Raw genomic sequence first — 101,090 nt, 5'->3', positions numbered from 1 at the left:
GGTGGGGCACGTTTTAAATGTTGTTCCGGGTCCCTTTTCAAGTGTTAGCTACACCTGCCCTCAATGTGGACACAAGAAAGAGTTCACTCTTTATGTTAATGAAAGAAATGTTCCTATTGACGAATCATGCGGACGTTGCAACCGGGAACGTTGCGGTTATCATTTGACACCGGCAGAATATTTCAAGGCACATCCAACCAATGACCGGACGGACTTTACAGGATGGAAGCAGCCGGAACCGACTAAAGTTATTCCCGTGTCTTATCTTCCTTCCTCGTTGTTGATTACTGACACCCACCGGGCCAGCAATAACCTGTTCCGTTTCATGGCTAAAGAATTTGGAAATGATGAGGCAAACCGTGTCTTTGGTGCTTATCACGTAGTTACATCCCGGCACTGGAGAAATAACGATGGGTTGGCAACGACCTTTCCTCAGATTGACGATAAAGGTCGGCTATGCCAGTTGAAAGTAATGGCGTACAATCCCACCACCGGTAAGCGGATGAAGAAGCAGGACCAGGCGGAGTTATGGAGCGACAAAGCTCAAAAGTATATGCTCGACACTCGACCGATGGATAAAATTTGGTTTGCAGGCAAAACGCTTCTCAAAAACTATGAAGCCAACCTGCAGCAAACTTTCTTTGGTTGCCACTTGGTTAAAGAAGCTTCTCGTGTGGGAATTGTCGAAAGTGAGAAATCAGCCCTTATCTGTTCTATTTTGATGCCTGAAATTACTTGGATAGCAACAGGTGGCTGTAATGGCTGCAAATGGACGGAATCAGCCGTTTTTCAGCCGTTAATCGGTAAAAGGGTAGTCTTATACCCCGATAGTGGGATGTTCGCTAAATGGGAAGAAAAAGCGGCTATTCTGAAAGATAGTGGCGTAGATGTAACAGTCAGTCGGACGTGTGAAGGTTTGCCGGACAACTGGGATGTTGCCGATGTACTTCTCAGAGAACGGCACGCAAAGAAAGGAATGACGGTAGGTGAGATTCTCGCTTATGCCACTGAGATAGGAGTTATTAACCAAATCCATGTGAACGTATGATTCAATTAAGAAAATACCAAAACAATATATAGCCATACAAGCCGCCTATAAACTGGTGGCATTCAGCTGCTGTTACCTGTCTATGGAATGCAGGACCGGAAAAACCATTACCGCACTATCTGCTGCCGACAACTTCGATACACAAAGTGTACTGTTCATCACCAAGCTGAAAGCTATCCCATCCATCAAAGCGGATTATGAGGCGTTGAGACCTGTGAGCTTCCAACTGGACGTTATCAACTACGAGAGTGCGCACAAGGCAAAGGGAAAGTACGACCTTGTGATTATTGATGAAGCTCACTCGCTGGGTGCATACCCCAAACCAAGCAAACGAACTCAGGAGATAAAGACCATTTGCGAAGGTCTGCCTGTACTTTATCTATCCGGTACACCGTCTCCTGAAAGCTATTCACAGTTATACCATCAGTTCTGGGTATGTGATTCCTCTCCGTGGAAGGAATACAAGACTTTCTACAAGTGGGCAAAGGTCTATGTAAACGTAAAGCAGAAGAAGGTGAACGGTTATTTCATCAACGACTACGGCCATGCGGACAAAGCGAAGATAGACAGGGACACAAAAGACTTGTTCATCAGTTACTCACAGGAACAAGCCGGATTTGAGGTGAACATAAACGAGCATATACTATCAGTACCAATGAATGACCGGACCGGGCGATACATAAAATCCATGCGTGATAACCTGATGGTAGAAATAGATGGCAATGCCATTTTAGGCGACACTCCGGCTAAATTACTTACCAAGCTGCATCAGTTATCATCCGGTACTGTAATTGCTGAAAATGGGCTTCATTTGACATTTGACAAAAGTAAGGCTGAATTTGTCCGTAAGCAGTTCGCCGAGAAGAAGGTTGCACTATTCTATGTGTACCAATCGGAAGCGGAGTTATTGCAGTCTGTTTTCCAGAACTGGACGGATAGCCCGGAAGTGTTTCAATTATCAACGGATAAGGTTTTTATCTCACAGGTTCGCCGGGCACGTGAAGGAGTTCGACTTGATACTGCTGATGCTTTGATATTCTTCAATCTGGAGTTCAGTTTTCTGTCATACGAGCAGGGACGGAATCGGCTCGTATCAAAAGAACGGACAGCACCGGCAGAGGTCTATTTCCTTTGCTCTGACTGCGGTATTGAAAGCAAGATACTGGAAGCGGTACATGGGAAACAGGACTTTACCCTTTCATGGTTCAATAAAAAAGCGAGATAGTCATGGCAGAACTGGAAAGTAAAATACAGGCTCGTATCATAAAGCGGCTGGAGGCGCAAGGCTATTACGTAGTGAAGCTGATTCTCACTAACAAAAACGGGATTCCTGATTTATTGGTACTGAAGAATGGTAAAGCCTTTTTTGTAGAAGTGAAGCGGCCAGGTGAAAAACCTCGACCATTACAAGAATACCGAATGAATGAGTTAAGAGAGTTAGGTTTTATATGTGAAGTGTGGAAAGAATAGATTTAAACCACTTTTTCTTGTGAGGTGATAAGATGTTCGTCTTTGCGGAGAAAGTGGCTAATACAAAAACAAGAAAAGAATATGGATAGATTACAAACAATTAAGTACCCACCATTAAAGGGTAAATTTAAAAAGTACGGTGATACCTTTGAACAGGTAGCCAAAAACGAAAGTAACCGGATGTATTGCTACCGAAGAACCACACCGGAAGGTATTGTATATTTTGAAGTGTTCCGGTCAAATCTGGGAAAAGATGAAAATGGGCAGACTTATGAATACTATCCAAAATCCTCACAGTTTGGTATATCTGCATGGTGCATTCGTGATGGCGAACATGCACAGAAGAAAGTCCAGAAGTATATGCAAAAGAAGTACGAATGATAACAGTCCGGGTAGGTCTGCTTCGGATGATTTACCTGGCAATATGAAAACATATGAAACCAACAAAAGTAATACAAGATGGAATCCGGATTACTCAGGAACAACCCGACAATGTTGTTATTGAGATGAACGGTTCTTCCATCACTTTGACGGAAGAGAATACAGAACTGCTCCGGGTGATGCTCTATGAGGCTTACCGTTCCAAGCGGTGGAAACGTAGCCGTGCGGAGAAATCAGCAAAGAATAAGGCTCTTTGGGCACTCGCTAAAGCACAAGGTAAGAAGAAACCGGATGCCCAGACAGAGAAAGCGTATGAAAGACTGAAAACGATGGCAGGTAAAGCGGCAGAAGAAGTGTTTCATGCTGAGATTATAATACCTGACTATGATTTTGACTTTCCGGACATGCCAGATTTTCTGGAATAATTCGTATATTTGATGTGTAATTTTAAAACTTAACGTTGAGTCAGAAGAAGAAATCAAACAACAGGAACCCAAAGGGTACAAGTCAAAAGACCTACCTTTGAACAAGCGAGGAACAATTCATTCGGTCAAATACTGAAGGGTATGGAAAAAGGTAGAATGGTACCTCGTGGAAGTACTAACCGGTATGCACGCAACATCTCCGGCGATAAGTCTAAAGGTCTTGCTTCGGGATGACGAAAAATGCCCCTACTCCGTGGATTGTGAGGTAGGGGCCCTATATTAATTCTTGAAAGGCAGGGAGGGATTGCAAATATTATACTCAAGATTAGATATAAGTTCTTTTATATTGTCGGAAAGATGTTCTATATCTTTTCTACTTACAATCAAAGAATCACCATTAGCTGTTTTACCATTACGATGTACTATATCATGTCTCAATTTTATTGCTTTTTTTATTTTTTCGCAAGAAGGAAATCTAAATTTAAATGTTTCACTATAAATATTAGAAACAGTAGCGAGATTATGGTATAAGATGTTTTCCATAAGATACTTCCTGGCTTTTTTAATATCATGTTCATCAAAGTTGTGTGCCCCGTTATAGAATAAGAAAAAATTTGCCAATAAATTTTCATTCTTATCAATAGCTGATAATAATCTCTCAAATAAATATGCCTCCATAATTGAGATTAAAGAAGCATATAATTGTCTGTATAAAATATATCTTGATTTTTTCTCTTTCTTTAAAGGAATATTCATTAATTGTTTTACTTCTTCTATTGATGTAAGACAATCATTGTAAGGACTTGTTTTATTGACAATGTCTTCATATTGTTCTTCGTCATAATCTTCATCGTATAGGTCGGAAATATCCAACCAAAAACAATCGTTAGAATCTAATCTTTCGATTTTATCTAAAATTTCTCTCGGAGCATCCTCCTTAAAAGTCAAGTAATAACCATACACAGCTTCGTCACTACCTGTATTTTCATTAATTTGAGGTTCTATTTCTTCAACTTCATCGTATGTTATTCCCAAGCGTTCAGCCATCGATTCATAGAACGCCTCTTGTTGATTATCGTATAATTGCTCTTTTGCTATTCCCATAATCACTTACTTTTAATATTTTTACTTTGCCGTAATACAAACTCTTTTACTTCTGGATATAAGTCTAACAGTTTCTTATCCATTTTATCTATAAATTCATATACTTCAAGAAAATAGCTCAGGGCATTTTTATTTGCAAATTTTTCCTGAGCTAATAGATAAAGAAATGGAACTTTGGATATATCTGTTGTTTCTTCTTTTACTTCTGTTGGATTCTTCAAACTTCCTGAGTACATAACCGCAGAAGCATCTTTAAACAACTTTGTATAAGAGGCATGAGAAAAAGAATTTCTGTATATATTCTTCAACTCTATTAACCTTTTAGCTTCATCTTTGGTGATTAACCCTTTTCTCTTGCAATTATTAATATTAGGCTCAATATCCTTATCATCATAGGTTTCAACCTCATTTTTAAATGTTTCATCTATCCGTTTAGAATCGTCAAATTGACGGCCTTGTGAATCCCATATTATCAAGGTTTGTTTCAAGCTATTTTCAAAAAGATGATTTGTCAAAGTGATAGCTGCCTGTGTATTACCTATGATTAAACAATTACATATTTCTGATATTATAGATTTAAGTCCATTCAATACATTCAATTTCCCATATTTGATAAATATGAGCGACCTTGTGTAATCATTGGTTACAATCCTATTTCTTAATTCTTCCAAGTATTCAGCTACTTTCGCATCTGAAAAACCTTTGACGGAGTATTTGAGATTGAAATTTCTATCCATCTTTTATCTAAAATAAGAGTAAGGTGATAAATATATTATTCCGGTTCGTAACCTTCGTAATAGTAAGATTGTGTAATCCCCTTGAATATTACTTCCCTGTCATTTATCTGGCTGGTAAGTGCCTGATTCAACAAAGTACGCAGTTCTAAGTCATTGATAGGGCTTCGCTCCATCGCTTGCAAATACAGGTGCTTGTCTACATTGCGCCAATCAACAACCTTTGCCAGATTCTTCTTTAATATCATATCAAGCCAAATGCGCATAGTTCGCCCGTTACCTTCCATAAAGGGGTGAGCTATATTTGCCTCAACATACTTCGCTACTATTTCATCGAATGTTGTTTCCGGCATCTTTTCTATTACTGGCAGCATAACATCAAGATACATACAATTAGCAAACCGGAAGTTGCCTTTTGATATATTCAATGTGCGTACCTTCCCGGCAAAGTTATACAGTCCGTCAAACAAGTAGCGGTGTATATCACATAGTCCCTTTATTGTTCCTACTTCGATACGGTCTATATCTCCCGTCTCAAACAGAGCATGAGCTTTTACAAGGCTTAGTTTATCTATTTCGTTTGTATTCATACTCACTCAGCTTTTAATGTTATTGACTTACCACAGTGAGGACAGGTAAGAGAAAGACTATCGTTCTTTGGTTGCTCGAATAGTTCTGTTACCGGGCAGCCTATTGCATCGGCTATCCTCAAAAGAATCTCCGTAGATGGGTTACCATTTACATGAGTGCTAAGAGTAAAACGGGAAATACCCATCTTTTCAGCTACTTCATTAATTGATGTGCCATGTTCTTTGATGGCCTCTTTAATTCTTAGTTGCTCAATCATACTTAATAGATTTTGTTTCTGCAAAGATACATTAATATTAAAGATGTGGTATTATCGTATCACTAATTAAAGTTAAAAGATATATGATAATTACACTATTCTTTGTTTGTGTGGTATGAAAATACCACCTTTGTAGCATCAAAGTTAAACAATAACATTTAAGCCTTATGACAAAAGAAGATTTAAACCAGATGTGCAGAGAATACCAACAGGTATTATCAATGAGTGAAGCAGAAGTATTCGCCATGTACGAAGAAAGCAAAGCTGAGTGTGTAGCTTCTTTTGAGGCAGAGATTGATTATTGGGAAAATTATTTCGGATATAAATACTAATAAAATATACGATTATGGCAACGAATTTCAAAAATCAAATGAGAGAGTTAATGAAGCAGGCTTGGATGCTGGTTAAAGTGTACGGCTTTTCAATGGCTGAAGCAATGAAACAAGCTTGGCTGGTTCTCAAACTGAAAGCAGCTTTGAAGAAAGGTGTAGTTAAGTTTTTCTATCAAAAGCTTAACGGTGAAATCCGTACTGCATGGGGTACGCTGAAAGAGGGCTTAATACCCGAAACAAAGGGCACAGAACGCAAAAAGAATGAGAGCCTTATAATTTATTACGATAATGAGAAAGCAGCTTTCAGAAGCTTTAAAGTAGCGAATTTAATCAAAGTAGGATAATTAACCCGGTGGGGTTACTGTTTTAGAAACCCCACCACAAAGATATAAACTATGTATTTTCCATTAGAGATTAACGAACAGATTGCGGATATGATAAGAACCGCTACCGATTTATATTCACAAGTAAATAACTACATCCAAAGCAAAGGATATAAGAACGATGTATTTCCCGGAAACGTATTAGGGGAGATGAGCGATAAGGTTTGCGAAATGATAACCAATTTAGGCGATGTAGTCGGACGTGACATTATCAACCAAGCATTTGATGAAGAAGAAAAAAGAAGTACTAACCTAAACCCTGAAAGCCATGTTTCTGAATGAGAGAGCGCAAGAACTTATTAAAGAATTGAGAGATAACAGTAACGGTGGGGTAAACACCTACAAAGCCTCAATATGTGACGCAATGTCTATTATCATGTTCATGTACCAAATGCATGCTTCGGAAAGAGAGCAAAAGATGTTAGCTGATGCCATTGATACACTATCAAATTACAACGAGTTACTAAATGCTTTATCTAAAGAGAAATGAAACTCTATATCTTCCTGCTGGTAGTAGGTGTTATCCTACTACTGGCAACTAATAGCGAATATTGTTTGAGTAATATAACCGGGCTGGCAATGGCTTACACTGCCTGCCGTAAATTGAATTTGTTTTATGAGTAAAGAAATCAAAGTCAGCGATACCGCTGAGTCATGGATAGGCAGATGGCGTAATAAAGAAGACAGACGGGCAATGCTTGCCGACATTAACAGAATCATGTGCCAAATAGTGAATGACCAATCAGAGGACGTAATCAATGACAACGTAGCGTTTGATATGCTCCTTACTCTATCAATCCTTTCTACGTTCATAGAATCATTAGGAGAATAATTAGTGCCCGGTGTACATTATGCCGGGCTAAATTCATATATTTACGAACTAATACGATTATGAACAAAGAAGAAACTCTTTATCTGCCTATCAAGCAGGTTTATTTTGATGAGATTATTGTCGGTACGAAGAAGGCCGAATACAGAGAGATCAAAGAAGGTATCACCGCCAACCGGTATTTACTGAAGGATGAAAACGGCAAGTATATACTCAATCCCGAAGTTACAGAATCGGGTAAAGAATATTTCATTGATGATTACAACAACGGCAACTTTCCGTTCATGCCGAAGAAGTACAAGCATCTGGCATTGGCAGTCGGTTACGCAAAAGAACGTGATACAGCGATAGTAGAAGTTACTGGATATTCTTTTGAACCTCATTTAATCCGCTGCAATCTGTATGCGTTCTGGACGATAGTGTATCATTTGGGAAAAGTCATTGAAGTGCACCGGAAGTAATTCCTCTGCGCTTCTTCTGCGTTGAAGCAGTTATCTCAAGTGTCATACATGCGTGTGCATAGGCGTAATTAAGTGAATTATCTGATGTGTTCACATGCGCATGTACACGCATGTGCGCAAATGGTCGAGAATGTTACATTTTACACAGTCCATACACGCACGTGCGCAAAGAGAACTAAAGAATCTAAACCATTAAAAACGTGCGTGCGTGGAACTGAGCAAACGAGCGATAAGCAAGCGTTATCAATGAAATAGGATCAGTAAGCCATAGGTCAAAAATGACCATTGGTGAAAATCAATGTGATGCAAAACTACAAAGAGATAACAAGGTTAGGACAAGGGTAATTTGATTTTACGGTAAGATTACGGTAAGGGGTAAATAGTTTACTCAACGCACTTTTGCGTTCAGTGGAAGTTAGCCGGATTTTTGGCATACCCTTTAATACTTCATCCAGTAGGGGTATAGTATAAATGTACTATTAGAATAAAATCACTTATACGCCCGTATGATATAGGAAAATGCTTCTTGACACTCTGTAGAAGGGATATTCTGTGAAAAGGGGACACCATTAAGTGGGGCATCCCCTAATTGGATTTAAAAGCCATTCCGGACACTTCCAGCGGCATTTGATGCAAAGATACGGATAAAGATGCAGACAGCGAAAACGACACCTTTGTTTTTATTATTTTCGTGATTTAGCGGAACAAAAACGGAACAAAAAAAGCTTAACTTGTTGAAAGTCAAGCCTTGTTTGTCGGAATGAGGCGAGTTATTGTGCACGTATCTGCTTCGCCAAAGAGCTGGTTATTAGAAAATGATAATATGTTGATTCGTTGATTACACATTGAGTTTGTCCCGATTTCGTCCCAGATAGACTTATATGTAGTGTTAATATTTAGGTATTATATACTCCGTTTCTCCAAACTTGATTAACTTGCAGTGGCACATTTTGCATCGTTCTCCTCGGGGGCATCTTTTTTAGTTTCTTTGAGTTGTTCTTGTAATCTGCCAATTTCACGGTTTAATTCTTCATTTCTTATTCTTAATTCTTTGTTTTCTTCTTTTAGATGTTGAAAAAGTACATCTGTGGGATCAGGACTTGTGAATTTATCTCCAGTTCCAGTAATAATCCACATAAGGTTAATCTGTGGATATTTGACGAATATATTATTTAAAACTTCAGTGGTTATATCATCCACTAAGTTTGTTAAATAGGATGCTGATTTACCAATATTCATAGAGAAAGCCCTGCGTGATACAGCCATTTCATCGCATATATCAAATAATCGCTGCTGAATAACTGATGTTCCAGACTTCTTTTTCATAATCTTTGTTAATTGAGTAATATATTATCTAATTATGCAATATTATTGAATAGTATACTCGTTATATTTGCATTGTAATTCAAATCACACGAAACAAATGTACAAAGAAATCGAAACTCCTGCAATAGCGAAAAAACGCTATTACTTTAAAAAAGGCTATCGGCAAGTGACTATAGCTCAGAAAGATGAAGTTCGCCGTATTTTGATGTCCGCATTGAATATTACGCGTTACACCTATTTTTCGCATTTGCTTAATAATGGCATTGTGGATATTTCCATGTCAAAGTATGAAGTTATCACGGCTATTCTTCAAAAATACGGAGTAACTGATATTTGGGATATTGTTCCGGAGAATCAAAAATTATGATGGTATGACTGCATTATCAGAACGGGAAGCACAGATTGCAGAACGTATAGCTTGGGGGGCTTCCCAAAAAGAGGTGGCTTGTGACCTTGGGATTTCTCGTTATACAGTGGATAATATTCTTCGCAGGATATATCAAAAACTTCATATAGGCAAGATTAATGAATTGTCTGCTTGGTGGTTCTGTACGCATTTCAATATCAGTTTTGAATTGTCTCCTCTAAAACGTACCATTGGTGCAGTTGCCTTGCTGATTTTAGTGATTCTCAATGATTTTACTTCTGGAGATACTTATTGTCGTAATCGGTCAAGAAAGGCCAGGACAGAGGTTTATGTGCGTTTAAAAGAGATTGTTTAATTATTTAAATACTATTAGTTATGACGAGTGAAAATCTGACAATGCACAACAAGGTTCTTGCATACCTTATCGAGATAGTGCACGAAGAGGCGGTTCCGGTGAATATCGAAATCGGTTCCAGACATGTAGATGCCAACGGCGATACGCAAGTGGATGTATTGCTGGAGTATGAAGAGCCGGACAAGGAGTGTGTCAATGAAGCGATGGCCAGGGCTATCAATGCCATGGTCATAATGAATCAGTAAAGATAGGTTGATGATGACAGTTGTTTTTTTATGGATATCGCTGATTGCGCTGGTGGCCGCCTTGATACTATGTGTCTGGGCAATGCGGAAAGCATCCGGCTCTTACCGAATTCTCTTTCTCTTTGATATTATCGTCTTGATGATAAATATTGGGATAATAGGATTTGCAATAGGTTGTCTATCTAATATGCGGTAATATGAGAGATTTGAAAATGACAGATTTCCCGACATATCCTTGGGAGATCCTTGACGTGTATCAGGACAACAGTTACTGTTACAATATCCGTCCTGGCCAACATGTCATTGGAGATTTATTCGATGATTCCAGAACGAAGCTGGTATCATACAACAGAAAATCACATGTGCAGATAATCTGCGTATGCGACCCCTACAAGCCGCCTTTCTATGCGCGTGAATGTATGTATGGTGTATATTCGGCATGGAGAGAAATCGAAGAGGACATCTTTAACTTGGAGCTGGCGGGATATTCTACCAAGCAAAAATTTCCACCCCTATGTACATCACACCATTATTTTTGAATATTATGGAAAATGAATCATTTGAAAGGGCTAAAGCCCTCAAGGAAGAGATTGAAAAGTGTGATTCCCTGCTTGATTCAATCCTGAAAAGCAGCAGGGAATGCTGTGTGTATCGCGATGCCGATAGGGGTACTCGTGACCTTGTTGTTATCCCCCTTCCCAAGTATTGTACCCAGTACATTATAGATGGACTTTACGTGAGAAAGTGCCGGATGGAGCAGGAATTTAAAGAGTTATAACAATCTAATGACAAGAATCATGGTTACTAAAACAACATTCAAAAAGAAGTTTCCGGACGTTAAGGTGCAGAAGCTACAGACCAGCGTTGTCTTTAGCAGGCAGCAGGTAGAAGAAACCGTATTGAAGGTGTGCGATTCTCTCGGTACCGGACTGCTTTATTACAATTATGCAAACAGATGGATAACCGTTTATGCCTCCGAAAAAATGAAAAAGGCACTGGACTCAATGAAACCGGGTTCTGAGGTATTTCACGAACATTATGGTGTTTATGGTAAAGTGATAAGCGATAAGCCATTTGTCATCTGTGGAGAATTGTGTATCAGGGTTGACTTTGGGGGAATGCCTGACAATGGAGCATATAGCTGTGTATGTTTTGTAATGTAATTGAATAAATATGAATATAGAACAATGGATTGGGGAGGGATTAGCTGTGCGCTTGTTTGTGCAATACCTATAGTGGTCATTATCTGTGATACTGTAATAAAAGTATTTGAAATGAAATATAAAAAAGAAGATGAGAACTAAGTTAATAAAAAAGCATAATCCGCAATCTTTTTTGGATGATTTAAAAAGGGTACGAGAGGTCATGGTTTACGCAGAGTGCACCAATTCTTATTATCAAATCTTAAAAAAAGACTTGCTGAGAGATGCTGAAAGGAAAGCAATCACATACTATATAACGGATACTATATTTATTATAAAAAGGAATGTGATGGTAGTCATTTAACGAATAACAAAACAGATATGAACCCAATGGATAATGAGTTACAATGCAAGAGATGTGGGAAGCCGATAAAAGGTGGTTGCTACAATGCTCCCGATGGACCTTTTTGTGTGGATTGCTGGGAAAATAAAATCAGCGAGAAAGTTAAAAAGGATTATGAGAAACAAGCCTTAAAGAGATTGCAGGCTATTGGTCTCGGTTTTAAAACAAATCAGTAATGAATAAAAAAGAAATATCAATGAAGAAAGGTCAGAAAGTACGCATTCTGCGTACCAATCAGGTAGCGACAATCGTCGAAGTGGAGTTAATTCGTAAAGGTGGCAAGGTACATCGGTACTGCCATCTGAAGACAGATGAAAAGTCATATTTATGGCTGGACTCTTCAGAACTTGGTTGTGTGGTGGAGGAAGTGAAGGTCTCGGTAGTTGATGACCGGAACCGGGAACTGCACTTGGCTATATGCCAGGACTACTCCAAGGATAAGATGACGCTACATCTTACCGGTAAGAATCCGGATAATCTGAAGGAAGCTTCCGGATTATATGCGAGACTGATGAATTTGCTCATTGGGAGCCTGAAGGAAACGCGGGAACTGTAGGAGCAGATAACGTCCTTGATAACTCTCCTATAAAACAATTCCTTTGTACCCTTCAATGTTTAAAACATGGACTTGCTTCAATATCTTCCGGACGATAGTCGATCCTGGATTCAGTCTTATATAGAGCTGGTAGGAATGGAGAGGTTGACGGAATACTATGACAAAGTATTCATCGAGCTGTACGAGATGCTGCCCGGTGAATCTTTCCGGGTACTTGAAAAGGTTAGTCCGGAGAACTATGGCCTTTTCATGAAATGCGTGTATTCATGCTTGTGCGAGTTTGACTTGTATGATATATGCAGCTATTATATCGAAGAACAAGGTACTGTCATCCTTAGAAGGTAGTACCCGAATATAATATACAATGATAGACGAAAGAATCATAGAACAAATCTTAGACCGTGCTGATATTGTGGATGTAATATCCGGTTACGTCGATCTGAAGAAGAAAGGAGTAAATTACCAGGCGTGCTGCCCTTTCCACAAGGAGAAGACCCCCAGTTTCTTCGTGAGCCCGGCACGCGGCACCTGGCACTGTTTCGGATGTGGCAAGGGCGGCAACGCCGTCGGTTTCTTGATGGAGCACGAGACGATGAGCTATCCGGAGGCCGTCAGGCACCTCGGCAAGAAATACGGCATAACCGTCGAGGAAGAGAGGCTGACTCCCGAGCAGGAACAGGCACGCATGAAGCGCGAGTCGATGTTCGTAATCAACCAGCGGTGCGCGGAGCATTTCCGCCAGAATCTGCTGGACCCGGCCAACAAGGTCGCCGCCGAATATGTCAAAGGGCGCTGGGGACTGGAGTATGCCGAAGAGACGGGCATCGGGTTCGCACCCGACAAGTGGGATGACTTGTTGAAGTTCGCGCAATCGGCCGGTCTTTCCATAGACTTGATGAAGGAGATGGGGCTGCTATCGGACAACAAGGAAAAGGCTAAAGAAAGGGGGACGGAGATTAGGACTTTCGATGGTTACCGTAACCGCATAGTTATTCCCATACGCGACCGTTTTCGACGGATTATAGGCTTTACCGCACGTGACATGTCCGGTGAGAAGGTGGCCAAGTATATCAATTCGGCTGAAAATGAAATCTACCATAAACGTGATTCAATTTTCGGAATTGATACGGCCATACGCCAGGCTGCCAAAGAAGATAAATTCTATTTGGTGGAAGGGGCGCCCGATGCGATGCAGCTTCAGCGTATTCGTGTCAACAACGCTGTTGCCCCTCTTGGAGGCGATTGGACTGAAAGCCAGATGGAGCAACTGAAGAAGTACGCCACTAAAGTTTGCTTCCTTCCGGATGCGGACCCGCCCAACCCAGATAAAGGTGAGAAACTGGGTGCCGGCATTCGCAACGTGATGCGTAACGGATTGCAGGCGATGAAGTGTGGGTTTGGTGTATCGGTCAAAGAGATACCACTTGGGGAAGCGCAGAGCAAGAATGATCCGGATACCTACTGTACGAGCATTCAGAAGTTTCAAGAACTGAAAGAGGTAGATTTCATTCCATGGTATGCTTCATATATATTCCAAGACATCAATACCACCGAAGAGCGAAGTGATGCTGTCAGCACCATCTGCTCCATGGTGGTCATGGTGAAGGACGAAGTCAAAGAGTCCATGTACCTCAAACAGCTCCAGTCATTCTATGATGACAAGAAGTTGTGGCAAACGGCCATCAACCGGGCCAAGAAGCTTGATAAAGCCAAGCAAGTCATTAATGAGAGCAAAAAGATAGACCGTGACCTTTATCAAAAATATGGCTTCTATGAAGAATACAATGCTTACTTTGCATTGGCTGGGGACAGTGGGAAAGCTGTGCAATGGAGCAATTTCACCATGTTGCCTCTATTCCACATCAAAGATTCCCTCCTGCCCAAACGTCTCTACCGAATCAAGAATCAAAACAAGCAAGAGGAAATCATAGAGATGAAACAAGAAGACCTGGTGTCATTGTCCAAGTTCAAGCAAAAGGTAGAAGGCCTCGGCAATTATATCTGGCTGGCCACTGAAAAAGAACTCACAAAGCTGAAGATGTTCCTTTACGAACAGACCGAGACTGCACTTGAGGTGACACAGCTTGGCTGGCAACGGCAGGGGTTCTTTGCCTTCGGTAACGGATGTTTTGATACGGAGTGGCATATCGCGGATGAATACGGTATCGTACGGTTGAAGAATGGCAATTTTTACCTACCGGGTTGTAGTACCATTTATCGTGATGACATCAAATTATTTCAGTTCGAACGCAGGTTTGTACACACCACGTACAACAATGTCAGCATAAGGGTGTACAGCGAACAGTTGATTCGTGTATTCGGAGACAATGCTAAGGTTGGCATCTGCTTCTTGATTGCTTCCCTTTTCCGGGATATTATTTCGGGGCAAACTAAAAGTTTTCCCATCCTTAATCTGTTTGGTCCGAAAGGTAGCGGCAAATCAGAACTCGGTCACAGCCTGATGTCGTTCTTCATCATCAATAATAATCCGCCAAACATCCAGAATGCGACTATTGCAGCCTTGGGAGATGCGGTGGCACAATGCGCCAATGCGCTGGTGCATATTGACGAGTACAAGAATTCCATCGACCTTGACAAACGGGAGTTCCTCAAAGGCTTGTGGGACGGAACCGGCCGAAGCCGCATGAACATGGACCGGGACAAGAAGCGGGAGATTACGAGCGTGGATTGCGGTGTCATCCTATCCGGTCAAGAAATGCCGACAATTGACATCGCCCTATTTTCCAGGTTGATTTACCTGACCTTCACCAAAACGGAATTCTCCACGTCTGAGAAACAGGCATTTGACCAATGCAAGTCAATACGCGACTTAGGACTGTCGCACCTTACTTTGCAGCTGTTGCGCTACCGGTCAAAAATGGAGACGGATTTCACGTCCTCCTATCGCCAGTGTATGGGGGATTTGAATGAACGCTTGAAAGGCGAGAGCATAGAAGACCGCATCCAGCGGAACTGGGTCATTCCGTTGGCCGCCTTCCGCGCGCTTGAAGCGGTGCTCGACGTGCCATTTACTTACCTGGAGCTGCTGAACATCTGTGTGGACGGCATCATCCGACAGAACCGTGAATGCAAGAGCAACAACGAACTGGCCAACTTCTGGAATGTGGTCAGTTACTTGCAGCAGGACGGTGAAATATTCTTAGAGTCGGATTTCCGCATTGATTATTTGTCCGGGCTGAAGACAAACAAGGTCAAGGACCTCGCTTTTAAGCAGCCACGCCCTATCCTGCGTATGCGCACAGACCGCATCTTCATGCTGTATAAGAAGTTCAGCAAGCAGGTGGGAGATACCGCTTTACCGACTGAATCGTTGAATTTCTACTTGGAGAACTCCAAAGAATACCTGGGGGTACAAAACTCCGTCCGTTTCAAGAACATATTGAAGGGGGTAGAAGTAACCAAAGAACTGGAGGCCGGTGGACAAAAGTATTATAAGAAAACCAGCGTGACCAAGCAGGCCCTCTGCTTCGATTACACGGAGCTGATGGCAAACTATAATATCAATCTCAACATTGATATGGGAATGCCTGACGAAGAGGAAGAAGGGCGGGATAATAAACCGCCGGAGGACAAAACTTCTCCATATAAATTTTAATGTCTATCATAGTTGTGCGGAAGCTCTTGCCTGTGAAGGTAGGGGCTTTTTTCTTGCCTTTTTGAGACAAAAAAGATGCTTTATTTTGGGGCAAAAAATGCTTCTACACTTTCTACACTTTCTACATCTTTATAAATCAGTGTTTTATGTTATAAAAAGATGTTCTACAAGCTTCTACAAATTTCTACAAAATGCTGCTTTTCTGTATTTCTTCTACAAATAGATACTTTGTAGAAGGTTTTTCTACACTTTTTCTTTTATACTAAAACCGTTATGTTGTTGATATATAGGTAATTTTATACTTTGTAGAAAGTGTAGAAGGTGTAGAGGGCAAAATGTGCCTGCTCCAATAGAAATAAAAAACAAGAGAGTGATGAATATATTAATCAATATGCGTATTTTTGTATAAAAATCAATACTTTAAATGACGAAGAAAGACCGATTTGTTTGCTGGCTCCCTTGCAAGCCTTATGTCAAGCAATTCCTGCTGTACAATTTCAATGCCCCGGACGACACTTGGACCGAAATAGTCAATCTGTCCCCGGACAAGGAGCTACAGAACGACTTCCTTTCCAGGCTTGCAAAACCCGGACGATACGAGAACAGATACCGGAACCTGGCACGATATACCGCCAACGTGGCGGTGGAGATACGCCGTGATGACTTCTACCGATACGGATGGGCGATGTCGAATACCGAAGTGGTGGCGTTCGGCAGCAAGGTGGAGAGACGGATCAAGCAGATGCTTTTCCTCTATCTCGACACCCATGTCAGTATCGGAATCCCACTCTCGACCGCCATCCGCAACTTTCAGAACAGCTTCGGCTTTGATGACGACACCTGGTCTTATGAGACTATCCGCAGGGAGTATAACCGACATGGATATAGGAAAACGGTGGAGAATACCACGATTTTAGACTTTATTAACCGTATAATTTTGGGGAAGTTGTCCGAATTCGGGACAATTTCCCAGCAGGGAAAAATGGCTTATGAAAGCAATGCATTATGATTTTGAAAACGTCGGAGGATTGTTGCAGGTGATTGCCGTGCCTCCGGCCTCGTTCGTGCAAATCCGTAAGGACTATGCCGCCGGTTTGAACTATCTGGAACTCCGCAACCGGGAAGATATTGTTTCCATACCGGTATATGCCAATGACACCTATTCCTATAATGAAGACAAGGAGGTGAATGACGCGGGAGACTGCTGGAACGTTTCCATTGAAGGGGTGATTCCGAAACTTTCCCCGGCAAACCATCAGCTGATGGAGATGCTGGAGCGTGGCTTGTGGTATGTACTGGCAGTGGACGGCAACGGGGCGGTCCATTGGTGCGGGCAGGAGGACGCACTCATGCTGTTCGCCACAAACAAGACAAGCGGACGTTCCGTGTCGGAACGGAACAGCACCTCATTCACGTTCACCTGCATCCAGGATGAACCGACCGTCTATATTGAAAACATGGAGGAAATATAACCGTACGGCTTCCTTTGCTGACACGCAACACTCTTTCAGTCAAACATTTATCTGTCCGCTGACGGTACCCGATGTCCTTGGGTACCGTTTTTTTTGCGTTTTTCTTTGCGCAAAAATAAGTTTTATGAACGAGACAGTTATCACATTATTCGGAACGATTGACCGGTATTGGTACAATAAAAATTATCTGAAATACTTTCTTGATAAGGCCAAAGGCCAGCCCGTACGCCTGAAGGTTTCCAGTTATGGCGGTGATGTGGCCGAAGCGGTTGCCATGTCCGCCCTGATGGCCGAGCACGGCAATGTGACGGTGGAGTTCATCAGCTTCAACGCTTCGGCAGCCACTGTACTGGCATTCGGTGCCAAGTCCATCGAGATGCACGAGGACGGCATGTGGCTGGCGCATAAATGCAGCCTGGGAGTGGACATCTGGGGCCAGCTCAATGCGGACCAGTTGGAGGATACCATCAAGGAACTGCAGAACAAGAAGAAGAGCGCGGAAGCCATTGACCTGATGATTGCACAGAAGTACATCAACCGTAGCGGCAAAAGCCTGAAGGACATTATCACCTTGATGGAAGAGGAACGCTGGATGCCTGCCGCCGAAGCCAAGGAATGGGGATTCATAGACAAGATCATTCCCGGTACCCATAAAAAGCCGCAGGTGACCAATGAAATGACCGACTGCTTCACCGCGCTTGGTCTACCGTTGCCGGCTATCGATTCGGAGGGGAAGCCGGAACCGGAAGGCCGTGACAAAAACTTGGTCTCCCAGATTATCGACGGTATCAAAGGGTTGTTCCCTACCGGCAACAAGACTGACATTTCTAATTCTTCAAATACAGTTATGCGTAAAGAATTTACTTTCATCAACCAGATCCTCAACAGCGAAGGCATTGAGGAAAAAGACGGCAAGATGTTGCTTACCGTAGAGAATCTGCAGGCCATCAACGACGCCGCCAAGGCCGCCAACGAAGCGAAGGCCAAAGCGGAGAATGACCTGGCTGTCGCCAACACCGCCAAGAAGACTGCCGAAAACAGTCTGACGGCAGTCGTGAATGACCTTGACAGCCTGAGTGACAGCGTCAGGAATGCCGCCGACAACAAGGCCAAGGTACAGGTTATCCGTGATATCGTGGCCAAGATTCCCGGAACGGCAACCGCCAGTCATCAGGAATCGAACGAAGACAGCAAGTTTGCCGATATCGCTACGGATCCGATCAACAGTTATGAGAATGAATAACATCTAAACTATTCTATTTATGGATTTTAAAGCACCTATTGACATTACCACGGTTCTGACCGCGGTAAAAAAGCACAGAGACATCCTGAAGGCGGTCGATAAGCTCGACGCTTCGGAGGTATTGAAACATTTCACTCCGGTACCGGGCATTACCGATTCTCTTGAATTGGGCAAGGTAGAGGGTGGAAGTATTTCCAGCAAGTACACCGGTAAGTTTACAGCTGGCAAGTATCTGGGTAAGATTGTTCCCCGCCGCTTGGTAGTACGTCCGGTTGTGATGGAGATGTCCGACGAGCCGGAACGCTACCGCCGTACCTACATTGCCGAGGTTCCCGGTACACTCCGCAAAGAACATCCCTTCGAGCTGTGGCTGATCAACCACGGGCACGAACTGGCATCCAATGATTTGCTGTTTGCCATCTTCACAGCGAAATACAGCGCTGATGAGAACAAGACGGACATTCAGGACTCTTTCGACGGTATCGGTACCATTATTACCGAAGGTGAGGCAGTCGGGGATATCTCCAGTGCCGAGGGCAACGTTTATACTACCGGTGAACTGACTCGTGCCAACATTGGCGAAAAGTTACTGGAGATGTGGCGTCACATGCCGCGTACCTTCAAGCGCAAGAAGAACATCAAGATGTTCATTTCCGATGATTTGGGCGACATGTACGATGACTGGCGCAAAGATGAAGGTACTATCGTTATCGGATTAAAAGAAGATACTTCCGATACACAACACCTGCTCGGTTCCAACAACCGTTGTGAGCTGGTACGTGTTCCGAATCTTCCCGATGGCAGCCAGTTCGTCATGCTGACCACTAAAGGGAACATTTGCTACGGCTTTGACAAAGAGAGTGATTTCAAGTCTATCAAGCCGTTCTTCTCCGGTAATCCTTATACGTTTGATGCTGCGGGCAAGTACGTGATAGGCTTCCAGTTCGTATCGGTACATAAATCGGAGTTCTGCGTCAATGACCGTCCGGTGGATCCTGAAGGTAGCAACCCGTTCGGATATATCGAGGTCACAATTGCACCGGATGAAGCGAAGGCCAACGGTGGCAAATGGCGTATTCAGGGTGAAGAGGGCTGGCGTGATTCCGGCACGTATGTAGCGGTTCCCGGTGGTAAGGAATATACCGTCGAGTTCCTGGAAGCTGCCGGATATACCACTCCTGCCGTGCAGAAGAAAACTCCTGCTGCGGGTGCAGTAGAGAAAGTGACGGGTACATACGTTGTTAAATCTGAATAAATCCTGTGACTATGGCAGAAGTAGACCCCAAATTATGTATTGCCCTTGATGACATCAACGAGGCAATGGACTGCAACAGTCAGGGTAACATGGCGGGAATCGTACCGTCCGTTATCTTCGGCTATCATGAAGACGTGGCAACATGGCCGGACTATCCGAAAAAGACGGATGCCCCGCTTTCGCTTGAAGAAGCCGGCACACTGGTCGGAGACCTTGTCATGAAGGAAGGCAGGCGTGCTTATAAGATGGATTTCACGGACGACCTGGCGGAATTCAAGATTACGGATCAGGGAGAAACCGGTGGTGAGTCATCACTGATGGACTTGAACATCATTTCTCCCAAGATGCGGAAGAAGGTATTCGGTTTCGAGAATGCCACCAAAGGCCGTAAGATGTTCTTCATCGTGACCGACAACAACGGTACAAACTTCCTAATGGGTGACAAGCGGCGCGGTGCCATGCGTGCCTCAGGAGACGGGGCCACCACCGGAACCGGCAGTAGCGGACGCAATCAAAGTACGCTTCACTATACCTTCGCTACCCCCATCAAGTGCGTGTATGAAGGTGACATGGAAGACATTCTTACTGTGAAAGCTGCACCCGGAGGCTGATTTTTGTTTCTTCGTCTGGTCAGTTGGCTGTTTATGTCCGTCTCCGGATTCTTTCCGGGAGGCGGACATTTTGTTTTGTCCTATCCCGGCAATAAAATTCGCAACATCTTTGTATAACGTTAATATCAAGAATCATGGCTGAAATTACAAATGCTTATATCGAAGCCCGCAGAGAAGGTATCGCCTGGCTGAACTCTGCTAAGAGAGAATACAATGTTGGTGTGGCTATCCTTGCTAAATCAGGTTACAAGACAATCGTATCATCCAAGTTGGCTAAATTAGGCGAAAAGCCGCATACCCGCGAGAAGCTGGAATACGAAATCCGGCAGATGATTAAAGTCTGGTACCATCCGGATGACCCGCGCTTTGAGGATGTGGACCTGGCGGATGATGCGGTGCCCGGTAATGACGGCCGTTCCGAGACGGTTCCCGAAGAAACGGCGGCGGCCATCGTTACCATTGCGGAAAAGGAACTGGCACGCGAAACGGATGAACAGCCCGCTTATCCGCCTGTCATTGCCAAAATCATCTATGATTTCCGGGAATGCTACAATGAACGTTCACGGCTGCACCGGTTACTGTCCGAACAGGGTGAGACCAATACGGCGGCTGTATGTGCACAGCGCAAGGATATTGTTACCCGTATAGCCTTCCTCTCCAACCGCATGACATTGCTAGTGGCCATCAAACAGCAATATGAGCAGAACAAGGAGTTGCCGACTGACAAGCAGCTGGACGAACTCTACCAAAAAGCGGATACTCCCGAAGAAAATCCGGAAAAGGAAGAGGATGAGACCGATATCAGTTCCCTTTCCGTGGAAGAACTGAAGAAAGCGAAATCCAATGCCAAGAGCAAGATTACCAAGGCAAAAAACATGTTGTTGTACTCTTCGGAGAGCAAGCCTAAAGACGGCAAGGAAAATCCGCTTCCGGACTGCCCCAAACGCGTGAAATACGAGAAGAAGGTGGCTGCCCAGGAAGCACTGGTAGAAAAGATAGAATATCGTTTGGCGGAACTGCAATAGGTTATGTTGGTCTGTTGCAGCGAGATTGAGAATAAGATGATGCCGGCGGATGACGCAGTAAGCCCTATGCAGGGAGACCGATACCCGGCAGGCTACATCCGCCGAACGGATGCGGCAGCCTCCGGCCATGACCTGGTTGCGGAGAAGCTGCTGCATCCGGACGCCATGGGGGTGCTGGTACCCGGCAGGGACAAGCATTTCTACTCTTCTGGAGCATTTAACCTGATCCAGCTGATTTTATATATTTTGAAGCAGACGGGTCCGGCACATCTGTTCCTGACAACCTATTCCATCTCTATGGATAGCATCAACGCCCTTCATCGCAAGGTTGAGACTGATGAGTTGCTATCGGTACGGTTCCTGATCGATAATCGTGTACGCAGCATCTCACCCAAACCGTTCGATTATCTGGTGACCACGTTCCCGGACTGCTACCGTTGCCTCGCGCTTCATGCGAAGGTGGCGCTGCTGTATAACGAGGACTGGAAGATTACCGTAGTGGGCAGCCAGAACGCCACGCACAACCCGAAGCTGGAACGTGGAATCATCCATACCGGCAGAGATATTTTTGATTTTGACTTTAAAATGCTGAATGATGAATTTGACTCAGGAACAACGTGAGGAGATAGAGAAGATGGCCTATCGTTTGATCCCTCCGGGGCTGATAGCCATCAATATCGGTGCCGATGAGACGGACTTTCTCGCGGAACTCCGCACACCGGGCACCGAAGTCCGGACCGCCTTCTACCGGGGGCATCTTCGCCAGACGGTCGAACTCCGGGAGTCACTCATCAAGTCGGCTGTCAATGGCAGCAACCCGGCACAGCAGGAGCTTGTCAAGTTCATCAAATCGCAACAGCAGTATCTTGAATATGAATAACAACCGTCTGACGGCATCCAAAAGCAAGGCCGCACTGGAGGAGCAATCCTATGACCTTATACAGCAGCACATCATCGACCCGGAGAACAGTCCGCTGCCGGAGCATCTGCGTGTACAGTGCAACCGGGTGTTGCAGATAGCACGCCTTCTGGATGACTATCCGAACGAGAGCCACATCATCAACATCATGCTGGCAAAATACCGTATCTCGCGTACCCAGATAAGGAAGGACATCGCCCTGGCAAAAGAGCTGTTCAAGACACAGCACCAGTTCGATTGGGACTTCTGGTATTCCTGGATGATCAAGGACCAGATTCAGCTTATCCGGGATTGCAAGCTCAAAGGTGATCTCAAGCAATGGAACAACGCCAAGAAAGTGCTGCATCAGATGATTGGTGAGAAGCCGGCTTCCGTCGAGGACCCGCGACGCATGGAGAAGAATGTATTCTACATCCAGATCAACAGTATGGGGCAAAAGGTGGATATTCCCCTGAATGCCATCCGCAACCTTTCCCAGGAAGAGCAGAAGGTTCTGGTGGATTCGATGTACACGCCTATCGACGACGCACAAGCGGAAGAAATAATGAACTCATAACAGATTACCCATGAAAAAATTGACAAACAAACGACTCATCTCTTACCTGGTTGACCATAAGCACATTGATATGGTATCGGTCAGCAAGACACAGATTGTCTGTACCGTATCTGCCAGGTTCAGGCCGGAAGAGGTGCCGCAGCTGCTGGCTGATACCGGACAGGACATGCCCCGCATGACCTCCTCCGAAGGTGTGAACTACATTGTTTTCCCACGATATTGATACGGCAGGACAATGGACGAAAACGTCTGGGAAGAGGTCATACAGGTCAATCCGGCGCAGGCGGCATTTCTCGTGATGCCGTACAAGAACGGATATGTCATCTACTCGCGTGCCACGGGTAAATCATTCATTACCGGTGCCGTGATAGATGACAACATCCGGCTCATGCCGCGAGGGATTACTACGCTCACCCAGGCCACCATTGGGCAGGCGTTGACTAAAACCCTGCCTTCAGCGTTCAAGATGCTGGAGATGCTCGGTTATAAGCAGTGGGACCCGGTCAGCAAGACCGGTGACTATGTGGTGTGCCGCCGTCCCATCGAGGGATGGTACAAGCCATACGAGCACATCATGTCATTCGAGTACGGCATCAGCTTCAGCAACGGGCACATGCTCTACATACTTACCCAGGGCGGTAACAGCCGCGGTCCTAATGCGGACTACAACATCACCGATGAAGCGCTGACGCTCGATAAGGAGAAGTTCGACCAGGAGGCGGCGCCGACCAACCGGGGTAATGAACACATCTTTGGCCGCAAGTCCGGGAATCCCGTTCTGAAGCATCACGGCAACACCTTCCTATCCTCCATGCCTTACACGCCCGAACAGAAATGGTTGCTTGAACCGGCCAAGTATTATGAAGAAGAACGCGGCATCCGGCTGTTTGATGTCTGGAACAGGATTGTGCGGTTACAGATGCAGCTCATTGATGCAAGGATTGCGAATGATGCGGGACTGTTCAAGGAGATTTGGAACGAGACCGTCCGTCTCAGGCAAAGTATCACGCCGTTCGTTTCACGTGACGGCACGCTCTTTATCCTTGGCTCTATCTTCGACAACATCGCCAATGTGGGCATGAACTATATCCTGAACCAGTACAAGGTGATGGATAAGCTTTCCTTCATGATAGAGATCCTGAACTTCATGGTAGATAAGATTGACAGCTGCTACTACCAATTGGATGAACGCCATATCTATTACAATGCAACCAATGACGACTATATCCGTGACTTTGCCGAAGATCATAACTACAACTGGCAGCAGCTTGCCAATAACGATGACAGCCGGCGTGACCTGGACTGCAATCCCAACCAGCCGATAGAGCTGACACCCGACTGGGGTAGTGCCGCCTCATTCCTGGAAGTGGCGCAGGAGCGCAACTATGACTTCGTGACGAAGCTGCTGACACGTGAGCCGGTGGACAACAACATCAACGAGTTCTTCGTCAAGCGTGATGAAGAGGATGACACCATGGTGAACGCGCTGATGGACAAGTTCTGTCACTACTACCGTAATCATATCAACAAGCACTTGCATTATTACCGTGACCGTTACGGGGATGCACGCCGTGCCAACAACAAGAAGTCCTACAACGAGCTTGCCATCGAGCGTCTGGAGAAACACGGGTGGACGGTGGAACAGCACACCCATGCGGGCATGGAGCCGCCGCAGCATGACAAGTACCTGCTCTGGGCTTCCATCCTGGCAGAGAAAGACGAACGGTTCCCGAAGAAGCGTTTCAACGGCTCGAAATGCAAATATACACTCATCTCCATGAACAATACGCGTGTCATCGAGGACCGCGAGGGGCGTTTTGCCAAGGATAAGCGTAGCGAACGCAACCAGTCCATCCTTCCGGAAGAAGCCACCCACTTCGGTGATGCGGTAGATAAGCGTGTATGGACGAAGTACGGGCACCTGCTTAGGCAGGCATACGGATTCGTGGACGCACGTATCTGATTCACCTCATACACATACATCCGCAATCACAATCGCAATGCTTATGGCAGGACTCGCAACGTCCGCAATGGGAATCGCTGCACTTCAGGACAGGCTATCGGGCACAGGACTGCCCGAGGGGGCACCCTCCTTGTCATATTTCCTTACTTCTTGCGCTTTTGTTTGCGTTTTTGGATAGGGCGCGGTCGGCAGAAACTTCCGTTTCTGTTTCCATTCGGATGGAAAGAGGTGTATTCTGTATTCATTATCAAAGGAGTATATTTCTTATAACATTCATTAACAAAGAGTACGGCGCGCGCAAAATCCGTACTGAAGGAACAGACAGGCAAATCTATTTCCTCCAGTACGGATTTTGCGCGTCTCAGCGGTAAGTAGCGGCAGCTACTTGCGTTTGTCCGCATCCATGCAGGTAGACCCGGTCTTTTCCGTTTCAATATCTAAGGTGGAGACCGTAGAGCGGTATAGTTTTCAACTATGCGTTTCAGGCTGTTTCCTTTTCTGATTGTCGCCCTTCATTTCTGTCCCCTATCACCACGCAGTTTCGCTTTTTTGTGCTGCAAAGGTAAATGTTGACGTCGCTGGCTCAAGTTCGGGCTGGCGTTTCCGAAAAAATCTCCACCCTTCGGGTAGTATTCAGGCCGTTCCGGTTTTCTGAAAAACTTGCTCTTACTCCTTACAACACCTTTTGATGCAGCGTAAAAAAGGCGAAACATACCGCGTAGCGACAGGCGACGCAGAAAAAAAAAACTCCAATCAGGGAAACAGCCAAATTTGAAAAGGCTCACACCCGGAAGCTCAAGGTTCAACATAAAAATTGCAGCATTATGAAAACATTCACTTACAAACAGGCTATTGAGGTCTTGAACAAGTATTTCAAGGGGTACAGAATATTGAAGAAGTTTGACGGGATTAGGGAGTTGAGCATTCTTTTTCGGGATGCGAACGGGAAAAAATGGGAATTGCTTTCAACAGCCGACCCCTATTTTCAGACAGTAGAGGATTATGTGATTATAGAGGCGTAATATTTTAATACATAGAATCTTAATACATAGAATTATGAAAAAGGAAAGAGACGAAAAGAAAGAACGTGAAGCACGCTTGCTGAAAAGGCAGCAGTTGAAAACATTGTCGCAGTCTTTGGTTGCCCGTAGGGAGATGGGCGAATACATGGGCAATGAGGATGACACGGTAAACGGTCTGTTGCGGTTTCACTACGCCTGCAAAGGATATACCAACCTAAAGACTTTCAAGGAGTGGAAAGAGGCGGGCTACACCGTTCGCAAGGGAGAAAAAGCCCTGCTTATATGGGGAATGCCCATCACCTCGAAAGCGGAAAAACAGCGCATTGAGGAACTGAAAAAACAAGGCCGGGAAGAGGAAGCGAAAGAGGACTTTTTCCCCTTATGCTATCTCTTTGCCGAAAGCCAGGTGCACAAGTTAGAGAAGTAGGTTAACCACTATTTATAAATCATTAATTATTAACTTTTTAAAATTTACAACAATGGAAAAAGAAGTAAAAACAATCGGTCAGGAAGTAACTAAGGCAGTAGAAACCATGAAAGAGGCAGGCAAGCAGGAAAAGCAGCCCCAACAGCAACAAGAGAAAGCGGAAAAGCCCGATACCCCCAAGGGTAAGGGGAAGACCCCTAAAAAGGACGAGGCTGCCAAATTGCAGGAGGAAATCAACCGCAAGACGAAAGAGCTGGAAAAATGTTTGGCCGAGCTGGAACGGAAGAAAGAGATTTCCCGTAACCGTACCGCATTCATCAACGCTATGGATAAGCTGGATGAAGCGGCAGGAAAGCTGAAAGAGGACAATTCTTTTGAAACGACCCTCTATAAATTGCGGTTTGCGGACGCTTCGGGCTATGGCAGTAATAGCGACATCTTTACCATTTCTAACCGTTATTTGCTGGAAGAGTTCATAAAGTTTATGAAGAAAAAAATACAGTCGAAAATCGAAGAACTGGAGCAGCTTCTAATCAGTGAATAACAAACAGAATAGCCCACTTTCGGGTGGGCTACCTAATAAAAACGGATATTATGGAGACTTTATTTGATAGTCCATGCCGCTACATGAGCGACAGCGAACTTTTGTACGAGATTGCCAACAATAGGAAAATTGTAGCGGAAACGGAACAAAATGACGGGGAATATGACTTGGGCAGCTTGTTTTCTTCATTGACGCCCGGCCGCAAAAAGGTGGCTGTGGCCGCCATTGAATTATACAAACGTCTGCAAAGCAGGTATAGGGGGCAGAATGATATACGTTGCAGCCTGGATATATGCGCACTTATGCAGCCTTTTTTGTGGGACTTGCCGAATGAGGAATTTTGGGTGTTGGCTCTGAATAATGCTTCCCGTCTCATCAAGAAAGTACGTGTTTCTGTCGGTGGTATCAATCAGACTGTTGTAGATGTCAGACTGGTTGTGCGTGTATTGATGGAGACGGGAGCAACGCAATTTGTGGCCGTGCATAATCATCCAAGCGGTAATAAACAGCCGAGCGGAAACGATAAACAGATTACGGAAAGGTTAAGAAAAGCGGCTGAATTGTTGGATATACACCTGATGGACCATATGATAATAGCTGGTGACACTTATTACAGTTTCAGTGATGAAGGACTTTTGTAGGGAACGGGTGCAGGGCGCACCCATTCCGTTTGCTCGCACGCTCGCAAACGGAATGGGGCCCGAAAAGCGGAATGACTGGTCGTGTTGCCGTTCCTTTAACCACGGAGGGGCTTTTTTTGTCCTATGAGAGCGGATGGTTGGGTTCTATCTTTGTGACAAAAAAAGAGATATGATACGCTTTTTCACAAGATTCGTCGCCACCTATGGGTATGATTCACCGAAGGAGTTCTTTCTTTCGGTGGCTCCGAGCTTCAAGTACAACCTGCAATTTCCGGCCATCTCCTTCAGCGCCGTCACTGCCGTAGTCAGCGAATGGATAGGCATTACACCGTTCCTGGCGATGGCCATGCTCGTCGCCATTGTCTCCGAGATGTGGACGGGCATCCGGGCAAGCAAGGCCCAGGGAATAGGATTCGAGAGCTTCCGTTTCTCACGCTGCATCATCAAGCTGTGTATCTGGCTGACCATCATCTATATCACCCACTCGTTCTATCTGGAGAGCAAGGCCGGGACGGAAGAAAGCTTTGTCATGCTGCTGGCCACCCTGTTCTTCTCCATTGTCAAGGTGTTCGTCATGACCTGGTTCTGCGTCGAGCACGTGACAAGCATACTGGAGAACCTGGCGGTTATTGATGGCAAGCCGAAGGACGCGCTGATCAAGCAGGTGGGAATATTGTGGGTGACAGTCACGGATAAATTCAGAAAAAAGGCCGATGAGACGGAAGGTTAGCCATATGTTGCTTTGTGCGGTTATCGCACTTCTCTCCGGCTGGGCCGGCCACTGGCTGGGTTCCCGGAAACGGAGCATTGTCCGCGTACCGGAAACGGTGGTCAGGCATGATACGATACGCCCTGCCATTCCGGAACCGGAGGTGATTGTCCGTGAGGTACCCACAGAAGTGGATACGGCGGCTATACTGGCCGACTATTTCTCGGAGAAGCATTATCTTGATACAATTATTGAACGCCCTTACCTGAAAGTGGAGCTGACCGACGTCATATCCCGCAATTCATTGCTTGACCGCACGGTAGTGGTTGATTACCGGCAGCCAATGGTCTGCAACAACGCGTTGGTTTTGGGAATGGATGCGGGACGTTACGGATGTGTACTGTCCGCAGGGTACCGACGTAAGTCCTGGGAGTTCAAGGCGGGCTATGACTTGTACAACAGGTCTCTGGTGTTGGGCATTTCTAAAACTCTTTGGCAATGGTAGTGGACGGCATACATGATGGAGTGGACTGTTTCATCTCGGAAATCGGAGAAATAAAAATCTCAAGAATCACGGATGAACAGTTGAATGTCCGCATTGAAACCGGAGGTACGGAGATTTTCAATGAGAGCTATTATGCCTTAAAAGGCAACGTGGTGATTCATGAGATAGGGGAAATGCTTCGCAGTTACTTCTCCCTGCATAATCCGAAAGGGATGTCCAGCAATGTAGTCTCTTACTATCAGGCTCCATTGTCCATAACCGCTGTGTTTTCAGACAAGCAGGACACAGTCCGGAGGAGTTTCAATACTTATTACAGTCGTTGTCGTACATCGGTATCCCCGTCAGACGTGCTTTTCTTGACACATGAGAACACAATCCGTACAGCCCATGATAGAATGGAATACTTGACATTCAGGGTACGTGAAGGGATTTCTTTGGAGATAGGGGTGGCATACTTAGATGCCGGAAAGGAACGGTACAGACGGGTCACCAAGGACTTTGGTGCCACCAATGGTATGCTTGCTTTTTCTTTATCCCTCGAACGGGTTGCGGCATTGTCCGGCATTGGTACGACATCCATCCTCTTCTATGATGCCATGCTGGAGGAGAACGGAATTGTGAAGGATAAGGTAAGGTTTATCAATGATAAACGGCTGTACCGTAATATCACCAACTTCATTTATCGGAACGCATTCGGGATGCCAGAGACAATGGCATTCACCGGACTGGTGGAATATTCTCCCGAACTGGAAGGTGAAACGGTCGAACTGCTGCAGAGGACTGTCCGTACAGATGCCGGATACATTGACAGCCGTACGGCAAACAGCGGCTATCTGGACACCAGACAATACGGAAAGGTACTGGATCTGATAACAACTGATTCTTTGCAGCTGTATAATACGGAAACATCGACAGAAGTGGTGACCACTGACATTGATTTCTCTCACAAGCGTACCGGCAACGAGAAAATCAATGTCTCACTTACATTCCGTCAGGCATCACGCCTGCATCTGGCTTTCGAGCGTACCGGTGACAATGGTATTTATGGGCGGATATTCGACAGAACATTTGACAATACATTTGAATGATATAACGATATGGAGACAATACGCAGAAACCTGGCTCTGGCCGACATGGACATCCGCACGGACGAACGCGGACGCCGGCGCATCTTTTCGATAAAGTTCGTCAGCAAGGAAGGCAAGGTCTATTTCATGCCCCAGGCCTACGCCTGCGGTGCAGGACGCATGAACATGAAGGAATACCAGCTCCGGGGCGTGCAGCCCTGCGACTGCAAGGGAAATCCGGAAGGACACCCCTACCCCGTGGATATTGACCTGATACTGGAGTATAACAAAAAGAAAATAATATTCTGATGAACATATTGTTTAATTCAAGCGGTATTCCCCTGCTGATGCAGTCCACGTACATATTCGGCGAAACGACGGGGACACCCCAGAACGAAATGAAGGAGCGTACCCGAATCCTGGCGCCATATGACTTGTCGAATGTTTCCTATATAGACATCGACGGAGTGAAGGTGCGTCCATGGGGAGATGAGAATGATTTCCCCCAGAAGGCGGCTGAAGAGATAGGAAACACCAGCGTGCTCAATACGGGCCTGAAGTTTCTTCGTAACCTGACACTTGGGCAAGGCATATATCCTTGTACGGTGAACGGTTACGACAATGATGGTAACGAGATACTGAAGCCCGTTACCGATAGCCGGGTACAGACTTTTATTGCTTCCCGGAATGTGAGGCGTTACATGGAGAAGGTGCTTCGGGATTACCTGAAGTTCGGCAACGGTGCCGTCCAGTTTGTGCCGTCGGCTGCCGGCAATTCTTTTGCAGGGGTCAATCCGGTCAATGCGCTTTACCGCCGCTATTCCGAAGTGGACGAATATGGTGCCTGCAAGTGCATCATTTCCGGATATTGGCCGCAACGTCCGGACAAGGGCCAATACACCAGGCTGGATGTGCTCTCCGAATACGACCCGCAGATGCATGCTGAGGTGTTGAAGTTTGCCGGAAAGGTGAAGGACGGTTTCATCATGCCGGTACGCGACAGCTGGAGCAACGACGACCTTTACGGCATGCCCATCTGGTGGCCCGCCTACGTTTGTGGATGGGTGGAGATAGCCCATCTTATCCCCCATTTCCTCAAGAAAGCCTACAAAAACCAGATAACCTGGAAGTGGCATGTACAGATACCGTATTCCTACTGGGAGAAGAAATACCCGTCCAAGGACTATTCTGCCAAAGAGCGTGAGGCGGCCATACAGAAGTACATGGATTCTGTGGAGCAGAACCTTTGCGGACCGGACAATGCGGAGAAGCCCATCTTCTCGCATTATGCCGTGAACGAGATGAACGGCAGGGTTGAGGAGGAGTGGAAAATCAAGCCGCTGGAGAACAAATACCAGGGCAGTGACAACCTTCCGGTGTCGGCAGCCGCCAACTCGGAAATTCTGTTTGCATTGATGGTGAATCCGAATGTGCTCGGTGCAGGTATGCCCGGTGGCACCTATGCCGGCAACCAGGGCGGTTCCAATATCCGTGAGGCTTTCCTTGTGAACATTGCCAACGCGTGGATTGACCGGCAGAATATCCTGGACCCTATAGAACTCTATATCAAAATGAACGGCATGCCGGAATGCGAGCTGCGTTTCCGCAATACCGTTTTAGTAACCCTCGATACCGGCAGCGGTACCAAAAAAACATTGAGCTAATGATATTCAGTGCAAAAAAATGGAACAACGGCAAGGAGCTGAAAGCGGTGATGAAGGTGAACACCGCCATCTCCTTTGACATGATGGAGGCACCGCTCCGGAATGCTTTCCGACAATACCTCGTACCGTTATTGGGCGATGCGATGGTGGGAGAAGTGGTCGAGATATACGAATTCGGTCCAAATCCGGATGTATTGGAACAGAATACCGAAGGGGCAACCGAACGGGAGAAACTGGACAGCCGCCTGCTGGAGATTTGCAAACGCGCGAACGCGAACCTGGCGTTCTGGAACGATTTCGATGAAATCAGCATGCGTATCACCGATGCGGGATTCCAACGTCAGAAGTCCGACAACGGCGAATCATTCCAGCAGGTGTACAAGTACCAGGAAGATAACCTGCGGGCATCGCTGCGCAACAAGGGGTTCAATGCGCTCGACGAGCTGCTTGAGTTTCTGTATGCCCATATAGCCGAATATCCGGAATTCGCGTCCTCCCGGGCCTATCAGGACCGTAAATCGGCCATTGTCCGCAGTACCGCGGATGTCAATGACGTCTGTTTTATCAATGGCAGCCGGATTGTTTTCCTTCGCCTGCAGCCGCACCTGAAGTTTGCCGAGGAGATGCTCCTTCAGCCGGCCATCGGTGACAAGTTGTATGAGCATCTGATTGACGGACTGGTAAATCCCCCAGAAGACGAAGAAGCCCGGAAGAGCATGGAGCGGTTGCGCCTTGCCTGCTCCCGCTACATTGTGGCAATGGCGGTCAGACGGCTGCTGATGGAGACGGGTAGCGTCACGGACCGGGGGCTGTACTTCACCGCTGTACAGCCGGGTGAAAAGGGCAATGAGGAGAAGAGACCCGTCGATGCGGAGCGTATCGCCGTACAGATTCAGAATCTGAAAGCGGATGCGGACATGTACATGACGGCTCTGTTGCGCATCGTTCGCAATAATTTCGAGGCGTTCTATCAAGGTGACCCTCGTCGTATATTCGACCGCGACAACGATAACAAGCGCACATTCTGGACATGAGGGAGCTTCGCATTACATACCGTCGTTTGGGTGTCCGCCATGAGATAATCCGCCGGGTACCTCAGAAATGGGAGGAACTGACACCGGCACAGTTCCTGCTCGTGTCGCGGCTTTATCTTCAGGAAACGGACGAACCATCCTTCCTGAAGGAGTTCTATTCCCTGCCGTCCGGGACCGGTTCCGACACTTATTACAGTTATAAGCTGAGCGAACTGGTGGAGTTCATCAGCGACTGCCGTGTCCGGATGGACCGCTTTATCCTTCCTGCCGTCTCCGGGCTGAAAGCGCCGGGTGACCGCCTGAAGGGGATGTGTTTCGAGCACTTCATGCACGTGGACACGGCTTTCAACCGCTATGCGCGTGACGGCAAGGATTCCTCACTGGATGCTTTCGTGTCGATGCTCTATCTGAAGGACAACGAATACATTGTCCTACCGTCAGGTGGGAAAAACGGCTTATTTAGCAGGCAGAAACCATTACTGTTACAGAAACGCTTGACAGAGATAGCGAAGCTTGACAAACATGTCAAGTATGCCATATTTCTGAACTACGTTTTCATCAAGAGATGGCTTTCCAAGGCTTTCCCATTCCTGTTCCCCCTCAATGATGAGCCGGAACCGGATGCTAATAAGAATAAAAAGCCTGCAGCAGCGACAGTCAACTGGCTTGACATCTTTGATGCTTTTGTTGGCGATGATGTGGCGGTAATGGAGAAGTATCAGGCGATGCCGGTGGCTACGGCATTCCGCCTGCTTAACAAAAGGATACGTGATACCCAAAAACAGAAGAAATGACTTTTTCGGAATACATAGAGAACTTGGCTGAAAGGCATGTCGATATACGACACAAGGAGAATGATGAGGTACACTTCCTCTCATCAGAACGGGAGAAGCATACGGCACTGGACAGCGTGCTCCACTATCCGGCAGTGATTGTGGACCGTGGCTCAGGATTCGGTTACGGCGGTAATCCGGGTGCATACCGGAAAGACCGCGATTACCTGCTCTTCATTGTGGAGCATGTGTCCGACACCTCCGACTATGAGCAGATAGAGGCTGCCCTTGACAAGTGCGAGCGCATTCTTGATGAGCTGCTCAACCGGGTACTCGAAGACAAACGTAAGAACCGCCAATGGCTTGCCTTTTCACTCGAAGAGGTGGAAGCGGACTATGTGGTGAACAATGATAACCAGCTCTACGGCGTGGTTGCGGCTGTTAGTCTGTCCGAACCTTATAAAGCTTTGAACTGCCGGAATGCATTTTTATGATACAGTATGTCTGATACACTTACAACATTGAAGGAGCTGGCGGCACAAGTGCGTGGTGCCACCCGAAAAGGTGAGAATACGGCTGAACGTGTCGGGCGTCTCTTTGTGGGCATCCTTACCCTCATGGAAGAATCCGAAGTTTCATTCGAGCCTTCCGAAGGATACGATACGCTTGGGACATTGAAGGAACTGGCGGCACAGGTACGCAGTGCTACCGAGGACAGTAAGAATACCGCCGAACGTGTCGGACGTGCCTTTGTCGGCATCCTGAACCTGCTGAAACAATCCGGAGTTGAGTTTGAAATTGTCGAGGGCGGTGATTCCATAGAGGTTCTGCAGACTCTTTCCGGGCAGGTGCGTGGTGCTACCCAAAAGGGTGAGAATACCGCCGAACGTGTCGGACGCATCTTTGTCGGCATACTGGACCTGCTGGCCGCTTCTGTTGGCGACGGTTTCCTTGTCCGCAGCGACCTTCCCGGCTATTACTATTCCAGTACTCAGGATGCGCTGAACGCGGTTCGGGCGACATACCCTGACGGTCTGACCCGGAATGTGGAGATAACCTGCATCAAGGTTGCCAGGGAAAAGAGAAAGGAAGGCCATTATCTTGCCGAGCTTGCCGATTGGAACCTGCGCGGCATGTACACGCTGACAATTGACGGAGGCTCCGTATTGACCCTGGACGGTAATGCCCTGGGATGCCTCTCGTTCTCCGGTGTGGACAACGTGGTTGTCAGGAACGTCCGTTTTGAGGACTATTCCAACTATGTGGGGCATCAGATTCCGGATGCCGTGGGTGCCGTATCATTTACCGGCAGTACATCACGGTACGCCAGGAACTTTTTTGTCGGAGGATGCACCTTCAACGGCAGGTCCATGACGGACGAAGAGGTCATGTCCTCCAATTCCCTGATATTCATTGACACCGAGAACGTGACCGTCAATGGTTCTTCATTCGTGAACGCCCGTGGTCCCGTTGTCAATGTCGACAATTGCACCCTCCTTTCAGTCCTGAACAATGATTTTGCCATGGCGCCTCATGGTACCGGCTATCCTACGGCTGTGACATTCAGTACCGGCAGGGTGCTGGTCATGGAGGACAACCGGTTCTCTGGGGACAACCGCTACAGCTTCTCCAGCATAAACAATGTGGACAAGGCATACATCCGCCGCAACACCTTCCGTGACGGTGGCAGCATGGCCCTCAACTTCAACTCGTCCACCCCGATGTCCGTGCTGGCCCTGGAATCCAACCTCTTCGTGGGGATGCTGTCGAATACCGGTTCCATCAATACATGGGCACAGGCAGTTATCGGTTTGTGCCCTATACGGGATATGGAATTGAACAACAATACCTTCTACATGTCCGGTAACAACGGGCAGCAGTATTGTACGCGTTGGGGCACAATCAACAGGCTGGAGATATCCAATAACGTGGTTGTGGATGCCGGGCATGCGGTGCACTTCATATACGGTTTCGCTTTCGACAATGTGGGCGAACTTGTGTCGGACTACAACATATTCCAGTACAAGCTGCATGACGACATTACCTATGGCAGCCTTCTGCGTGTGTTCAACACGGAAGGAGCCGGGGGTGGCGTGGAAATCAACGCAGACCGCGGTTGCCGCTTCTGGCAGCTCCAGGAGCTCGGCTACGAGCTGCATTCCGTGCTCGTGTCCGACGGTGTGGATGCGGACGCTCTTGATGATAATCTGATGATCACTTCCGCATTGGATGGCGGTAATCCTGCAAACGATGCCTATGTGCCTGATATGGACTTGTCTTATAAACTAAAGTCAGTATCCGTCAACAGTCGCGGATGCTACAACAGGCATGGTTCTGCAATCGACGAGACGGCCATTGTTCCGGGTTACACCGGCTATAATATGGAAGACGAATCGGCATTCAGCGATGCGGCTCAATACAGCAGCATGGCTGGAGACACGCTGCTGCTGGAGTCCAAGACATTGGACAGGAATCGGATGCCGATGTTCTCGATTATAGGTTCTGCGGACAGGTACCTGGCGATAGGACGCTATGGCCTGTTTTCGCCGGTACCGATTGTTGATGGGGATGGAGAGTATGTATCGGATGAATTGTATGATATTAATATTGTGTAGGCATGGCAGAGAATTATAGTGATATATTGAGAGTTCGGATAGGGCGTGTCAAGGCATCGGTGAAGGCAGACAATTATTTCCCGGTGGCAGGCAGAGATACAATTCAAATTGACGCTGAAACCAGGTGGGGACAAACCTCGGAATGGCAGACGCAGGACGGAAGCGGTAGCACGGTGGCAACGGCCGGCAATCTTGTAAAGCAGAAAGACAGCAAGTCTATTGCGATATCAGACGGAGGGGAACTTGTTCAAAAATTCATAGCGCGTAATAATTTGACTGAGACAGCCGTTTCAAAAAGAATCTATGCAATGTTGCCGCAAGTGCTGCCATACTTTACCGTATCGGCCAGTGAGGTCGTGCGGGTGGGAGAACTGTTCGTCGTCACTGTTTCCCCGGAGCACGGCTACTCAGGTGCCAGTACAATGGTCGTAAAGGTGTATCGCGAGAACGAGGATTCGTCTCCGGTCAAGACTCTGACCGAAATTACCGGGCGCCCGATGTCTGACGGGACCGTCGCGTTTACATCTTCCTTTGACAACGCGTCTGACCGCGGAATATACGATGTGGAAGTTGATGTTACTGACACGGCAACAGGGGTGACTTCCAGCAAGAGAATAGACAAGCTCATAACGGTAGTTCCTGCTCTTTGCCCGAGGCCTGCCGACACTACGCAGGGTTATGAAACCATCACCGTTCAAGCCGAGAAGCAGTATGAGATGCATCTGTGGCGTGATGTGGATGGCAGCGGATTGAATTATGCCGAATGGACTGCTCCCCACGGGTCATCGGACACGGCGGGCTACGACCTCATAGACCTGTCCGTTCTTCCGGCAGGCACGACTCTTTGCATCCGGAGGGAAAACGGCGCAGTCTACCCGATGCGTATGCGTATAAAGGGAAATGTATCCCCCGGTGTCTCATCGGAGAACGGAACGCCCAACTTTACGTATGAGAGTCCCCTGGTCATCACGCACGATGAAGAAGGTGTTTTCGACTGGCCTTGGATGTCGTTCGGCGCCGTCACCTTCGGTGACAACATGCGTAATGTCGTATTGGACGGGTACGGGTACAACCGCACGGGAATCAGATTCCATCCATCGTCGGATGACGCTGCAATCAATACGTGCATTTTTGTTTCCGGCGGTGCGGGCGACATAGAAATGTTCGGCATTGACATAGACGGTACGGGATTCGCCGGCATCATGGCCAAGACGGACCCTGACCCCGATGTCCCCTGGTTCTGGCGTGGCAATTGGGTGCTTGACAATCTACGTATCCATCATTGTACAATCCAGAACACAGCCGGAGAAGGTGTCTATCTCGGCTATTACGGTAGCGGTAAACTTAAAGGTACGAACGGTCAAGGGCAGGAAGTGGAGTATTATGCACATCTACTTGACCATCTTCGATTGTATCGTGTCAACTTCATTAATACTGGGCTTGATAGTTTTCAGGTGAACAATGCCATCAATGTGGATATCTGCTATGTGAATACTACTGGCAGTGGGGCAAGCAAACAGGGCGGGCAGAACTACGCCAGTTCCTCCGTGTTCGACGGCAGGCTGTACAACTGCAGGCTGCTGAAATGTAACGGGCCGATAGCGTTCTGCGGCCCGTTGCTTGGCGAGGTGCGCATCTACAACAACGTGATGGAGGCGGCCCGTTATTCGGGTGCGTTCGTTTCCGCCTTGTGGAAGAGTTCAGAGGATGAGCATATAGACCTTGACGGCGACGGAGTGGTAGATGAAATAGGTATGTACATTTATAACAATGTGATTAAGGCTTATTCACTGGGCTCCTTCAATACGGATTATACGCTGGCCAGGTATTTTATGGATGACAATGTAATCATAACAGAGGTTGGTACAGATAAGGTTCCGGTCATGTTCACCGGCGGAGACGGGAATGTGTTCCTGAAGGCGCATACAGATTATGAATACATAGACGGGGCGCTGAAAGTGGCTGACAGTGCCAATGACAATTACCAGCCCAATTACGACAGCCTTCTTGTGAGTGCCGGAGCTGTCGGCAGGTCTGCATATGACATGAGGGGGTACAAAAATTGGTATAAGAGCGTGTACCGCGCAGGCCCGTACATGGGCATTTACAAGGACACTTCTGTTGCAGACCTGGACATCCGGCTTGACGGCATTGTCATAAATTCGGGTTCGGCAATCACGGCGGGACGTGGAGTATCGGTCAGGTTCGATTATGCAGGTCAACCGGCCCGCTACCGCATGGCGGAATCGGCGGACCTCGCTTCCGTCGCATGGGTCGGCTGGACCGGTGACACGGTGGATTTCACTCTTTCCGAAGGATATGGAGAGAAAACAATCTATGCACAGATAGCCACGGATGACACTGAAAGTGGGATTGTGTCTGCCGGCATCAGCTATGGTGGTATTATTCAGTTCGCAGACCCTGAAGTGAAACGTATCTGCGTGTCGATATGGGACAAGGACGGTGACGGGGAACTCAGTCTGTCCGAAGCCCAGGCCGCCACGACAATCAACAGATACAGTTTCTCCGGCAATACGGAAATACAGAGTTTCGATGAACTCAAGCTTTTCACGGGCCTGCAGAACATCGATGCCTATGCGTTTTCCAAATGTACGGCTTTGAGGAGCATATCCTTCCCTGACCATCTGACCGGGCTGAAATCCCAGGTCTGTCAGGGGAATACGTCCCTGGAGACGGTACACCTTCCGGATTCGCTCACCTCTTTGGGCGGAGGATGTTTCAGCGACTGCAATGCATTGAGGAATGTCACTATACCTGAAGGTGTCATTTCACTCAATGACTTTGCCGCCACGGGATTGGAGGAGATTGTGATTCCGGATTCTGTAACCTCCATAGGAGGATTCAGGTATTGTGCCTCATTGAGGAAGGTGGATATTGGTACCGGCGTTACCACATTCCTTCAGAACGCGTTCAACAACTGCACAGCGCTTGAGGTGTTTATCATCCGTGCCGGCAAAGTCCCTTCCTATGCCGGATGGACGTTACCGGATGGGTGGAGTGGCTCTTTTTATGTCCCTGACGACCTTGTGGAAGCATATAGGGCGGCAAACGGCTGGAAGAACTTTAGCACGTCTTATAAACCGCTGTCTGAATATGTAGAATGATAATACAAACGAACTTTATTTATGGCAAAAGCAGAAATCTTATTCAAGATCATCCGCAAATGGGAAGGCGGATGGAGTGACCACAAAAATGACAAAGGCGGCAAAACCAATATGGGGATAACCTTGTCTACGTGGAAAGCATGTGGTTATGACAAGGATGGTGACGGAGACATTGATGCGGACGATTTACGCATGATTACTCCGGATGACGTCTTTCATGTTTTCAAGAAGTATTATTGGGACCGTTACCAAGCGGACTTCATACACAACCAGTCCATTGCGAACATCTGTGTGGATTGGGTGTGGGCCTCCGGACGTCCCGGTATCACAAGGGTACAACAACTCCTGCAAATCAATGTAGACGGTATCGTAGGACCTCAGACGGTTGCAAGTATCAATCTGGCCAACCAACGGCAGCTGTTCGAAGCTATCAAGGCAGACAGAATCCGGTTTATTGAAGAAATCTGCAAAAGGGACCCGTCGCAGCTTGTATTCCGGAAAGGATGGCTGAACCGGATCAATGATTTCAAGTTCTCTGTCCGCTGAATTCTTGTCCTTTTTTCCACTCTTTTCAGCCTTTAGTTTTGTGTCCGGAACTAAAGGCTTTTTTATGGCAATAACTGAAGAAAAGAGTTTAATGACCTCCGAGAAATTCAATCGAGGAGTTGAGAACTGGACGTGGAAAGTCAGGAATACCTCCGTAAATATTCTACAACGGACACATGCAACCGGCAGATTGCGTAGGGAACTGCAATCCCGTTGGCTGAAAGACCGTGAAGGTGGACCGGCTTATGTCGGTCTGGGTTTCCGCTTTGCCCGGTATGGTGCGTACCGGGAATATGGCGCCGGGCGTGGATATATCGTCAAGAACGGAATTATAATGAAGGGACATTCGGCATGGAGCGATAAGAAAAGACGTCAGGAACTGCGTTCTCTACGTGTTTCTGAATATCGCATCCGGCGCATGCGTACCGTTGATGAACACTATGCCGTTATCCGGCGAAGTCCCCTACCCTGGTTAGACCCTCCCATTGTGGATAACATCGAATCACTGGCTGATTTATCCGGGGAGTATTACGGTGACCAGGCACTCAAGAATGTGCTTCAGAAGTTTGATAAAATAACAATCGAAAAACGTTATGGCAAAAAGTGACAAGACTGTCAAAAGAGGTGTCTACTTGTACATCGATGGCAAGGAAATTAAGAATGACATCAATTCCATTGATTTGGAGATGAAACGCCTACAGCGTGACATTAAGGAAATGACACGCGGCTCTGAGGAATACAACCGCACCATGGCGAAGATACAGCATCTTCAGGGGATTTTAAAACAGCATCGCCAGGAGATAAAAGGCATCACCACCGAAACCAAGAAAGCGACTGTCAGTATTGGCAGTATGGTGGACTGGTTCAACCGTTTCGGTGGAGTTATCTTGTCCGTAATAGGTTTCCTTACCGGTTTTACCCTTGCCTTGCGCGCCATCAGAGATGAACGCAACAAGTTGGAGGAGTCCCAGGCCGGGCTGAAAGCCTTGACCGGACTTGATGATGACAGCATTGCCTGGTTGACCGGGCAGGCCAAGACGCTTTCCACCACCATGACAAAAGAGGGCTTGCGTGTCCGCCAGTCGGCAGCCGAAATCCTGGATGCGTTCATGCTGGTCGGTTCGGCCAAACCGGAACTGCTTGGTGACAAGGAAGCGCTCAAGGCTGTTACGGAGGAAGCCATGCGATTGCAGGCGGCAGCCAAAGACATCACCCTGAACGAAGCGGTTGATTCACTTACTTTATCACTCAACCAATATGGGGCAGCAGCAGACCAGGCTGGACGGTTTACCAATGTATTGGCTGCCGGCTCCCAGGCAGGTTCCGCCAATATCGCAAGCCAGGCAAAGGCTATCCGGAATGCAGGTACCGCAGCGGCTTCGGCCAATGTTCCCATTGAACAGACGGTCGCATTGATTGAAACGCTTGCTTATCGGGGTATAAAGGATGAAGTGGCCGGAACGGGATTGAAGAAATTCTTTCTGGTTCTTCAGACCGGGGCAGACGAAACCAACCCCAAAATCGTCGGGTTGGATAAGGCACTGGAGAATCTGAAGAACAAGAATATGGATGCAGGCGCCATCAAGAAGATGTTCGGGGAGGAAGGCTACAATACCGCATCCGTAATCCTTCAGAACACGGAGATGGTGAAAGACTTCACCGCTGCCGTCACCGGTACCAATGTGGCGTATGAGCAGGCGGCCATAAACAGTGATACCGCACAGGCCAAACTGGAGCAGGCACGCAATAAGATGAAGCTGGCAGCCATTGATTTGGGAGAGAAACTGAATCCGGCTCTGACGGTGAGTACGAATATGCTGACCAATGTGCTTAAATATTTGCCGGGATTGATTGACTGGTGCAAAAAATGGGGCACAACAGTAATAACACTAACGGTTCCTCTGGCAGCTTACTATACCACATTAAAGCTCATATCTCTTTATCATACTACTTACAACTTAGTCTTACGAGCAGGAATCGCCATCCAAACGGCTTACCGGGTAGCTACCACTGCTTTGAACGACGCATTGGCAGGAGATTACAAGGCAATAGGCAGGTTGATATTACAGATGCGCTCTCATAATATCGTAACCCGGACAGTGGCAGCAAGTACACTACTTTTCCGAGCTGCGCTGGAGACTTTAACCTTCCGCTTCTCTGCCGCAACTAAAGCGGCACGGGCAGCATGGGCGGTATTAGGATTAAATCCTTTTGTTGCTATTGCCACAACCGTTGCAGCCGCAGCAACAGGACTGTATATCTACGCTCAGCGTACTTCTGCTGCAGCACGTAGGCAAAAGGAACTGGTGGTTATGAATAGAGAGGCTGAAAAAAGCATTAGCGAAGAAAAAAATAAGCTGGATGCTTTACGGAAAGTGCTTGAGGATTCTAAAGAACCATATGAAAAACGGAAGGCTGCATTAGAAGATATTCAGTCCATTGTTCCGGAATATCATGCTTCATTGACGGAAGAGGGGGTGCTTATCAACAACAACACGCAAGCGCTGGACGGTTATGTAGAAAAGCTGTTGCTCACAGCCAAACAGCAAGCGGCCAATGCCAAATTACAAGAAGCCCTGGCACAAAGGTCAGAATGGATTCAGAAGAACGGTTCCGATGCCATGAAATTTAAAAATCTCGAATGGGAGATAAATGACCCCGTCAATATGGACAAGTCCGTTGAGGAACTTGCAGCAGTCAACGGGATATCACCCACTGCATACCGCGTATGGGCTACCCAGAAAAAACGTCTTGACGATAACGTTCGGTATTACGAACAGATGATGCAGGATTATACCTCCCAGTTGCTTGCCATCAACGATAAATACAAGACTATTACTCCAGATTCTCCAACAATTACCGGAAACGGTGGCAGTGGTGGAGGTTCTGAATCTGAAGAAGAGCGGAAAAAACGTGTCAGCAAGGAATTGGAGGATATAGAGACTAACCACATGCAACAGCTCACCCATCTCCAGAAGCTTTATCTTGAGGGAGAAATCCAGACTAACGAGGAATATACTGCCCTTCAGATAGATTTGGAGAAAAAGACTTTGGATGAGAAATTGGCGATAATGGGGCTGGAGCCGCATGAACGTGAGAAGTTGCAGGTAAAGATGCTGGAGGCACAAATCAAGTTCAATGAAGAATGTAAAAAACAGGATGAAAAGACAGAAAAGGAGCGTCAGAAAGCATCAGACAAGATTGCCAAAGAACGCCTTTCAGTTCGTCAGAAACAACTCCGTATCGAATTGGAAGAAGCAGCTTCCTATCATTATAGGAACCTGACTTCCGAGGAGGATTTCTCCCAGGAGATGAACGAGATTCGGAAACGGTATTGGAATGATTTGCTTCACAACTACCGACTGACTGAGGAACAACGTACGGAGATACAGAAGGAGCAGGCCGAAGCCCAGACCGATGCCGAGAAAGAGAAGTACGACAAAACCATGAAAATGCATAGGCAATATGCCTCTCTGGTGACGGATATCGCTTCCGACTTCGGAGAAACGATTGGTGAAATGATTGCCACTGGCGAACTTTCGCTGAAGAATTTCTTACGTGAAACCATTATGATGGCACTGGATGCTTTGGAACGTGTTATTGAGATCTCCATACTGGAAATCACCGCAAAAAATTTGGCGGCAACAGCTCCACTTTCCTTTATCGGTGCCGCAAAAGCAGCTGCCCAAGTAGCTGCCATCAAAGCGGCTTTTGCTGTAGTAAAAGGGATGGTCGGCAACTTCTACACTGGTGGCTATACCAGTCCCGGTGACTGGGATCAGCCACAAGGCATCGTGCATTCCAACGAGTTCGTCGCCAACCGTTTCGCTGTCGCCAACCCGAATCTGCGACCGATATTCGACGCCATTGACGTGGCACAGCGTAGCGGTAATGTTGGTAATCTGACAGCTGAAGACATAGCGGCTGTGACAGGTTCCGGAAAGAGTACACGTACCGTACCAGCCAAAGCACCCGCTGCCAGCGCCACAACGACGGCCAATGATCCGGCTATGGTGGCGATGCTGATAGAATGTACCCGCGTATTGCGGAAGCTTAAAAACAGGCTGGATGATCCGCTGGTAGCGGAAACTTATGTTACCGGCAAACGGGGTATCAACCAGGCTCAGAAAGAGTATCAGAAGTTGAACAACAATAAATCACGCAACAAGCAATGACAGAATTATACATTGACGGACAATTGGCCGCCCTTCCTGAAGGGTTCAACATTACGTTCACCTCCGAGAATCCGTATTTCACCCGCAGTTCCAATTACTCCTTGAACATAGAACTCCCCATGCCTGCCAATCATGCCATATTCAAGCACGTGAACAGACTGGATGTGACGAAAAAAAAGACTATCCTTCCGGCCACACTCATCGTTGACGCCAGATGCCTGCTTTACGGCAGTGCGGTTTTACTCTCAGTAGAAGATGCACTGGTTAAGGTACAGCTCGTATCAGGTAATGCGGAATTTAATCTGCTGACGAATGATAATCTGTATATTGACGAACTTGATTTAGGTACAATCAGTTGGCCGAACAACAATCAGAACCGTTTCCAGCCACCTGCCAATATGGTGAACTACTACGGTTCGGTGGACGAAATTGAAGCTGTATGGTTGCCGGTGTTCTATCAGGAAGCCAAATGGGAGAATCTTCAGAACGATGCAATCTATGAGTTCGGCACGAACAATTTTACCCTTTGCCCCTATTATGGCCGTCGATGTGTACAACCATACCTTTTGACAGTCATCAAGAGAATAGTGGGGCATTTTGGCTATAGGTTCGATACCTCCTTCTTTGATAACAATTTCTTGCGGAACGTTTATGTATGCAGCGCGGTAAGCAGCAACCGGGTGGCCGCCGCATTGCCGCACTGGACTGTTTCCGAATTCTTTGATGAACTGGAGAAATTCCTTTGTGCGGTTACGGTGGTCAACGAACGCACCAAAGTAGTGAGCCTCGTAGGGCTTAACGATTATTTTACAGAATCCGGAAAGGAGATAATTCCTGCATCCTCCCTGCTACGGGAGTTCACTGTGGATATTGAAGATGAAAAGAATGAGAAAGACTTGAGCACTGGCAATGTGGGCTACAATCTGCCTTCCCATACGGATGACGGCTATCTGCGAATTGAAAGGGACATCATAGAGGCTGCATACAAACAAGAATATGATTCTTACGATGCAATGCTGGCCGCATACAACGGAATGGGTGACAGTGACAAGAAAAGTACAATCTTTATTGTTGGCAAACGGTATTATATCAACTACAATGAAAATGATAAGAATACGCTGCGTGAAGTCAATTTGTATGCGGATTTAATCCGTGACCCGGAATCGTCCGATGTAGAGACCTCACTCGGAATCGTCCCGGCTAAAATTATTCAGTTCAATGTCGGCGTGTATGGCTCTGTAGCTGATTACGATTTGTCCCGTCCGTACACCTCCATGGTATTGAACATACCCGCGGTGGGCTACCAGGCTACTGTTGCCAAGCAGGAGCGCTTCAATGTCCAGGAAGCCATAAACGGTGACGTGGAACTGAAGGAGAAGCAGGAAAAAAACGGGCACATGGAAGTGGCTGTCAATACCGGCAAGTTCAACCGGCAGAACGTAACTTACAGCGGTCAGACACATGCCTATGATTATGCCTATCCTTTTACGGACTACCAGCAGAAGACCGGAGCACAGCTCACGGACTTCCTTCCGTATTCCCTAAGCTTGAACGATGTTTGTCCGGACAGTGTCGGACATCGGTTGTCGACACTCAGTCTGTTTCACTCCAATATTCCTTACACAATCCAGTTCCAAGCCAATAAGCTGCCAGATGTGAATAAGGTGTTTCTTATAGGCAACAAGCAGTATTTGTGCGAGAAGATTGAGACGGAAATAGATGTCGATGGATTAAGCAAGGTACTGAAGGGGACTTTTTATCGGATAGAATAAAAAAGCTCTTTTTATTTGCATAAAGTAGAATTTTTACTACCTTTGCATCATTGAAACAACTAAGATATGGTTAAATCAAGAGAATTTCATAGTCAGATACTGAAACGTGGAAAGAAAAGAGGATGGCACTGGATAAAAGGTGAAGGAGACGGGAGCCATCGGATTTATGAAGACAAGAACGGTATCAGATACCCGGTGCCCTACCATGGTGCCAAAGAAATGGGTGAAGGACTAAGAAAGAAAATTATTAGGGATATGGAGCTTGAATAAGCTCCCCCTTTTCTCTATATGTTTGAAAGGAGGATTTTATTATGGGAAAACTTAAAGTGACAATTGAAAAAGGACCGGACTTGTTCGGTGCGTGGGCTGACAATGTTCCTGGTATCTATGGAGAGGGTGAAACTGTGCAGGAAACAAAAGAGAATCTTCTTACCTCCATTGAACTGTATAAAAAACATAATTCTACAGTCCCTAAAGAATTACAGGGAGAAATATCCGTAGAATGGACTTTTGATGTACAGTCGTTCCTCCAATATTATAGCGGTATTTTTACCAAGGCTGCACTGGAGCGTATAACGGGGGTCAACCAGAAACTCTTGGGACATTACGCATCAGGTTTGAAAAAACCACGTAAAGCTCAGGTTGAAAAAATAGAAAGCGCATTGCATGGCTTTCTGAATGACATAAGCCAGGTGCACTTGGCATGATGTAAATTCCGATAATGGATTGAAAGATACTTCTCGGTCAATCGCGAGACCGTAAGGTCTTTAATGACAATTAGGAGGGCTTCCACGGGTTGGAAGCCTTTTTTTGTCTCTCTTTGTTGGATATGTGAAATAGAATTAACACCTTTGCAGTGCCCAATATAACATAGCTACACGTTTATCAATATGAATCCCTTTTCAAAACGTAATCCGTAAAACCGGGTTAAGGTGTGGCTATACCTTTGGGCGCGTTTTGATAAGGGATTCGCCATTTTAATACTATGACTGAAAAACAAATAAGGATAGCAGACAGACTATTACGGATATTGGTGGAGCATGACGGGCGTGTCAACAAGGATAGCGCACGCAGCCTATTGCTTAAAGAGTTCACTGAAAGAATGGATAAGATAGACATCAACTTCGTACTCGACACGTTGATAGACGACTATAAGCTGGTTTCCCTACTTGGTGAAGGTTGGCTCCGGCTAACACCGGAAGGAGAAAAGATGGCACGCAGGGGAATGAAGAATTATCAGCAGAAACTATCCATAAAAGAATGGTGGAAAGAAAGCAAGACCGCTGCCATTCTGATTTCTTTAGTTTCTACACTGATAGGGTCTGTCATTACCGTTTTAATAACTGCATTATTAGGATAGTGAAAACGCTTCCCAATATGAAGGGAGCCACTATGAACAATAATACAAAATATAATTTGAACTTTTTCTCCATGGATGATTCTTTTCATACAAAAATACTATAAATAATTGAAGTCGAAGCGGAGAAACAAAAAATCTCCGCTTTTCTTTTTGTTAACTGATTAGTTATTCTGATTTTTGTACGAATTTAAATAAACACCAAATGGAAACAATTATTCATTTTATTATTTTTTTGACTGCGGTTATTGAAATCGTTCTACTTGTTCGATTCCTTGCATTATGTAATCATGTAGAGGAAATTAAAAAGAAAATGGTGCCAAACGAGAACTTCCAAGCAATGTTTCTACTTTATTGTTCGACTGGGGAGAAAGAAAAGGCAAAAGAATTGCTTCTCCATGAAATAAGTTTGGATAAGATGTTTACCACCGCTTTCTTTTCCGTTCTTCCCGAACATGATAAAGCCAAACAAGCCATTTTGACTAAGTATGGGAAATTGCTTAAGATGGTCGATGTGACTCTTGATTTTGATACAGTAGATAAATATTTGAAAGGGTGATAAAAATTGAAGCGGAGATAAAAAATCTCCGCTTTTCTTTTGCCATTTCAAAATAAACCTGCATCTTTGCAATGCGTTACATTTTGAGAAGGCGAGATTGTTCGCCAACTTTTGCCGTTGGCATTTTTTATGCCCAATGGTATCATATAGTTCCGACCCCCGTGTGGAGTGTTAATGCACCCACTGCCTTCTCAAGGTGTAACGCAACGGGAAAGCGGAACTTTCTTTGTCTATAAGTTTTCCGATTTTTTGGAGAAAGTTCCCTTCCCGTCTTTATTGGAGCATTGTATCATTCAATATATTGTTTTATTTAAATAGCGTTACATTATGAGAAAACAAGCCCAAAGCGCCCGCGGACGCTATGTATCCGCAGAGAAGGTTCAAGAACTGTTTGCCCAGCTGGGTATTGAATTGTGCGCCGGACGTAAACGTATCCGTGCAGCACGTAGCGACAAATCCATTTCCATCTATGTCAATGGTGGGACAGTCAACATCACCTTTAATGAGAAAGGAGGCAAAGCATGATGTTCTTTGTTTACCATCTGCAGACCTATTCCCCCAAGAACCGGGCATGGAAAAAGGTTATTGATTATGTAGAGAAGTATAAAGATGTTCTTATCAAGGATGAACTTTCCCTGGATGCACTCAAGCATGAAATAGGCGATGTGGTTAACCGCATCAATGTCGAACACCCCAAGATGAAACGCATGAAATGTACTGCTACCCCTTTGGGACGTGACTGTACTATACGCATCGAGGCTCATGTCATAAGTGGTGGATGCCCCGACACGGTATTCTTTCTCGATATTTGCAAGGTACGTTCCATTTATCAATTCAGTGAGAAGGCGAATATGCTGGAGCAGGAAGGAGGTGAGGCATGAATGATGAATTCTTTATCACCAAGACTGTGGATACAGGTAGTGGAGGAACCAATTCGGTGAGATATCAATTGTATGCACGCAACTGTGATGGTGAGATTAATGATATAGGCTATGAGGAACTGGTGCGATTTAACAAGTTCCTTACTAATTATTTAAAAAAGGAGGAGGGCAGTGATCATGAACAATCATAGGAAAATAGGTTTTCGGGCATACAATGATAATGCTCAGAATTCAGAGGAAGATGAACAGAAGAAAAAACAAGCCGAACGGCAAAAAGCCATAGCCGATTTTATCGGCCATAACTATTCGCCTATCGGTGCCACTTCGCAGAAGTGCTATAAAACCACAGTCGAACTGGTGTACGAGTTGTCGAATATCGTCGATGTCGCTCCGATGGAGCTGGCCAAGCAGCTGACTGATGCCAGATACCATGTGGAGTACCTGGCAGGACAGCCGTATTGGGTGCTGTATGAGAAGCCATAAACACATTAACCGGACATTTTTTTTATTTTTGAAGTCCTTGCTCGTGAGAGTAGGGGCTTTTTTTAAAATATACCATCGTAATTCTTTATCAGGCTATTCGCTTCCTGAATATCGTGCGGTGTATATATGTCCGTCATGAGGATGCTGCTATGTCGTGCCTGATCGCGTACGCTCAATACGTCATAATGCCGAAGCATGTTGGTTATTCCGGTATCCTTCAATGAATAGAACTTGTACTTTGCCGACAGCTTCAGGTCTTTCCGTACATGCCGTGCCCACCAGTCACGGAACATCTTCTCGGTCCGTTCCCTTTTTCCCGGCTTCAGTCCGTCCGAGAACAGGTAGTAGTCTCCCGGGTAGTCGAATATTTTCAGGTCGAGCATGAGATGGATGACCTTTGTCGGCAGTGTGATGGTGCCGTCCTTCCGGTTCTTGGATATGGTGTCCTCGACAAAGATGGTCTGTCTGGCCAGACTGATGTTTTTCAGTTTGAGGCGTGTCATTTCTGCCGGGCGTATGAAGCAGTAATACAGGATATAGCTCGCCAGCAGCATGTACGGGTTCTTCTCGAGCAGATAGCCATGTATCTTCTGCAGCTTGTCCTCCTCGATGACACACCTTATCTTCTTCTTTCCGCGCCGTCCAAGGCTGCTGATGCCTTCGGTCGGGTTCTTGGTGATGTAGTTGTGGCTCAGACAGAAGGTGGAGAAGGATTTCAGGAATCCCAGGTAATTGTCACGGGTAAAGGCGGTATTGTCCCTTGTGATGTAGACCTCGTCCAGAAGCAGGACACAGAAATCCTTGTCGAACTGGTAGATATAGGTGATGGGCACTTTCTTCTCCTCGTTGAACGTTTCCATATTCCGGAGGTAGGAGGAATACGACTTGATTGTTTCCTGACGGTAGCGTCCGTCGCGCAGCATCTTTGCAAGAAATGTGCGGTACCGGTCTATGACTTCGCTGAAGAGCATGTATGCGGAGCCGGACTCCTGCTCTATCCAAGGGTTCCAGCCGACAGCCAGCTTTTCCGATATGCGGTTCATGAAGTCCTTGGCATACTTCCGCCTTTCCTTGATTGAATCAATGTAGTTGAGCTTGAATTTCTTGCGCTTCATGGCTCCGGTGGCCGGACAGAAGGCATAGAAGTCAATGTACCAGTCTTTGCCGGTGTGCAGCACCGGAGGTGTGTAACTTTTAACTTGCTGACAATTAGACATTTTTTTTATTTGTTTTCGCCCGGAAGCAAAAACAAATACGTTAATATTTCTCGTCCCGATTTCGTCCCGGCTGTCCGCCTTAAAAACGAAATAAGTCACTGTGAAACAGTGACTTATCGTGTAATTGGTCGGAATGAGGCGACTCGAACGCCCGACCCCTACGTCCCGAACGTAGTGCGCTACCAACTGCGCTACATTCCGATTGCTTTTGAAAAGTGGTGCCACCAGGAATCGAACCGGGGACACAAGGATTTTCAGTCCTTTGCTCTACCAACTGAGCTATGGCACCTTTTTCGTTTGCGGGTGCAAAGATAAAGAGTTTTTTTTATACCGCAAGGCTTTTTGAGGAAAAATATCTAAAAAAGGTGCCTCTTGCTCTATGGAGCGAGGCACCTTACTTCTAAAAATCATTTGCTATCGAAGACATCAGTCGATATTCGGATTGATGCTGTGCCAGTCTTTGATGGCAGGCAGTACACCCATTTCTATCACCTCGTCACGAAGTGTGCAGAGATGGGCATAGCTTTCTTTCAGTTTGGCTTCTTCTTCGGGCGTGCCGTTTAGTTCCTTATAGTGTACACCGTCTTTGGTAATTTCAGTTTCCATTGCCATCATGATGTGGTCGAAGCCGTGGCTGTGTACATATGTACCGGCAGGCCAGCGGAACGGTTTGCCACCCATCGCTGCAGCTATCATTTCGATAGAGACGTATGCCGGACTCTGGAAGGAAGAACGTCCACGGAGGGCGATGATGTTGGCACCGCCTTTGGTTACCTTAGTCTGGATTTCGACCCACTGTTCTTTAGTCAGGGCAGGGGTACCGATGATATCAAGTAACGGTTTACCGTCCACCTTGGCGGTAGAGGCATATACAGCCATCTGTTCACCATGACCGCCGTAGGTACGGCAATTTTCGATTTTGTCGGGGGCGATGCCGAAGTGCTTGGAAAGTTCACTGCGCAGGCGGGTGCTGTCGAGGGCAGCCAATGTGGTCACTTGTGAAGGTTTCAGGCCGGAATACAATAGGGTAATCAGACCGGTGATGTCGGCAGGGTTGAAAATGACAACCACGTGCTTCACATCCGGACAGTAGGCTTTTACATTCTTACCGAATTCTTCGGCAATAGCGGCATTGCCTTTCAAAAGGTCTTCGCGGGTCATGCCGGCCTTGCGGGCGGCACCGCCTGATGATACCACATACTTGGCACCGGTCAGCGCTTCTTTGATATCGGAGGTAAATGTGATGTTCATTCCTTCGAATCCGCAGTGGAACAGCTCTTCGGCCACACCTTCCAGTCCGGGAGCATAAGGGTCGTACAGACATAGGTTGGGAGTGAGATGCATCATGATTGCAGTCTGTGCCATGTTTGAACCGATCATGCCGGCTGCGCCGACGATTGTCAATTTGTCATTTGTCAGAAATTCCATAATCTTTTTTATTTAAAGGTGAGTAATATCTTTTCTTGCTGATTGTCACGATACAAAGATAACCCTTTTTGAAGAGAGTTGTTCATAGAAAAAAGTTATCTTTTAGAGCAAAAAGTTATTTCTTCTTTCCGAACTGCTGTATTGTACCTAAATTACTTATCTTTGTTGGGAAAATGAAGATAAGTAAGAAACTATGAGCATTGAGTTAGGAAAGTACAATACGCTGGAAGTGGTGAAGGAGGTAGCCTTCGGCATGTATCTGGACGGTGGCGAAGAAGGTGAAATTCTGCTTCCGTCGCGTTATGTCCCCCAAGACTGTAAGGTGGGAGACAAACTGAACGTTTTTATATATCTTGATAACGAAGAACGTCTGGTAGCCACTACTCTGACACCGTTAGTGCAGGTCGGGCAGTTTGCCTGCTTGGAGGTGGCGTGGATAAACCAGTATGGTGCTTTCCTTAACTGGGGATTGATGAAGGATCTTTTCGTCCCCTTCCGCGAACAGAAAATGAAGATGCAGGTGGGAAAGAAGTATGTGGTTCATGCCCATTTGGATGATGAAAGCTATCGTATCGTGGCATCGGCCAAGGTAGACCGTTATCTTTCCAAAGAGAAGGCCGCCTATGAGTCGGGGCAGGAGGTGGATATCCTGATTTGGCAGAAGACGGATTTGGGATTCAAGGCGATCATCAACGATGAATATAGCGGCTTGCTATATGAGAGCGAGATATTTCAGCCACTGCACACGGGCATGAGGATGAAAGCCTATGTGAAGCAGGTACGTGAAGACGGCAAGATAGACCTGCTGCTTCAAAAACCGGGGCAGGCTAAAGTAGAAGATTTCTCAGCTACGTTGCTGGACTATATCCGTGAACAGGGCGGACGGATAGCTTTGAATGACAAGAGTCCGGCAGAAGAAATCTATGCAACTTTCGGTGTCAGCAAGAAAACCTTCAAAAAGGCTGTGGGAGATTTGTACAAAAAACATCTGGTTGTATTGGAGGAAGATGGAATCAGGATTAGGAATTAGTCCCAGTCATTAGGAATTTCCCTACTTGTAAATAGAGACAATCATTAGGGAGGGGAATTTCCTCTCCCTATTTTTGTCGTACAATAAAAAAAGAAAAGTCATGATACGTCATTTGATATTAAGTGTTTGTCTAGTTCTGGTAGCGTTTCCCGCAATAAAAGCGGCGCCCATAGACGGAATCCGTATAGAAAGTCCATATCGTAGAGTGCTGGTACTGGTCGACGGACAGCAGGTTTGCCTGCCTACTTTCAGTTGTTTTGTAGCCAATCTGCGTGGTAGTTGTCGGGTAGAGGTTTATGAAGCGCCATCCCGTGGGGAGAATTCCCGAAGAGGAAAACTCCTATATGATGAACGTGTGCATTGCTCCATCAATGAAGTGGAAGATATTTTCATTCCAGAGGACAAAAGACCTGGTGGAAACTGGGGTACTTCTAATCATCACAAGCCTGGCAGACCCGGTGACAGACCGTTAGGAGGCGAGCAGCATGAACCGGTGATGTCACCATCTGCCTTCGAACAGTTTATGGGGCTGATGGAAAAACAGAGTTTCGATTCAGACCGTAAGGAAGTGCTCGACCATGCCTTGCTGACCTCTTGGTTCACTACTGACCAGTGTATCCGTCTGATGGATTTTTATCGTTTCGACAGTGAAAAGAAGCAGTTGATGAAGAAGATTTATCCTAAAATAGCCGATAAACCGAATTTCTATTATGCGATAGACAAGCTGACCTTCTCGTCGGACAAGAACGAGATAAATGCCTTCATCAAACAATATCATGAGAAGAATAACTAAAAAAAGGAGGGATTATGAAACGGATTATATTTATATTTCTTGCCGCTATGATGAGTACAGCTGTTTGTAGTGCGGCAATGAGCAACAGCAAAGTGCGTAAAGAGACCCGTTTTCTTACGGACAAGATGGCCTATGAATTGAACCTGAGTACAGAACAGTATAATGACGTGTACGAAATAAACTATGATTTCATTTCCGGTATACGTTATCTGATGGATGACGTTCTTCGGGGGGAGGAATGGGCCTTGAATCGCTATTACGATTATCTGGATGTGCGCAATGACGACCTTCGATGGGTGCTGAATAACCGGCAGTACGGCCGTTTCATGCAGGCCGCCTATTTTTACCGTCCGGTTTATGTAAGTGGTGGTCGTTGGTCTTTTAGGGTTTACATCACTTACACCAACCATAATCATTTCTATTTCCCGCGGCCGTATCATTACCGTACATATTGCGGTGGGCATTATCGTACGCACTATCACAACAGCTATTATCGCGGTCGTTACCATCATCCGCACTATACTGGTTCGTGGAGTATTCGGAATGATAAGTCGTACCACACTAGCCGCCGTTCAGATTTCGGTTCGGTGAACATCCGCCCTAATTCGCATAAGCGTCCGGCAGGCAGGGATGATGTATATACCACGCGACGTAGCAACAGTAGTAATAATCGCATTAGCACAGGTACACGTAACAGCAGTACGCGACGTAGTAGTGTGGATAGTGGCAGAAAGTCGAGTAAAGAGAAAATAGAAACCACAAGAACTAAAAATAATGATAAGAGCCCCAGCCGTAGCAGGGTAAAGACGGCAAGCAAGGAAAGAAGAAATGCTTCCGGCGTACGGAGTTCCGAAAGCCGTCGCAGCAGCTTTTCAAGCACTACCCGCAGTTCTACCGGCAGTAGCTCTTCCCGCTCTTCGGAAAGGAGATAGAAGAACAAAAAACTCCCCTCTTGTCAGCCTGGAGGCAGGGAGAGGGGAGAATCAAACACAACAACTAAAATTATACTTCTTTTTTTATTCAATCGGTTCTCCCTTATAGAAATCCAGAATCTTGGTACGGAACAGATAGTCATACTTGGCTTGCAATTCGTCTGATTGGGATTTCATAAGGTTCTGTTTTGCTTCATTGTATTCTACGGCATTTGCTTTTCCGTTCTCATACTTTTCGCTCATCAGCTTGAAAGACTCTTCGCTGGCAACGGTGGCTGTATGGCTACTGGTATATTTGCTTTCGGCAGCAGCGGCGTTGTACCATGCTTGTTGGATTTCTTTATAAAGTGTCTTCTTGGCATTATCCAATTGCAAGGCATAGTTTTCACGTTGCAGGCGTGCCGTGCGTACCCGGTTACGGGTAGAGAGACGGTTGAAAATAGGTACGCTGAGGTTGAATCCTACATATTTGTTGAAGTTATCGTTCATCTGCTGGCTGAAAGTACGGTCGATGGTAGAATAGTAATTCGTACCGAGGCTACCGTTCAGGCTCAGTTGCGGGTAGTAGTTGCTCTGGGCAATACGGATATTGTGTTTACTGCCTTCCAAGCGGAACTGTGCAGCTTGTATGGAAGCCTTACTCACCATGGCTGTTTGGAATATCTCATCCGGAGGAGTGAGAGGGACTAAATCCAGATTGACTGCCGGAGATTCCAGATTGAACCCTTCCGGTGTTGCCAGTTCGATAAGCTGGCTAAGGTCGAGCAGGGCCAACTTATAGTTGTTGTTTGTCTGCACTACATTCATCTCGTCTTGTGCCACACGTGCTTTGGCTTCTGCCAGTTCTGCCGGAGAGGCTTTTCCCAAGTCGGCAAGCCGGCTGATGCGGACATATTGCTCTTTGCTCAATTGCACTTGTCCCAACGCCACCTGGTGGAGCTCTTCATTGAACAGCACCTGAAGGTAGGCCGAAGCTATATTGATGGCAATGTCTTCCTTGGCTTTGTCCAGGTCGGCAATGGCAGCTTTGAGGTTTAGTTTGGCCAATGCATACTGGTGGGGAATTTCCAGACCGGTAAAGATAGGTATGCTGGTATTGACAGACATATTAGTGCCGTGGCTGCTGGTGTTGACGTATACAGTGGAATAGTCTCCCGTATCCTCATTTTTGATGGCTGTTTGCGTACGTCCCCAGTTCCAGCTCTGGCCGGCACTGGCATTCAGGTTCGGCAGTCGTGCCCATTTGGCTGTATTTACTTCGACAGCACTCTGTTCGGCAGCGTTGGCTGTCTGGCGGATACTGATGTTATGCTCGATGGCATAGTCTATGCATTGGCGTAAAGACCATCGTTCCTGCGCCTGCACTGAGATACTGCCGAATATTGCGAGGTATAAGAATATCTTTTTATTCATATCGTATATCTTTTTAAGCTATTCCGTTTGTTAATCCTTTTTCTCTGCACCGCGAATCTTATCCTGGGCACTGATACCGCTTTTGATGGCAATCTTTATGCCGTCACTCATGCCGACCTGGATGGGGCGGCGTTCGAACTTCTGTACCGGTACGCTGTCCGTCATTACGTATACAAAGGTGCTGTCACCATTGAATTCAATGGTACTTTCCGGTACGGCAAGCGTTTTCTGGGCACGGTCCAATACGATTTCTGCGTTGGCAGAATAGCCGGAACGTATCTGTACGCTGTCCGGTGCGGCAATGGCAGCTTTGATTTCAAACTGGTTGGCACCGTTTTCTTCCACACCCTTCGGAGATATGTATTCCAGTGTGGCATCGAACGAAAGATTCTGCAGGGCGCCGATTGTTAGTTTCACCGGCATGCCTTCGTGCACACGGCCCACTTCCGTTTCGTCAATGTTGCCGCGGAAAATCAAATCGTTCATGTTGGCAACGGTAGCGATGGTGGTTCCGTCATTGAAAGTGTTACTCATGATAACCGAGTTACCGACTTTGATGGGTACATCCAGAATCAGACCGGTAATGGTGGAACGGATCAGGGTACTACTGAAAGAGGCGCTGTTCTTGGTGATGCCTTCCTTTACAATTTCCAGGTTATCTTTTGCTGTCTGCAGTTCCTCGCGTGCCTGCTTCACGCTTACTTCCCCTTTTTCGTACTCTTCAGCGCTGATAAGCTTGTCGTTGTACAGTTTCTGGGTACGGGCGAAATCCGTTTCGGCTTGGGCAGCGTTGATTTCCGCCAATCGTACGCGGCTTTCGGCAGAGTTCAATTGTCCCAGTTCGGGTATCACCTTTACTTTGGCAAGCACTTCCCCTTGCTTCACACTTTGTCCTGCTTCCTTGTATACTTCGGCAATGATACCGGAAATCTGCGGCTTGATAAGGACTTCATCTCTCGGTTCCACTTTGCCGGTGGCTACGGTAGTCTTTTCAAGGTCTGTCACTTCCGGAACTATCGTTTCGTATACTGTTACTTTAGGTTGGGACTTCTGGTACAGAAAAACGAATGTCCAAATGAATAAGGCAGCAATTACTACCAATAATGCGATTTTCAGAAACTTCTTTGTTTTCATCTTATATTTACGATTTAATTATTTACGATTGATATAGCCATTATTTCATGGCTTACGGTTAGTGGTCTCTCTATAAGTTTATTCATCCCTGATGGCTTCAATTGGCTTGATTGCCATGGCGCGATAGGCAGGTGCCAGTCCGGCAAGCACTCCTAATGCGATGAGGAGGATACAGGTTCCGATAGCCAGTCCGAATGAAACCTGGTAGTGGGTTTTGATAACTCCAGGGTCATTGGCGGCCTTTTCAAGTATTTGCAGTACAAATACGGCAAAAGAAATACCTGCCATACCCGCTATAGTGGTCAGCACCATGCTTTCCGAAAGAATTTGTTGCAGAATGTCTTTAGGACGGGCACCTATGGCGCGGCGTATGCCTATTTCCGTTGTGCGCTCCTTGACGGTTACCATCATGATATTCGATACGCCGATAGCTCCGGCAAACAGCGTCCCCAAACCTACCATCCAGATTAGAAAGCGCACTCCAATCATCAGGTTGTCCATCATGGAGAACATAGCTTCCGCATTCAGAAGCATGACGGCTTGTTTGTCATCGGGAGCAATGTAGTGCGCTGCTTTTACAAGACGTTCCACTTCGGGCTGCACGTCTTTCACTTTTACTCCCGGTTTCATGATGAAACATACTACATGCAGTTTCTTTCCGAGGTTGTAGGTCTGTTGCATGGTGGAAAAAGGCAATGTAATGGCTTCAGAGGCCTGCCCTTGTATATTGACATTGCCTTCGGATGAACACATTCCGATAACCCGGTAATAGATACCATTTACCCGGACATATTTGCCGCAGGGGTCTTCACCGGGTTTGAAGAGGCTTTCATAAACACGTTTGCCGATTACACACACTTTACGCGACTCTTTAATGTCGACATCATTGATGAAACGTCCATAGGTCATCTCTTGATGTTCTATCTGTTCATATTCGGGATACAAGCCTTTCACACTACAGTCGTACTTGTTGTCTCCGTAGACAGCCACTTGTCCCCATAAGGCAATGGAAGGCGTGGCAAGCGCCACACCGTCCACATTGCGTACACGGTCTACATCTTCCATCTCCAAATCCCACCATCGTCCTTTGCGAAAACCTTTATAAGCCTCGCTTGTCTTTTGTGCAGCGATAAAGCCCGAGTTGGTTGCAAATCCTTCGAACTGGGATTTTAGTTCTTCCTGCATGCCCTGGCCGCCACCGATAAGCGCCACCAGCATAAAGATACCCCAGAATACGCCGAACGCCGTAAGCAGGCTTCTCGTTTTGTTCCTTGTTATTGTGATGAGGATTTCCTCACACGTATCTATGTCTATTCTCATAATCTTTAATCTGCTCTAAGTGCTTCAATAGGACTGATACTTACCGCTTTCTTAGCCGGGAAGAACCCAGCCAACGTACCCGCTATGATAAGGGTCAGGGTAGCTTGGATAGCAATACTGAGGTCTACGGTGGGATCGGAGAACATGGTCTGCTGGAACATGCCGGCATCCATCGTCTGGCTACCGAAAGCAGAGTTCATCCATTCCGTCACCCCGATGCCTGCCACCATACCGATATAACCGAATAGCGTAGTGATAGTCACGCTTTCCACAATAATCAGCCAAAGGATGGAGAAAGGTTTTGCTCCCAATGCCTTACGGATACCAAATTCCCGGGTACGTTCTTTCACGGTAATCAGCATTATGTTCGACACGCCGACAATCCCACTCAACAGTGTGAAGATACCGATAACCCAGATTGCAGTCCGGAGGATACCCATTGCATTCTGTGTCTGCAGATAGTTGGTGAAACGATTCCATATCCATATGGCGCTCTCATCTGTGGGGTCAAAGCGGTGATTGGTGGCAATAGCCTTGCGGTATTCTTTTTCAAAGGCTTCGTTACTTTCTATGCTGTGCAGGTTCTTGGTTGTAAAGATGATGTTATTCAGCTTGTCTCCTTTATTATAGATGGTCTGCAAGGTGGAGAAGGGGATATACGCTTCGTTTGCCTCGCGGTCTCCCTGGTCATTGTAGAGGCCTACTACTTGATAGGCCACTCCACTGGCATTGACAAATTGTCCGATGGGTTCAGTATGCGTTTTTCCGAAAAGGATATCTGCAGATTTCTTATGGAGGATGATGACTTTACGTCGGTCTTTCAGGTCGTTGTAGTTGATGAAACGTCCGTCCGCTGTTTTCACGGTTTCCACTTCGGTGTAGTTGGGATATACGCCCAGCAGAGAGATATTGATATATTCTTGTCCGAAGCTGACGTTTACATTACTTTGACGCACGGTGGCACCGGCACTGATGACATTTTCAGTGAATTGCTTCTCCGTGTCATCCATGTCCCGGTTGTCCAGTTGGACGCGGCGTCCTTCTTTCAGACCGTCGTATGACTTGGTGGTCCAGCCGGGGAAGATGCGGATAGAGTTCAAGGCACGCTCCGACGCATTTTGCTCGAAGGCATGTATGATACCGTTTCCGGCTCCGAGCAGCACGATGAGCATGAAGATTCCCCATGCCACGGCAAAGCCCGTCAGGAATGTACGCAGTTTGTTGCGTTTGATGGTTCCGTATATTTCTTGCCAAAGGTCTATCATTGATAATTAAAAATTAAGAATTAAAAATTAAAGGGGGAGGGGGCTCTTCCTTTATTATTTCATGAATCCGTCTTTTCCGAACGGGCTTGCATCGTGGTTCAGATTCGTCTCGATGCTACCTATGATACCGTCTTTGATATGGATAATCTTGTCCGTCTGGTTGGCAACACCGCTTTCGTGGGTCACGACTACGATGGTCATGCCCGTATCGTGCAGTTCCTTTAGAATCTGCATCACCTCTACGGAAGTCTTGCTGTCGAGCGCGCCGGTAGGTTCATCGGCAAGGATAATCTGCGGTTGGGTAATGAGGGCACGGGCGATGGCTACACGTTGTTTCTGTCCACCGGACATCTCATTTGGCATGTGGTGTGCCCACTCTTTCAGCCCCAGGCGGTCCAGATATTCCAGTGCCAGCGCATTACGTTTGCGGCGGCTCACTCCTTGATAAAAGAGAGGAAGCGCCACATTCTCCACTGCATTCTTGAAGGAAATGAGATTGAAGGACTGGAAGATGAAACCAATCATACGGTTGCGGTACTCGGCTGCCTTCGTTTCGCTGAGGTTCTTGATGAGGGTACCGTTCAGATAATATTCCCCCGTGTCGTAACTATCCAGAATACCCAGTATATTGAGTAAAGTGGACTTTCCCGAACCCGATGAGCCCATGATGGAAACAAATTCGCCTTTCTGAATGTCGAGGTTGATACCTTTGAGCACATGCAGCGGTGCTCCGTTGTTGTAGGTCTTGTTAATGTCTTTTAGTTGTATCACTGTTTTCCCTGTTTATTGCTTTACTCTTATTAATTTTCACTATTAGACGCAGCAATGCTACGAAAAGTTGCAAAAGTTGCAAACTTTTTTAAAAAAAGATTTTGCAGTGTCGTTTTTCTTTGTGATTTTTGTAACCATGAATGTGATTAACTAACCCTTTAAACAAAAGTAATATCATGAATTCAAACATGGAAAAGCCCTATGTAGTGGGCATTGACATAGGCGGAACAAACACCGTCTTTGGTATTGTAGACGCACGCGGAACTATTATTGCAAGCAGTTCCATCAAAACCGGAGCTTATGAGGACGTCAATGATTACGTAGACGAAGTTTGCAAGAATCTGTTGCCGCTCATTATTGCCAACGGTGGAGTAGACAAGATAAAAGGTATCGGTATCGGTGCTCCTAACGGAAACTATTACAGCGGTACTATTGAGTTTGCCCCGAACCTTCCCTGGAAGGGTGTAATTCCTTTGGCTGCCATGTTTGAAGAGCGCTTGGGTATCCCTACCGCTTTGACAAACGACGCCAATGCTGCCGGTATCGGTGAAATGACTTACGGTGCGGCTCGTGGTATGAAAGACTTTATCATGATAACTCTTGGCACCGGTGTAGGTAGCGGTATCGTTATTAACGGTCAGATGGTATATGGCCATGACGGTTTTGCCGGAGAGTTGGGACATACTATTATCCGTCGTGAAAACGGTCGTCTCTGCGGATGCGGACGCCACGGTTGTCTGGAAACTTACTGCTCAGCTACGGGTGTGGCACGTTCTGCCCGTGAGTTCCTGACCAAGAGTACCGAACCGAGTTTGTTGCGCGACATTCCGGCAGAAAACATTACTTCCAAGGATGTGTATGATGCAGCGGTGAAGGGTGACAAGATTGCTCAAGACATCTTTGAGTTTACCGGAACCATCTTGGGTGAGGCTTTGGCTGACTTCATCGCTTTCTCCAGTCCGGAAGCTATCGTGTTGTTCGGTGGTCTGGCAAAAGCGGGAGACTATATCTTCAAGCCTATCCAGAAAGCTATTGACGACAATGTATTGAATATCTACAAAGGTAAGACCAAGTTGCTGGCTTCCGAGTTGAAGGACTCTGATGCTGCAGTGCTGGGTGCCAGTGCGTTGGGCTGGGAGCTGAGAGATATCAAGTAATCAATATTAGGGAAACTGATAAAGGAGGGGATATGTCAAAACTCCCCTTCTATCGAAGTCACCCTCGCTACACCTATCTGTGGCGAGGGTGATTTTTAGTTTATGAGAGTTTCGACACACCTTTTTTTCTTTGGTGGCACATATTCCTCAGCAATAAAGTTATGTCACAAGTTGCTTCCACACTTCCACCCATTCTCTGTATCCCTTTATTCATTGGGGTTGCGGATGCTGTGGAAGCAACTTGAAAAGGTGGAAGCAACTTTTGCTTCCACCTTAAATTTACGCCAAATAATCTATTAATGTCTTGTAGTACAATAAATTAATAGGATATGGGGCAATTTGCCAATATCGTGTAAACAAGCTATTGGTTTCCTGCAAACACGGTATTAACTTCGTAAAAGCCCGTGCGATAATAGGTGGAAGTCAGGTTTTTGGTATGGATAAGATAGGTATTCAGTATAGGCAAGCTATGCATATGAGAGCTGTTTAACGGCCGTGAGGCGTTCGCCTAACGGCCATAAAGCACCTTGTTGACGGTCGTTAGCAGAGCGTCTCACGGCCGTTGGGCGCTGATAAACTAACATATCAGCAAGAAGGAAGGCTTATGTGAAAGGAAAGGAGCGCAGGCTTACAATGTTTTGAATGAGGGAGTAGCAGTAGAGTATCGCATGGTGTGTATGCCTACTGTGTATATCACTAAAAAAGGGAAACCGACATTGTCAGTTTCCCTTTTTTATTTCGAAATAGGAGTCTGGAATTAACCGTTAACTCTTTTTTCTTTGATTCTTGCTTTCTTACCGGTAAGAGCGCGCAGGTAGTACAGTTTAGCGCGACGAACTTTACCCACCTTGTTCACTTCGATGCTGTCGATAGCCGGTGATTCAATCGGGAAAATACGTTCTACGCCTATGGTTCCTGACATCTTACGTACTGTAAAACGCTTCTTGTCTCCATGTCCGGCAATCTTGATAACAACACCACGGTACAGCTGTACACGTTCCTTGTTACCCTCGACAATACGATATGCTACTGTTACAGTGTCACCTGCCTTGAAGCTCGGGTGCTGTTTTCCGGTAGCAAATGCTTCTTCTGCAATTTTAATTAAATCCATTGTTTTTATTATTAAATTGTTTCATCGTTACAACGCAACATACCAGGCTTCTCTCTTGGTGTCCTGACAGCGATTGCGCGAAAGCGGTGCAAAGGAACGAATTATTTGCCAGATACACAAGTGCTTCAAGCTTTTTTTCGCCAGTTGGGATGATTTTTGAGCGTTTCATTCTGCTAAACGCAAGTCTAAATAATCGGTTAATTGTGTGGCTCAGTCGCAAAAGAAAAGTATATTTGTAGCAATTTAAAACTAAATGAATATGAAGAAACAAACTTTCAGTCTCCTTGCGGGGGCAGTGTTGGCGGTTGCGCTTCTATTGGTTTCCTGCCATTCTTCCTACGAAGTGACCAAGGTAGAGGGAGGCAGAATTCCCATGAACTCTGTCTGGGATGCCGAGCCGGATGCCGAAGCCGTGGCTCTGCTGGCGCCTTACAAGGCCCGGATGGACAGCGTTATGTATCATGTGGTGGGAACCGCAGAAATGTCGATGGACAGATTCCGGCCCGAAAGCCTTTTATCCAATCTGATTGCAGATGTACTGCGTGAGGCTGCGGTGGAAGTGCTGGGCAAACCGGCCGATATGGGGCTAATCAATATCGGTGGAATCCGGAACTCCCTGACGGAAGGAGACATCACTACCGAAAACATCTATGAGATATTGCCTTTTGAGAATTCGCTCTGTGTGCTGACGATGAAAGGCTCTGCCATGAAGCACTTGTTTGAAAACATTGCGGTGAGACTTGGTGAAGGGGTGAGTGGTATACAGTTGGAAATCAGCAAGGATGGCAAGCTGCTCCAGGCTTCCATTGCCGGCAAGCCGGTGGAGGATGACCGTGACTATACGGTTGCCACGATTGATTATCTGGCTGATGGAAACGATGGAATGACGGCTTTCCTGCAGGCGGATAAAAGGGAGTGCCCGGATGGGGCTACACTGCGCGGTCTGTTCATGAAGTATGTGGAGAAGCAGACGGCAGCCGGCAAGAAGGTGACTTCGCGCATGGAGGGAAGAGTGGTCGTTAAAGAGTAAGCATTAAAAAAACAGAAGTTCTATGAAACATATGTATTCCTTGGCAGCCCTGCTGCTTTTCATGCTCCCCGCATCGGCACAGCAAGAGGAGCGTGTCATTACTGAAGAACCCCTTTGCCTGGTGTCCGCCGATTCTGTATCGTCCGGCCAATCCGGAAAACAACTGTTTATCCTGCACACCAGCGATACGCACAGCCGTATAGAACCCATCAGCGCCGAGGCTGCCGACGAGTATGCCGGGATGGGCGGTGTGGTGCGCCGTGCCGGTTTTGTAAAGCAGTTTCGCGGCAAGCATCCGGATATGTTGCTGCTGGATTGCGGAGACATCTCGCAAGGCACCCCTTATTATAACTTTTTCAAAGGCGAGCTGGAGGTCAAGATGATGAACCTCATGGGCTATGATGCCATGACGATAGGTAATCATGAATTTGATTTCGGACTTGAGAATATGGCGGAATTGTTCCGTATGGCGGATTTTCCCGTGGTCTGTTCCAATTATGACGTGACGGGTACGGTACTCGAAGGGCTGGTGAAGCCTTATATCACCTTGGTGCGCGAAGGGGTGAAAATCGGAATCTTCGGCCTGGCCCCTAAGATGGAAGGGCTGGTGCAGGCGGATAAATGCATAGGCATTGTCTACAACGACCCGATAAAGGTGGCCCAAGAAATGACAGACTTTCTCAGGGAGAAGGAGAATTGCGAGGTTGTGATTTGCATGTCTCATTTGGGTATCCGCAGTGCAAATCCCGAAGGCGCTTCCGACGAGAACCTGGTAGGCAAGACGCGTGGCATTGATGTCATTTTGGGAGGACATTCGCATACTTTTATGGAAAAGCCTGCCGTTTATCTGAATGCGGACGGCAAGAGCGTTCCCGTGCTGCACACCGGAAAGAGTGGCATCTACGTAGGAGAAATGGTACTTACTTTAACTGAAAAATAGCATGATGAAAAGACTCACCCTCCTTTTATGGGTTGCAGGATTGTTTATATTGGGATTATCTTCACTTCACGCCCAGACGGGAGGCCCGTTTCTTCCTTCGGCTGCAGACAACCGGTGCCGGCAATGGGTGGACTCCGTGTTGTCAGGTCTGAATGTACACGAAAAAGTGGGGCAGCTCATCGTTGCCACCATTCCGGCCAGAGCAGACAAGGCCACGAAAAAGCAGATGCGCGAGCTGGTAAAGAAATACAAGGTCGGTGGCTTGCTGTTTTCCGAAGGTACTCCGGAAGAGCAGGCTATCTTGACCAATATGGCCCGGAAGGATGCCAAGATTCCCGTTATGGTTACTTTCGATGGAGAGTGGGGACTGTCAATGAGGCTGAAAGGCGCTCCGGACTATCCCCGTAATGCCGCCTTGGGATGTATCGAGGACAATGGCCTGATTGAAGAATATGGACGTGAGGTGGCCCGCCAGTTCCGCGAATTGGGGGTACACGTCAATTTTGCACCCGATGCGGATGTCAATACGAATCCGCTGAACCCGGTGATACACGTACGCTCCTTTGGCGAGAACCCGCAGCGGGTGGCGGAAAAGGTGGTGGCATACAGCCGTGGGCTCGAAAGCGGGGGCATACTTTCCGTTTGCAAGCATTTCCCCGGGCATGGCGATACGGATGTGGATTCTCATAAGGCGCTTCCTGCCTTGCACTACGACCGTGCACGCCTGGACAGTGTGGAACTTTATCCCTTCAAGGAAATGGTACGTGCCGGATTGGGGGGTGTCATGGTAGGCCATCTGCAAGTGCAGGCGCTGGACCCGGACGGGGTGACTCCTTCTTCCTTGTCGCGGAATGTGGTGACCGGGTTGTTGAAGGATGAACTCGGCTTTAAAGGGCTGGTGTTTACCGATGCCTTGGACATGAAGGGTGTGTCTGCCATTCCGCAGGTAACTACCAAAGCGCTGCTGGCGGGAAATGATATGGTGCTGGTACAGTTCAATACGAAGAATGCGGTGCAGGAGCTGGTAGATGCAGTGGAGTCGGGACAACTGAGTAAGGACGAACTTGATGCCAAGTGCCGCAAGGTATTGATGTACAAGTATATGCTTGGCTTGAGAAACCGCCAGCCGCAACTTCGGGTCAGCGGAATGAGCTATCGCATCAATACGGAGGAAGCGCAGGCGTTGGCTGCCAAGTTGCGCCGTTCGGCAGTGACTGTATTGAACAATTATTTCGATGTCCTCCCGCTGGCACCGGTGGAAGGTGATATTGCCGTGCTCAGCATCGGAGAGAAGGAGGCAGATGCTCCCTTTGTGGAAGCTATGAAAAAGAATGCAGGCATCAGCCATTTCCACTTGCCTTGGAATGCCGATGAGGCTCTCTGGCAGGAAGTGCAGGGGCAGTTGGCTGCTTTCCGTCGCGTGGTTATCAGCATCACCGGTTCGACTTATGTCAGCGACCGTGATGTGGCCTTTCTGGAAGGCTTGAACTTGCGTGCTCCGCTGGTCTATACTTTTTTTACCTCTTACCGTACATTGCAACCTCTGATGCCCGCACTTGCCAAATCCAGCGCTGTGGTGCTGGCACATTCGGCAGAGACGGATTTGCAGCAATACGTGGCTGATGTTCTTTTTGCCAAAAAGCCGGCCAGTGGCAGAATGTCGATGAGTATCGGTAAACTGTTTCCGGCGGGAACGGGCTGTATGATTGAGCCGGGCATGAAACCGGGGAAGACTGTTCCGGAAGATTACGGCATGAAATCGTATGTGCTGCAAAGTATCGATGCCGTTGCCCGGAAGGGACTGGAAGCGGGAGCTTATCCCGGTTGCCGCGTGCTGGTGTGGAAAGACGGACTGCCGGTATATGACAAAGACTTCGGAACCCACTCTGATAAGGATACCACTACTGTCCGTTCTTCGGACCTTTTTGATTTGGCTTCGCTGACCAAGACTACGGCTACGTTGCTTGCCGTCATGAAACTGTATGATGAGGGCAAGATAAAACTGGATGACAAGGTTTCCGCTTATCTGCCCTTCTTGCGCAATGGCAACAAGCGGAACATTACCATCCGCGAACTTTTGTTCCACGAATCGGGGCTTCCTCCCTATATCCGCTTCTACCTGGACATCATAGACCCGAATTCGGTACACGGTCCGTACTCCCAGAGTTGGGTGGACGAGTGGCATCGTACGCAGGTAAGCGAGCATAGCTATTATTGTTCCGATTTTAAGTTCCGGAAAGGGATGGTGTCCGACAAGAATACACCGGCCTATACTCTGCACATGGCAGATGGCATGTGGCTGAACAAGAGTTTCAAGAATTCTATCCTTCAGCGAATAGCCAAGTGCGAGTTGGACGGCAAACGTTATGTTTACAGCGACCTTGGCTTCGTGCTGTTGCAGCAGGTAGTGGAGAAGGTGACGGAGCTGCCGATGGATTTGTACCTTGCCCGTGAGTTCTATGCCCCGATGGGATTGCAACGTACTATGTTTCTGCCTTTGACGAAGTTCACCAAAGCGGAAATCATGCCCACGGCATCCAATGACTTCCTGCGTCGCCAGGATATATGCGGATATGTGCATGACGAGACTGCTGCCTGCATGGGTGGGGTGTCCGGTAATGCAGGACTTTTCTCTACGGCCGAAGAGGTGGCAAAGGTTTATCAAATGTTGCTGAACGGCGGTGAATTCAATGGCAAGCGTTTCTTGAGTGAGGCAACCTGCCGTTTGTTTACGACGGAGAAATCCGCCATCAGCCGTCGCGGTCTGGGATTCGACAAGCCGGATGTATCCATTGTGAAGCGCAGCCCTTGTGCCCCTTCCGCTCCGGAAGCGGTATATGGACATACCGGATTTACCGGTACTTGTGCTTGGGTGGACCCGGAAAACAAGACAGTGTATGTATTCCTCAGCAACCGCTTGTGCCCCAATGTATGGAACACGAAACTGGGTGACATGAATATAAGAAGAGATATCCAGGAATTGATTTATAAAAGTATTATTCCGCAAATCCCCTAAAAACAATCTATCTATAAGGAATGAAGAGAATATACCTGCTTGCCTATATCACTATATTGTGTTGTCTTTGTCCGCTTCTGAAAGCGCAGCTTGGCCCGATGCCGTTTACTCCGGTGCCGCCGAACGACCCTTCGCTTGTACGTCTCTTGAACAGTGACGTGCGGTGCAGGCAGTGGGTGGATTCCGTCATGCAGCGTCTGACTCTGAAAGAACGCATCGGACAACTGTTCATCTATACGATTGCCCCCCAGCAGGACAAGGCCAACAAGGAACTGCTGCGTAAGGTGGTGGAGGACTATAAGGTAGGCGGTCTGTTATTTTCCGGCGGATTGATGCAGAACCAGGTGATGTTGACCAATGAGGCGCAGCGGATGGCAGAAGTTCCGCTGATGATTACCTTTGACGGTGAATGGGGGCTGGCTATGCGCCTTCGCGGTACTCCGAACTTTCCGCGAAACATGGTGCTGGGCTGCATACAGAACGATACACTGATTTATGAATATGGGCGCGAGGTGGCCCGCCAATGCCGTGAACTGGGGGTGCAAGTGAATTTTGCTCCCGTAGCGGATGTGAATATCAATCCCAAGAATCCGGTTATCAATACCCGTTCCTTCGGTGAAAGTCCGTTCAATGTGGCGAACAAGGTTGTTGCCTACTCCAAAGGGTTGGAGGATGGTGGTGTACTTTCTGTCAGCAAGCACTTTCCGGGGCATGGGGATACGGATGTTGATTCTCATAAGGCGTTGCCCGTGCTGCCTTTTACCCGTGCCCGTCTGGACAGTATAGAGCTTTATCCTTTCAGAAAAGCCATTCGTGCCGGATTGGGAGGAATGATGGTGGGGCACTTGGAGGTGCCTACCATAGAGCCGCAAAAGGGGCTCCCGTCTTCGCTTTCGCGTAAGGTAGTTTCCGGTCTGTTGGTGAATGACCTCGGCTTTCAGGGGCTTGTCTTTACGGATGCCCTTGCCATGAAAGGGGTATCGGGCAATGAAAGCATCTGTTTGCAGGCGCTGAAAGCCGGCAATGATTTGCTGCTTGTCCCCCGGCGTATTAAGGAAGAAGTGGAGGCTGTGCTTGCCGCTGTGAAAAAAGGGGAGCTGACAGAGAAAGAGATAGAGGCGAAATGCCGTAAAGTACTGAAATATAAATATGCCCTTGGGTTGGAAAAGAAACCCCATGTACAGCTTTCAGGTTTGGGGACCCGCATCAATACTCCGAAAACGCGTGATTTGATGCGCCGGCTGAACTTGGCGGCCATCACTGTGCTGGATAACCGGGACGAGGTACTTCCGCTGGACCCTTCCATCGGTGAAGTTGCCGTGCTCAATGTGGGAGAAGCGCAGGAAATCCAGCCGTTCCTCAAGGAACTGTCGCAGTATACCCGTCCTGTGGAGTTCCGTTTGGGCAAGAATCTGCCGGAGGCTGACGGGAACCGTTTGAGAAATGCGCTGGCCAAGTACAAACGTATTCTGGTCTGTGTCACCGAACACCGTTTGACGCCCTATCAGAATTTCTTTGCAAAGTTCGCTCCTGACGTACCGGTGGTTTATCTGTTCTTTATTCCTGGCAAGCAGGTATTGCAGATAAAACAAGGGGACGCTGCTGCTGAAGCGGTGATTTTGGCACACTCCTCCAACGAGGAGGTACAGCGGCAGGTTGCCCGGATTGTTTATGGCAGCGCTTGTTCAGAGGGACGCTTGTCTGCCAGTATCGGTAGTCGGTTTGCTGCCGGTGCGGGAGTGACGCTGACTCCTCAAAGCGCCCCCCGCTTTGTACCCGAAGAGCATGGTATGAATTCCCGTCTGCTGGCTGAAATAGACAAGATAGCTGAAGAAGGCATTCGTGAAGGGGCTTACCCCGGCTGCCAGGTGGTGGTGCTGAAGGATGGTAGGGAGATGTATAATAAAGCTTTCGGTACCCACGTCTGGAACGAGGCCGGAAGCAAGGCGCTTCCCGTAAAGAAGACGGATGTATACGACATCGCTTCGCTGACAAAGACCACAGCCACGCTGCTTGCTGTGATGAAGTTGTACGATGGCGGACGCCTCAATCTTACAGACCGGGTGTCGGATTATCTGCCTTTCCTACAGGATACGGACAAGAAGAATATTACGGTACGCGAACTGCTGATGCATGAATCCGGTCTACCTTCTACCTTGCTATTCTATCAGGAAGCGATTGATGAAGAGAGCTACACCGGCACTTTGTTCAAGGCACGTCCCGATGCCCGGCATTCCGCACGCATCGGACGGCAGACTTGGGCGAACCCTAAGTTCCGCTTCCGTCAGGGACTGACGTCGAAGGTGCAGACACCGGAATATACGATGCAAGTGTCCGACAGCCTTTGGCTGAACCGTTCTTTCAAGCAGGAGTACTTGCAGAAGATTGTGGATACTCCGCTTAGAGATAAACGTTACCGTTATAGTTGTGTGGGCTTTATCTTGTTGCAGCAGTTGGTCGAGGCGCGCACCGGCATGTCTATGGACGAATATTTGGCCAAGGAATTCTATACTCCGATGGGATTGGAGCGTACGGGGTATCTTCCTCTGCGCTTCTTGAAGAAGGAAGATATTGTACCTTCATCAACAGATCCTTTCTTGCGTAAGACTACCTTGCAAGGATTTGTACATGATGAATCCGCAGCTTTTCAGGGTGGCGTTTCCGGTAATGCCGGGCTGTTCTCCACTGCCGAAGAAGTAGCAAAAGTCTATCAGATGTTGCTGAATGGGGGTGAACTGGACGGTAAACGCTATTTGAGCAAGGAGACCTGCAGGGTATTTACTACCACTGTCTCAAGGATAAGCCGCCGGGGGCTGGGATTTGATAAGCCCGACCGGCATAATCCCCAGAAGAGTCCCTGCGCAGAGTCTGCCCCTGCTTCTGTCTATGGTCATACCGGTTTCACGGGTACTTGCGCCTGGACAGACCCGGAGAACGGCTTGGTTTATGTCTTTTTGAGCAACCGCACCTATCCGGATGTGTGGAATAACAAGTTGATGAGGCTGGATATAAGGACGAGGATTCAGGAAGCTGTATATAAGGCGATGCTGGGAGGAAAAAAATAACTGGTAGAATTAAAAAGAGCCTCCCTTGCTCACGCAGGAAAGGCTCTTTTCTTCTTCAATTTTGAAACAATTAAATTCTATCTGTTAAGCTTTAAGTGTGTGTCTTATCAGAACGCAATACCTACGCGCAGACCGAAATTGCTCAAACCGTCTACGCTGTACGTAAAGAGGTCACCTTTGTTCGTACCGTAGCTGTAATAGGCTGCGAAATGCAAGCCCGGTCCATAAGCCCAAGGATACACATTGAAACCAATTTCAGGAGATACATAGAAACCCCATGTATCTTTGTTGGCTTCGAATACGTTGAAAGTTGACTTCAACTGTGCATATTCAGCACCCAGTTTTACACCGGCATACGGCTGGAATGCACCTCCACGGTTCCATACATAGCGGGAGGCCAGACCGAAAGGCAACTGGAATGCAGTGTGCTGCTGGTCGGTATTCAGACTGCCGCCTTCGCCTACGGGAAGTGTCTGGCGACCGAAATACTCATGGTTGCTATGGTAGTTCAAGAAAGCTCCCAATGCAAAATTGTCTGTCAGGAAGTAACCGCCTTCAAAATTCATACCCCAGCCGCTTGATTTGTCGGCGAAGTTGTTGCTGAGGGGAAAGTTATATTGCCAGTCGATATTGGCATAACCGTTATCGGTCATCTGTGCCTTCGTCGGTAGGGCGAAGACGAGAGCAAGAGCGGCAACCGCAAATACTCTCAAGGAAAGATATTTTATTGTTTTCATATTTTGTTCTTGTTTTTTGGTTCAATGGCAACTTCCCAGTCCGGAAAGGATGCTGCCGTATTATTCTTGTTACCTTAATATTGGGTAACCCGTCATTTGTCACTTATAGCTCGTAGCTTGTCACTACTTGTTAGTCAGGTAAGTTGATTGAGTGAAAGCTTGGTTCACACCTTGCACGGCAAGTTTGGTATTGACAGAAGTAGAACCACTCAGCAAGCCGCTCATATAGCTGGTCCACAGAACAGGAAGTTTCTCGCTCTGGCCTTGCGGCGCCTCCAGATTCAACAATTCGCTGATAAAGGAACCGGTACTGTAGGAATAGTTCACGGCATAGGGATAATACCATCCGCCCCAGTTGCCCCAGTAAGGAGCATCCCAGTAGCCTGGATAGTTCCACCACCATTCGGGACGTCCGTAGTCGGTGAAGTAATAGGTACTTCTGACATAGCTTACCTGCAAGCCAAGGTCGGCTTCTTCCCGGTCATCCACACGGATGTAGCCGCGGCTGTTCATGTTAGCAACATAAGCGCTGAGAATTTCCTGGGCATTCTCATCTTTCCAGTATTCGGCGTTTTCCTTATCACCGATGACCAGAATGCTGTCCGGCAAGTAATAAGTTTCGAAGGTTTTGAAATCCGCCTTCTTGTCATAGTTGGTATAAACCAGATAATTATTGTCCAGCTTATCCATGTCAGGGTCTTTTTCGCAAGATGCAAGCGTCACTGCAAAGACCGCTAATAATAGGGGAATAAATTTCTTCATACTTTTATAATTGTTTAGGTTTAATATAAATTCCTGCCCTATGGTACCTTAGGCTTTTGTGAGAAAAAACAAGATAGGATATAAAAGGTTCACGTAGAGGTATGTTAAAAGTGATAAAGGAATAGGGTGACAGCACTTTTAACGTAACTGTCACCCTATTGCACTTATCATGTCATTACTTTATCACCCTATCATCTTTTCCATATCCGTGCTGTCCATCCTCCTCCGGGTGCCATGTGTATGTTCAGCTTGTCTCCCGAGGTCACGGTGCGTACTTCTTTCTTGTAGTCGGTTGCTTCCCGGTCGGCATTGATGCCGTCGGAAAAGATTTCGGCTTCGTAACTTCCTTCTCCGAGGAAGGAAAGGTCGATGGTACAGTCGCGTGGTGTCCAGTCGGTCATGGAGGCGATGTACCAGACGTCTCCCTTGCGGCGTGCCAGTGTAAGGTATTCGCCTACTTCACCGTCCAGTGCCACGGTCTCGTCGAAAACGGTAGGCACTTTGGCAATGAAGTCCGTGCATTCCTGCTCCTTCATATATTTGCTGGGGCTGTCGGCAAGCATTTGCAGCGGGGCTTCGAAGAGGGTGTACATCGCCATCTGGTGGACGCGCGTACCCTGGCTCATCGGATGGTCGTTGACGGCACGGAAGGTTTCGCGGGTTGCGTTCATTGTGGCTCCCGGTGTGTAGTCCATCGGGCCTATAAGCATACGCAGGTAGGGAGCAGTCACGTCATAGCGTGGGAAGTTGTGGAGGGGGGCTCCGTTCACTATCGGTTCCCATTTGGCGTTCTCCAATCCCTTTACACCTTCAAAGTTCAGGACGTTGGGATAGGTGCGCTGTATACCGTATGGCTTGAGGCCATGCAGGTCCAATACCAGGCGGTGCTCGGCGGCGCAGGCTACAATACGTTCTACAGACTGTACCAGTGGCTGGTCGTCACGGTCGAAGAAGTCTATCTTGAAGCCTTTGATACCCATCTGTGCATAGTGGCTGAATGCAGCTTCCGTATCTTTGGCAGAGTTTCGCCAGCTTGCCCAGAGAATGATGCCGACGCCCTTCTGGTTTCCGTAGGCTACCAGTTCCTTTAAGTCGATATCCGGATTCAGGTCTTTCAATAAGGATTCGTTTCCGCTCCAGCCGTCATCGATGATGATATATTCCAGGTTGTTGTCGGCGGCAAAGTCGATGAATGCCTTATAAGTCGGGGTGTTCATGCCGGCTTTGAAGTCTACGCCAGTCAAGTTGCAGGTGTTCCACCAGTCCCAAGCCACTTTGCCGGGTTTAATCCAGGAAATGTCTTTGATGCGGCAGGCGGGGGCAAGACGCTGTGCCATGTCATTGTCGGCAAGCTGCGTGTCCTTTTCGGTGACGAGCACCACACGCCAGGGGAGCTCCTGCTTGGCACAACGGGCGATGTAGTCTGCACGTTTTGTCGGTATCAGGTTCAGCCGGTTGTGTCCGCCGATTGTTTCTTCCAGCGGATAGGGGGCAAATGCTGCCTGCACTCCTTGACGTGTCTGGGGATTTGCAGTGAGGAACATGCCGGGATAGTTTTCCAATCCGGCTTCCATGATAACGGCTTTCTTTCCTCCGTCCAGGCAAACCATCAGTGGGGTGATGGAGAGTGAGTCGGTGTGCATTTTGGACAACGGGGCTTCGTCGTAGTAAGACTCGAAAGAGAAGCAATAGCGCTCACCGTTGCGGTTGTCGTTTATGTAAGGTACAAATGCCTGGTAATCCTTGTCGAAATTGAAGTCCGCAGTTTCGTTGAGGACGATAAACGGCTTGTTCTGTTCGGAAATGAAGCGGTAGGCAGCGCCGTCATCGTATGCGCGGAACTGTACGCTGTAGCCTCCGCGGCATTTCAGTGTCAGCTGGTTGTAGACATCCTTCACACTTGCTTTTTTATAGAGGGGAGTGGGGAAGGAGGACTCCACGGACTTGCGTTCTGCACGGATTACTTTTACATTTTTACCGAAAGTTATTGCTTTCTTGGCTGATTTTTCATCTCTGCCTTGCAGGGCGATGGCAGAGGGTTGCAGCACCGTGGTTCCGTCGTGTGCTATCTGCCAGGTGAGGGCTTCTCCGGCATCTACCGTAACGGATAGTTTTCCGTTGGGTGATGCAAGTTGGTATTGCTGTGCACGGACCGTGCCCAAGCAAAGGAATAATAAACAAAAGGTTTGAATAAGGAGGCTTTTCATGTTGATTTATTTTTGAATGATTTTCTTTATCTTCTCCAGTTCCTCGGCAGAGAAGTCTGTATTTTCAGTCGCTTTCAAGTTATCTGCCAGTTGGGCAACGGAGCTCGCTCCGATGATGACGCTTGTCACCAGGTCGTCCTTCAACAGCCAGGCAAGTGACATCTCGGCAAGGGTTTGCCCGCGTGAGGCAGCAACTTCGTTGAGTGCCTTGATTTTTTGCAGCGTCTCGTCGGTCAGTGCTTCTTTCTTCAGGAAAGCCCCCTTTGCCATGCGCGAATCTTCGGGAATACCATTCAGGTAGCGGTTGGTCAGCAGGCCCTGCGCCAGCGGGGAGAAGGCGATGAAGCCGGTTCCGTTCCCTTTGGCTTGCTGCAGGATACCTTCTTCTTCCGGTTCGCGGTTGAAGAGATTGTATCTGCCTTGATAGAGCAGGCAGTGTACATCCCGTTCTTCCAGGTATTTGTAGGCAAACTCGGCCGCCTCTTTGGGATATTTGGAGATTCCTACATAGAGTGCTTTGCCTTGCCGTACGATATCAACCAGTGCTTGCAGGGTCTCTTCAAGCGGAGTATCCGGGTCGTAGCGGTGGGAGTAGAAGATGTCCACATACTCCAGGTTCATCCGTTTCAGACTTTGGTTGAGGCTGCTCATCAGGTACTTGCGTGAGCCCCACTCCCCGTAGGGGCCGGGCCACATGTCGTGTCCGGCCTTGGTGGAGATGAACAGTTCGTCCCGATAGGGCATGAAGGATTTCTTCATAATCATTCCGAAAGTCTCTTCGGCGGAACCGTAGGAAGGACCGTAATTGTTGGCGAGGTCGAAATGCGTGATTCCACGGTCGAAGGCATAGTGCGCCATGGCCTGGGAATTGGCAAATGTGTTCATGTCGCCGAAGTTGTGCCACAATCCGAGTGATATTTCCGGCAGCAGGATGCCGCTTTGCCCGCAACGGCGGAATTTCATGCCGTTGTCATAGCGTTCGGGCGCTGGAGAATAAATAGGGTTTATCATGATATTGTATTTTGTGGGTTATCCCATTATTACTTCTACTGTATGCGTGCCCGGCAGATGGTTCACCACATTGCCTTCTATCGGCTGGCCGTCTACTGTGACGGACTTGATGCCTTTGCACACACCATCGGGATTCTTCACGGTAATATGATATTCTGCCCCGCGGAACCTACGCTTCACGTTGAAGCCTTTCCAGCCTGCCGGGATACAAGGATTGATTTCCAGACCTTCATACGAAGGCTTGATGCCGAGTATGAATTGCGTGATGGCATACCACATCCAGGCAGCCGTTCCAGTCAGCCAGCTGTTCTTGCCTTCACCAGGGCGGGCGGCGTCCTTGCCGGCCACCATCTGGCAGCATACGTAAGGTTCTACTTTATGCAGGGCACTGTGCTCTTCGGTGTACGACGGGCATATCTTGCGGAAATACTCCCAGGAACGGTCACCCCGTCCCAGTACGGTTTCTCCGATGATGACCCACGGGTTGTTGTGGCAGAAGATACCTGCGTTCTCCTTGTAGCCGGCGGGATAGGTGGAGATTTCTCCATACTCCACAACATAGCGGGTGAAGGGTGGATTGTTGAGTACAATACCGTGCTCGCAGTCCAGGCGTTCCTTTACGGAGTCCAGCGCTTTTTTTACCATGCCTTCTTCCAGTCCGATGCCTGCCATGGTGCACCAGCCTTGCGATTCGATGAAGATTTGTCCTTCTTCGTTCTCTTTGGAGCCTACCTTGTGGCCGAAGTAATCGTAGGCGCGCAGATACCAGTCTCCGTCCCAGCCGTGTTTTTTTACGGCTTCCACCATATTGTCTATGTAGGTTTGCGCTCTGTTTGCTTCGTCGTCTTTACCCAGGCGGCGGCACAGCTCCACGTAGTCGCGTCCGCATACCACGAACAAGCCGGCAATCATCAGCGATTCTGCCTGGCTGCCTTCCGTCTGGTTTTCCGTGGTCTGGAAGGATTCATTCGGATCCCAGGAGAAGCAGTTCAGGTTCAGGCAGTCGTTCCAGTCGGCACGGCCGATGAGGGGCAACATGTGGGGGCCGAGGTTCTCGATGACGTGGTTGAAGGAGACGCGCAGGTGCTCGAACAGAGACACTTCCGAACCTTCTTTGTTGTCGAAGGGGACGGGCTCATCCAGGATACTGAAGTCTCCCGATTCCTTGATGTATGCCACCGTACCGAAGATAAGCCACATGGGGTCATCGTTGAAGCCGCCGCCGATGTCGTTGTTGCCGCGTTTGGTCAGCGGTTGGTATTGGTGGTAGCATCCTCCGTCGGGGAATTGGGTAGAAGCTATGTCGATGATTCGTTCGCGGGCTCGTTCCGGTATCTGATGCACGAAGCCCACGAGGTCCTGGTTGGAGTCGCGGAAACCCATTCCACGACCGATGCCGCTCTCGAAGAAAGAGGCGGAACGGGACATGTTGAAGGTAATCATGCACTGATACTGGTTCCAGATGTTCACCATGCGGTCCAGTTTTTCTTCGTCGGTCTTCACGACGTAGATGTCCAGCAGGCGGTCCCAGTAGGCTTTCAGTTCGGCAAAGGCAGCATCTACTTTGGCGGTAGTGTCGAAGGCCGAAATCATCGCCTTAGCCTTTACCTTATTTATAATAGGTGAAGAGGGTACACTCTGCTTGAACGCTTCATGCAGAGATTCTTCACGTTCCTCGAACTTTGCCTCCTGCTTGTTTTCCACATAGCCCAGCAGGAAGATGAAGTCGCGGCTTTCGCCGGGTTGCAGTTCTACTTCCAGATAGTGCGAGGCGATGGGACTCCAACCGTGGGCAATGCTGTTGCCCGGTCTGCCTTCTACTACCCGTTCCGGGTCGGCAAACTCGTTGTAGAGTCCCACGAATGTTTCGCGGTCGGTATCGAAACCGTCTACGGGTGTATTGACACTGTAGAAGGCGTAGTGATTGCGGCGTTCCTTGTATTCCGTCTTGTGGTAGATGACAGACCCGTCCACTTCCACCTCTCCCGTGGAGAAGTTACGCTGGAAGTTCTCCATGTCCGTAGCGGCATTCCACAAGCACCATTCGGCAAAGGAGAATAGTTTGAGTTTTCTCACTTTGGCAGAAGTATTCCGCAAGGTCAGCTTCTGCACCTCTCCCCAGGTCTTCAGTGGGACGAAGAAGAGCAGGCTGGCTTCGATGCCGTCTTTGGATCCGGTGATGCGGGTGTAGCTCATGCCGTGGCGACACTCGTAACTGTCGAGTGCAGTCTTGCAGGGCTTCCAGGTGGGAGACCATACGTTGCCGCCTTCATTGATGTAGAAGTAGCGTCCCCCGTTGTCCATCGGCACGTTGTTGTAGCGGTAGCGGGTGATGCGGCGGAACTTGGCGTCCTTGTAGAAGGAATAGCCTCCGGCAGTATTGGAGATGAGTGAGAAGAAATCTTCATTGCCCAGGTAGTTAATCCATGGCCAAGGTGTCTTGGGGTCGGTAATGACGTATTCGCGGTTGTCGTCATCGAAATATCCGAATCTTTTGTCTTGCATATTATTTCTTGTATTTAGTTTGATACATTCTTCATTAGTTGTGCCATCCGGCCATTTTCCCGGAAGCACGCTTCAAATTTAAAAACTTTTCTCCTATCACCCTTGTTTGCCCGGCGTGTTTTTTCCCCTCGGAAACATGAAGTACCGGAAAATGATACAAAAGTATCACCGCACGAATCTTTTTCGCTCTATCTTTGTAAACACATTTTATGATTAACCGATATGAAACACTTATTCGCATTTCTGTTCCTTCTTGGAATTACCTTTTCTCTTTCTGCCCAATCCGTCCGCGAACGTATTTTGCTGGACGACGGCTGGCAGTTTGCTTTTGGCAATGCTTCCTCACCGGAGAAAGACTTCTGCTGCGGAACGGAGTACTTCAACTATCTGACCAAGGCAGCCTCTATCCATAACGAGGGTCCTTACTCCCCCAAGTTCAATCCGGAGAAGTGGGGCGTGGACTGGAAGACGGTCAACCTTCCGCATGACTGGGTGGTTGATTTGCCTTATGCCAAAGAGGCGAGCCACAGTCATGGTTATAAAGCCGTCGGCTATAAATTCCCCGAAAACTCTGTGGGATGGTATCGGAAAAGTATCACTGTTCCGCAAGAGGACCTCGGCAAGCATCTTTATCTTCAGTTCGACGGTATCTTCCGTGATGCCCGTATCTGGATAAACGGTTTCTACCTGGGACACGAACCCAGCGGCTATGCCACGCAGGTATACGACATTACGGAATACCTGAATTACGGAGAAGAGAATCTTATCTGCGTCCGTGCGGATGCCACGCTCGAGGAGGGCTGGTTTTACGAGGGTGCGGGCATCTACCGCCATGTATGGCTGAACAAGACGGCGCCGTTGCATGTAGCTCCTTTCGGCGTATTTGTATCTTCCACGCTGGAAGCTCCTTTCGACAAGGCTGTGCTGGTGACCGAAGTGCAGATGAAGAATTCGGGAAAAGACCCCGTCTCCGGCAAAGTATGGTGCCGTCTGCTTGATGCCGACGGACAAGTGCAGATGGAGGACGAGGCGGAAGAGATAACCCTGCTGCCGCAAGAAACGCGTAGCGTAAAGGTGCGTACCAAAGTGCTGAATCCCCAGCTATGGAGTACAGAACATCCTTACCTTTATAAAATGGAAACCAGCGTCTGGCAAAACGGTAGGCAGGTGGACGTGGTGGCCACCCCGATTGGTATTCGCGACATCCGCTTCGATGCCGACAAGGGCTTCCTCCTGAACGGACAGCCTCTGAAACTGAAAGGTGTGAACATGCACCAAGACCACCCCGGAGTAGGTGCCGGCATTCCCGATGCCCTGCAAGTGTACCGACTGAAGGAACTGAAGAAGTTCGGCTGCAATGCCTGCCGTTCTTCCCATAACCCGATGACTCCCGAAATGCTCGATGCCTGCGACAGCCTCGGCATTCTTGTGATAGAGGAAAACCGTCTGACGGGCGTCAACGAGGAACATACCCGCCTGCTGAAACGTATGATAGACCGCGACCGCAACCATCCGTGCATCATCCTTTGGAGCGTAGGCAACGAGGAGTGGGGCATCGAGTGGAAAGAAAGCGGTACACGCATTGCTGCCACGATGCGCGAATATTGCCACCGTTTCGACCCTACGCGCCTCATGACCGTTGCTTCGAGCAGTGGCCCTGCCATCTTGATTCCCGCAGACGTGGCCGGTTATAACTACATCCTTCAGAACCCTGTGGAGCAGCACCGCAAGGATTATCCCGGTCGCCGGGCGCTCGGTTCGGAAGAGACCACGGGCTGTGGTACGCGCGGCATCTACTTTGATGCCCACGGCAAAGGCCACATGGTGGCGCACAACCGTAAACCGAACGGGCCTGACAGCCTGCTGAACTGCATCGAGCGTGGCTGGAAATTCTATGACGAACGCCCCTATCTGGCAGGTCTTTTCTATTGGACGGGTTTCGACTACCGCGGCGAGCCCAACCCCATGAAGTTCCCGGCTACGGGCTCACAATTCGGCATTCTGGACTACTGTGGCTTCCCCAAGGACGAAGCCTGGTATCTGAAGTCCTGGTGGACGAATGAGCCGGTGCTGCACATCCTTCCTCACTGGAATCTGCAAGGTCACGAAGGTGATAGCATCGACATTTGGGTATACAGCAACTGCGATGAAGTGGAACTGACTGTGAACGGCAAGAAACTGGATCGCAAACCGATGCCCCGAAACGGCCATCTTTCCTGGAAAGCCGTTTTCCAGCCCGGTGCAGTGAAGGCTGTAGGCTATAAGAACGGCAAAAAAATATTGGCCCGTACTGTGGAGACTACCGGTGCTCCTGCCCGTATCTCCCTGACGGCAGACCGTCCCGTCATTCAGGCAGACAATCGGGATGTGGCAGTGTGTAATATTGAGTTGCAGGACAAAAAGAAACGTTTTGTCCCCACTGCCTGCAACGACTTGACGATAACCGTTTCCGGTCCGGTACGCATCCTTGGGGTGGGGAATGGAGACCCCGCTTATCAGGCTACGGAACGTCCGGCCGACGCCGATGCCCGCACCTATCAGGTAAAGGCATTCAACGGACTTGCACAGGTGCTGTTGCAAAGTACCGGCGAAGCGGGAGAAGCCACACTGACGGTCGTTTCGGAAAACCTGCCGGAAACTTCCTGTGTCTTGAAGTTGCAGAAGTAAGCGGCTTATCATTTATATCATCCGGCGAAGCGGAGACCTTTCTCTTGTCTATGGGGCAAGAGAGGGATCTCCGCTTCTTTCTTCCTCAAACTATAGTGTGTAAGTGTACGAGATGCGCATCTCATACATCCTTACATTAGAGCCTGAGGGGGAGAAGAACGGAAGTTTTGCTTTTCCGGGTGGGACTTTCCCGGGTATCTGCTCATATATAACAATTATTACCTCTAAATGTAACAAATGGTACTGTTGTGGGATTAAAAAGAATGAGTATATTTGTGGCATGATATTTTTTTAACCAATGCCTATGGAAAACCAGAACTATATCATGAGGGAAATAACCCCTCTGTCGGAACGTGACTGTTTCTATATTGCCGATCGTCGCAAAACAGAATTTACCTACCCCATCCATTGTCACGCAGAGTATGAACTGAACTTCACGGAACATGCTTCCGGCGTACGTCGTGTGGTGGGCGATTCTGCCGAGATTATCGGTGATTATGACCTGGTGCTGATAACCGGTAAGGAGTTGGAGCATGTATGGGAGCAACATGAATGTACCTCCGGGGATATTCGGGAGATTACCATTCAGTTCTCTCCCGACTTGTTCTTCGGGAACGTTGTCAACAAGAACCAGTTCGACAGTATCCGTCGGATGCTGGAGCGTGCACAGTGCGGACTTAGTTTCCCCATGCAGGCCATCATGAAGGTGTACAACTGGCTGGATAAGCTGGCTTCCGAGGAGCAGGGCTTTTATGCCGTGATGAACTTTCTCCGTATCCTTTACGAACTTTCCCTCTATGACAATGCCCGGGTGTTGTCCAGTTCTTCGTTTGCCAAGATAGAGACTTTCTCTGACAGCCGCCGGGTACAGAAGGTGCAGAAATACATTTCCACCCATTATCAGGAGGATATCCGGTTGGCTTCATTGGCCGATATGGTGGGCATGACCCCGGTCTCTTTCAGCCGTTTCTTTCGCCTGCGCACCGGCAAGACGCTTTCCGACTACATTATTGATATCCGTCTGGGCTTTGCCACGCGTATGTTGGTAGATTCCACGCGTACCATTGCAGAGGTGTGCTATGACTGCGGCTTCAACAATCTGTCCAATTTCAATCGTATGTTCAAGCGGAAGAAGGGATGCTCGCCGAAGGAATTCCGTGAGAATTATCGGAAAAAGAAGCTGGTGATATGATAAAAAAGTATTGGTATTCTTCATTGAAAGTGCCTATTTTTGCACCAATGATTAATACTAATATCTGATATCATGAAAAGAGTTTTTTCCTTATTTTTATGTCTGCTGTGTGTATGTGCTGTGACGGCGCAGATACGCGGCAATGAAATCCGTGTAGTCGTTTCACCTGACCATAGCGATTGGGTGTATCGTCTGAATGAGAAGTGTACGTTTACCGTCCGGGTGCTGAAGGCACAGAACCTCTTGTCCGATGTCAAGATTGACTATGAACTGGGCCCCGAGATGTATCCTACTGAAGTAAAGAAAGACGTGGTGCTGAAAGATGGTACCTTGAAGTTGCAAGGCACGATGAAGACTGCAGGCTTCTTGCGTTGCAAGGTCAAGGCGCATGTGGACGGCCGGACTTATGAAGGGCTGGCTACATCGGCCTATGCTCCCGAGCAGCTGCAACCTGTGACGAAACTTCCTGCCGATTTTCGGGATTATTGGGCCAAGACCTTGGAAGAGGCGCGCAAGACTCCGTTGAATCCCCTTATGACGCTGCTTCCCGAACGCTGTACGGAAACGGATAATGTATATCAGGTCAGCTTCCAGACAAAAGCTTGGGGAGGACGTTTTTACGGTATTCTCAGTATTCCCAAGAAAGAAGGGAAGTATCCGGCTTTGCTGCGTGTGCCCGGTGCGGGTGTCCGCCCTTATGCGGGAGATACGTATACGGCTCCTGGAAAGGTGATTACATTGGAGGTGGGTATCCACGGCATTCCCGTCACGATGCAGCAGTCTGTATATGATGCGCTGGCAGGTGGGGCGCTGAGCAATTACTGGACGTTCGGCCGCGACAGCCGGGATGCTTCTTACTATAACCGTGTGGTGGTAGGCGCTTTGCGTGCTGTGGATTTTATCTGTTCGCTGCCGCAGTACAACGGGAAGGCGCTGGGCGTTACGGGCTCCAGCCAGGGCGGTGCCTTGTCTGTGATTACGGCGGCTCTTGATTCGCGCGTTACTTTCCTGGCGGCTGTTCATCCTGCCTTATGCGACCACGAAGCGTTCTTCAAGAAGCGCGCTTGCGGCTGGCCCCATTATTTCTATTATTACGGTGCTCCCGATGAAAAGCAGCTTGAAACGGTGCGCTATTATGATACGGCAAACTTTGCCCGCCTGCTGAATGTGCCCGGTTGGTTCAGTTGGGGGTATAACGATGAGGTCTGTCCTCCCACTTCCATGTATGCAGCCTACAATGTGATTTCTTCTCCGAAGGAACTGCATCCTTATCTGGAAACCGGGCATTACTGGTATCAGGAACAGTGGGATGAATGGCTGGACTGGATACGGAGACAACTTAATGTGCCAATGTGATTAATCACATTGGCACATTAATCTGATAATATAGTATCATTTTTTATGATATGAGCCGCGTATCTTTGTGTATCGCTTAAAAACTGATAATATGAAGAAACAATTCCTTTTGCTGACAGTACTTTTATTCCTTTTGGGGGCATGTGCCCCTAAGCCTGCGGAGCATTCGTTTATTAAGGTCAATGCCGATGGACAGTTCGTTCGCGACGGAAAACCCTATTATTTTGTAGGTACCAATTTCTGGTACGGTGCCATTCTTGGTTCCGAAGGTGAAGGCGGCAATCGTGAACGGTTGCATAAGGAGCTGGACTTTCTGAAAAGTATTGGCATCAACAACCTGCGCGTATTGGTGGGTGCTGACGGTGAAAATGGCATAAAGACGCGGGTAGAGCCCTCTTTACAAGTGGCACCGGGCGTCTATAATGATACTATTTTAGCCGGATTGGATTATTTTATGAATGAACTGCGTGAACGTGATATGACAGCTGTCCTCTATTTGAACAATTCCTGGGAATGGAGCGGTGGCTATTCCGTTTACCTGCAATGGTCCGGACACGGTGATGCCGTGGTACCTGCCGTAGACGGATGGCCCGCCTATATGGAGTATGTCAAGCAGTTCCCCCAATCGGACAGCGCGAAGGCCTTGTTTGCCAATCATGTCAATTATATTGTTTCACGCACCAATAGGTATAATCAGATAAAATATGTGGATGACCCCACTATTATGTCTTGGCAGATTGGTAACGAGCCTCGCGCTTTCTCTGACGAGAACAAGGAACCGTTTGCCCGCTGGATGGCCGATGTGGCTGCACAAATCAAGTCACTTGACCCGAACCACATGGTGTCTTCCGGCAGTGAGGGCTCGTGGGGATGCGAAATGGATATGAATCTTTTCGAGAAGATTCATGCCGACCCCAACATCAATTATCTGAATATCCACATCTGGCCTTACAACTGGAGTTGGGTGAAGGCGGACAGCCTGAAGGAACTTCTTCCGCGTGCCAAGGAAAATACTAAGAAGTATATAGATGACCACATGGTCATTGCTCGGAAGTACAGCAAGCCGATTGTTTTGGAGGAGTTCGGTTTTCCCCGTGACGGTTTCAGCTTTTCCAAAGAGGCACCGACCACTGCCCGCGATGAATATTACCGTTATGTATTCGACCTCATCCGCCAGGACCGTGAGAGCGGCGGACTCTTTGCCGGATGCAACTTCTGGGCATGGGGTGGTTTTGCCGGACAAAATCCCGACCATGTATTCTGGGAAAAGGGAGATGACTATACCGGTGACCCGGCTCAAGAACAACAAGGACTGAACTCTGTCTTTGCCACAGACAGCACTATTGAAATAATTAAAGCGGAAAACCGGAAGCTGCAAAATTGAACCTATCCGTGCTTTTCCGTGTAATCCCTGCCTGAAAATTAGAATGTAAGCGTGTACAAAGCGTTTGTACCGTTATATAAGAAAGATTATTACTCTAAATACTAAGTATGATATGAAAAGCATATGGAAAGTTATGTTGGCGGTTTGTTGCCTAGGTATGACCATTGGTTGTGGAACAAACCCGTCGAAGAATGAAAATGTAAAGGAAACGCTACCGGCATTGGTGGTCAATGGTACGCAGTTGATGAATACCGAAGGAGACACGGTGGTATTGCACGGTGTCAGCTATGGCTGGCATCAGTTCTGGCCCCGTTTCTACAATGCCTCTTCGGTTGCTTATCTGGTCAATGACTGGGGCGCACAAGTGCTTCGGGCCTCTATGGGAGTGGATTTGGATAGCGCCTGCTATGTGAACAAGCCCGAATTCGGTATTGAGTGTGTTACGAAAGTGGTGGATGCTGCTATCGAGAACGGCGTTTACGTCATCATCGACTGGCATAGCCACAATCTGCGGCAGGAAGAAGCAAAGGAGTTCTTCACCCAAATGGCTACCCGTTACAAAGGGGTTCCTAATGTCATCTATGAGGTTTTCAACGAACCGGTGGAAGACAGTTGGGAGCAGGTGAAGGCATACTCTGTGGAGGTTATCAAGACGATTCGTGCCATAGAACCGGATGCCGTTATCCTCGTTGGTTGTCCGCATTGGGACCAGGACATCCATTTGGCAGCGGACGATCCTATTACCGGATATAGCAATATAATGTATACACTCCACTTTTATGCCAACACCCACGGACAGTGGCTGCGCGACCGCGCCGACTATGCTCTGGGCAAGGGCTTGCCGATTTTCGTTTCCGAATGCGCCGGTATGGAGGCAAGTGGGGACGGCCCCATCAGTAAAGAAGAGTGGGGGAATTGGCTGGACTGGATGCAGCGGCATTCCATCAGCTGGGTGGCCTGGTCTTTGTCTGACAAGGATGAGACTTGCTCCATGTTCTATCCGTCGGCTTCTTCCGAGGGAAACTGGAAAGATGCAGATATGAAGGAATGGGGAAGAATGGTACGGGACGAACTGAAGAAATGACCCTTTCGGGAAAAAGCAATATGATTTAACCATTAATAATTTAAGAAAAAAAGAATTGTGCCTATGGGAAAAAAGGAAAAACGGAACTATGAAGACATGGACTGTTTGGAAGTAAACCTAAATGTCAAGGCTGTGATAGTATATCAGGGCTTTTTGACTCAGTCTCATTTTTGTTAACTAAAAAAATCTTCTTTTGGGAGGTTTTGTGTTTGTTTTAAATCTAAGAAATACAGTATGAATTTGAATTTTAGAAAGACAGCGCTGCTTGCGGGGATATGCTCGGTGTTCAGTCTGGGTTATGCTCCTCAGCTTTTCGCAGTATCATCGACGGATACCGTTGAGGCAGTGCAGCAAACAAAGAAAATTACGGGTGTCGTCAGTGATGCTATGGGCCCTATTATCGGTGCCAATGTATTGGAAAAAGGTACAACGAATGGTGTAATTACCGACATTGACGGTAACTTTGCCTTGAATGTGAAACCAGGAGCTACCATTGTAGTCTCCTTTATAGGCTATGTCAGCCAGGAAATAAAGATAACGAACCAGACAACAGTGAACATCACGCTGAAGGAAGACTCCGAGATGTTGGACGAAGTGGTGGTTGTGGGGTACGGTACGATGAAGAAAAGCGACCTTTCCGGTGCTTCCGTTTCCATGAGTGAAGACAAGATTAAGGGTTCTATTATCACCAATCTCGACCAGTCCCTTCAAGGGCGTGCTGCCGGTGTGACGGCAGTCAGCACTTCCGGTGCTCCGGGTTCTTCCTCCTCTATCCGCGTACGTGGTCAGGCCACTATCAATGCTAATGCCGAGCCGTTGTATGTAATTGACGGTGTGATTGTACAGAGTCAGGGACAAAGCGGTTCATCTTATGGTTTGGGCGATGCACTGGGTAATGGCTCGGTTTCCACCATTTCTCCGCTTTCCACCATCAACCCTGCTGATATCGTCAGTATGGAAATTCTGAAAGATGCTTCGGCAACCGCCATTTACGGTGCGCAAGGTTCCAATGGTGTGGTTTTGATTACGACCAAACGTGGTAAGGCGGGTGAGGCTAAGTTTACTTATGACGGTATGTTTGCCGTTCAACGCCAGACAAAGCGTCTGGATATGATGAATCTGCGTGAGTATGCCACTTATTATAATGATTTGGCAAACATGGGTGAAATCTCTGACCCTAGTAATTATTATGCCGATCCTTCTCTGCTGGGAGTAGGTACAAACTGGCAGGACGCCATCTTCCAGACTGCTTTGCAGCATCAGCACCAGATTTCGGCACAAGGTGGTACAGAGAAGATACAATACTACGTATCAGCTTCCTATATGGATCAGGACGGTACCATCATCGGTTCAAACTTTAACCGTTACAGCTTCCGTGCCAACTTGGATGCCCAACTGAAGAAGTGGTTGAAACTCGGTTTGACCGCCACCTATACAGCAACGGGTGATGACCTGAAACTGGCAGACAGTGATGAAGGTTTGATTAACTACTCGTTGACCACTCTTCCTGATATACCTATCTATAATCTGGATGGCAGCTATGCCACCGTTGTTCGCGAAGGCTACACGAATCCTAACCCGATTGCCCTTGCCATGATGGATGACATTCTGCTGGACCGTCAGAAACTGACGGGTAATATTTTCTTTGAGGTTACTCCGATTAAAAATCTGGTATGGCATGCCGAATTGGGTTATGACATCAGTTCCAGCAAAGGTGAGCGCTACAAGCCGATGGTTGATTTGGGTGGATGGGTACGTTCCAGTAATGAAAGCAATATCCAGAAAAACAGCAGTACATTCTGGCAATTGAAGAACTATGTGACCTATTCCGGAAACATAGGCGACAAGCATCATTATACAGCCATGGTGGGTCAGGAGTGCTGGGAGTCCAGCTATGACTTCACGAGTGTGTTCAATAGCGGTCTGCCTTCGGATGAAGTGCACAATCCTGCCTTGGGTACGGGAACCCCGACTATCAATGCAGGTTTTGGAAGCTCGTCTATGGCATCTTTCTTTACACGTCTGACTTATAACTATGCCGACCGTTATCTGGGTACTTATACCTATCGTTATGACGGCTCTTCAAACTTCGGTCCCGAGAACCGTTGGGCAGGCTTCCATTCATTGGCTACTTCCTGGCGCTTTTCCAACGAAACGTTCTTTGAACCGTTGAAGAAGGTCATCAGTAACGGTAAGTTGCGTCTGGGATGGGGACAAACTGGTAATGCCAACATCGGTGGTTATGCTTGGGGTACATCCATGAGTCGTATGCCTTCCGGTCTGGGTATGGGGTATCGCCCCTCCAATATACCGAATACTTCCATCAAATGGGAGTCCCAGGAGCAATGGAACGTCGGTGTGGATTTGGGATTCCTGCACGACCGTATCAACCTGACGGTAGAGTGGTACAAGAAAACTTCCAGTGATATGTTGATGCCGTTGCAGTTGCCTTCTTATATGGGTACTTCCGGTAATGCCTCTTCTGCATTGGCTGCTCCGAAAGGTAACTATGGTGACATAGAGAATACCGGTTTTGAAATCTCTCTGAACACACATCCTATTACGGGTAAGTTTGAATGGGATTCTGACTTCCAGATTTCTTTCAACAAGAACAAACTGAAAGGATTGGCTGGTACAGCCAATGCGCAGATTGTGGGTTACGGACAGTGGACCGATGTAGTCAGTGTATCCAGTGTAGGCGAATCACTTTATAACTTCTATGGATTTGTTTGTGATGGTGTTTACAAGGACCTGGAGGACCTTCAGACTTCTCCGAAACCTGCCAAGTACCCGGCAAACGGTGTATTCGACCGTACCAATACCGTATGGGTGGGTGATGTGAAATATAAGGATATCAGTGGTCCTGACGGTGTGCCCGATGGCGTTATTGACGACTATGACAAGACCAATATCGGTTCTCCGATGCCTAAGTTTACTTTTGGCTGGACCAATACTTTCCGTTACAAGAACTTCGACTTGTCCGTTTTCATCAACGGTTCCTATGGCAACAAGGTGTATAACTACCTTTCCATGAAGCTGACACATATGAACTCTCCCTGGACTAACCAGCTGAATGCTGTAAACGGACGTGCACAGCTTGTTCCTATCAATCCGAACAAGGTCTACGAAGATGGAACGATGTGGTATAATGATGTGTCTAACGTCATGGTGGCAAACCCGGGAGCTTCCATTCCACGCGCCACTATCAATGACCCGAATGACAACGACCGTATCAGTGACCGTTATATTGAAGATGGTTCTTATATCCGTCTGAAGAACATCTCTTTGGGATATACTTTCCCGAAAAAGACGATTGATAAACTGGGACTGAGCAACTTGCGTATCTATGCCAATATCCAGAACCTGCTGACCATTACCGGTTATGACGGCTATGACCCTGAAATTGGTGCCAGCACTTCAAGCGTCAATGTCTATGGTTTGGACAACGGACGTTATCCGTCTCCTACAGTTTATTCATTCGGCTTGAACGTTTCATTCTAACACTTTAAATTGAAGAAAACATGAAAATCAGATATATTAAATATTGGGCGTTTGCAGCTGTACTCGGTATGGGAACAGTTTCATGCGAGGATTTCCTGAACCGTCCTACCGAAGACAATTATAACGAATCGAACTTCTATCAGAATGACGAACAATGTGTGCAGGGGGTTAATTATCTTTATAACTCACCTTGGTATGACTTTCAGCGCGGTTTTATTAAAGTCGGTGAAATCTTGTCTGGAAACGTATACGAGGGAAACAGCCCTTACTTGAATTTTACGGTGAATGGTACGGATGAAAACCTTGTGAACATGTCCTATTCTCTATGGGCAGTGATTGGCCATGCCAATACTGTATATACTCGTTTGAAGACGGCAAATGCGTCAGAAGCAGTGAAAAATCAGTGTATGGGCGAGTGTCTGGCATGGAAAGCCATGGCTTACTTCTATTTGGTACGTAGTTTTGGCGCAGTACCCATTATCCATGATAATACGGACGAATTGAATTCCGGTAATTATAACTCCAAATTCAAAGTGGAGGCAGCAGATGTGTACGAATATATCATTATGACTCTGGAGAAAGCTATGGAGTTGCTTCCGGCCAGAGGTGAAACGGGACGTATTGACCGCTATTGTGCCGAAGGTCTTTTGGCTAAGGTGTATCTGACTAAGAGTGGCCTTTCCGGTACCCGCAATGCGGATGATTTGGCGAAAGCGGCAGAATATTCCAAGGATGTAATTAATAATTCCGGCCGTAACTTGCTGGCTAACTATTCCGATGTTTTCCGTTTGGCAAACAACAAGAATGAAGAGTGTCTCTTCTCCTGGCACTGGTCGGCAGGACGTGACCCCTGGACACAGCAGAATACGTTGCAGTCGGACTTGGCAATGGTGGGATTCGATGAATTTGGTGATTGCTGGGGTGGCTATGCAGGTCCGTCGGTTGATTTGCAGGATGCATTTGGAATTTCCGCTTTGGAAAGTCCTGAGACGCGTTCGGATACGGATACCCGTCGTAAGGCTACTATGATGATGGCAGGTGATGTATACGATTATTTCTGGCAGGACAAGGGCGGATTTGATTATCTGCGGTTTATTTATGATGCCGAATATGGTAAGGGAGGACCTAATGGCGATTACCAGTCTCCTACCGGTGCCAATCACGTGAAGCATCTCTATGGTAACAATAATGACCATGTATTGGGCTTGGGCGTATCGGCTGGTAATATGTACAGCGGCCTGGCAACCCATATCCTGCGCCTGTCCGATATCTATCTGGTATATGCCGAGGCGAAAATGGGACTGGCTACCTCTACTACAGACCAGAGTGCACTGGATGCTTTCAATGCAGTACGTGGCCGTGCCATTCCGGGAGTTACTCCGAAAACCTCCATTACTTGGGAGGACGTCTGGAAGGAACGCCGGCTGGAACTGGCTTGCGAAGGCGACCGTTGGTATGATTATGTACGTTTGGCATATTATGATTCCCAGCGTGCTATCAATGAGTTGAAGGCACAGCGCCGTGATGTTTATTATAGTCTGGGTACTACTTATAAGGCTTATTATGAAAACGGCAGTTGGACGGTGAATCCGGACGAGACCCGTTACAATCCGGATGCAAAGGCGCCGAATGTGACAGTCTCCAGCTTTACATTGCCGTTCCCGACAGAAGACGTGGTGTTCAATCCTAATTTGATGAAAGACCCGGTACACGTAGATGTACGTTCTGAATTCAGTTATTAATTTAATGCTTGAAAAGATGAAAAATAATAGATATACGAATTGGTTCTTCGCGGCAGCTGTTGTTGTAGCAGGCTTTTCCATGGCGGCTTGTGAGGATGAACCGGATAAATATGAAGTGGCAGGGGGAAAGCCTACCTTGAAATATGTTCGTGTCCCTGATCCGGCAGCGGCAGACTCTTTGCTGACGGGGGCTTATATGGCGAATACGATTTGTCTGGTCGGTGAAAATCTGCGGAGTGTTTACGAGCTCTATTTCAATGACCAGAAGGCGATACTTAATACCAGTTACATCACTGACCATACACTTATGGTAGATGTTCCGAAAGAGATTCCTTCGGTAGTGACTGATAAGATTTATATGGTGACCAAAGCAAAGGATACCATAGATTATGATTTCAAGGTGTTGGTTCCGGCTCCTACCGTGAACTCCATTTCTTGTGAGTTTGCAAAGCCGGGTAGTGAGGTGACACTGATTGGTGACTATTTCATTGATGACCCGAATGTGCCGCTGACCATTACGATGGCCGGTAATGTGGAAGTGACTAATATTACGAACATAACCAAGACTGCGGTCAGCTTTATTCTTCCGGACAATGCTCCTGCAGGCTATATCAACGTGAAGTCCATTTATGGTACCGGACGTTCCAAGTTCCGCTATTATGATACACGTAACATTCTCTTTGACTGGGACGGTTCTCATGGCGGTATGGCTATTGCCCACGGTTGGCGTGATGGTAGCAAGGTGTTGAGAGAAGCCGATGAAAACAGTATTGACGGTGCTTATATCTGTCTCACCGGAGCACTTGACGGTGCTATCGGAGCTACTTGGGCAGAAGATGAGTTCTCGTTCAACTATTGGCCGGAACCGTCTGCCGGTTATCCCGAACTTTCTGCACGTCCTGAGTTTGCAGAACTGCTCGAGGAGTATGGCGTCAATGGCTTGCAACTGAAATTCGAGGTGAATATTCCTTCTTCCAATCCGTGGCAGTCTTGCGCTCTACAAGTGATGTTTACGGGTAATGATGTGGTGACTTATGCGACGGGAACTAATGCTTATTTTAGTGATACGAATGTGCCGCGCGGTTTGTGGTTGCCTTGGAAGAATACGGGTTCGTATGATACGGGTGGTAAATGGACAACCGTTTCCATGAATCTGTCCGAGTTCAACAAGACGCATGAAGGTAATAAGTGTGATAGAACTTTTGACAAGACTATGCTGACCGGATTGACATTCTTTGTCTGGGCAGGTGGTGTGGAAGGTAAGGATTGCAATCCGGTGATTATGATTGACAACATCCGTGTGGTACCTATTGAATAACCTTTTAAATAGAATACTGATATGAATAAAACATATAAATTTCCGGCACTGTGGATGATGTGCCTGATGCTCTTCAGTTGCTTGACGTTTACGGCCTGCGACAATGGGGATGATGAAGATACCAACCAATATAAAGGGGGAATCAGTCTGAATGTATTCGGACCGAGTCCCGTATCCCGCGGCGGTGTACTCCGTTTCCTAGGCAGTGGCATGGATAAAGTGACTGCGGTCGCTATTCCCGGTTGCGACGATATAACAGACATCGAAGTAGTCAGTGATACGGAAATCCGTGTCACTGTACCTCAGACAGCCCAGCCGGGGTTGGTTGTCTTGAAGACTCCGAAAGGGGATATTACAACAAAAACCGAGTTGACATTTACGGAGCCGATTGCTTTGGAGGCTTTTGCACCGGCAGAAGTAAAGCCTGGTAGTGAATTGACCATTACTGGTGAATATTTGAATTTGATTAAAGAAGTGATATTTGCTGACGAGGTAACAGTGCCTGCTGATGAGTTTGTCAGTCAAAGCCGTCAGGAGATTAAAGTTATTGTTCCTGATTCTGCTCAGACCGGTAAGTTCATCTTGTCTGATGGAGCTGAAATCCCCAATTGGATTTATTCTGAAGGGGAACTGGAGGTTACTTTGCCATCGGTAGAGGCTCCACTCGACCTGGTAGATAAGAAGCCGGGGGATGTCATTCGAGTTTCTGGTGAAAACTTTGATTTGGTGAAGAAAGTGCAGATGCCGAATGGGGATGAAGTTGAATTTACGATGACTGCCTCTTCCGAAGGAGATGAACTTACTTTTACATTGCCGGATAATGTCTCGGACGGAGAAGTTACGGTACTTCCTGCTTCGGATGTAAAAGTTGTGGTCGCTACTGTTGTAGTAGCTACGCCTTCGAACGTAGTGGCTGTTCCTGCTGTAAACTTGCGTGGTGGAGATATGATTACCTTGAAAGGTACCAATATGGATTTGGTGACTGATGTAACGTTCCCTGGTGTAGAAGAAGCAGTAGGATTGGAATCACAAAACTCGACTGAAATAAAGGTCTTGATGCCGGCTGCGGCTATTAGTGGTGATTTGCAATTGAATACAAATAGTGGAAAAGCAACTGCCGTATCTATTGCAACGGCAAAGCCGGAAAACATTTCTTATAGTGCGGCGACGGTCCCGGCAGGAGAGGCTTTGACTGTCAAAGGAGTAAATATGGATGTAGTTTCGGCTGTTGTATTCAGTGGTAATGTGGAGGTTACCGTATCCGATGCCACCGCTACTGCCATTTCCTTGACTGTACCCACAACTGCTGAAACCGGGGCCTTACTCTTGAAGATGGCCAATGGTGAATCTGTGGAAGCACCGTCTCTGACAATAGAGAAACCGGTATGCGCCTATTTGCCGGCATTGCCTGACAAATTGGTTCGGGGACGAATTGTGGAACTTGAGATTGTTAATGCTGATAAGCTGACAAATGTATTGCTGAATGAGGCTGCTGTTCAGTATATCAATGATGCAGCTAAAGGGGTATTGATGTTGAATGTACCGGCTGAGCTGGATGGAACTTATAGCCTAAAACTGATTTCTTCAAATGGTGAAATTGCTTATGATGTTCTTGTAGTTGCCAATGAAGAAACAGTTTGGGCTGGTCCGCTCGATATTAGTTGGGGTGATGGAGGACGTGTGTTGGTACCGGCTGTATCTTTTGCCAAGGTAACGGCAGGCACTGTCATGAAAGTCTATTTTGATCAGAAAGACCAGACTTGGGCACAGGCTCAGTTTAACTATGGCGATTGGAGTGGCATAGCTTTCTCTTTGTTTGATACGACTATGGTACCGACAGACATTTACGGATGGAGTTTCGAGAGCCGTGTGATGGAGTTGACGTTGACTCAGGAGATACTTGATAATATTCAAGCTAAACAAGGAGATTGTGAAGACCAGACAAATGTAGGTATCATTATTCAGGGCAGTGATTTGACGTTTACAAAAATAACGATTGTAAATTGATGAATTGTGGCTTGAAGAATGTGACTATGGATGCCCTGATTAAGAATGAAATAAAATCATAATTAAGATGAAGAAACTGAATATAAAATGGATGCTTTCGTTGATAGCAGCTTTTACTTTTGCCTCCTGCGATACTGATGTCGATCATGATATCCCAGCAGTGGATACACCGGTATTGGTGTCTACTACTCCTGAAAGTGGAGCAGCCAAAGTGAAAACGGGAGAAATCACTATTGAGGTGAAATATGACAAGAATATATTCTTTGCAACAGACAATCTGAGCGAAATCAAGTTTACCGGTGGTGAACTGATAAGTGCCGATGTACTTGGCGCAAGCAATATACTGACTGTAAAAGTGAATGTTCCCGGGAGAGAGACGGCTTGTTCTCTCTCTATCCCCGAGGGAATAGTAACCGGACCGAACCAGATGCCTGCTCCGGCTGTATCGGTTCAGTTCTCTACTGTCGCTTTGGACAAGGCACTGGTTGCCGCTAGTTCGGCCAAAGCTGTGAAACTGTACAATTATCTATTGGATAACTTCGAGACGAAGACACTTTCAGCTATGATGGCCAATGTTGCCTGGAATACGGAAATGTCCGAAAAGGTGTATGGATGGACTGGAAAATATCCGGCTATCAACTGTTTCGACTATGTTCATCTGCCGGCATCTGTAGCTGGAGCAGACTGGATTAATTACGGTGACATTACTCCTGTTAAGGATTGGTCTGACAAAGGTGGCATCGTAGCTGCCATGTGGCATTGGAATGTACCCAAGAAAGCTGTAGGCGAAGCTTCTTCTACCCAAATATGGGAAGGAGAGACAGTAATGCCGGGTGATTGGAGTGGAAATGTACAGATGACGGATGATGCTGCAAAAGCTGTCTTTGCTGATGCACAAGTGGGTCAGGTGATACGCGTGGCTGTGAAGGATGTGGCAGCGGGTGCACAAGGTTCGTTCAAAAACAGTGGTTGGAGCGAGATTGCTTCAGGAACTGATTATTTTGACATATCCGGGGACTATACATTGGTGATTACCGAAGATGTTTTGAAATCCCTGCAAGAAGGTGGTCTCATCATTGGTGGACATGATTATACAGCAGTTGCTGTTTATCTTGAAAATAACGGTACAGCTCTCGACCCGAATAAGGATTATGCCTTTTATAAGGCAGATACGGAGTTTGATGCTACCAATGCCACAGTGGAAGGCACTTGGGAAAACAAGGTGTTTACCGAAGATTTGAAAAATGCTGCCGCTTACTTGAAGCTATTGAGAGATGCGGATATTCCGGTATTGTGGCGTCCATTCCACGAGGCAGCCGGTGGCTGGTTCTGGTGGGGTAAGGATGCTGCCAGCTTTAAATCTCTGTGGATTGCTATGTTCAATTACTTCAAGACTGAAGGATTGGATAATCTTATCTGGGTTTGGACTACCGAGGGCAATGATGCCGATTGGTATCCGGGAGATCAATATGTAGACATCGTGGGACGTGATGTTTATAATAAGGAAACTGCAGATTGTGTTTCAGAATATACTTCCATTGCCGAAAATTATGGAAACAAGATTGTTTCGCTGAGTGAATGTGGTACGGTCGGACTTATTTCCGAACAATGGGCATCTGGTGCACGTTGGAGTTGGTTCATGCCGTGGTATGACGGGACAAATGAGGATGGTAGCCCGGTAGTCCATGCTGATGAAGCATGGTGGAAGGATGCTATGAGCCAGGAATTTGTTGTTTCCCGTGAAGAGCTTCCTTCTATGGAATAGCAATTTTTAATAATAAAATAGAAAGGGTTGTCTCTGGTTAGTATCGGGGCAACCCTTTCTGTCTTTTATAGCTTTTAGTTGTTGGTTATAGAATTCATGCTTTATACTTTTTAGGAAAAATAGTAATGGATGTTAAATGAGTGTCGTTATTTGATAAAATAGTATTATAAGGTTTGCTGCTAAAAGTCTACTTTTGTCAAGCCTAATTAAAATTTGATAATAATCATATAATGTTTAACCGCTAATGAAATGAAAAATGCCTATGAGAAAGGAGTGATATGTATACCAACCACTTTATAGAATAAGGTATATTTAATTTTTCCTCAAAAAGAGAAGTTTAACCTTATATTAAACGGTAGATGCCGCCAGGCAATACCAATTCATTAATCTAAGAAAAATACAAGTATGAATTTAAATTTCAGAAGAACCGCGCTGCTCGTGGGTATCTGTTCGGCTGTCAGCCTGACTTATACTCCGCAACTTTTCGCCGCATCGGTCGATGCAATAGATGCTGTGCAGCAAGCAAAAAAAATCACAGGTACTGTAACAGATGCAATGGGACCGGTCATCGGTGCCAATGTATTGGAGAAAGGAACCACAAATGGTGTCATTACCGACATTGACGGTAATTTCACATTGAATGTTCAGCCGGGAGCAACGATTGTTGTGTCTTTTATCGGTTATCAGCCGCAAGAAATAGTGGTAGGTAACCAGACTAGTTTCAAGATTCAGCTAAAGGAAGATACGGAATTGTTGGATGAAGTAGTCGTAGTGGGTTACGGTGTACAGAAGAAGAAACTGGTGACAGGTGCTACGGTTGAGGTAAAAGGCGAAGACATCGCAAAATTAAATACTACGCAGGCATTGGGCGCTTTACAAAGCCAGTCTCCGGGTGTAAATATTCAGGCCGTTTCCGGTCAGCCGGGTGATGGGTTTAAAATTAATATTCGTGGTGCTGGTACTAACGGAAATACAGCTCCAGTTTACGTTATTGATGGTGTAGCCGGTGGCGATATTAACGCCTTGAATCCTGCCGATATTGAACGTATTGACGTGTTGAAAGATGCTGCATCTTGTGCAATTTACGGTTCGAGCGGTGCCAACGGTGTTATCCTTATTACTACGAAGCAGGGTAAGGTAGGAAAGGTTTCTGTATCTTATGATGGAAACATAGGTTGGGCAAATATATATAAGATGCCTGATATGTTGAATGCCAAAGAATATATGGCGGTAATGGATCAAGTGGCCTATAATAATGGAGGCCAACCGTATGATTGGTCAAAATTCGTAGATGCTGATTTGCTGACTGCTTATCAGAATGGTACCAATCCTGGTACAGATTGGGTAAAAGAATTCCGGAATAAAAATGCTGTGGTTACTAATCATGCGTTGAATGTAACAGGTGGTTCTGAATTCTCCAAATTTTCGACAGGTATAGGCTATCAGTATCAGGATGGTGCATTCGGTGGTCCGGTGAAGACTGACTATCGTCGTTTTACTTTCCGCATTAATTCTGAGCATGTGATATATCGTAAGGGAGATGTGGATGTGATAAAGTTTGGTGAGAATATATATTATCAGCACAAACAGAATCAAGGTGTGCAGTTAGGTAATCAATATTCGAATGACCTTTCTAATGCTTTGCGTGCTATTCCTCTGATTCCTGTATATAATGAAAATGGTGATTTCTTCATGTATGATGATTTGAAGAATTTTGGAACGAGTGCTAATGGTATACTTGATTATACTGCATATGCTTCTAATCCGATGGCTCACATGGTATATAATCAGGCTGGGAATAATAAGAATAAGAATTTTAATCTGAACACAGCGGCATATCTGGAAGTACAACCACTTAAGAATCTTATTTATAAAGGTCAGGTTAGTTACAAACAATGGTCAAGTTCATGGCGTTCATATCTTCCCGTTTACCAAATTAATAATCAGGGAGATAGCCGTGATAAAGACCAAACGATAAATAACGTGTCTTTGGGTTGGAACTGGAGTTTGACTAATACGTTGAGTTATCGGTTTGATATTACAGACTTACATCATTTTGATGTTTTGGCTGGTACAGAGTATTCTAAATCAAGACCAACTTATGGCGAATCAGTAGAGGCAACCGGTTATAATAGTGCTTTTGGTGACTTTACACATGCTTATTTGCATAATACAGAACGTAAAGCTACTGCTACAGTAAATGGTTATCCCTCGGATTATGGTTCTAAGATGTCTTATTTTGGACGTTTGAATTATGACTTTAAGGAAACTTATATGTTTTCTGCTATCATTCGTGCCGATGGCTCGTCTAAGTTTGCGAAAGGCAATCAATGGGGATATTTCCCATCATTCTCTGCTGGTTGGGTTATTTCAAACGAGGCTTTTATGAAGAATACTGCTTCTTGGCTTGGTTTCTTGAAAGTCCGTGCTGGTTGGGGACAGAATGGTAATGACAATATCCCTAATTCAAATTGGCGTGCCGGTTACGAGTTTGGCGATTATGGTCTTTATACATTTGGCTCGGATAAGAATGGAGGTACAACCGGAGCTTACCCGAATCGTTTGGCTAACCCCGATTTGACATGGGAAACTTCAGAACAGACCAATATCGGTATTGATGCCCGTTTCTTGGATAACCGTCTGAGTTTTACCATGGACTGGTATAGCAAGCAGACGAAAGACTTGTTAGTGGAAGTGGGTACCAATGCGGCTTCCGGTTTCGCTACTCAATATCAAAATGCTGGTACGGTAAAGAATACTGGCCTTGAACTTTCAATGGGCTGGAGAGATCAGATTGGTAAGGAGTTCAAGTATGGGGTGAATGTCAATATGGCCTATAATAAGAATGAAGTAACGGAGGTTAATAACGCCAATCATTTTATTGAAGGCGGTAATGATTTGTTGGCTCAAAGTACGGGTCGGTTTGTCCGTATGGAAGAAGGACATCCTATTGGCTATTTTTATGGTTATAAGACGGATGGTGTCATTCAGAACCAGAATGACTTGCAGGCATATCTTGACCAGAATTGTAAAGGAAATGCGGCAAACTCTAAGCAAGGTGCAAGTATTAAACCGGGTGATTTGAAGTTTGTGGATGTTGATGGAAATGGGGTGATTAATGATGACGATAAGACTGATTTGGGTAATCCTCATCCTGACGTGACAATGGGTCTTACGTTAAGTGCGGAATATAAAGGATTTGATTTCTCTGTAACAACCTATGGCGCTTTTGGTGCACAGGTAGCTCGCTCTTGGCGAAAGTTCTCAGATGGACAGTATGAAAACTATACGACAGAAGTTTACGATTACTGGCATGGCGAAGGAACCTCAAACAGATATCCGCTGCTTGCGCCGGGAAATAGTGGACAGAATTTCCAGGCCATTTCAGATATTTATATTGATGATGCCGACTATGTTCGCATTCAAAATCTGACTATAGGATACGATTTCAAGAGAATTTGGAAGAACTGTCCGTTCCAGCAACTTCGTGTGTATGCTGCTGCACAGAATCTATTTACTTTTACCGGTTATAAAGGGATGGATCCGGAGAATGGTAGAGCCCTCAATGACAAAGAACCGTGGGTAACCGGTGTTGATGTAGGTAACTATCCTCAACCTCGTACTTATATGGTAGGTGTTAATGTTAAATTCTAAAATTGATACACGATGAAAAAAATAGCATATTTAATAGGTGCAGCTTTGATGATAGCAGGAATGTTTGCTTCTTGTAGCTTGGACTCGATGAGTCTGACGGAAAAAGATACGACCAATTTTCCTAAAACGGCTGAAGATGCCAATCAGGCTTTAGCTGCCATATATCAGAACCTGAATAATGTCAATGCTTTTCCACAGCAGTCTTTCTTGTATAATTCTCTGCTGGCTTGCGATGATATGTTGGGTGGTGGTGGTCCCAATGATAAGTTGATGCAATCTTTGGACCTTATTTGTAATACGGGTACAAATGCTACGCAGGACTACTGGGTGGCTCGCTATCAAGGAATCAACCGTGCCAATACGTTGTTGGAGGCTCTTGCTGGTATTGAAATGGATCCGGAAGTAAGAGCGCAGGCTGAGGGCGAAGCCAAGTTCCTTCGTGCTTTTTATTACTACGAGTTGGCTTCCATGTATGGGCGCGTACCTTTGGTGATTACTGCTTTGTTGCCCGAAGATACTACTCCTCCGACTGCCGCTGTTATCTGGGGGCAGATTCTGCAGGATCTTCGCGATGCGGCTGCAAATATGCCGGCTGTTCGCAAGTCGGATGGGCATGTTGATAAATATACGGCTGAAGCTATGTTAGGACGTGCTTGGTTGTATTATACTGGTATGTATGGCAATGGTGAAACTCTGAACGATTTGGTTAGTACGAACTATAGTCCGTTGACTTCAGTTGATTTGCCTGATGGGACAACTTTGACCAAGCAGGATGTGGTTGGGTATATTGATGATTGTGTGAATAATTCTGGTTATAGTCTTGTTCCTGAGTTTCGTAATTTGTGGGCATATACCAATAAATGTACGGTAGAAGATTTTCCGTTTACTGCCGGTCAGGGATTGAAGTGGGTAGAAGATGATGCAGCGGTAAATCCCGAATCCATGTTTGCCATTAAATATAATAAACTTGCATCTTGGAGCACTACTATCGGTTATGGTAACGGTTATGCTCTGCATTTTGGTGTACGTGGCAATGATCAGGCCAATTCTTTCCCCTTCGGACAAGGATGGGGTGCCGGTCCTGTAGCTCCCAATTTTTATAATGATTGGAGTGTGGCAGAACAAGATGATGCCCGTCGTCCGGCCTCCGTATTCAAGACGGAGGATATGCCGAGTTATAATAAAGGTGGTGGTGACGGCTTTATCCAAGAAACGGATTATTATCAGATGAAAATAGGTTCTATCATGGCTTATAGTACGGATGCGGCTGGAAATAAAACGATTGAGCCGGTATTTGAGAAGATAATGTATGGTGCCGACGGCTGGATTAATGATAATCTGATGCAAACCGGTTCTATTCATGATTTGGTTTTGATTCGTTTTGCGGATGTATTGTTGATGCAGTCTGAATTGAAGGAAGATGTTTCCGGTATAAACAGAGTGCGTAGTCGTGCCGGACTTGAACCTATTGGTACATATTCGTTGGCTGCATTGCAGAATGAACGCCGTTGGGAATTATGTTTTGAAGGTACTCGCTGGAACGATATTCGCCGTTGGCATATTGCTGCCGATGCCCTTGAAAGACAGACGGGAGCAAAGGTTTATACAA

The 101,090-nt window shown here is 47.1% G+C and carries 96 protein-coding genes and 2 tRNA genes (1 of these 98 only partly in view); 77 read left to right on the top strand and 21 right to left on the bottom strand.

The window, feature by feature from the left end:
• Nucleotide 1: 1 nt before the first annotated feature.
• The 5 genes from DWZ67_RS16595 (at nucleotide 2) to DWZ67_RS16575 (ending at nucleotide 3,324) form a co-directional block, all read left to right on the top strand.
• The gene (locus DWZ67_RS16595; RefSeq protein ID WP_120139351.1) at nucleotides 2-1,048 is read left to right on the top strand and encodes a DUF6371 domain-containing protein; all 1,047 of its coding nucleotides are present in this window, start codon (nucleotides 2-4) and stop codon (nucleotides 1,046-1,048) included.
• 82 nt (nucleotides 1,049-1,130) lie between these two features.
• Nucleotides 1,131-2,273: a hypothetical protein gene (locus DWZ67_RS16590; RefSeq protein ID WP_243635180.1), complete on the top strand. Its 1,143-nt coding sequence runs from the start codon at nucleotides 1,131-1,133 to the stop codon at nucleotides 2,271-2,273.
• A 2-nt stretch (nucleotides 2,274-2,275) separates the two neighbouring features.
• On the top strand, nucleotides 2,276-2,518 hold the full coding sequence (locus tag DWZ67_RS16585; RefSeq protein ID WP_120139350.1) for a VRR-NUC domain-containing protein: 243 nt from the start codon (nucleotides 2,276-2,278) through the stop codon (nucleotides 2,516-2,518).
• Nucleotides 2,519-2,599: 81 nt separating this feature from the next.
• Nucleotides 2,600-2,899: a hypothetical protein gene (locus DWZ67_RS16580; RefSeq protein WP_032585545.1), complete on the top strand. Its 300-nt coding sequence runs from the start codon at nucleotides 2,600-2,602 to the stop codon at nucleotides 2,897-2,899.
• A gap of 53 nt (nucleotides 2,900-2,952) precedes the next feature.
• Complete coding sequence (locus tag DWZ67_RS16575; protein WP_120139349.1) at nucleotides 2,953-3,324, top strand: hypothetical protein; 372 nt, start codon at nucleotides 2,953-2,955, stop codon at nucleotides 3,322-3,324.
• A gap of 279 nt (nucleotides 3,325-3,603) precedes the next feature.
• On the opposite strand, the gene DWZ67_RS16570 is transcribed toward DWZ67_RS16575, so the two are convergent.
• Genes DWZ67_RS16570 through DWZ67_RS16555 form a run of 4 tightly spaced genes read right to left on the bottom strand, consistent with a single transcriptional unit; the run spans nucleotide 3,604 to nucleotide 6,009 of the window.
• Complete coding sequence (locus DWZ67_RS16570; protein ID WP_120139348.1) at nucleotides 3,604-4,428, bottom strand: hypothetical protein; 825 nt, start codon at nucleotides 4,426-4,428, stop codon at nucleotides 3,604-3,606.
• A 2-nt stretch (nucleotides 4,429-4,430) separates the two neighbouring features.
• Nucleotides 4,431-5,165, bottom strand: a complete 735-nt coding sequence (locus DWZ67_RS16565) for a hypothetical protein (RefSeq protein ID WP_118170386.1) — start codon at nucleotides 5,163-5,165, stop codon at nucleotides 4,431-4,433.
• A gap of 35 nt (nucleotides 5,166-5,200) precedes the next feature.
• A complete protein-coding gene (fic, locus tag DWZ67_RS16560; protein WP_120139347.1) occupies nucleotides 5,201-5,752 on the bottom strand; it encodes a protein adenylyltransferase Fic in 552 nt (183 codons plus the stop codon).
• Between the two features lie 2 nt (nucleotides 5,753-5,754).
• Complete coding sequence (locus DWZ67_RS16555; RefSeq protein ID WP_120139346.1) at nucleotides 5,755-6,009, bottom strand: helix-turn-helix domain-containing protein; 255 nt, start codon at nucleotides 6,007-6,009, stop codon at nucleotides 5,755-5,757.
• A 167-nt stretch (nucleotides 6,010-6,176) separates the two neighbouring features.
• On the opposite strand from DWZ67_RS16555, the gene DWZ67_RS16550 reads away from it, so the two are divergent.
• The 6 genes from DWZ67_RS16550 (at nucleotide 6,177) to DWZ67_RS16525 (ending at nucleotide 8,014) form a co-directional block, all read left to right on the top strand.
• A complete protein-coding gene (locus DWZ67_RS16550; protein WP_120139345.1) occupies nucleotides 6,177-6,341 on the top strand; it encodes a 1-aminocyclopropane-1-carboxylate synthase in 165 nt (54 codons plus the stop codon).
• Nucleotides 6,342-6,355: 14 nt separating this feature from the next.
• Nucleotides 6,356-6,685: an SH3 beta-barrel fold-containing protein gene (locus tag DWZ67_RS16545; protein WP_120139344.1), complete on the top strand. Its 330-nt coding sequence runs from the start codon at nucleotides 6,356-6,358 to the stop codon at nucleotides 6,683-6,685.
• A 51-nt stretch (nucleotides 6,686-6,736) separates the two neighbouring features.
• Nucleotides 6,737-7,006, top strand: a complete 270-nt coding sequence (locus DWZ67_RS16540; protein ID WP_120139343.1) for a hypothetical protein — start codon at nucleotides 6,737-6,739, stop codon at nucleotides 7,004-7,006.
• Nucleotides 6,993-7,214 (top strand): hypothetical protein, encoded by a 222-nt coding sequence (locus tag DWZ67_RS16535; protein WP_120139342.1) that lies wholly within the window; start codon nucleotides 6,993-6,995, stop codon nucleotides 7,212-7,214. The genes DWZ67_RS16540 and DWZ67_RS16535 overlap by 14 nt, the downstream gene beginning before the upstream one ends.
• A complete protein-coding gene (locus DWZ67_RS20165; RefSeq protein WP_165852486.1) occupies nucleotides 7,211-7,348 on the top strand; it encodes a hypothetical protein in 138 nt (45 codons plus the stop codon). The genes DWZ67_RS16535 and DWZ67_RS20165 overlap by 4 nt, the downstream gene beginning before the upstream one ends.
• A gap of 267 nt (nucleotides 7,349-7,615) precedes the next feature.
• Nucleotides 7,616-8,014, top strand: coding sequence for a hypothetical protein (locus DWZ67_RS16525; protein WP_120139340.1), 399 nt, complete (start codon nucleotides 7,616-7,618; stop codon nucleotides 8,012-8,014).
• Nucleotides 8,015-8,944: 930 nt separating this feature from the next.
• On the opposite strand, the gene DWZ67_RS16520 is transcribed toward DWZ67_RS16525, so the two are convergent.
• Nucleotides 8,945-9,340, bottom strand: a complete 396-nt coding sequence (locus tag DWZ67_RS16520; RefSeq protein ID WP_120139339.1) for a hypothetical protein — start codon at nucleotides 9,338-9,340, stop codon at nucleotides 8,945-8,947.
• Nucleotides 9,341-9,437: 97 nt separating this feature from the next.
• Here DWZ67_RS16520 and DWZ67_RS16515 point away from each other — a divergent pair, with 97 nt between their 5' ends.
• From DWZ67_RS16515 to DWZ67_RS16410, 21 genes are all read left to right on the top strand, one after another.
• Nucleotides 9,438-9,707, top strand: a complete 270-nt coding sequence (locus tag DWZ67_RS16515; protein ID WP_057254180.1) for a hypothetical protein — start codon at nucleotides 9,438-9,440, stop codon at nucleotides 9,705-9,707.
• Between the two features lie 4 nt (nucleotides 9,708-9,711).
• Complete coding sequence (locus DWZ67_RS16510; RefSeq protein WP_057254182.1) at nucleotides 9,712-10,062, top strand: response regulator transcription factor; 351 nt, start codon at nucleotides 9,712-9,714, stop codon at nucleotides 10,060-10,062.
• 20 nt (nucleotides 10,063-10,082) lie between these two features.
• Nucleotides 10,083-10,307, top strand: a complete 225-nt coding sequence (locus DWZ67_RS16505; protein WP_120139338.1) for a hypothetical protein — start codon at nucleotides 10,083-10,085, stop codon at nucleotides 10,305-10,307.
• Nucleotides 10,308-10,504: 197 nt separating this feature from the next.
• Nucleotides 10,505-10,846, top strand: coding sequence for a hypothetical protein (locus DWZ67_RS16495; RefSeq protein WP_120139336.1), 342 nt, complete (start codon nucleotides 10,505-10,507; stop codon nucleotides 10,844-10,846).
• A 5-nt stretch (nucleotides 10,847-10,851) separates the two neighbouring features.
• Nucleotides 10,852-11,085: a hypothetical protein gene (locus DWZ67_RS16490; protein WP_133302951.1), complete on the top strand. Its 234-nt coding sequence runs from the start codon at nucleotides 10,852-10,854 to the stop codon at nucleotides 11,083-11,085.
• A gap of 19 nt (nucleotides 11,086-11,104) precedes the next feature.
• Nucleotides 11,105-11,470, top strand: a complete 366-nt coding sequence (locus DWZ67_RS16485) for a hypothetical protein (RefSeq protein WP_133302950.1) — start codon at nucleotides 11,105-11,107, stop codon at nucleotides 11,468-11,470.
• A gap of 360 nt (nucleotides 11,471-11,830) precedes the next feature.
• Nucleotides 11,831-12,028: a hypothetical protein gene (locus DWZ67_RS16475; protein WP_057254190.1), complete on the top strand. Its 198-nt coding sequence runs from the start codon at nucleotides 11,831-11,833 to the stop codon at nucleotides 12,026-12,028.
• A complete protein-coding gene (locus DWZ67_RS16470; protein ID WP_229110848.1) occupies nucleotides 12,028-12,408 on the top strand; it encodes a hypothetical protein in 381 nt (126 codons plus the stop codon). The genes DWZ67_RS16475 and DWZ67_RS16470 overlap by 1 nt, the downstream gene beginning before the upstream one ends.
• A 66-nt stretch (nucleotides 12,409-12,474) precedes the next feature.
• Entirely contained in the window at nucleotides 12,475-12,753 is a 279-nt protein-coding gene (locus DWZ67_RS16465; RefSeq protein WP_057254192.1) for a hypothetical protein, read from the top strand.
• A gap of 19 nt (nucleotides 12,754-12,772) precedes the next feature.
• Complete coding sequence (dnaG, locus tag DWZ67_RS16460) at nucleotides 12,773-16,024, top strand: DNA primase (protein ID WP_120139333.1); 3,252 nt, start codon at nucleotides 12,773-12,775, stop codon at nucleotides 16,022-16,024.
• 424 nt (nucleotides 16,025-16,448) lie between these two features.
• Entirely contained in the window at nucleotides 16,449-17,033 is a 585-nt protein-coding gene (locus DWZ67_RS16455) for a hypothetical protein (protein ID WP_035449829.1), read from the top strand.
• Nucleotides 17,014-17,496 (top strand): hypothetical protein, encoded by a 483-nt coding sequence (locus DWZ67_RS20490; protein ID WP_243635179.1) that lies wholly within the window; start codon nucleotides 17,014-17,016, stop codon nucleotides 17,494-17,496. Before DWZ67_RS16455 ends, DWZ67_RS20490 begins: the two co-directional genes overlap by 20 nt.
• A 124-nt stretch (nucleotides 17,497-17,620) precedes the next feature.
• Complete coding sequence (locus DWZ67_RS16450) at nucleotides 17,621-18,739, top strand: Clp protease ClpP (protein WP_243635178.1); 1,119 nt, start codon at nucleotides 17,621-17,623, stop codon at nucleotides 18,737-18,739.
• Nucleotides 18,740-18,758: 19 nt separating this feature from the next.
• Nucleotides 18,759-19,994, top strand: coding sequence for a hypothetical protein (locus DWZ67_RS16445; protein WP_120139331.1), 1,236 nt, complete (start codon nucleotides 18,759-18,761; stop codon nucleotides 19,992-19,994).
• A gap of 11 nt (nucleotides 19,995-20,005) precedes the next feature.
• Nucleotides 20,006-20,605: a hypothetical protein gene (locus DWZ67_RS16440; RefSeq protein WP_120139330.1), complete on the top strand. Its 600-nt coding sequence runs from the start codon at nucleotides 20,006-20,008 to the stop codon at nucleotides 20,603-20,605.
• Between the two features lie 134 nt (nucleotides 20,606-20,739).
• Nucleotides 20,740-21,630 (top strand): hypothetical protein, encoded by an 891-nt coding sequence (locus DWZ67_RS16435; RefSeq protein WP_120139329.1) that lies wholly within the window; start codon nucleotides 20,740-20,742, stop codon nucleotides 21,628-21,630.
• 3 nt (nucleotides 21,631-21,633) lie between these two features.
• Complete coding sequence (locus DWZ67_RS16430) at nucleotides 21,634-22,251, top strand: hypothetical protein (RefSeq protein ID WP_120139328.1); 618 nt, start codon at nucleotides 21,634-21,636, stop codon at nucleotides 22,249-22,251.
• Nucleotides 22,223-22,510, top strand: a complete 288-nt coding sequence (locus DWZ67_RS16425; RefSeq protein WP_057254485.1) for a hypothetical protein — start codon at nucleotides 22,223-22,225, stop codon at nucleotides 22,508-22,510. Before DWZ67_RS16430 ends, DWZ67_RS16425 begins: the two co-directional genes overlap by 29 nt.
• Nucleotides 22,503-23,105 (top strand): hypothetical protein, encoded by a 603-nt coding sequence (locus tag DWZ67_RS16420; protein ID WP_120139327.1) that lies wholly within the window; start codon nucleotides 22,503-22,505, stop codon nucleotides 23,103-23,105. The genes DWZ67_RS16425 and DWZ67_RS16420 overlap by 8 nt, the downstream gene beginning before the upstream one ends.
• Nucleotides 23,106-23,115: 10 nt before the next feature.
• Nucleotides 23,116-23,328, top strand: a complete 213-nt coding sequence (locus tag DWZ67_RS16415) for a hypothetical protein (protein WP_005828986.1) — start codon at nucleotides 23,116-23,118, stop codon at nucleotides 23,326-23,328.
• Nucleotides 23,329-23,340: 12 nt separating this feature from the next.
• Nucleotides 23,341-25,068, top strand: a complete 1,728-nt coding sequence (locus tag DWZ67_RS16410; RefSeq protein ID WP_120139326.1) for a hypothetical protein — start codon at nucleotides 23,341-23,343, stop codon at nucleotides 25,066-25,068.
• A gap of 512 nt (nucleotides 25,069-25,580) precedes the next feature.
• Here DWZ67_RS16410 and DWZ67_RS16400 read toward each other — a convergent pair.
• Complete coding sequence (locus tag DWZ67_RS16400; protein WP_057253957.1) at nucleotides 25,581-25,877, bottom strand: hypothetical protein; 297 nt, start codon at nucleotides 25,875-25,877, stop codon at nucleotides 25,581-25,583.
• A gap of 15 nt (nucleotides 25,878-25,892) precedes the next feature.
• Here DWZ67_RS16400 and DWZ67_RS16395 point away from each other — a divergent pair, with 15 nt between their 5' ends.
• The 25 genes from DWZ67_RS16395 to DWZ67_RS16270 all read left to right on the top strand — a co-directional run bounded on the left by DWZ67_RS16395 (nucleotide 25,893) and on the right by DWZ67_RS16270 (nucleotide 48,967).
• The gene (locus DWZ67_RS16395) at nucleotides 25,893-26,090 is read left to right on the top strand and encodes a hypothetical protein (RefSeq protein WP_120139324.1); all 198 of its coding nucleotides are present in this window, start codon (nucleotides 25,893-25,895) and stop codon (nucleotides 26,088-26,090) included.
• Nucleotides 26,091-26,124: 34 nt separating this feature from the next.
• Entirely contained in the window at nucleotides 26,125-26,517 is a 393-nt protein-coding gene (locus tag DWZ67_RS16390; RefSeq protein ID WP_057253963.1) for an ArdC family protein, read from the top strand.
• Between the two features lie 52 nt (nucleotides 26,518-26,569).
• Entirely contained in the window at nucleotides 26,570-27,061 is a 492-nt protein-coding gene (locus DWZ67_RS16385; protein WP_120139323.1) for a hypothetical protein, read from the top strand.
• A gap of 50 nt (nucleotides 27,062-27,111) precedes the next feature.
• The gene (locus tag DWZ67_RS16380; RefSeq protein WP_120139322.1) at nucleotides 27,112-27,702 is read left to right on the top strand and encodes a RadC family protein; all 591 of its coding nucleotides are present in this window, start codon (nucleotides 27,112-27,114) and stop codon (nucleotides 27,700-27,702) included.
• Nucleotides 27,703-27,835: 133 nt separating this feature from the next.
• Nucleotides 27,836-28,432 carry a phage holin family protein gene (locus DWZ67_RS16375; RefSeq protein ID WP_243635177.1) on the top strand — a complete coding sequence of 199 codons (597 nt, stop codon included), beginning with the start codon at nucleotides 27,836-27,838 and terminating at the stop codon, nucleotides 28,430-28,432.
• Nucleotides 28,416-28,916: a hypothetical protein gene (locus DWZ67_RS16370; protein ID WP_120139320.1), complete on the top strand. Its 501-nt coding sequence runs from the start codon at nucleotides 28,416-28,418 to the stop codon at nucleotides 28,914-28,916. Before DWZ67_RS16375 ends, DWZ67_RS16370 begins: the two co-directional genes overlap by 17 nt.
• The gene (locus DWZ67_RS16365) at nucleotides 28,910-30,004 is read left to right on the top strand and encodes a hypothetical protein (protein WP_120139319.1); all 1,095 of its coding nucleotides are present in this window, start codon (nucleotides 28,910-28,912) and stop codon (nucleotides 30,002-30,004) included. The genes DWZ67_RS16370 and DWZ67_RS16365 overlap by 7 nt, the downstream gene beginning before the upstream one ends.
• A 9-nt stretch (nucleotides 30,005-30,013) precedes the next feature.
• Nucleotides 30,014-30,292 (top strand): hypothetical protein, encoded by a 279-nt coding sequence (locus DWZ67_RS16360; protein ID WP_005829015.1) that lies wholly within the window; start codon nucleotides 30,014-30,016, stop codon nucleotides 30,290-30,292.
• Nucleotides 30,292-31,647 (top strand): hypothetical protein, encoded by a 1,356-nt coding sequence (locus tag DWZ67_RS16355; RefSeq protein ID WP_120139318.1) that lies wholly within the window; start codon nucleotides 30,292-30,294, stop codon nucleotides 31,645-31,647. The genes DWZ67_RS16360 and DWZ67_RS16355 overlap by 1 nt, the downstream gene beginning before the upstream one ends.
• A complete protein-coding gene (locus tag DWZ67_RS16350) occupies nucleotides 31,647-32,681 on the top strand; it encodes a DUF6712 family protein (RefSeq protein WP_120139317.1) in 1,035 nt (344 codons plus the stop codon). Before DWZ67_RS16355 ends, DWZ67_RS16350 begins: the two co-directional genes overlap by 1 nt.
• A complete protein-coding gene (locus DWZ67_RS16345; protein WP_120139316.1) occupies nucleotides 32,678-33,475 on the top strand; it encodes a hypothetical protein in 798 nt (265 codons plus the stop codon). The genes DWZ67_RS16350 and DWZ67_RS16345 overlap by 4 nt, the downstream gene beginning before the upstream one ends.
• Nucleotides 33,472-33,948, top strand: coding sequence for a hypothetical protein (locus DWZ67_RS16340; protein ID WP_120139315.1), 477 nt, complete (start codon nucleotides 33,472-33,474; stop codon nucleotides 33,946-33,948). Before DWZ67_RS16345 ends, DWZ67_RS16340 begins: the two co-directional genes overlap by 4 nt.
• 6 nt (nucleotides 33,949-33,954) lie before the next feature.
• On the top strand, nucleotides 33,955-36,069 hold the full coding sequence (locus DWZ67_RS16335) for a hypothetical protein (protein ID WP_120139314.1): 2,115 nt from the start codon (nucleotides 33,955-33,957) through the stop codon (nucleotides 36,067-36,069).
• A gap of 2 nt (nucleotides 36,070-36,071) precedes the next feature.
• Nucleotides 36,072-39,194 (top strand): leucine-rich repeat domain-containing protein, encoded by a 3,123-nt coding sequence (locus DWZ67_RS16330; RefSeq protein WP_120139313.1) that lies wholly within the window; start codon nucleotides 36,072-36,074, stop codon nucleotides 39,192-39,194.
• Nucleotides 39,195-39,215: 21 nt separating this feature from the next.
• On the top strand, nucleotides 39,216-39,740 hold the full coding sequence (locus tag DWZ67_RS16325; protein WP_120139312.1) for a glycoside hydrolase family 108 protein: 525 nt from the start codon (nucleotides 39,216-39,218) through the stop codon (nucleotides 39,738-39,740).
• Nucleotides 39,741-39,804: 64 nt separating this feature from the next.
• Complete coding sequence (locus DWZ67_RS16320; protein WP_120139311.1) at nucleotides 39,805-40,347, top strand: hypothetical protein; 543 nt, start codon at nucleotides 39,805-39,807, stop codon at nucleotides 40,345-40,347.
• Nucleotides 40,334-43,915, top strand: coding sequence for a phage tail tape measure protein (locus DWZ67_RS16315; RefSeq protein WP_120139310.1), 3,582 nt, complete (start codon nucleotides 40,334-40,336; stop codon nucleotides 43,913-43,915). The genes DWZ67_RS16320 and DWZ67_RS16315 overlap by 14 nt, the downstream gene beginning before the upstream one ends.
• Nucleotides 43,912-45,687, top strand: a complete 1,776-nt coding sequence (locus DWZ67_RS16310; RefSeq protein WP_120139309.1) for a hypothetical protein — start codon at nucleotides 43,912-43,914, stop codon at nucleotides 45,685-45,687. Before DWZ67_RS16315 ends, DWZ67_RS16310 begins: the two co-directional genes overlap by 4 nt.
• 66 nt (nucleotides 45,688-45,753) lie before the next feature.
• A complete protein-coding gene (locus DWZ67_RS16305) occupies nucleotides 45,754-45,957 on the top strand; it encodes a type II toxin-antitoxin system HicA family toxin (RefSeq protein WP_057253971.1) in 204 nt (67 codons plus the stop codon).
• Between the two features lie 41 nt (nucleotides 45,958-45,998).
• Entirely contained in the window at nucleotides 45,999-46,394 is a 396-nt protein-coding gene (locus DWZ67_RS16300) for a type II toxin-antitoxin system HicB family antitoxin (RefSeq protein WP_120139308.1), read from the top strand.
• Between the two features lie 278 nt (nucleotides 46,395-46,672).
• Complete coding sequence (locus DWZ67_RS16295; RefSeq protein WP_133302949.1) at nucleotides 46,673-47,047, top strand: hypothetical protein; 375 nt, start codon at nucleotides 46,673-46,675, stop codon at nucleotides 47,045-47,047.
• A gap of 202 nt (nucleotides 47,048-47,249) precedes the next feature.
• Nucleotides 47,250-47,603: a hypothetical protein gene (locus DWZ67_RS16290; RefSeq protein WP_120139306.1), complete on the top strand. Its 354-nt coding sequence runs from the start codon at nucleotides 47,250-47,252 to the stop codon at nucleotides 47,601-47,603.
• A gap of 327 nt (nucleotides 47,604-47,930) precedes the next feature.
• On the top strand, nucleotides 47,931-48,128 hold the full coding sequence (locus tag DWZ67_RS16285; protein ID WP_118132274.1) for a hypothetical protein: 198 nt from the start codon (nucleotides 47,931-47,933) through the stop codon (nucleotides 48,126-48,128).
• Complete coding sequence (locus DWZ67_RS16280; protein ID WP_120139305.1) at nucleotides 48,125-48,484, top strand: hypothetical protein; 360 nt, start codon at nucleotides 48,125-48,127, stop codon at nucleotides 48,482-48,484. The genes DWZ67_RS16285 and DWZ67_RS16280 overlap by 4 nt, the downstream gene beginning before the upstream one ends.
• A gap of 177 nt (nucleotides 48,485-48,661) precedes the next feature.
• The gene (locus DWZ67_RS16270; RefSeq protein ID WP_035449749.1) at nucleotides 48,662-48,967 is read left to right on the top strand and encodes a hypothetical protein; all 306 of its coding nucleotides are present in this window, start codon (nucleotides 48,662-48,664) and stop codon (nucleotides 48,965-48,967) included.
• Nucleotides 48,968-49,029: 62 nt separating this feature from the next.
• Here the strand turns inward: DWZ67_RS16270 and DWZ67_RS16265 are convergent, their stop codons facing one another.
• The 4 genes from DWZ67_RS16265 to DWZ67_RS16250 form a co-directional block, all read right to left on the bottom strand.
• Entirely contained in the window at nucleotides 49,030-50,184 is a 1,155-nt protein-coding gene (locus tag DWZ67_RS16265) for a tyrosine-type recombinase/integrase (protein ID WP_035449745.1), read from the bottom strand.
• Between the two features lie 125 nt (nucleotides 50,185-50,309).
• Nucleotides 50,310-50,385 (bottom strand) — tRNA-Pro (locus tag DWZ67_RS16260).
• Nucleotides 50,386-50,400: 15 nt separating this feature from the next.
• Nucleotides 50,401-50,473: transfer RNA gene (locus DWZ67_RS16255), tRNA-Phe, on the bottom strand.
• A gap of 137 nt (nucleotides 50,474-50,610) precedes the next feature.
• Nucleotides 50,611-51,612, bottom strand: a complete 1,002-nt coding sequence (locus DWZ67_RS16250; RefSeq protein WP_005825092.1) for a malate dehydrogenase — start codon at nucleotides 51,610-51,612, stop codon at nucleotides 50,611-50,613.
• Between the two features lie 193 nt (nucleotides 51,613-51,805).
• Between DWZ67_RS16250 and DWZ67_RS16245 the strand changes: the two genes are divergently transcribed.
• From DWZ67_RS16245 to DWZ67_RS16235, 3 genes are all read left to right on the top strand, one after another.
• Entirely contained in the window at nucleotides 51,806-52,642 is an 837-nt protein-coding gene (locus DWZ67_RS16245) for a S1 RNA-binding domain-containing protein (RefSeq protein WP_005834783.1), read from the top strand.
• 100 nt (nucleotides 52,643-52,742) lie between these two features.
• Nucleotides 52,743-53,435, top strand: coding sequence for a DUF4476 domain-containing protein (locus tag DWZ67_RS16240; RefSeq protein WP_022400895.1), 693 nt, complete (start codon nucleotides 52,743-52,745; stop codon nucleotides 53,433-53,435).
• A gap of 14 nt (nucleotides 53,436-53,449) precedes the next feature.
• Nucleotides 53,450-54,367, top strand: a complete 918-nt coding sequence (locus DWZ67_RS16235) for a hypothetical protein (RefSeq protein ID WP_057256141.1) — start codon at nucleotides 53,450-53,452, stop codon at nucleotides 54,365-54,367.
• Nucleotides 54,368-54,451: 84 nt separating this feature from the next.
• Here DWZ67_RS16235 and DWZ67_RS16230 read toward each other — a convergent pair whose 3' ends face one another.
• The 5 genes from DWZ67_RS16230 to DWZ67_RS16210 all read right to left on the bottom strand — a co-directional run bounded on the left by DWZ67_RS16230 (nucleotide 54,452) and on the right by DWZ67_RS16210 (nucleotide 60,270).
• Nucleotides 54,452-55,780 (bottom strand): TolC family protein, encoded by a 1,329-nt coding sequence (locus DWZ67_RS16230; protein WP_057256140.1) that lies wholly within the window; start codon nucleotides 55,778-55,780, stop codon nucleotides 54,452-54,454.
• Nucleotides 55,781-55,810: 30 nt separating this feature from the next.
• On the bottom strand, nucleotides 55,811-56,914 hold the full coding sequence (locus DWZ67_RS16225) for an efflux RND transporter periplasmic adaptor subunit (RefSeq protein ID WP_005834785.1): 1,104 nt from the start codon (nucleotides 56,912-56,914) through the stop codon (nucleotides 55,811-55,813).
• Nucleotides 56,915-56,992: 78 nt separating this feature from the next.
• On the bottom strand, nucleotides 56,993-58,234 hold the full coding sequence (locus tag DWZ67_RS16220; RefSeq protein ID WP_005825074.1) for an ABC transporter permease: 1,242 nt from the start codon (nucleotides 58,232-58,234) through the stop codon (nucleotides 56,993-56,995).
• Between the two features lie 5 nt (nucleotides 58,235-58,239).
• Nucleotides 58,240-59,499 carry an ABC transporter permease gene (locus DWZ67_RS16215; RefSeq protein ID WP_005825072.1) on the bottom strand — a complete coding sequence of 420 codons (1,260 nt, stop codon included), beginning with the start codon at nucleotides 59,497-59,499 and terminating at the stop codon, nucleotides 58,240-58,242.
• 54 nt (nucleotides 59,500-59,553) lie between these two features.
• Nucleotides 59,554-60,270 (bottom strand): ABC transporter ATP-binding protein, encoded by a 717-nt coding sequence (locus DWZ67_RS16210; protein ID WP_005825069.1) that lies wholly within the window; start codon nucleotides 60,268-60,270, stop codon nucleotides 59,554-59,556.
• Between the two features lie 176 nt (nucleotides 60,271-60,446).
• On the opposite strand from DWZ67_RS16210, the gene DWZ67_RS16205 reads away from it, so the two are divergent.
• Nucleotides 60,447-61,427, top strand: coding sequence for an ROK family protein (locus DWZ67_RS16205; protein ID WP_005825067.1), 981 nt, complete (start codon nucleotides 60,447-60,449; stop codon nucleotides 61,425-61,427).
• A 757-nt stretch (nucleotides 61,428-62,184) separates the two neighbouring features.
• Here the strand turns inward: DWZ67_RS16205 and rplS are convergent.
• Nucleotides 62,185-62,538 carry a 50S ribosomal protein L19 gene (gene rplS, locus DWZ67_RS16200; RefSeq protein WP_004292313.1) on the bottom strand — a complete coding sequence of 118 codons (354 nt, stop codon included), beginning with the start codon at nucleotides 62,536-62,538 and terminating at the stop codon, nucleotides 62,185-62,187.
• A 259-nt stretch (nucleotides 62,539-62,797) separates the two neighbouring features.
• Here rplS and DWZ67_RS16195 point away from each other — a divergent pair, with 259 nt between their 5' ends.
• Genes DWZ67_RS16195 through DWZ67_RS16180 form a run of 4 tightly spaced genes read left to right on the top strand, consistent with a single transcriptional unit; the run spans nucleotide 62,798 to nucleotide 70,589 of the window.
• Complete coding sequence (locus DWZ67_RS16195) at nucleotides 62,798-63,568, top strand: 5'-nucleotidase C-terminal domain-containing protein (protein ID WP_016273980.1); 771 nt, start codon at nucleotides 62,798-62,800, stop codon at nucleotides 63,566-63,568.
• A 22-nt stretch (nucleotides 63,569-63,590) separates the two neighbouring features.
• The gene (locus tag DWZ67_RS16190; protein ID WP_008662892.1) at nucleotides 63,591-64,508 is read left to right on the top strand and encodes a bifunctional metallophosphatase/5'-nucleotidase; all 918 of its coding nucleotides are present in this window, start codon (nucleotides 63,591-63,593) and stop codon (nucleotides 64,506-64,508) included.
• 1 nt (nucleotide 64,509) lies between these two features.
• Nucleotides 64,510-67,524, top strand: coding sequence for a glycoside hydrolase family 3 N-terminal domain-containing protein (locus DWZ67_RS16185; RefSeq protein WP_120139304.1), 3,015 nt, complete (start codon nucleotides 64,510-64,512; stop codon nucleotides 67,522-67,524).
• A gap of 20 nt (nucleotides 67,525-67,544) precedes the next feature.
• Entirely contained in the window at nucleotides 67,545-70,589 is a 3,045-nt protein-coding gene (locus DWZ67_RS16180; protein ID WP_005825051.1) for a glycoside hydrolase family 3 N-terminal domain-containing protein, read from the top strand.
• 107 nt (nucleotides 70,590-70,696) lie between these two features.
• Here DWZ67_RS16180 and DWZ67_RS16175 read toward each other — a convergent pair whose 3' ends face one another.
• The 5 genes from DWZ67_RS16175 to DWZ67_RS16155 form a co-directional block, all read right to left on the bottom strand.
• Nucleotides 70,697-71,326: an outer membrane beta-barrel protein gene (locus DWZ67_RS16175; RefSeq protein ID WP_005834794.1), complete on the bottom strand. Its 630-nt coding sequence runs from the start codon at nucleotides 71,324-71,326 to the stop codon at nucleotides 70,697-70,699.
• A 123-nt stretch (nucleotides 71,327-71,449) separates the two neighbouring features.
• Nucleotides 71,450-72,088 carry a DUF4136 domain-containing protein gene (locus DWZ67_RS16170; protein ID WP_005834796.1) on the bottom strand — a complete coding sequence of 213 codons (639 nt, stop codon included), beginning with the start codon at nucleotides 72,086-72,088 and terminating at the stop codon, nucleotides 71,450-71,452.
• Between the two features lie 191 nt (nucleotides 72,089-72,279).
• On the bottom strand, nucleotides 72,280-74,295 hold the full coding sequence (locus DWZ67_RS16165) for a glycoside hydrolase family 97 protein (RefSeq protein WP_117749637.1): 2,016 nt from the start codon (nucleotides 74,293-74,295) through the stop codon (nucleotides 72,280-72,282).
• Nucleotides 74,296-74,301: 6 nt separating this feature from the next.
• A complete protein-coding gene (locus DWZ67_RS16160; RefSeq protein WP_057256137.1) occupies nucleotides 74,302-75,306 on the bottom strand; it encodes an aldo/keto reductase in 1,005 nt (334 codons plus the stop codon).
• An 18-nt stretch (nucleotides 75,307-75,324) separates the two neighbouring features.
• On the bottom strand, nucleotides 75,325-77,811 hold the full coding sequence (locus DWZ67_RS16155) for a GH36-type glycosyl hydrolase domain-containing protein (protein WP_005834800.1): 2,487 nt from the start codon (nucleotides 77,809-77,811) through the stop codon (nucleotides 75,325-75,327).
• Between the two features lie 222 nt (nucleotides 77,812-78,033).
• Between DWZ67_RS16155 and galA the strand changes: the two genes are divergently transcribed.
• The 12 genes from galA to DWZ67_RS16095 all read left to right on the top strand — a co-directional run.
• The gene (gene galA, locus DWZ67_RS16150) at nucleotides 78,034-80,478 is read left to right on the top strand and encodes a beta-galactosidase GalA (RefSeq protein WP_120139303.1); all 2,445 of its coding nucleotides are present in this window, start codon (nucleotides 78,034-78,036) and stop codon (nucleotides 80,476-80,478) included.
• Nucleotides 80,479-80,782: 304 nt separating this feature from the next.
• Nucleotides 80,783-81,670, top strand: a complete 888-nt coding sequence (locus tag DWZ67_RS16145) for a helix-turn-helix domain-containing protein (protein ID WP_009037794.1) — start codon at nucleotides 80,783-80,785, stop codon at nucleotides 81,668-81,670.
• Nucleotides 81,671-81,742: 72 nt separating this feature from the next.
• Nucleotides 81,743-83,026 carry an acetylxylan esterase gene (locus DWZ67_RS16140; RefSeq protein WP_005834805.1) on the top strand — a complete coding sequence of 428 codons (1,284 nt, stop codon included), beginning with the start codon at nucleotides 81,743-81,745 and terminating at the stop codon, nucleotides 83,024-83,026.
• Between the two features lie 91 nt (nucleotides 83,027-83,117).
• A complete protein-coding gene (locus DWZ67_RS16135; RefSeq protein WP_005825026.1) occupies nucleotides 83,118-84,410 on the top strand; it encodes a glycoside hydrolase 5 family protein in 1,293 nt (430 codons plus the stop codon).
• Nucleotides 84,411-84,522: 112 nt separating this feature from the next.
• Complete coding sequence (locus tag DWZ67_RS16130) at nucleotides 84,523-85,494, top strand: glycoside hydrolase family 5 protein (protein WP_098031859.1); 972 nt, start codon at nucleotides 84,523-84,525, stop codon at nucleotides 85,492-85,494.
• 234 nt (nucleotides 85,495-85,728) lie between these two features.
• Nucleotides 85,729-88,995 (top strand): SusC/RagA family TonB-linked outer membrane protein, encoded by a 3,267-nt coding sequence (locus DWZ67_RS16125; RefSeq protein WP_005825021.1) that lies wholly within the window; start codon nucleotides 85,729-85,731, stop codon nucleotides 88,993-88,995.
• A 20-nt stretch (nucleotides 88,996-89,015) separates the two neighbouring features.
• On the top strand, nucleotides 89,016-90,737 hold the full coding sequence (locus DWZ67_RS16120) for a RagB/SusD family nutrient uptake outer membrane protein (RefSeq protein ID WP_005825019.1): 1,722 nt from the start codon (nucleotides 89,016-89,018) through the stop codon (nucleotides 90,735-90,737).
• A gap of 16 nt (nucleotides 90,738-90,753) precedes the next feature.
• On the top strand, nucleotides 90,754-92,055 hold the full coding sequence (locus DWZ67_RS16115) for a glycan-binding surface protein (protein ID WP_005834814.1): 1,302 nt from the start codon (nucleotides 90,754-90,756) through the stop codon (nucleotides 92,053-92,055).
• Between the two features lie 21 nt (nucleotides 92,056-92,076).
• Complete coding sequence (locus tag DWZ67_RS16110; protein ID WP_005825014.1) at nucleotides 92,077-94,062, top strand: hypothetical protein; 1,986 nt, start codon at nucleotides 92,077-92,079, stop codon at nucleotides 94,060-94,062.
• 67 nt (nucleotides 94,063-94,129) lie between these two features.
• A complete protein-coding gene (locus DWZ67_RS16105) occupies nucleotides 94,130-95,827 on the top strand; it encodes a glycosyl hydrolase (RefSeq protein WP_005825012.1) in 1,698 nt (565 codons plus the stop codon).
• Nucleotides 95,828-96,232: 405 nt separating this feature from the next.
• A complete protein-coding gene (locus DWZ67_RS16100; protein ID WP_005825009.1) occupies nucleotides 96,233-99,481 on the top strand; it encodes a SusC/RagA family TonB-linked outer membrane protein in 3,249 nt (1,082 codons plus the stop codon).
• Nucleotides 99,482-99,493: 12 nt separating this feature from the next.
• Nucleotides 99,494-101,090, top strand: partial view of a RagB/SusD family nutrient uptake outer membrane protein gene (locus tag DWZ67_RS16095; RefSeq protein ID WP_005825008.1) — the 5' portion only. Its footprint extends 173 nt past the window's final position; only the first 1,597 of its 1,770 coding nucleotides appear in the window; the start codon lies at nucleotides 99,494-99,496; its stop codon lies off the right edge, out of view.

This window comes from Bacteroides sp. AF34-31BH (genome assembly GCF_003602795.1).
Taxonomy (GTDB): domain Bacteria; phylum Bacteroidota; class Bacteroidia; order Bacteroidales; family Bacteroidaceae; genus Bacteroides; species Bacteroides uniformis.
This window is presented reverse-complemented; position numbering and strand designations above follow the sequence as displayed.

What these genes read in the sequence shown, in the direction of transcription:
- DWZ67_RS16590 (WP_243635180.1), top strand. Translation starts at nt 1,131, where the DNA reads ATGGAATGCAGGACCGGAAAAACCATTACCGCACTATCTGCTGCCGAC.
- DWZ67_RS16585 (WP_120139350.1), top strand. Translation starts at nt 2,276, where the DNA reads ATGGCAGAACTGGAAAGTAAAATACAGGCTCGTATCATAAAGCGGCTG.
- DWZ67_RS16580 (WP_032585545.1), top strand. Translation starts at nt 2,600, where the DNA reads ATGGATAGATTACAAACAATTAAGTACCCACCATTAAAGGGTAAATTT.
- DWZ67_RS16575 (WP_120139349.1), top strand. Translation starts at nt 2,953, where the DNA reads ATGAAACCAACAAAAGTAATACAAGATGGAATCCGGATTACTCAGGAA.
- DWZ67_RS16570 (WP_120139348.1), bottom strand. Translation starts at nt 4,428, where the DNA reads ATGGGAATAGCAAAAGAGCAATTATACGATAATCAACAAGAGGCGTTC.
- DWZ67_RS16565 (WP_118170386.1), bottom strand. Translation starts at nt 5,165, where the DNA reads ATGGATAGAAATTTCAATCTCAAATACTCCGTCAAAGGTTTTTCAGAT.
- fic (WP_120139347.1), bottom strand. Translation starts at nt 5,752, where the DNA reads ATGAATACAAACGAAATAGATAAACTAAGCCTTGTAAAAGCTCATGCT.
- DWZ67_RS16555 (WP_120139346.1), bottom strand. Translation starts at nt 6,009, where the DNA reads ATGATTGAGCAACTAAGAATTAAAGAGGCCATCAAAGAACATGGCACA.
- DWZ67_RS16550 (WP_120139345.1), top strand. Translation starts at nt 6,177, where the DNA reads ATGACAAAAGAAGATTTAAACCAGATGTGCAGAGAATACCAACAGGTA.
- DWZ67_RS16545 (WP_120139344.1), top strand. Translation starts at nt 6,356, where the DNA reads ATGGCAACGAATTTCAAAAATCAAATGAGAGAGTTAATGAAGCAGGCT.
- DWZ67_RS16540 (WP_120139343.1), top strand. Translation starts at nt 6,737, where the DNA reads ATGTATTTTCCATTAGAGATTAACGAACAGATTGCGGATATGATAAGA.
- DWZ67_RS16535 (WP_120139342.1), top strand. Translation starts at nt 6,993, where the DNA reads ATGTTTCTGAATGAGAGAGCGCAAGAACTTATTAAAGAATTGAGAGAT.
- DWZ67_RS20165 (WP_165852486.1), top strand. Translation starts at nt 7,211, where the DNA reads ATGAAACTCTATATCTTCCTGCTGGTAGTAGGTGTTATCCTACTACTG.
- DWZ67_RS16525 (WP_120139340.1), top strand. Translation starts at nt 7,616, where the DNA reads ATGAACAAAGAAGAAACTCTTTATCTGCCTATCAAGCAGGTTTATTTT.
- DWZ67_RS16520 (WP_120139339.1), bottom strand. Translation starts at nt 9,340, where the DNA reads ATGAAAAAGAAGTCTGGAACATCAGTTATTCAGCAGCGATTATTTGAT.
- DWZ67_RS16515 (WP_057254180.1), top strand. Translation starts at nt 9,438, where the DNA reads ATGTACAAAGAAATCGAAACTCCTGCAATAGCGAAAAAACGCTATTAC.
- DWZ67_RS16510 (WP_057254182.1), top strand. Translation starts at nt 9,712, where the DNA reads ATGACTGCATTATCAGAACGGGAAGCACAGATTGCAGAACGTATAGCT.
- DWZ67_RS16505 (WP_120139338.1), top strand. Translation starts at nt 10,083, where the DNA reads ATGACGAGTGAAAATCTGACAATGCACAACAAGGTTCTTGCATACCTT.
- DWZ67_RS16495 (WP_120139336.1), top strand. Translation starts at nt 10,505, where the DNA reads ATGAGAGATTTGAAAATGACAGATTTCCCGACATATCCTTGGGAGATC.
- DWZ67_RS16490 (WP_133302951.1), top strand. Translation starts at nt 10,852, where the DNA reads ATGGAAAATGAATCATTTGAAAGGGCTAAAGCCCTCAAGGAAGAGATT.
- DWZ67_RS16485 (WP_133302950.1), top strand. Translation starts at nt 11,105, where the DNA reads ATGGTTACTAAAACAACATTCAAAAAGAAGTTTCCGGACGTTAAGGTG.
- DWZ67_RS16475 (WP_057254190.1), top strand. Translation starts at nt 11,831, where the DNA reads ATGAACCCAATGGATAATGAGTTACAATGCAAGAGATGTGGGAAGCCG.
- DWZ67_RS16470 (WP_229110848.1), top strand. Translation starts at nt 12,028, where the DNA reads ATGAATAAAAAAGAAATATCAATGAAGAAAGGTCAGAAAGTACGCATT.
- DWZ67_RS16465 (WP_057254192.1), top strand. Translation starts at nt 12,475, where the DNA reads ATGGACTTGCTTCAATATCTTCCGGACGATAGTCGATCCTGGATTCAG.
- dnaG (WP_120139333.1), top strand. Translation starts at nt 12,773, where the DNA reads ATGATAGACGAAAGAATCATAGAACAAATCTTAGACCGTGCTGATATT.
- DWZ67_RS16455 (WP_035449829.1), top strand. Translation starts at nt 16,449, where the DNA reads ATGACGAAGAAAGACCGATTTGTTTGCTGGCTCCCTTGCAAGCCTTAT.
- DWZ67_RS20490 (WP_243635179.1), top strand. Translation starts at nt 17,014, where the DNA reads ATGAAAGCAATGCATTATGATTTTGAAAACGTCGGAGGATTGTTGCAG.
- DWZ67_RS16450 (WP_243635178.1), top strand. Translation starts at nt 17,621, where the DNA reads ATGAACGAGACAGTTATCACATTATTCGGAACGATTGACCGGTATTGG.
- DWZ67_RS16445 (WP_120139331.1), top strand. Translation starts at nt 18,759, where the DNA reads ATGGATTTTAAAGCACCTATTGACATTACCACGGTTCTGACCGCGGTA.
- DWZ67_RS16440 (WP_120139330.1), top strand. Translation starts at nt 20,006, where the DNA reads ATGGCAGAAGTAGACCCCAAATTATGTATTGCCCTTGATGACATCAAC.
- DWZ67_RS16435 (WP_120139329.1), top strand. Translation starts at nt 20,740, where the DNA reads ATGGCTGAAATTACAAATGCTTATATCGAAGCCCGCAGAGAAGGTATC.
- DWZ67_RS16430 (WP_120139328.1), top strand. Translation starts at nt 21,634, where the DNA reads ATGTTGGTCTGTTGCAGCGAGATTGAGAATAAGATGATGCCGGCGGAT.
- DWZ67_RS16425 (WP_057254485.1), top strand. Translation starts at nt 22,223, where the DNA reads ATGATGAATTTGACTCAGGAACAACGTGAGGAGATAGAGAAGATGGCC.
- DWZ67_RS16420 (WP_120139327.1), top strand. Translation starts at nt 22,503, where the DNA reads ATGAATAACAACCGTCTGACGGCATCCAAAAGCAAGGCCGCACTGGAG.
- DWZ67_RS16415 (WP_005828986.1), top strand. Translation starts at nt 23,116, where the DNA reads ATGAAAAAATTGACAAACAAACGACTCATCTCTTACCTGGTTGACCAT.
- DWZ67_RS16410 (WP_120139326.1), top strand. Translation starts at nt 23,341, where the DNA reads ATGGACGAAAACGTCTGGGAAGAGGTCATACAGGTCAATCCGGCGCAG.
- DWZ67_RS16400 (WP_057253957.1), bottom strand. Translation starts at nt 25,877, where the DNA reads ATGTTGAACCTTGAGCTTCCGGGTGTGAGCCTTTTCAAATTTGGCTGT.
- DWZ67_RS16395 (WP_120139324.1), top strand. Translation starts at nt 25,893, where the DNA reads ATGAAAACATTCACTTACAAACAGGCTATTGAGGTCTTGAACAAGTAT.
- DWZ67_RS16390 (WP_057253963.1), top strand. Translation starts at nt 26,125, where the DNA reads ATGAAAAAGGAAAGAGACGAAAAGAAAGAACGTGAAGCACGCTTGCTG.
- DWZ67_RS16385 (WP_120139323.1), top strand. Translation starts at nt 26,570, where the DNA reads ATGGAAAAAGAAGTAAAAACAATCGGTCAGGAAGTAACTAAGGCAGTA.
- DWZ67_RS16380 (WP_120139322.1), top strand. Translation starts at nt 27,112, where the DNA reads ATGGAGACTTTATTTGATAGTCCATGCCGCTACATGAGCGACAGCGAA.
- DWZ67_RS16375 (WP_243635177.1), top strand. Translation starts at nt 27,836, where the DNA reads ATGGTTGGGTTCTATCTTTGTGACAAAAAAAGAGATATGATACGCTTT.
- DWZ67_RS16370 (WP_120139320.1), top strand. Translation starts at nt 28,416, where the DNA reads ATGAGACGGAAGGTTAGCCATATGTTGCTTTGTGCGGTTATCGCACTT.
- DWZ67_RS16365 (WP_120139319.1), top strand. Translation starts at nt 28,910, where the DNA reads ATGGTAGTGGACGGCATACATGATGGAGTGGACTGTTTCATCTCGGAA.
- DWZ67_RS16360 (WP_005829015.1), top strand. Translation starts at nt 30,014, where the DNA reads ATGGAGACAATACGCAGAAACCTGGCTCTGGCCGACATGGACATCCGC.
- DWZ67_RS16355 (WP_120139318.1), top strand. Translation starts at nt 30,292, where the DNA reads ATGAACATATTGTTTAATTCAAGCGGTATTCCCCTGCTGATGCAGTCC.
- DWZ67_RS16350 (WP_120139317.1), top strand. Translation starts at nt 31,647, where the DNA reads ATGATATTCAGTGCAAAAAAATGGAACAACGGCAAGGAGCTGAAAGCG.
- DWZ67_RS16345 (WP_120139316.1), top strand. Translation starts at nt 32,678, where the DNA reads ATGAGGGAGCTTCGCATTACATACCGTCGTTTGGGTGTCCGCCATGAG.
- DWZ67_RS16340 (WP_120139315.1), top strand. Translation starts at nt 33,472, where the DNA reads ATGACTTTTTCGGAATACATAGAGAACTTGGCTGAAAGGCATGTCGAT.
- DWZ67_RS16335 (WP_120139314.1), top strand. Translation starts at nt 33,955, where the DNA reads ATGTCTGATACACTTACAACATTGAAGGAGCTGGCGGCACAAGTGCGT.
- DWZ67_RS16330 (WP_120139313.1), top strand. Translation starts at nt 36,072, where the DNA reads ATGGCAGAGAATTATAGTGATATATTGAGAGTTCGGATAGGGCGTGTC.
- DWZ67_RS16325 (WP_120139312.1), top strand. Translation starts at nt 39,216, where the DNA reads ATGGCAAAAGCAGAAATCTTATTCAAGATCATCCGCAAATGGGAAGGC.
- DWZ67_RS16320 (WP_120139311.1), top strand. Translation starts at nt 39,805, where the DNA reads ATGGCAATAACTGAAGAAAAGAGTTTAATGACCTCCGAGAAATTCAAT.
- DWZ67_RS16315 (WP_120139310.1), top strand. Translation starts at nt 40,334, where the DNA reads ATGGCAAAAAGTGACAAGACTGTCAAAAGAGGTGTCTACTTGTACATC.
- DWZ67_RS16310 (WP_120139309.1), top strand. Translation starts at nt 43,912, where the DNA reads ATGACAGAATTATACATTGACGGACAATTGGCCGCCCTTCCTGAAGGG.
- DWZ67_RS16305 (WP_057253971.1), top strand. Translation starts at nt 45,754, where the DNA reads ATGGTTAAATCAAGAGAATTTCATAGTCAGATACTGAAACGTGGAAAG.
- DWZ67_RS16300 (WP_120139308.1), top strand. Translation starts at nt 45,999, where the DNA reads ATGGGAAAACTTAAAGTGACAATTGAAAAAGGACCGGACTTGTTCGGT.
- DWZ67_RS16295 (WP_133302949.1), top strand. Translation starts at nt 46,673, where the DNA reads ATGACTGAAAAACAAATAAGGATAGCAGACAGACTATTACGGATATTG.
- DWZ67_RS16290 (WP_120139306.1), top strand. Translation starts at nt 47,250, where the DNA reads ATGGAAACAATTATTCATTTTATTATTTTTTTGACTGCGGTTATTGAA.
- DWZ67_RS16285 (WP_118132274.1), top strand. Translation starts at nt 47,931, where the DNA reads ATGAGAAAACAAGCCCAAAGCGCCCGCGGACGCTATGTATCCGCAGAG.
- DWZ67_RS16280 (WP_120139305.1), top strand. Translation starts at nt 48,125, where the DNA reads ATGATGTTCTTTGTTTACCATCTGCAGACCTATTCCCCCAAGAACCGG.
- DWZ67_RS16270 (WP_035449749.1), top strand. Translation starts at nt 48,662, where the DNA reads ATGAACAATCATAGGAAAATAGGTTTTCGGGCATACAATGATAATGCT.
- DWZ67_RS16265 (WP_035449745.1), bottom strand. Translation starts at nt 50,184, where the DNA reads ATGTCTAATTGTCAGCAAGTTAAAAGTTACACACCTCCGGTGCTGCAC.
- DWZ67_RS16250 (WP_005825092.1), bottom strand. Translation starts at nt 51,612, where the DNA reads ATGGAATTTCTGACAAATGACAAATTGACAATCGTCGGCGCAGCCGGC.
- DWZ67_RS16245 (WP_005834783.1), top strand. Translation starts at nt 51,806, where the DNA reads ATGAGCATTGAGTTAGGAAAGTACAATACGCTGGAAGTGGTGAAGGAG.
- DWZ67_RS16240 (WP_022400895.1), top strand. Translation starts at nt 52,743, where the DNA reads ATGATACGTCATTTGATATTAAGTGTTTGTCTAGTTCTGGTAGCGTTT.
- DWZ67_RS16235 (WP_057256141.1), top strand. Translation starts at nt 53,450, where the DNA reads ATGAAACGGATTATATTTATATTTCTTGCCGCTATGATGAGTACAGCT.
- DWZ67_RS16230 (WP_057256140.1), bottom strand. Translation starts at nt 55,780, where the DNA reads ATGAATAAAAAGATATTCTTATACCTCGCAATATTCGGCAGTATCTCA.
- DWZ67_RS16225 (WP_005834785.1), bottom strand. Translation starts at nt 56,914, where the DNA reads ATGAAAACAAAGAAGTTTCTGAAAATCGCATTATTGGTAGTAATTGCT.
- DWZ67_RS16220 (WP_005825074.1), bottom strand. Translation starts at nt 58,234, where the DNA reads ATGAGAATAGACATAGATACGTGTGAGGAAATCCTCATCACAATAACA.
- DWZ67_RS16215 (WP_005825072.1), bottom strand. Translation starts at nt 59,499, where the DNA reads ATGATAGACCTTTGGCAAGAAATATACGGAACCATCAAACGCAACAAA.
- DWZ67_RS16205 (WP_005825067.1), top strand. Translation starts at nt 60,447, where the DNA reads ATGAATTCAAACATGGAAAAGCCCTATGTAGTGGGCATTGACATAGGC.
- rplS (WP_004292313.1), bottom strand. Translation starts at nt 62,538, where the DNA reads ATGGATTTAATTAAAATTGCAGAAGAAGCATTTGCTACCGGAAAACAG.
- DWZ67_RS16195 (WP_016273980.1), top strand. Translation starts at nt 62,798, where the DNA reads ATGAAGAAACAAACTTTCAGTCTCCTTGCGGGGGCAGTGTTGGCGGTT.
- DWZ67_RS16190 (WP_008662892.1), top strand. Translation starts at nt 63,591, where the DNA reads ATGAAACATATGTATTCCTTGGCAGCCCTGCTGCTTTTCATGCTCCCC.
- DWZ67_RS16185 (WP_120139304.1), top strand. Translation starts at nt 64,510, where the DNA reads ATGATGAAAAGACTCACCCTCCTTTTATGGGTTGCAGGATTGTTTATA.
- DWZ67_RS16180 (WP_005825051.1), top strand. Translation starts at nt 67,545, where the DNA reads ATGAAGAGAATATACCTGCTTGCCTATATCACTATATTGTGTTGTCTT.
- DWZ67_RS16175 (WP_005834794.1), bottom strand. Translation starts at nt 71,326, where the DNA reads ATGAAAACAATAAAATATCTTTCCTTGAGAGTATTTGCGGTTGCCGCT.
- DWZ67_RS16170 (WP_005834796.1), bottom strand. Translation starts at nt 72,088, where the DNA reads ATGAAGAAATTTATTCCCCTATTATTAGCGGTCTTTGCAGTGACGCTT.
- DWZ67_RS16165 (WP_117749637.1), bottom strand. Translation starts at nt 74,295, where the DNA reads ATGAAAAGCCTCCTTATTCAAACCTTTTGTTTATTATTCCTTTGCTTG.
- DWZ67_RS16160 (WP_057256137.1), bottom strand. Translation starts at nt 75,306, where the DNA reads ATGATAAACCCTATTTATTCTCCAGCGCCCGAACGCTATGACAACGGC.
- DWZ67_RS16155 (WP_005834800.1), bottom strand. Translation starts at nt 77,811, where the DNA reads ATGCAAGACAAAAGATTCGGATATTTCGATGACGACAACCGCGAATAC.
- galA (WP_120139303.1), top strand. Translation starts at nt 78,034, where the DNA reads ATGAAACACTTATTCGCATTTCTGTTCCTTCTTGGAATTACCTTTTCT.
- DWZ67_RS16145 (WP_009037794.1), top strand. Translation starts at nt 80,783, where the DNA reads ATGGAAAACCAGAACTATATCATGAGGGAAATAACCCCTCTGTCGGAA.
- DWZ67_RS16140 (WP_005834805.1), top strand. Translation starts at nt 81,743, where the DNA reads ATGAAAAGAGTTTTTTCCTTATTTTTATGTCTGCTGTGTGTATGTGCT.
- DWZ67_RS16135 (WP_005825026.1), top strand. Translation starts at nt 83,118, where the DNA reads ATGAAGAAACAATTCCTTTTGCTGACAGTACTTTTATTCCTTTTGGGG.
- DWZ67_RS16130 (WP_098031859.1), top strand. Translation starts at nt 84,523, where the DNA reads ATGAAAAGCATATGGAAAGTTATGTTGGCGGTTTGTTGCCTAGGTATG.
- DWZ67_RS16125 (WP_005825021.1), top strand. Translation starts at nt 85,729, where the DNA reads ATGAATTTGAATTTTAGAAAGACAGCGCTGCTTGCGGGGATATGCTCG.
- DWZ67_RS16120 (WP_005825019.1), top strand. Translation starts at nt 89,016, where the DNA reads ATGAAAATCAGATATATTAAATATTGGGCGTTTGCAGCTGTACTCGGT.
- DWZ67_RS16115 (WP_005834814.1), top strand. Translation starts at nt 90,754, where the DNA reads ATGAAAAATAATAGATATACGAATTGGTTCTTCGCGGCAGCTGTTGTT.
- DWZ67_RS16110 (WP_005825014.1), top strand. Translation starts at nt 92,077, where the DNA reads ATGAATAAAACATATAAATTTCCGGCACTGTGGATGATGTGCCTGATG.
- DWZ67_RS16105 (WP_005825012.1), top strand. Translation starts at nt 94,130, where the DNA reads ATGAAGAAACTGAATATAAAATGGATGCTTTCGTTGATAGCAGCTTTT.
- DWZ67_RS16100 (WP_005825009.1), top strand. Translation starts at nt 96,233, where the DNA reads ATGAATTTAAATTTCAGAAGAACCGCGCTGCTCGTGGGTATCTGTTCG.